At 64.2% G+C, this 96,373-nt stretch carries 92 protein-coding genes, 1 pseudogene and 1 CRISPR repeat array; of the genes and pseudogenes, 39 read left to right on the forward strand and 54 right to left on the reverse strand.

Features of this window, described 5'->3' with window-relative positions; genetic code table 11:
- Window positions 1-86: 86 nt before the first annotated feature.
- The gene (gene hrpB / locus B3M58_RS18410; protein WP_296221310.1) at window positions 87-2,651 is read right to left on the reverse strand and encodes an ATP-dependent helicase HrpB; all 2,565 of its coding nucleotides are present in this window, start codon (window positions 2,649-2,651) and stop codon (window positions 87-89) included.
- A gap of 141 nt (window positions 2,652-2,792) precedes the next feature.
- On the opposite strand from hrpB, the gene B3M58_RS18415 reads away from it, so the two are divergent.
- Complete coding sequence (locus B3M58_RS18415) at window positions 2,793-3,212, forward strand: polyribonucleotide nucleotidyltransferase (RefSeq protein ID WP_296221311.1); 420 nt, start codon at window positions 2,793-2,795, stop codon at window positions 3,210-3,212.
- A gap of 6 nt (window positions 3,213-3,218) precedes the next feature.
- Window positions 3,219-4,103: a cation diffusion facilitator family transporter gene (locus B3M58_RS18420; protein ID WP_296221312.1), complete on the forward strand. Its 885-nt coding sequence runs from the start codon at window positions 3,219-3,221 to the stop codon at window positions 4,101-4,103.
- On the opposite strand, the gene B3M58_RS18425 is transcribed toward B3M58_RS18420, so the two are convergent.
- Window positions 4,100-4,252, reverse strand: a complete 153-nt coding sequence (locus B3M58_RS18425; RefSeq protein WP_296221313.1) for a hypothetical protein — start codon at window positions 4,250-4,252, stop codon at window positions 4,100-4,102. The two genes, B3M58_RS18420 and B3M58_RS18425, sit on opposite strands and share 4 nt — an antisense overlap.
- A 557-nt stretch (window positions 4,253-4,809) precedes the next feature.
- On the opposite strand from B3M58_RS18425, the gene B3M58_RS18430 reads away from it, so the two are divergent.
- The gene (locus B3M58_RS18430) at window positions 4,810-5,289 is read left to right on the forward strand and encodes an Lrp/AsnC family transcriptional regulator (protein WP_296221314.1); all 480 of its coding nucleotides are present in this window, start codon (window positions 4,810-4,812) and stop codon (window positions 5,287-5,289) included.
- 181 nt (window positions 5,290-5,470) lie between these two features.
- Window positions 5,471-5,674 carry a DUF2788 domain-containing protein gene (locus tag B3M58_RS18435; RefSeq protein ID WP_296221315.1) on the forward strand — a complete coding sequence of 68 codons (204 nt, stop codon included), beginning with the start codon at window positions 5,471-5,473 and terminating at the stop codon, window positions 5,672-5,674.
- Window positions 5,675-5,855: 181 nt separating this feature from the next.
- On the opposite strand, the gene B3M58_RS18445 is transcribed toward B3M58_RS18435, so the two are convergent.
- Window positions 5,856-6,422, reverse strand: coding sequence for a pseudouridine synthase (locus B3M58_RS18445; RefSeq protein ID WP_296221693.1), 567 nt, complete (start codon window positions 6,420-6,422; stop codon window positions 5,856-5,858).
- 205 nt (window positions 6,423-6,627) lie between these two features.
- Between B3M58_RS18445 and ahr the strand changes: the two genes are divergently transcribed.
- Complete coding sequence (ahr, locus tag B3M58_RS18450; protein WP_296221316.1) at window positions 6,628-7,662, forward strand: NADPH-dependent aldehyde reductase Ahr; 1,035 nt, start codon at window positions 6,628-6,630, stop codon at window positions 7,660-7,662.
- 39 nt (window positions 7,663-7,701) lie between these two features.
- Here ahr and B3M58_RS18455 read toward each other — a convergent pair whose 3' ends face one another.
- The 4 genes from B3M58_RS18455 to B3M58_RS18470 all read right to left on the reverse strand — a co-directional run bounded on the left by B3M58_RS18455 (window position 7,702) and on the right by B3M58_RS18470 (window position 12,181).
- Window positions 7,702-8,826 (reverse strand): agmatine deiminase family protein, encoded by a 1,125-nt coding sequence (locus B3M58_RS18455; RefSeq protein ID WP_296221318.1) that lies wholly within the window; start codon window positions 8,824-8,826, stop codon window positions 7,702-7,704.
- Window positions 8,827-9,115: 289 nt separating this feature from the next.
- On the reverse strand, window positions 9,116-10,213 hold the full coding sequence (locus B3M58_RS18460) for an extracellular solute-binding protein (protein WP_296221319.1): 1,098 nt from the start codon (window positions 10,211-10,213) through the stop codon (window positions 9,116-9,118).
- Between the two features lie 2 nt (window positions 10,214-10,215).
- Window positions 10,216-11,124 carry an N-carbamoylputrescine amidase gene (gene aguB / locus B3M58_RS18465; RefSeq protein WP_296221321.1) on the reverse strand — a complete coding sequence of 303 codons (909 nt, stop codon included), beginning with the start codon at window positions 11,122-11,124 and terminating at the stop codon, window positions 10,216-10,218.
- 4 nt (window positions 11,125-11,128) lie between these two features.
- Window positions 11,129-12,181 carry an agmatine deiminase family protein gene (locus tag B3M58_RS18470; RefSeq protein ID WP_296221324.1) on the reverse strand — a complete coding sequence of 351 codons (1,053 nt, stop codon included), beginning with the start codon at window positions 12,179-12,181 and terminating at the stop codon, window positions 11,129-11,131.
- Window positions 12,182-12,314: 133 nt separating this feature from the next.
- Here B3M58_RS18470 and B3M58_RS18475 point away from each other — a divergent pair, with 133 nt between their 5' ends.
- Window positions 12,315-13,190, forward strand: coding sequence for a LysR substrate-binding domain-containing protein (locus tag B3M58_RS18475; protein WP_296221326.1), 876 nt, complete (start codon window positions 12,315-12,317; stop codon window positions 13,188-13,190).
- 162 nt (window positions 13,191-13,352) lie between these two features.
- Here B3M58_RS18475 and amn read toward each other — a convergent pair whose 3' ends face one another.
- The 4 genes from amn to B3M58_RS18495 all read right to left on the reverse strand — a co-directional run bounded on the left by amn (window position 13,353) and on the right by B3M58_RS18495 (window position 20,723).
- Window positions 13,353-14,828 carry an AMP nucleosidase gene (amn, locus tag B3M58_RS18480; RefSeq protein ID WP_414704108.1) on the reverse strand — a complete coding sequence of 492 codons (1,476 nt, stop codon included), beginning with the start codon at window positions 14,826-14,828 and terminating at the stop codon, window positions 13,353-13,355.
- 192 nt (window positions 14,829-15,020) lie between these two features.
- Window positions 15,021-15,721: a CRISPR direct-repeat array (repeat unit 29 nt; unit sequence CGGTTCATCCCCGCTGGCGCGGGGAACAC).
- A gap of 86 nt (window positions 15,722-15,807) precedes the next feature.
- Window positions 15,808-17,457, reverse strand: a complete 1,650-nt coding sequence (locus B3M58_RS18485) for an acyl-CoA dehydrogenase family protein (RefSeq protein ID WP_296221330.1) — start codon at window positions 17,455-17,457, stop codon at window positions 15,808-15,810.
- The gene (locus B3M58_RS18490) at window positions 17,454-18,095 is read right to left on the reverse strand and encodes a TetR/AcrR family transcriptional regulator (protein ID WP_296221332.1); all 642 of its coding nucleotides are present in this window, start codon (window positions 18,093-18,095) and stop codon (window positions 17,454-17,456) included. The genes B3M58_RS18485 and B3M58_RS18490 overlap by 4 nt, the downstream gene beginning before the upstream one ends.
- 240 nt (window positions 18,096-18,335) lie before the next feature.
- Window positions 18,336-20,723, reverse strand: a complete 2,388-nt coding sequence (locus B3M58_RS18495) for a hybrid sensor histidine kinase/response regulator (protein ID WP_296221334.1) — start codon at window positions 20,721-20,723, stop codon at window positions 18,336-18,338.
- Window positions 20,724-21,041: 318 nt separating this feature from the next.
- Here B3M58_RS18495 and B3M58_RS18500 point away from each other — a divergent pair, with 318 nt between their 5' ends.
- From B3M58_RS18500 to B3M58_RS18520, 5 genes are all read left to right on the forward strand, one after another.
- Window positions 21,042-21,836 (forward strand): hydroxymethylpyrimidine/phosphomethylpyrimidine kinase, encoded by a 795-nt coding sequence (locus tag B3M58_RS18500; RefSeq protein WP_296221335.1) that lies wholly within the window; start codon window positions 21,042-21,044, stop codon window positions 21,834-21,836.
- 36 nt (window positions 21,837-21,872) lie between these two features.
- Complete coding sequence (thiE, locus tag B3M58_RS18505; RefSeq protein WP_296221336.1) at window positions 21,873-22,499, forward strand: thiamine phosphate synthase; 627 nt, start codon at window positions 21,873-21,875, stop codon at window positions 22,497-22,499.
- Between the two features lie 53 nt (window positions 22,500-22,552).
- Window positions 22,553-23,842: a glutamate-1-semialdehyde 2,1-aminomutase gene (gene hemL, locus B3M58_RS18510; protein ID WP_296221337.1), complete on the forward strand. Its 1,290-nt coding sequence runs from the start codon at window positions 22,553-22,555 to the stop codon at window positions 23,840-23,842.
- Window positions 23,843-23,967: 125 nt separating this feature from the next.
- Window positions 23,968-24,615, forward strand: coding sequence for a DUF6962 family protein (locus tag B3M58_RS18515; protein ID WP_296221694.1), 648 nt, complete (start codon window positions 23,968-23,970; stop codon window positions 24,613-24,615).
- A 90-nt stretch (window positions 24,616-24,705) separates the two neighbouring features.
- Complete coding sequence (locus tag B3M58_RS18520) at window positions 24,706-25,257, forward strand: tetratricopeptide repeat protein (protein ID WP_296221339.1); 552 nt, start codon at window positions 24,706-24,708, stop codon at window positions 25,255-25,257.
- Between the two features lie 80 nt (window positions 25,258-25,337).
- On the opposite strand, the gene B3M58_RS18525 is transcribed toward B3M58_RS18520, so the two are convergent.
- Window positions 25,338-25,661: a DUF1820 family protein gene (locus tag B3M58_RS18525; protein ID WP_296221340.1), complete on the reverse strand. Its 324-nt coding sequence runs from the start codon at window positions 25,659-25,661 to the stop codon at window positions 25,338-25,340.
- 132 nt (window positions 25,662-25,793) lie between these two features.
- Between B3M58_RS18525 and miaB the strand changes: the two genes are divergently transcribed.
- The 5 genes from miaB (at window position 25,794) to lnt (ending at window position 31,411) form a co-directional block, all read left to right on the forward strand.
- The gene (gene miaB, locus B3M58_RS18530) at window positions 25,794-27,137 is read left to right on the forward strand and encodes a tRNA (N6-isopentenyl adenosine(37)-C2)-methylthiotransferase MiaB (protein ID WP_296221341.1); all 1,344 of its coding nucleotides are present in this window, start codon (window positions 25,794-25,796) and stop codon (window positions 27,135-27,137) included.
- Between the two features lie 88 nt (window positions 27,138-27,225).
- Window positions 27,226-28,230, forward strand: a complete 1,005-nt coding sequence (locus B3M58_RS18535; protein WP_296221343.1) for a PhoH family protein — start codon at window positions 27,226-27,228, stop codon at window positions 28,228-28,230.
- Window positions 28,223-28,696: an rRNA maturation RNase YbeY gene (ybeY, locus tag B3M58_RS18540; protein ID WP_296221345.1), complete on the forward strand. Its 474-nt coding sequence runs from the start codon at window positions 28,223-28,225 to the stop codon at window positions 28,694-28,696. The genes B3M58_RS18535 and ybeY overlap by 8 nt, the downstream gene beginning before the upstream one ends.
- Before the next feature lie 193 nt (window positions 28,697-28,889).
- Window positions 28,890-29,729, forward strand: a complete 840-nt coding sequence (locus tag B3M58_RS18545; protein ID WP_296221347.1) for an HlyC/CorC family transporter — start codon at window positions 28,890-28,892, stop codon at window positions 29,727-29,729.
- A gap of 161 nt (window positions 29,730-29,890) precedes the next feature.
- On the forward strand, window positions 29,891-31,411 hold the full coding sequence (gene lnt, locus B3M58_RS18550) for an apolipoprotein N-acyltransferase (protein ID WP_296221348.1): 1,521 nt from the start codon (window positions 29,891-29,893) through the stop codon (window positions 31,409-31,411).
- 91 nt (window positions 31,412-31,502) lie between these two features.
- On the opposite strand, the gene B3M58_RS18555 is transcribed toward lnt, so the two are convergent.
- Both B3M58_RS18555 and B3M58_RS18560 read right to left on the reverse strand, forming a co-directional pair.
- Window positions 31,503-32,282, reverse strand: coding sequence for a YdcF family protein (locus B3M58_RS18555; RefSeq protein ID WP_296221350.1), 780 nt, complete (start codon window positions 32,280-32,282; stop codon window positions 31,503-31,505).
- 26 nt (window positions 32,283-32,308) lie between these two features.
- Entirely contained in the window at window positions 32,309-32,755 is a 447-nt protein-coding gene (locus B3M58_RS18560) for a hypothetical protein (RefSeq protein WP_296221352.1), read from the reverse strand.
- Window positions 32,756-33,152: 397 nt separating this feature from the next.
- On the opposite strand from B3M58_RS18560, the gene leuS reads away from it, so the two are divergent.
- The 6 genes from leuS (at window position 33,153) to lipA (ending at window position 40,375) form a co-directional block, all read left to right on the forward strand.
- Window positions 33,153-35,759 carry a leucine--tRNA ligase gene (gene leuS, locus B3M58_RS18565; RefSeq protein ID WP_296221354.1) on the forward strand — a complete coding sequence of 869 codons (2,607 nt, stop codon included), beginning with the start codon at window positions 33,153-33,155 and terminating at the stop codon, window positions 35,757-35,759.
- A gap of 59 nt (window positions 35,760-35,818) precedes the next feature.
- Entirely contained in the window at window positions 35,819-36,430 is a 612-nt protein-coding gene (gene lptE / locus B3M58_RS18570) for an LPS assembly lipoprotein LptE (RefSeq protein WP_296221356.1), read from the forward strand.
- 42 nt (window positions 36,431-36,472) lie between these two features.
- Window positions 36,473-37,507, forward strand: coding sequence for a DNA polymerase III subunit delta (gene holA / locus B3M58_RS18575; protein WP_296221358.1), 1,035 nt, complete (start codon window positions 36,473-36,475; stop codon window positions 37,505-37,507).
- 140 nt (window positions 37,508-37,647) lie between these two features.
- The gene (gene arfA, locus B3M58_RS18580; RefSeq protein WP_090255580.1) at window positions 37,648-37,806 is read left to right on the forward strand and encodes an alternative ribosome rescue factor ArfA; all 159 of its coding nucleotides are present in this window, start codon (window positions 37,648-37,650) and stop codon (window positions 37,804-37,806) included.
- A gap of 72 nt (window positions 37,807-37,878) precedes the next feature.
- Window positions 37,879-39,162: a lytic murein transglycosylase gene (locus B3M58_RS18585; RefSeq protein WP_296221361.1), complete on the forward strand. Its 1,284-nt coding sequence runs from the start codon at window positions 37,879-37,881 to the stop codon at window positions 39,160-39,162.
- 160 nt (window positions 39,163-39,322) lie between these two features.
- Window positions 39,323-40,375 carry a lipoyl synthase gene (gene lipA, locus B3M58_RS18590; protein WP_296221363.1) on the forward strand — a complete coding sequence of 351 codons (1,053 nt, stop codon included), beginning with the start codon at window positions 39,323-39,325 and terminating at the stop codon, window positions 40,373-40,375.
- A 228-nt stretch (window positions 40,376-40,603) separates the two neighbouring features.
- On the opposite strand, the gene lipB is transcribed toward lipA, so the two are convergent.
- The 11 genes from lipB to B3M58_RS18645 all read right to left on the reverse strand — a co-directional run bounded on the left by lipB (window position 40,604) and on the right by B3M58_RS18645 (window position 50,772).
- Window positions 40,604-41,257, reverse strand: a complete 654-nt coding sequence (gene lipB / locus B3M58_RS18595; RefSeq protein WP_296221365.1) for a lipoyl(octanoyl) transferase LipB — start codon at window positions 41,255-41,257, stop codon at window positions 40,604-40,606.
- On the reverse strand, window positions 41,257-41,535 hold the full coding sequence (locus B3M58_RS18600) for a DUF493 domain-containing protein (protein ID WP_296221366.1): 279 nt from the start codon (window positions 41,533-41,535) through the stop codon (window positions 41,257-41,259). The genes lipB and B3M58_RS18600 overlap by 1 nt, the downstream gene beginning before the upstream one ends.
- A gap of 66 nt (window positions 41,536-41,601) precedes the next feature.
- On the reverse strand, window positions 41,602-42,762 hold the full coding sequence (locus B3M58_RS18605) for a D-alanyl-D-alanine carboxypeptidase family protein (protein WP_296221368.1): 1,161 nt from the start codon (window positions 42,760-42,762) through the stop codon (window positions 41,602-41,604).
- A 124-nt stretch (window positions 42,763-42,886) separates the two neighbouring features.
- A complete protein-coding gene (locus tag B3M58_RS18610) occupies window positions 42,887-43,891 on the reverse strand; it encodes a septal ring lytic transglycosylase RlpA family protein (RefSeq protein WP_296221370.1) in 1,005 nt (334 codons plus the stop codon).
- On the reverse strand, window positions 43,891-44,901 hold the full coding sequence (gene mltB / locus B3M58_RS18615) for a lytic murein transglycosylase B (protein ID WP_296221371.1): 1,011 nt from the start codon (window positions 44,899-44,901) through the stop codon (window positions 43,891-43,893). The genes B3M58_RS18610 and mltB overlap by 1 nt, the downstream gene beginning before the upstream one ends.
- A 17-nt stretch (window positions 44,902-44,918) precedes the next feature.
- Complete coding sequence (rodA, locus tag B3M58_RS18620) at window positions 44,919-46,022, reverse strand: rod shape-determining protein RodA (protein WP_296221695.1); 1,104 nt, start codon at window positions 46,020-46,022, stop codon at window positions 44,919-44,921.
- Window positions 46,023-46,060: 38 nt separating this feature from the next.
- Complete coding sequence (gene mrdA, locus B3M58_RS18625) at window positions 46,061-47,950, reverse strand: penicillin-binding protein 2 (RefSeq protein ID WP_296221372.1); 1,890 nt, start codon at window positions 47,948-47,950, stop codon at window positions 46,061-46,063.
- Between the two features lie 13 nt (window positions 47,951-47,963).
- Window positions 47,964-48,431, reverse strand: coding sequence for a 23S rRNA (pseudouridine(1915)-N(3))-methyltransferase RlmH (gene rlmH / locus B3M58_RS18630; RefSeq protein ID WP_296221374.1), 468 nt, complete (start codon window positions 48,429-48,431; stop codon window positions 47,964-47,966).
- 11 nt (window positions 48,432-48,442) lie between these two features.
- On the reverse strand, window positions 48,443-48,814 hold the full coding sequence (rsfS, locus tag B3M58_RS18635) for a ribosome silencing factor (protein ID WP_296221697.1): 372 nt from the start codon (window positions 48,812-48,814) through the stop codon (window positions 48,443-48,445).
- A 37-nt stretch (window positions 48,815-48,851) separates the two neighbouring features.
- Window positions 48,852-49,511, reverse strand: coding sequence for a nicotinate-nucleotide adenylyltransferase (gene nadD, locus B3M58_RS18640; RefSeq protein WP_296221376.1), 660 nt, complete (start codon window positions 49,509-49,511; stop codon window positions 48,852-48,854).
- Window positions 49,504-50,772, reverse strand: coding sequence for a glutamate-5-semialdehyde dehydrogenase (locus B3M58_RS18645; RefSeq protein ID WP_296221377.1), 1,269 nt, complete (start codon window positions 50,770-50,772; stop codon window positions 49,504-49,506). The genes nadD and B3M58_RS18645 overlap by 8 nt, the downstream gene beginning before the upstream one ends.
- Before the next feature lie 308 nt (window positions 50,773-51,080).
- On the opposite strand from B3M58_RS18645, the gene B3M58_RS18650 reads away from it, so the two are divergent.
- Window positions 51,081-52,310 carry an alpha/beta fold hydrolase gene (locus tag B3M58_RS18650; protein WP_296221379.1) on the forward strand — a complete coding sequence of 410 codons (1,230 nt, stop codon included), beginning with the start codon at window positions 51,081-51,083 and terminating at the stop codon, window positions 52,308-52,310.
- A 107-nt stretch (window positions 52,311-52,417) separates the two neighbouring features.
- Here the strand turns inward: B3M58_RS18650 and B3M58_RS18655 are convergent, their stop codons facing one another.
- Window positions 52,418-53,272 (reverse strand): class I SAM-dependent methyltransferase, encoded by an 855-nt coding sequence (locus tag B3M58_RS18655; protein WP_296221380.1) that lies wholly within the window; start codon window positions 53,270-53,272, stop codon window positions 52,418-52,420.
- A 64-nt stretch (window positions 53,273-53,336) separates the two neighbouring features.
- Here B3M58_RS18655 and B3M58_RS18660 point away from each other — a divergent pair, with 64 nt between their 5' ends.
- Window positions 53,337-54,053, forward strand: a complete 717-nt coding sequence (locus B3M58_RS18660; protein ID WP_296221381.1) for a DNA-3-methyladenine glycosylase — start codon at window positions 53,337-53,339, stop codon at window positions 54,051-54,053.
- On the forward strand, window positions 54,050-55,366 hold the full coding sequence (locus B3M58_RS18665) for a bifunctional DedA family/phosphatase PAP2 family protein (RefSeq protein ID WP_296221382.1): 1,317 nt from the start codon (window positions 54,050-54,052) through the stop codon (window positions 55,364-55,366). Before B3M58_RS18660 ends, B3M58_RS18665 begins: the two co-directional genes overlap by 4 nt.
- 75 nt (window positions 55,367-55,441) lie before the next feature.
- Here B3M58_RS18665 and B3M58_RS18670 read toward each other — a convergent pair whose 3' ends face one another.
- From B3M58_RS18670 to B3M58_RS18680, 3 genes are read right to left on the reverse strand one after another with little or no spacing between them, the layout of a single operon-like run.
- Complete coding sequence (locus B3M58_RS18670) at window positions 55,442-56,026, reverse strand: LON peptidase substrate-binding domain-containing protein (RefSeq protein WP_296221383.1); 585 nt, start codon at window positions 56,024-56,026, stop codon at window positions 55,442-55,444.
- A 10-nt stretch (window positions 56,027-56,036) separates the two neighbouring features.
- Complete coding sequence (locus B3M58_RS18675; RefSeq protein WP_296221385.1) at window positions 56,037-56,753, reverse strand: LrgB family protein; 717 nt, start codon at window positions 56,751-56,753, stop codon at window positions 56,037-56,039.
- Window positions 56,750-57,112, reverse strand: coding sequence for a CidA/LrgA family protein (locus tag B3M58_RS18680; RefSeq protein ID WP_296221386.1), 363 nt, complete (start codon window positions 57,110-57,112; stop codon window positions 56,750-56,752). Before B3M58_RS18680 ends, B3M58_RS18675 begins: the two co-directional genes overlap by 4 nt.
- A 248-nt stretch (window positions 57,113-57,360) precedes the next feature.
- On the opposite strand from B3M58_RS18680, the gene B3M58_RS18685 reads away from it, so the two are divergent.
- The 7 genes from B3M58_RS18685 (at window position 57,361) to B3M58_RS18715 (ending at window position 64,417) form a co-directional block, all read left to right on the forward strand.
- Complete coding sequence (locus B3M58_RS18685) at window positions 57,361-57,816, forward strand: MaoC family dehydratase (protein WP_296221387.1); 456 nt, start codon at window positions 57,361-57,363, stop codon at window positions 57,814-57,816.
- Window positions 57,817-57,940: 124 nt separating this feature from the next.
- Window positions 57,941-59,677 carry a C13 family peptidase gene (locus B3M58_RS18690; RefSeq protein WP_414704109.1) on the forward strand — a complete coding sequence of 579 codons (1,737 nt, stop codon included), beginning with the start codon at window positions 57,941-57,943 and terminating at the stop codon, window positions 59,675-59,677.
- Between the two features lie 30 nt (window positions 59,678-59,707).
- Window positions 59,708-60,349, forward strand: a complete 642-nt coding sequence (locus B3M58_RS18695; RefSeq protein WP_296221389.1) for an oxidoreductase — start codon at window positions 59,708-59,710, stop codon at window positions 60,347-60,349.
- Window positions 60,350-60,369: 20 nt separating this feature from the next.
- A complete protein-coding gene (locus B3M58_RS18700) occupies window positions 60,370-60,717 on the forward strand; it encodes a DUF5629 family protein (RefSeq protein WP_296221390.1) in 348 nt (115 codons plus the stop codon).
- A gap of 17 nt (window positions 60,718-60,734) precedes the next feature.
- On the forward strand, window positions 60,735-61,346 hold the full coding sequence (locus B3M58_RS18705; protein WP_296221391.1) for a class I SAM-dependent methyltransferase: 612 nt from the start codon (window positions 60,735-60,737) through the stop codon (window positions 61,344-61,346).
- Window positions 61,347-61,447: 101 nt separating this feature from the next.
- Entirely contained in the window at window positions 61,448-64,036 is a 2,589-nt protein-coding gene (locus B3M58_RS18710; RefSeq protein WP_296221392.1) for an EAL domain-containing protein, read from the forward strand.
- A gap of 9 nt (window positions 64,037-64,045) precedes the next feature.
- The gene (locus B3M58_RS18715) at window positions 64,046-64,417 is read left to right on the forward strand and encodes a thiol-disulfide oxidoreductase DCC family protein (protein WP_296221393.1); all 372 of its coding nucleotides are present in this window, start codon (window positions 64,046-64,048) and stop codon (window positions 64,415-64,417) included.
- A 9-nt stretch (window positions 64,418-64,426) separates the two neighbouring features.
- Here the strand turns inward: B3M58_RS18715 and B3M58_RS18720 are convergent, their stop codons facing one another.
- From B3M58_RS18720 to mpl, 3 genes are all read right to left on the reverse strand, one after another.
- Window positions 64,427-64,723: a YceK/YidQ family lipoprotein gene (locus B3M58_RS18720; RefSeq protein WP_296221394.1), complete on the reverse strand. Its 297-nt coding sequence runs from the start codon at window positions 64,721-64,723 to the stop codon at window positions 64,427-64,429.
- A gap of 37 nt (window positions 64,724-64,760) precedes the next feature.
- A complete protein-coding gene (ubiX, locus tag B3M58_RS18725) occupies window positions 64,761-65,393 on the reverse strand; it encodes a flavin prenyltransferase UbiX (protein WP_296221395.1) in 633 nt (210 codons plus the stop codon).
- A 107-nt stretch (window positions 65,394-65,500) separates the two neighbouring features.
- Entirely contained in the window at window positions 65,501-66,853 is a 1,353-nt protein-coding gene (gene mpl, locus B3M58_RS18730; protein WP_296221396.1) for a UDP-N-acetylmuramate:L-alanyl-gamma-D-glutamyl-meso-diaminopimelate ligase, read from the reverse strand.
- Window positions 66,854-67,232: 379 nt separating this feature from the next.
- Between mpl and B3M58_RS18735 the strand changes: the two genes are divergently transcribed.
- Together B3M58_RS18735 and B3M58_RS18740 are read left to right on the forward strand one after the other, a co-directional pair.
- Window positions 67,233-67,688, forward strand: coding sequence for a GNAT family N-acetyltransferase (locus B3M58_RS18735; protein WP_296221398.1), 456 nt, complete (start codon window positions 67,233-67,235; stop codon window positions 67,686-67,688).
- Between the two features lie 53 nt (window positions 67,689-67,741).
- Window positions 67,742-68,536 (forward strand): substrate-binding periplasmic protein, encoded by a 795-nt coding sequence (locus B3M58_RS18740; protein ID WP_296221399.1) that lies wholly within the window; start codon window positions 67,742-67,744, stop codon window positions 68,534-68,536.
- A 13-nt stretch (window positions 68,537-68,549) separates the two neighbouring features.
- Here B3M58_RS18740 and B3M58_RS18745 read toward each other — a convergent pair whose 3' ends face one another.
- Complete coding sequence (locus tag B3M58_RS18745) at window positions 68,550-70,154, reverse strand: protein kinase (protein WP_296221400.1); 1,605 nt, start codon at window positions 70,152-70,154, stop codon at window positions 68,550-68,552.
- A gap of 122 nt (window positions 70,155-70,276) precedes the next feature.
- Here B3M58_RS18745 and B3M58_RS18750 point away from each other — a divergent pair, with 122 nt between their 5' ends.
- Together B3M58_RS18750 and ppa are read left to right on the forward strand one after the other, a co-directional pair.
- Window positions 70,277-71,116 carry a zinc-dependent peptidase gene (locus tag B3M58_RS18750; protein WP_296221402.1) on the forward strand — a complete coding sequence of 280 codons (840 nt, stop codon included), beginning with the start codon at window positions 70,277-70,279 and terminating at the stop codon, window positions 71,114-71,116.
- A 78-nt stretch (window positions 71,117-71,194) separates the two neighbouring features.
- The gene (ppa, locus tag B3M58_RS18755) at window positions 71,195-71,722 is read left to right on the forward strand and encodes an inorganic diphosphatase (RefSeq protein ID WP_296221403.1); all 528 of its coding nucleotides are present in this window, start codon (window positions 71,195-71,197) and stop codon (window positions 71,720-71,722) included.
- 570 nt (window positions 71,723-72,292) lie between these two features.
- Here ppa and B3M58_RS18765 read toward each other — a convergent pair.
- From B3M58_RS18765 to B3M58_RS18785, 5 genes are read right to left on the reverse strand one after another with little or no spacing between them, the layout of a single operon-like run.
- Window positions 72,293-73,507: an MFS transporter gene (locus B3M58_RS18765; protein WP_126152498.1), complete on the reverse strand. Its 1,215-nt coding sequence runs from the start codon at window positions 73,505-73,507 to the stop codon at window positions 72,293-72,295.
- Entirely contained in the window at window positions 73,507-73,971 is a 465-nt protein-coding gene (locus tag B3M58_RS18770) for a chromate resistance protein ChrB domain-containing protein (RefSeq protein ID WP_003155013.1), read from the reverse strand. The genes B3M58_RS18765 and B3M58_RS18770 overlap by 1 nt, the downstream gene beginning before the upstream one ends.
- A 2-nt stretch (window positions 73,972-73,973) precedes the next feature.
- Window positions 73,974-74,567: a superoxide dismutase gene (locus tag B3M58_RS18775; protein WP_023443146.1), complete on the reverse strand. Its 594-nt coding sequence runs from the start codon at window positions 74,565-74,567 to the stop codon at window positions 73,974-73,976.
- A gap of 59 nt (window positions 74,568-74,626) precedes the next feature.
- On the reverse strand, window positions 74,627-75,802 hold the full coding sequence (gene chrA, locus B3M58_RS18780) for a chromate resistance efflux protein ChrA (protein ID WP_126152497.1): 1,176 nt from the start codon (window positions 75,800-75,802) through the stop codon (window positions 74,627-74,629).
- Window positions 75,803-75,855: 53 nt separating this feature from the next.
- Window positions 75,856-76,800, reverse strand: coding sequence for a chromate resistance protein ChrB domain-containing protein (locus B3M58_RS18785; RefSeq protein ID WP_126152496.1), 945 nt, complete (start codon window positions 76,798-76,800; stop codon window positions 75,856-75,858).
- Window positions 76,801-77,077: 277 nt separating this feature from the next.
- Here B3M58_RS18785 and B3M58_RS18790 point away from each other — a divergent pair, with 277 nt between their 5' ends.
- The 3 genes from B3M58_RS18790 (at window position 77,078) to B3M58_RS18800 (ending at window position 81,660) form a co-directional block, all read left to right on the forward strand.
- Window positions 77,078-77,638 carry a recombinase family protein gene (locus B3M58_RS18790; RefSeq protein WP_015648284.1) on the forward strand — a complete coding sequence of 187 codons (561 nt, stop codon included), beginning with the start codon at window positions 77,078-77,080 and terminating at the stop codon, window positions 77,636-77,638.
- Window positions 77,639-77,641: 3 nt separating this feature from the next.
- A complete protein-coding gene (locus B3M58_RS18795; RefSeq protein ID WP_027590725.1) occupies window positions 77,642-80,608 on the forward strand; it encodes a Tn3-like element TnAs1 family transposase in 2,967 nt (988 codons plus the stop codon).
- A gap of 290 nt (window positions 80,609-80,898) precedes the next feature.
- The gene (locus B3M58_RS18800; RefSeq protein WP_280075991.1) at window positions 80,899-81,660 is read left to right on the forward strand and encodes an IclR family transcriptional regulator; all 762 of its coding nucleotides are present in this window, start codon (window positions 80,899-80,901) and stop codon (window positions 81,658-81,660) included.
- Between the two features lie 22 nt (window positions 81,661-81,682).
- Here B3M58_RS18800 and B3M58_RS18805 read toward each other — a convergent pair whose 3' ends face one another.
- From B3M58_RS18805 to B3M58_RS18880, 16 genes and pseudogenes are all read right to left on the reverse strand, one after another.
- Window positions 81,683-82,261, reverse strand: coding sequence for an NUDIX hydrolase (locus B3M58_RS18805; RefSeq protein WP_296221416.1), 579 nt, complete (start codon window positions 82,259-82,261; stop codon window positions 81,683-81,685).
- Between the two features lie 41 nt (window positions 82,262-82,302).
- Entirely contained in the window at window positions 82,303-83,319 is a 1,017-nt protein-coding gene (locus B3M58_RS18810; protein WP_296221418.1) for a 2Fe-2S iron-sulfur cluster-binding protein, read from the reverse strand.
- 36 nt (window positions 83,320-83,355) lie between these two features.
- Window positions 83,356-84,339, reverse strand: a complete 984-nt coding sequence (locus B3M58_RS18815) for an amidohydrolase family protein (protein WP_266207176.1) — start codon at window positions 84,337-84,339, stop codon at window positions 83,356-83,358.
- Window positions 84,340-84,356: 17 nt separating this feature from the next.
- Complete coding sequence (locus B3M58_RS18820; protein ID WP_120248768.1) at window positions 84,357-84,707, reverse strand: non-heme iron oxygenase ferredoxin subunit; 351 nt, start codon at window positions 84,705-84,707, stop codon at window positions 84,357-84,359.
- A gap of 20 nt (window positions 84,708-84,727) precedes the next feature.
- Window positions 84,728-85,630 carry a DMT family transporter gene (locus B3M58_RS18825; RefSeq protein WP_266207177.1) on the reverse strand — a complete coding sequence of 301 codons (903 nt, stop codon included), beginning with the start codon at window positions 85,628-85,630 and terminating at the stop codon, window positions 84,728-84,730.
- A gap of 183 nt (window positions 85,631-85,813) precedes the next feature.
- A complete protein-coding gene (locus B3M58_RS18830; RefSeq protein WP_003463094.1) occupies window positions 85,814-86,623 on the reverse strand; it encodes a 1,6-dihydroxycyclohexa-2,4-diene-1-carboxylate dehydrogenase in 810 nt (269 codons plus the stop codon).
- A 54-nt stretch (window positions 86,624-86,677) separates the two neighbouring features.
- Window positions 86,678-87,535, reverse strand: a complete 858-nt coding sequence (locus tag B3M58_RS18835; protein WP_296221425.1) for a VOC family protein — start codon at window positions 87,533-87,535, stop codon at window positions 86,678-86,680.
- 4 nt (window positions 87,536-87,539) lie between these two features.
- Window positions 87,540-89,510: a TRAP transporter permease gene (locus tag B3M58_RS18840; protein WP_296221427.1), complete on the reverse strand. Its 1,971-nt coding sequence runs from the start codon at window positions 89,508-89,510 to the stop codon at window positions 87,540-87,542.
- A gap of 125 nt (window positions 89,511-89,635) precedes the next feature.
- Entirely contained in the window at window positions 89,636-90,994 is a 1,359-nt protein-coding gene (locus B3M58_RS18845) for an OprO/OprP family phosphate-selective porin (RefSeq protein ID WP_296221428.1), read from the reverse strand.
- Between the two features lie 187 nt (window positions 90,995-91,181).
- Complete coding sequence (locus B3M58_RS18850; RefSeq protein ID WP_296221430.1) at window positions 91,182-92,231, reverse strand: TAXI family TRAP transporter solute-binding subunit; 1,050 nt, start codon at window positions 92,229-92,231, stop codon at window positions 91,182-91,184.
- A 249-nt stretch (window positions 92,232-92,480) separates the two neighbouring features.
- Complete coding sequence (locus B3M58_RS18855) at window positions 92,481-93,011, reverse strand: aromatic-ring-hydroxylating dioxygenase subunit beta (RefSeq protein WP_003463149.1); 531 nt, start codon at window positions 93,009-93,011, stop codon at window positions 92,481-92,483.
- A 34-nt stretch (window positions 93,012-93,045) separates the two neighbouring features.
- Entirely contained in the window at window positions 93,046-94,347 is a 1,302-nt protein-coding gene (locus B3M58_RS18860; RefSeq protein WP_266207182.1) for an aromatic ring-hydroxylating oxygenase subunit alpha, read from the reverse strand.
- Between the two features lie 74 nt (window positions 94,348-94,421).
- On the reverse strand, window positions 94,422-95,252 hold the full coding sequence (locus B3M58_RS18865) for an alpha/beta fold hydrolase (RefSeq protein ID WP_296221433.1): 831 nt from the start codon (window positions 95,250-95,252) through the stop codon (window positions 94,422-94,424).
- Window positions 95,249-95,497 carry a tautomerase family protein gene (locus tag B3M58_RS18870; RefSeq protein ID WP_268939194.1) on the reverse strand — a complete coding sequence of 83 codons (249 nt, stop codon included), beginning with the start codon at window positions 95,495-95,497 and terminating at the stop codon, window positions 95,249-95,251. Before B3M58_RS18870 ends, B3M58_RS18865 begins: the two co-directional genes overlap by 4 nt.
- On the reverse strand, window positions 95,469-96,263 hold the full coding sequence (gene dmpH / locus B3M58_RS18875) for a 2-oxo-3-hexenedioate decarboxylase (protein WP_296221436.1): 795 nt from the start codon (window positions 96,261-96,263) through the stop codon (window positions 95,469-95,471). The genes B3M58_RS18870 and dmpH overlap by 29 nt, the downstream gene beginning before the upstream one ends.
- Window positions 96,263-96,373, reverse strand: a pseudogene (locus tag B3M58_RS18880) (4-hydroxy-2-oxovalerate aldolase); the annotation flags it as partial. The pseudogene B3M58_RS18880 and the gene dmpH, both read right to left, overlap by 1 nt.

Raw genomic sequence — 96,373 nt, forward strand, 5'->3', positions numbered from 1 at the left:
CGCCTACATTTTTCAACGGCCTGTTAACCCACGCGCGGCAGCGCCTGGGCCGCGCCACCCGTTTGCCGCAGACCGACGCACCGGGTTTATTGGCGCGGTTTGGCCCGCGCGGTGGGCTCGGCGATCAGCGGGTCGTCCGGCCAATAATGCTTGGGGTAGCGCCCCTTGAGGTCCTTCTTCACCTCGGCGTAGGTGTTGGCCCAGAAGCTGGCCAGATCCTGGGTCACCTGCACCGGTCGCCGCGCCGGCGACAGCAGGTGCAACTTGACCACCTGCCGGCCGCCGGCGATACGGGGCGTCTCGGCCAAGCCGAACAACTCTTGCAGGCGCACCGCCAATACCGGTGGCTGCTCGCTGTAATCCAGGCCGATGCGTGAGCCCGAGGGTACGCCGAGCGCCTTCGGCGCCCACTCATCCAGGCGCTGCGGCAAAGGCCAGGGCAACAAGCCGTGAAGAATCCCCGGCAACTGCAGATTGGCGAAGTGACTGAGGCGGTTGACCTTGTCCAGATACGGCGTCAACCAGTCTTCCAGGCTGTCGCGCAACGCCTGATCGGACACATCCGGCCACTCGCTGCTGCCCGTCTGGGCCAGATCGAGGCCGCGCAACAAGGCCACCCGCGCCTGCCACTGGCGCAGCTCCGGCGTCCAGGGCAGCAGCTCCAGGCCTTTGCGCCGCACCAGAGCGACCAAGGCCTGCGCCCGCGCATCCGCATCCAGGCCCGGCAAGGCTTCGCGGGCCAGCACCAGCTCGCCGACCTTGCGCTGACGCTCGGCGCGCAGCACGCCTTCGCGCTCGTCCCAGTCGAGTATCTGCTGAGCGCTGACCTGCTCGGCCAGGACACCATCGAACAACGCCGGCTCCAACTCCGCCGCCAGGTAAATGCGCTCCTCGCGCTGCCCCTGACGACTGCCGAGGTCGGCGACCACCAACCAGGGGTATTTCATCAACCCATCGGCCTCGCCGAACTGTGCCGCGCGGCCATTGGCCAGGCGGTATTCGGCGCCGCCGGCACGGCGTTGTTGGGCGACGCGATCCGGGTAGGCGAAGGCCAGCAGGGCGCCGAGCCAGCGCGAATGCTCGGGATCGGCGACTGGCGAGGCAACCGGTAGCCGCTTGAGGTAGCCGTGAAACTGCCGAGCCAACTGCCGCACGCGCTGCACAGCGCTTTGGTCGGCATTCCGATGGCCGGCATTCCGGTGCTCGCCACGTGCGACCTTGTTCTCCCCCGAGAGCAGAGCCAGGCGGCTGTGCAGGTCCGCCCCCGCGCCGCGCCGGATGTCGCGCTCGCCGAGCAGCGCCGCCAGGTCGCAGGCCAGCGCGGCCAAGCCCAGCGCCTGCCCGCGCAGCAGCAGGTGGGCGATGCGCGGGTGTGCCGGCAACTCGGCCATCGCCTGGCCATGGCGCGTCAGCGTGCCGTGCCCGTCGAGCGCGCCGAGACGCGTCAGCAAATCCTGGGCCTGGGCGTAGGCCGCAGCCGGCGGCGAATCGAGCCAAACCAGTTCGCCAGGCTGCACACCCCAGCGCGCCAGCTGCAAGGCCAGGCCGGCAAGGTCGGCCTGAAGGATTTCCGCCGCCGAGTAGGCCGCCAATTGTTCATGCTGCGCCTGCGACCACAGGCGGTAGCAGGCGCCTGGCTGCAAGCGCCCGGCACGGCCGGCGCGCTGGGTCGCCGCAGCACGGGAAATACGCTGGGTATCCAGACGGGTCATGCCGCTGCCGGGGTCGAAACGCGGCACGCGCGCCAGGCCGGCATCCACCACCACACGTACCCCGTCGATGGTCAGGCTGGTCTCGGCGATATTGGTCGCCAACACCACTTTGCGCAGGCCCGCCGGGGCCGGCTCGATGGCGGCACGCTGGGCACTGAGGTCCAGTTCGCCATGCAGCGGGCAGAGCAGGATATCGCGGCGCCCGCTCAGGGCTTCACTCAGCTGTTCATTGACCCGACGAATCTCCGCCTGCCCCGGTAGAAACACCAGCACGCTGCCCGGCTCGTCGGCCAGCGCCTGCAAGACCGTTTGCAGCACCCTGGGCTCGAGCCATTCGCCGACCTGGAACGGCGCGCCCCAACGCACCTCCACCGCAAGCATGCGCCCCTCGCTGCGCAACACAGGCGCATCGCCGAGCAAACCGGCCAGGCGCTCGCCTTCCAGGGTCGCCGACATCAACAGGACTTTCAGCGCCGGCTCGTCGCTATCAGGCGCGCGGAACATGGCGCGGCCGTTAAGGGTCAGCGCCAGGGCTAGATCGGCATCCAGACTGCGCTCGTGAAATTCGTCGAAAATCACCAGGCCGACGCCTTCCAGCGCCGGGTCCTCCTGCAAGCGGCGGGCGAGAATGCCTTCGGTGACCACCTCGATGCGCGTGCGCGGGCCGACCTTGCTGTCCAGGCGGATGCGGTAGCCGACGGTTTCCCCCACCGCCTCGCCCAGTTCGCTGGCCAAACGCTCGGCGGCGGCACGGGCGGCCAGGCGCCGCGGTTCGAGCATGATGATGCGCTGCCCGGCCAGCCACGGCTCGTCGAGCAATGCCAGGGGCACGCGGGTGGTCTTGCCGGCCCCGGGCGGCGCCTCCAACACGGCCTCATGGCGACTGGCCAGGGCCTCGCGCAACGCAGGCAACAGGGCATCGATAGGCAACGAATTCATGAACCCTCCCAATCAGGCCGGCGATTATAGCGGCGAACTGCCAACCCGCTTTGCTGGTCTTACTGCCGTCGCAACCGGGCATAGCAGTTTTGCCATCCTCGGCTTGCTATAGTTGCGCCACTTATTACCTGGAGGTGCTTGATGCGCACGAAATCCCGCGTTATCGGCGGCGTTCTCGCCGTGACCCTGTTCACCCAACTGGCCGCCTGCGGCACCCTGTTCTACCCGGATCGTCGCGGCCAGATCGAAGGCAAGATCGACCCGGTGGTCGCCGCCCTGAACGCCATCGGCATCCTGTTCTTCGTGATTCCCGGCCTGATCGCCTTCGGTATCGATTTCGCCACCGGCGCCATCTACCTGCCCGGCGGCCAGACCGCCCAGGTCGACCCACAGGAACTGCAGCAGTTGGTGGATGCCGACGGCAACGTCGACCCGGCCAAACTGAAAGCCCTGATCGATGCACAGACCGGCCACAGCCTGCCGCTCGACGACCCGCGCCTGATCCAGCACAGCGGCAGCGCCGAACAACTGGCCGCCTACGGCCTGCGTCCGGCGGCGTAACCGATCATGGGCGTTCTGCCCCAGCACGCGCGGCTGATGCGCCTGGCCACGGTCGCCGCACTCGCGGTGGCCTTGGGCCTGGTGCTGGCCAAAGCCGTGGCCTGGTGGCTGAGCGGCTCGATCAGCCTGCTGGCCGGCTTGACCGACTCGTTGCTCGACAGTGCCGCCTCGCTGCTCAACCTGATCGCCGTGCATGTCGCCCTGCGCCCGGCGGACGAGGATCACCGCTATGGCCACGGCAAGGCCGAAGCCCTGGCGGGCCTCGGCCAGTCATTGTTCATTGCGGCCAGCGCCATGCTGGTGGGTGTGCAAGGCGTCAAACGGCTGCTCGAACCGCAGCCCTTGAGCAGTGAAATGCTCGGCATCGCGGTGATGCTGCTGTCGCTGGCACTGACCGTCGCCCTGCTGCTGTTCCAACGCCATGTGGTACGCCTGACCGGCTCCACCGCGATCCATGCCGACTCGCTGCATTACCGCTCGGACCTGCTGCTCAACAGCAGCATCCTCTTGGCCTTGTTGCTGGCGAGCATCGGCTGGCAGCAGATGGATGCCCTGTTCGCCATCGGCATCGCCTTCTACATCCTCTGGAGCGCCATCAGCATCGCCCGCGAGGCGGTCGCCGTGCTGATGGATCAGGAGCTCTCGCCGGCAATCAGCGCGCAAATGCACGCCTTGGCCTGTGGCGTACCCGGCGTGCTCGGTGCCCACGACCTGCGCACGCGGATTTCCGGCACCCGTTGGTTCGTCCAACTGCACCTGGAGTTGCCCGGCGAACTCAGCCTGTCCCAGGCCCATGCGCTGTGCGTGGCCGTGGAAGAGGCGATCTGCCGTGAGTTCCCACGGGCCGAGGTGCTGGTGCATGCCGACCCGCCGGAAGTGCTGAAGCCCTAGCCAGCGCGCTGGCAGAGGGTCGCGGCGGCATCCAGCGGCGTATGCAACGCCGACTCAGGCCCCGAACTCGGTGGCATGGCTTGAATCAACGGCGACAGACCGAGCAGCAGCAACACGCCAATCTCCGCCCAGACAAAACGCTTTTTCATCGACTCGCTCTCCTACCGATTAACCAGATTCCTAGCCTGGCCCAAGGCCAGTAAACCCGGGGTCAAGCCTGGGTAAAGCCTGAGTAAAGTGGGCAATGCCCTTCACTTGCGCCGCTGCAGCAGCATGGGTTGCGTACTCGGCACATGCCGATGCCGGCCGCCGGAGAGGCCCAGGCGATGACTAGAGCAGTTGCTGATCCTCGCCTGGTGGCTGCTGCGCCTGGCCGGCCTGGGATAGCGCGCAAGAAAAAAGGGAGACCTGGCGGCCTCCCCTCGGGAAAATGTCCTGTGCTGGCGATGCTGTCGCCGCTTTCCTCGCCCGCCTGGTTGGGCAGTGCGGACCCGGGTGCCGTGACGGTCCGGTGGGACCGGCGGCGCCGGCGCACCTGATTGGGCGAGCCGGGTGGACGTGTCGTCCGGGCCGTGAAACTGAGGTAAAGCTTACGCCCGGCACTCCGGCAGAAGATTGCGAAAATTGCTAACAAACCGACCACTTGCGCAATTTTTTACTTATGCAGCACTATTAGGCGCAAGCCAAATAGAAAAGCAGCGTAGATATGAACAAACTTGATCGCTACGACCTGAATATCCTCGCCGAATTGCAGCGTGATGCCACCCTGTCCAATCAGGACCTCGCCGAACGCATCGGCCTGTCGCCGTCGCCTTGCTCGCGGCGGGTCAAACAGCTGCAAGACGACGGTTATATCCTCGGCCAGGTGGCCCTGCTCGATCGCAAAAAGCTCGGCCTGAGCCTCACCGCCTACGTGCTGATCGGCATGGATCGACACACCCCGGAGCGCTTCGAGCACTTTCAGGAGGTGATTCGTAAATGCCCGGAAGTGTTGGAATGCAGCCTGGTCACCGGTATGGATGCGGACTACCAGTTGAAGGTGGTGGTGCCGGACATGGACCATTACCAGAAGCTGCTGCTCGGCACCCTGACGCGCATCGACGGCGTCTCCAGCGTGCGCTCCAGCTTCGTTCTGCAACAGGTACTGTCCAGCACCCAGCTGCCGTTGCAGCACCTGCGCAGTTAAGCGTGCTTACCGACGGTCGCTGACAACGCCAGGCGCTGGCGTATAATCCGCGGCGTTTCGCTGTGCCCCCGCGTGGCCCGTCATAAGCGCTTGTTCGCGCACACAACAACAATCGCCTCGCCTGCCACCCGCCAGGGTTCCCCCTGACGGCACAGCCTGCTGTCAGCCAATTGAGGTCGCGATGGATCCGAAAGTATTCGAAGAGTTGATGATGACCGCGCTGGTCGGCGGTCTGGTGCTGTTCATGGCCTTTATCGTTTGGGACTTGGCGAAGAAGTCCAAGGCCGGGCGCTTCGGCAGCATGATCCTGTTCCTCGCGCTGGGCCTGGGCGTGCTCGGGTTTATCATCAAAACCCTGGTCATCGCCGGGCTGGAAGGCGTGTAACCACTCCTCTACAAGACGCGCTTCGAGCTCTTTCCACTCGCCCGGCTGCAAACCGTCCAGGCTCCAGGGGCCGATGCGCACGCGCACCAGGCGCAGGGTCGGCAGCTTCGTAGGATGGGTTGAGCTGGCGATCCCCATCACGCTTCACGCCCCGCATGGGTATCGCTACGCTCAACCCATCCTACAAACGCGCCTCGAGCTCTTTCCATTCGCCAGGCTGCAAACCGTCCAGGCTCCAAGGGCCGATGCGCACGCGCACCAGACGCAGGGTCGGCAGGCCCACGGCGGCAGTCATCCGGCGCACCTGACGGTTGCGCCCCTCACGAATCACCAGTTCCAGCCAGGCCGTCGGGATGCTTTTGCGAAAGCGCACCGGCGGGTTGCGCGTCCATAGCTGCGGTTCATCCAGTAACCGTGCTTCGGCCGGCAGGGTTGCGCCGTCATTCAATTGCACGCCGTCACGCAGCTGCTGCAACTGCGCCTCGCTCGGTTCGCCTTCCACCTGCACCCAATAGGTTTTCGCCAGCTTGTGCTTGGGGTCGGCGATACGCGCCTGCAAGCCGCCGTCGTTGGTCAGCAGCAACAGGCCTTCGCTGTCACGGTCCAAGCGCCCGGCCGGATAGACGCCAGGGACACTGACAAAATCCTTAAGAGTGGCGCGACCTTGCTCATCATTGAACTGAGTCAGCACATCGAACGGCTTGTTCAGCACCAGCAAACGCGGCTCGGCGGGTGGTGCCTTGGCCACGCGACGCACGGCAGGTTTGCCGCTGTGCGGACGAGAGGACGCAGGGCGAGGTGGGCGCGACATAGGTGATCCAGAAACAGATTGCGAGGCGGCCAGTGTAACCGAGGCCACCGTGCAACCATCAGCCGGGCTTATGCAGGCGCATTACGCCGGCAGACCCGGCTATGCTGGCTGAGTCCTGTTCTCCGCACCGAGGCTTATTGTTATGAGTTCGTCCGAATCCATCGTCGACACCTTTACCGGCTGGGCCGCCAAAGCCCCCGGCGCGCCCCTCGAACCGCACAGTTATGATCCCGGCCCGCTGGGTGCCGAGGAAGTGGAAGTGGCCGTGGAATACTGCGGCATCTGCCATTCCGACCAGTCGATGATCGACAACGAATGGGGCAATGCGCGCTATCCCTTTATCCCCGGCCATGAAGTGGTCGGCACCGTGGTGCGCCTCGGCGCGCAGGCGCGCGGCCTCAAGCTTGGTCAACGGGTCGGCATCGGCTGGTACAAGGGCAGCTGCATGCATTGCAGCTCGTGCATGGAAGGTTCGCACCAACTCTGCGGCACGGTAAAACCGACCATTGTCGGCAGCAACGGCGGTTTCGCCGACCGCCTGCGCAGCCACTGGGCCTGGGCCGTGCCGCTGCCGGATGGCCTCGACCCGGCTCTGGTCGGCCCATTGTTCTGCGCCGGCTCCACGGTGTTCAGCCCGCTGCTGGATTTTGATGTAAAACCCACCGACAAGGTCGGCGTGGTCGGCATCGGCGGCCTCGGTCACTTGGCGCTGGGCTTTCTCAATGCCTGGGGCTGCGAAGTCACTGCCTTCACCTCGTCCTTGAGCAAACAGGAAGAAGCCAAGCGTTTGGGCGCGCACAAGGTGGTGGCCTCCACCGACAGCGCGGCGCTGAAAGCCATAGCCGGCAGCCTGGATTTCCTGCTGGTCACCGCCAGCGCCGACCTCGACTGGAACGCCATGATCGGCACCCTGCGCGGCAAGGGCCGGCTGCACTTTGTCGGCATCGTACCCAGCGCGATCCCGGTGCATGTATTCAACCTGATTCCGAAGCAGAAGAGCCTATCTGGCTCGCCTGTCGGCTCACCGGCGAATATGGCGACCATGCTGGAATTCTGCGCCCGCCATCAGATTCTGCCGCAGGTCGAGCACTTCCCCATGAGCAAGGTCAACGAGGCCATCGACCACCTGCGCGCCGGCAAGGCGCGTTACCGAGTGGTGCTGGACGCCAAGGCCTAACCCGAAGGCGGGCAAGGATGCCCGCCCCATCCTCAGGCATCAAAGCAGCGGCATGTTCTTGGTCACGCAGTGGATACCGCCACCGCCAGCGGCGATCGGGTCGATATTCACCTGCACCACCGCACGCCCCGGATACAGCTTGGTCAGCAGATCCTTGGCGAACTTGTCGGCGGTGGTGTCGCCAAACTGCGGCACGATCACCGCGCCATTGATCGGCAGGTAGTTGATATAGCCGGGGGCGAAATCCGGGTTGTTCTGGGTGTAGACGTTGCTGCGCTTCTTTAGGGGAGGCGGCAGGGTGTGCACCACCAGCTTGCTGCCATCGGCATCGGTGGCGTTCTTGAGGATCTCGAGGTGGGTGCGGGTCACCGCGTAGTCGTAGGACTTGGGGTCGTTGTCGAGGTTGGCGATCACCACGCCCTTGGAGGCGAAGCGCGCGTAGAAGTCGACGTGGGCATCGGTGATGTCCTTGCCCTTGATCCCTGGCAGCCAGATGATCTTGCGCAGGCCGAGGTTGGCCTTCAGCTCGGCCTCGATCTGCGCCTTGCTCATACCCGGGTTGCGGTTGCTGTTGACCCAGCAGCTCTCGGTCATGATCGCCGTGCCGTGGCCATCCACCTCGATGCCACCACCCTCGCCGGTGAGCATGCTGGCGATATAGGTGGCATAGGTTTCGTAGCTCAGGCTATCGGCCACCTGGGTGTCGTTGCTCGCCGTCTGCTTGTTGCCCCAACCGTTGAAGTTGAAGTCGACCAGGCCACGACCGCCCTGGCCGTCGACCACGAAGCAACCGCCGTAATCGCGTACCCAGATGTCATCCAGCGGCATAGTCAGAAACTTGATATTGGTGGTGCCGCACTTGCTCTTGGCCAGCGCCAGCTGGTTGGCACGGCACAGCACGGTCACCGGCTGGTACTTGGCGATGGTCTTGGCCAACAGCGCGATGCAGTTGTTCACCGGCGTCGCCCAGTCCTCCCAGACCGTCGTCGAAGCGGCGAACGCCAGGAAGATCCGTTCCTGCAGCTCGTTCTCGTCCGGCATATACCAGCTGTTGGCCAGGGCGGCACGCACCCGCGGTGCATTCAACCCCAGCCCGGTACTGGCCAGCGCCCCCAGCCCGGCTAACAATGAAAACTGCTTGATAAAGTCACGACGAGTCGACATGCGCTATTCCTCTTTTTATGGCTTATCCCGGAGCACGCCCGCTGGCGCCCCCATTGTTTATGGCTATGTCCCAATTACGTGTTGCACGCAGCTTTTGTAGGGTGGGTTAGTGGCGCAGAGGCGGGCTGGCAAAGACACTGCGCAATGGGTGCGCCACGTAACCCACCAAGCGGTGATCGGCCTGCCTCATCTGGTGGGTTACGGCGCAACTGACTACGTATCAGCCGATAGCCCGTGGTCATGCGCCTAACCCACCCTACGAACTGCTGGAGGCAGGCAGGCGAGAGGCCTAGAGATCGGTCTTGAAGGTGCTCCAGGTACGCATGCGCGCACGCATGTCGCGCTGCGGAATGTCCTTGCCGGGAATCAGCCGTGCGTAGGTGGCTTCATCGGCATAGATATCCGGGTTGTTGCGCATGTCGTCCGCGACCATTGGCCGGGCCTTGGCGCTGGAGGTGGGATAACCGGTGGCGTTGCTGATGGCCGCCATGTTCTCCGGACGCATGATGAAATTGATCAGCGCGTAGGCATATTCAGGATGCTGGGCATCGGCCGGAATGGCCATGGTGTCCATCCAGATGGTGCTGCCCTGCACCGGGATGCGGTAACCGAAGGTCCGCCCCGCTTTCGCCTCATCCGCCGTGCGCTGGGCCTGGGTCATGTCGCCGCTGTAACCGAGCGACAGGCAGATCTCGCCATTGACCAGCTGCGTGACCGGTTGCGACTGGAACTTGCGCACGTAAGGCTTGATGCTTTTCAGCAGCGCCAACGCCTCGGCCAGGTCTTCCGCCTTGCCGCTGCGCGGCTCACGCCCCAGGTAGTTGAGCACCACGGCCAGCACTTCGTCCGGCGAGTCGATCATCGAGATGCCGCAGTCGGCAAACTTGGCGGCCAGCTCCGGCTTGAACAGCAGGTCCAGGCTATTGACCGGTGCCTGCAGCATGCGCTGCTCGATCATCTGCGTGTTGTAGGTCAGGCCGATCGAACCCCAGGTGTAGGGCACGGTGGCATGCCGCGAGTAGGGGTACTTGGTCTGCAGGTTGCGCAGGCCCGGCTCGATGTCATCCAGGTGCTCGAGCTTGCTGGTGTCCAGCTTCTGCAGCGCGCCGGCACGCATCAGCCGTTCGGCCACGGTGTCGCCGGGGAAGATCAGGTCATAGCCGCTGCGCCCGGCCATCATCTTGGCCTCCAGCGTTTCGCTGCCTTCCATGACGTCGTAGATCACCCGAATGCCGGTTTCCTTGGTGAAGTTGCTCAGGGTATCCGGGGCGAAATAGTCGGCCCAATTGTACAGGCGCAGGGTCTTTTCCTCGGCCTGGCCCCAGGCCTGGGCACAGCTCAGGGCGAGGCTCAGCGAGCCGATCAGTAAGGCTTTACCAGGTTTCATGGTCAGACTCCTTGGTGATTCCAGCGCACGTGGGTTTGCCGTCCGTCCAGCCCCAGCAACGGGCCGTACATTTCCGGGCGACGATCACGGTAGATGCCCCACGTCTGGCGCTCTTCGCCCATGGCGGCCAGATCCAGTTCGCGCACCAGCACACCGCTGCTGTCGCGATCGGCCTCGGCGAGCAACTTGCCCTTGTGGTCGGTGATAAAGGACGAACCGTAGAAGCTCATCGCCAGCGCTGGATCGCCGGTTGCCACTTCATGACCGACGCGGTTGGCGGCGATCACCGGCATGATGTTGGCGGCGGCATGGCCACGCTGGGTCAGTTGCCAATGGTCACGGGAATCCAGCACCGCAGCGCCCGGTTCGGAGCCGATGGCGGTCGGGAACAGCAGCACCTCGGCACCTTGCAGGGCCAGGCAGCGCGCCGTTTCGGGGAACCACTGGTCCCAGCAGATGCCGACGCCGATACGCCCGAAGGCGGTGTCCCAGATGCGGAAACCGGTGTCGCCGGGGCTGAAGTATTCCTTCTCCTGATAGCCGATGGCGTTGGGAATGTGGGTCTTGCGGTACACCCCAAGCAAGCTGCCATCGGCATCGGCCACGCTCAGCGAGTTGAAGTAGGCGTTGCCAGCCTTCTCGAACCAGGAGAGCGGCAGCACCACGCCCAGCTCCTTGGCCAGCGCAGCGAAGCGCTTGAGCACGCGACTCTGGCCGTACTCCTCAGCCAGCGCCAGGTGCTTGTGGTCCTGTTCGATGCAGAAGTACGGGGTGGCGAACAGCTCCTGCAGGAGGATCAGTTGGGCACCCTTGGCGGCAGCCTCGCGCACCAGGCGCTCGGCCTGGTCGAGGTTCTGTTCAAGGTCCCAGCTGCAGGCGAACTGGGTGGTGGCGACGATCAGCTTGCTCATAACCTCACCCCTTCAACGGCCAGGCCGGCTGTTGCTGGGTGATGCAGTGCACCCCGCCGCCGCCATGGGCCAGCTGATTGATCTGCACCGGTACCACTTCACGGCCCGGGAAGGCCATGCGCAGGGTCGCCGCCGCTTCCTCATCGGCGGCAATGCCGTAGGCCGGCATGATGATCGCGCCGTTGCAGATGTAGAAGTTGGTGTAGGAGGCGCAGAACACCTCGGCTTCAGTATCCACCGCATCGGTGGCCTCGAACAGTTCGAGCAGCTCGAACTTGCGCCCGCGGGCGTCGGTGGCCAACTCGATGGCGCGGCGGTTCTCGCGTACCACCTCGGCATACACCGAACCCTGATCGCGGGTGGCGTCCACCAGCAGCGCGCCGGGCTTGGCAAAGGCACACACGCCATCGATATGGCCGTCGGTCATATCGCCGGTGACGTACTTGGGGTCGCCCGGCAGCCAGATGGTCTTCTTCACGCCGAGCAGGCGGGCGAAGATTTCCTCCATCTCGGCCTTGTTCATGCCGGGGTTGCGGTTGGGGTTGAGCAGCACCGACTCGGTGGTGATCAGCGTGCCGTCGCCATCCACATGGATTGCCCCGCCTTCGTTGCTCAGCGGCGTGCCGAAGCAATCCATGCCCAGGCCATTGAGAATGCGCCGCGCCAGGCTCTCGTCGAGATCATGCTCGGACTTGCCGCCCCAGGCGTTGAAGCGCCAGCTGACCCCGGCCAGACCATGCTGCGGATGGCAGACGAAGCTCGGCCCCGAGTCACGGCACCAGCTGTCGTTGACAGCCAGCTCGATCAGCTCGATGTTGGCCCCGCACAGCGTACGAGCGCGCAGCGCCGCAGACGGATCGACCACCATCTTCACCGGCTCGAAACGGGCAATGGCGTTGGCCACCCGGGCAAAGTCGACCTGTACCTCGGCCAGGGTCACGCCCCAACCGGACTCCCACAGCCCTTGGTTGTGCGGCCAGACCATCCAGGTAGCGGCGTGCGGGACCCATTCGGCGGGCATGAACCAGGTGTTTTCTGCGACTGCGTTATGCTGCATACAAGTGCCTTCAGTTAAGTCTTTGTTATCACTGAAAACCGCGAATGCGGTGATGACTTGCATGCTAGGCCTGTAAAAATGCCGTAACAAACGATAGATTTTGCGCAATTCTGATTAGCAGGACTTATCAATAATGTTGAAACACTGGCCCCCACTAAACGCCCTGCGCGGCTTCGAAGCCGCCGCCCGCCTCGGCAGCTTCCACAGGGCGGCCGAAGAGCTGCACCTCACCCAGTCGGCGATCAGCCAGCAGATCCGCAGCCTGGAAGGTTTCCTCGAACAACCGCTGTTCTTCCGCAACGGCCGTAGCGTCAGCCTGACCGATGCCGGGCATGACCTGCTCAGCACCACCCAGTCGCTGCTGCAGCAACTGGCGGTCGGCATCCGTCGCCTGGAGCAGTACCGCAAGCCCAACCAACTGGTGGTCAACACCACCCCGGCCTTCGCCCGTCACTGGCTGGTGCCGCGCCTGGGCGAGTTCCATCGCCTGCACCCGGAGGTCGACCTGTGGCTGTTCACCACCGACGAAATCCCCGACATGGCCACCCAGACCGTCGACGTGGCCGTGCGTGACGACCTTACCGCGCAGGCCGAATGCAGCTTTCGCGTGTTGCTGGAAGACCGCCTCTATCCGGCCGCCCATCCCAACCTGCTGACGCAACAGCCAGCCGAACGCAGCACCCTGCACGGTGAACGGGAGATGGACTGGAGCCACTGGGCGGTACAGGGCGGACAGGACGTGGGCCAGCAAAGCCGCGGCTTGAATTTTTCCGACCCCGGCCAGCTGCTGGATGCCGCCAGCCAGGGCCTGGGGATTGCCCTGGTCAGCCAGTTGCTGGCTGACCAGGCGCGGCGCAATAGCCTGTTGCAGCCCCTGGTGGAGCAGAGCGTGCGCGGCCCCAACTGGGCCTGGCTGGTGCACCGCGACAGCGAAAGCGACCCGCTGACCCGCAGCTTCTGCAATTGGCTGGAAAGCGCGCTGGGCTGTGGCGCGGTAACCAAATCGTAGACTGAGCTAGCCGCGCAGCGGCGCAACCCAGCGATGAGGGGTCACCTAGACGATGGGTATCGCCAAGCTCAACCCATCCTACGGAGTGACTGGAAACCCACCGGCGTTGTAACGCAACACCCAAACCGCAGGCTGGGCTAGCCGCGCAGCGGCGTAACCCAGCTAGCGGAACGGCGGCTCGTCGAAACTGCGCAGCTTGCGTGAGTGCAGCGAATCGAGCTGGTTGCGCAGCAAGTCGAGGGCGGTGATGCCGATATGCAGGTGCTGGGTCACCGCGCGCTCGTAGAACGCCCCGGCGGCGCCCGGCAACTTGATCTCGCTGTGCAGCGGTTTGTCCGAGACGCACAGCAGCGTGCCGTAGGGCACCCGCAGGCGATAGCCTTGGGCGGCGATGGTGCCGCTTTCCATGTCCACCGCCACCGCGCGCGACAGGTTGATCAGCGGCCGCTCCTGGGCCCAGCGCAGCTCCCAGTTGCGGTCGTCGTAGGTCAGCACGGTGCCGGTGCGCAGGCGTTTCTTCAGCTCGTCGCCCTGCTCGCCGGTGACCTGCTTGGCCGCCTCCTGCAACGCCTGCTGCACTTCGGCCAGGGCCGGCAGCGGAATATTCGGCGGCAGCACCCGATCGAGGATGCCGTCGCGGCGCATATAAGCGTGGGCCAGCACGTAGTCGCCGATGGTCTGCGATTGGCGCAGGCCGCCGCAGTGGCCAATCATCAGCCAGCAATGCGGGCGCAGCACGGCCAGGTGGTCGGTGATGTTCTTCGCGTTGGACGGACCGACACCGATGTTCACCAGGGTGATGCCGTCGCCGTCGGCAGCCCCTTGCAGGTGATAGGCCGGCATCTGGTAACGGTGCCAGACCACCGTCTCGATGATCGCCTGCATCTCGCCTTCGGCCATGCCGCGCTCGATCACCACGTTGCCCGGTAGCACCATGCGCACAAAACGCGAATCGCCGACCAGCATGTCCAGGCCGTGGCGGATAAATTGGTCGACGTAGCGGTGGTAGTTGGTCAGCAGAATCCACGGCTGCACATGCCGCCAGTCGCTGCCGGTGTAATGCACCAGGCGGCGCAGGGAGAAATCCACTCTTGCTGCGTCGAACAGCGCCAGCGGCAGCGGGTCGGTGTTTTCCCAGTCATACAGGCCATCGGCGGTGCCATCGGTGGCGGCGGACAGGTCGGTACTGGGGAACACCCGCGCCAGTTCGGCGGCGGTCACCCCGGAGCCGGCCAGCTCATCGCCCTGCTCGACCACATAGGGATAGGGAATGTTCTGCTGGCTGATACCCACTTCCACATGCACGGTGAAGTCATGCATCAGCGGCTGCAACTGCTCCAGCAAGTACTTACGGAAGGCCGCGGGATGGGTCACGGTAACGCTATAGGTCCCCGGCACCTGCACCTTGGCATAAGCGCGCACGGTGGTCGGCGCTTCGCCCTGGCACAGGTAGGTCAGGCGCAACTCGGGGTAGCGGAACTGGCACTGCTCGGCGGCATCCGGCTTGATGCGCTCCTTGAGATAGCGCTTGAGCGCCTGGCTGAGGGCGCTGGTGGCTTGCTGGTGCAGAGCGGCCAGACGATCCACCGCCTCCTCTGCACTGTGGGCGACGACGAAGTCTTCGGAACAAGGGCTCACGGCGGGCATTCCTGGCTGAACAGACAGGCTCTATCTTGCCTGTATCAGCGCGGCTTGGCATAGCGCTTCGCGACAAGCCAACGCAACTCCCTCGCCCACTCGGGCCCCCATGCCGACATTTATTATTAGTCACTTCATCCGCCGCTGGCGCGGGGAAGACAGCTCGGCCTTACCCTGACTGGACTGCACCTGCGGTTCATCCCCGCTGGCGCGGGGAACACCGCCGGAGATCCCGGCTGAACTGCGCGATGAGCGGTTCATCCCCGCTGGCGCGGGGAACACATATGGTTGGCCTCCTCCCAACCATTGATGAACGGTTCATCCCCGCTGGCGCGGGGAACACCGGCAGCGCCACTGTTTGGTAAACCGTGTTGTCGGTTCATCCCCGCTGGCGCGGGGAACACGAGATCTAGCAAAACCTTCAGGGCGGCCTGCGCGGTTCATCCCCGCTGGCGCGGGGAACACGCCGGCATAAGGGTGTTCGGGCGCTATAGGAGACGGTTCATCCCCGCTGGCGCGGGGAACACAACACCAAGATCGGCAGATATGTCCTGCACCGCGGTTCATCCCCGCTGGCGCGGGGAACACGCGATGAGCACCATCCACAGCCAGGCATAGCTCGGTTCATCCCCGCTGGCGCGGGGAACACCACGACAAGCTGCGCGATCAAGTCGCACGCGACGGTTCATCCCCGCTGGCGCGGGGAACACCCAGTTCTCGCCGCATTGACTCCAGCCAAGGTCGGTTCATCCCCGCTGGCGCGGGGAACACTTCACTACATCGGTCGGTTTGAGGTAGGCCGGCGGTTCATCCCCGCTGGCGCGGGGAACACACCACTTAGCTTGAGGCGTTCGGCCAGCAGGTCGGTTCATCCCCGCTGGCGCGGGGAACACTCTTAGCGTAACCAACTGTTCCTCTGAGAAAAAATCGGCCGCTAACAATCCACCGATTTTTTCACGAATGATCGGACAGGCACGGATCAGATCAGATGCGGCGTGCTGCGCGCCACCAGCGCTTCGGCAGCCACGCCGCGCGGCAGGGTGCCGTAGACGCGGCCGCCGTCGCCCAGGCGGCTGGCGATGAAGGCGTCGGACACCGTGGCGTTGCCGGCCTCCAGCAGCAGTTTGGCTTGCAGCGCCAGGGCTACGTCTTCGGTGAGCTGGCGGGCGCGGTACTGGATGTCGGCGGTGTCGCGGAAGTTCGCCTGCAACTGCTGGATATGCGCGGCCAACCGCGCATCGCCATGGCCGTCGCCCAGTTCATTGAACAGTGCGTCGAGCACGCCCGGTTCCTTCGACAGGGCGCGCAGCACGTCCAGGCACTGCACGTTGCCGGAGCCTTCCCAGGTCGAGTTGACCGGCGCTTCGCGGTACAGCCGCGGCAGGATGCTGTCTTCGACGTAGCCGGCGCCGCCCATGCATTCGGCGGCTTCGTTGATCATCGCCGGCGCGCGTTTGCAAATCCAATATTTGCCCACGGCGGTGACCAAGCGGGCGAATTTGTCTTCCTGCTCGTCGTGCGGATTGTCCAGCGCCTTGCCCATGCGCAGGGTCAGTGCCAGGGCGGCTTCGCTTTCCAGGGCCAGGTCGGCCAGCACGTTCTGCATCAGTGGCTGCTCGCTGAGCACGCGGCCACCGACCTGGCGGTGCGCACAGTGGTGCGCGGCCTGGGTCAGGGCCTGGCGCATCAGGGCGCTGGAGCCGACCATGCAATCGAAGCGGGTCAGCGCGACCATCTCGATGATGGTCGGTACGCCACGGCCTTCCTCGCCGATCATCCAAGCCAGCGCGCCGCGGAACTCGACCTCGCTGGAGGCGTTGGATTGGTTGCCCAGCTTGTTCTTCAGGCGTTGGATATAGAACTCGTTGCGCGTACCGTCCGGGCGGTGGCGCGGCAGCAGAAAGCAGGTCAGGCCCTGGTCGGTATAGGCCAGGGTGAGGAAGGCATCGCACATCGGCGCCGAGCAGAACCACTTGTGACCGACCAGCTCGTAGGCCTGGCCGGGGCCACCGATGCCCACCGGGTAGGCGCGCGTGGTGTTGGCGCGCACATCGGTGCCGCCCTGCTTCTCGGTCATGGCCATACCGATGGTCGCGCCGGTCTTCTGTGCGATTGGCAGGTTACGCGGGTCGTACTGGGTCGAGAGGATCTTCGGCAGCCACTGCGCGGCGATATCGGCTTGCAGCTTGAGCGCCGGCACGCTGGCATAGGTCATGGTCAGCGGGCAGCCGCTGCCGGCCTCGGCCTGGCTGTGCAGGTAGCTCATCGCCGCGCGGGCGACTTGCGCGCCGGCGCGTGGGTCGGTCCAGGGCATGGACGGCAGGCCATGCTCGATGGCCGCGCGCATCAACTGGTGATAGGCCGGGTGGAACTCCACCAGGTCGATGCGCTGGCCATAGCGGTCGTGGCTTTTGAACACCGGCTTGTTCTCGTTGGCGAGAAAGCCGGCGGCCATCAATTCACCGCCGGCCAGGGCACCATAGGCGTCGATCCGCGCCTCGGCCCAACCGCCGCCGAAGCGCCGCGTCCACTCCTGCAACGGCAGGTCGACGCGGTACAGGTTGGCGCCGTCCAGCGGCGGCACCTGGTTGAACACTTCATGGGTTTCGGCATTCAGGGCGGGGATCATGGCGTGGGTTCCTCGGCGCCAACGGCGCGCAGGCAGAAGGTCACCAGACTCTGGCTGACTTGCTCCAGGTCCAGGGAAAGCCGCCCGGCTTCGCGGGCGGCACGGGCGGGCGGAGACAACGGGCCGACCAGGGATTCGGCAATCGCGCCGACCAGGCAGGCGGCGATCAGGCTGACATGCTGGATGCGGAAAACGCCCTGAGCGACGCCCTCCTCCAGCAGTTCGATAAACAATTCGGCATAGGCCTCGCGGTACAGCAGGCGCTGTTCGTCGACCTCCGGGTCGACCGGCTCGGCGATCAGCGCGAAGGCCAGGCGGCGGCTGTGCCAGGCGCGCGCGGCGAATTGCTGCAAGCCGGCGGCCAGGCGCTCGACGGGGCTGCCGGGGCCACGTAACGCCGCGGCCAAAGCGTCCACTTCGCGCTGGCTGGCGTTGGCGAATACTTCGGCGGCCAATTCGCCCTTGCTGCGAAAGTGTCGGTACAAACTGCCGGTGGCGATGCCGACAGCCTCGCCCAATCCCTGCATGGTCAGCGCGGCGAAACCACCCTCGGCGACGCGCGCCAAGGCGCAGGCCAGGATGCGCTCGCGCAGAAGTTGGTCGCGGTCGATACGCAGCGCACTGGTACGGTAAGCCATGGTCTGAATCCTGATTCACATTTCAGTCAGTGAATCAGGATTCAGACCATGCAAAAAGGGGGATTCAGGACAAAAGTGCGGCTGAAGTGCCACGCAGGCGCGCAGGGGAAATCGAGAGGACGATGCTGCACGCGGCCGCCCAAGAGTCGACGCGCGCGGGCCGGGCCGAAACCCAGCCGACGGCTACAGGCTTGCGTGCGCGCTGTTCGGCACGCTCGAACACGCCGTAGCGCGCATTGCTCAGGCCGTAGCTGGGCGGCACAGCACCCAATCGTGCAACAGGCTGCGCAACTCTTCGAATTTCACCGGTTTGGCCAGGTAGTCGCTCATGCCGGCCGCCAGGCAACGCTCGCGGTCGCCGCTGTGGCTGTGCGCGGTAATGGCCAATACCGGCAGCTCGACACACCCCGGCAAGGCGCGCAACGCACGGCAGGTGGCGAAACCGTCCATCACCGGCATCTGGCAATCCAGCAAGATCGCGTCGACCGCCTCACCGCGCAACACCTCCAGCGCCTCGGCGCCGTGGTCGGCGGTGCGCACGCGGTAGCCGAGTTTGAGCAGCATGCCGCGAGTCACCAGCTGGTTGATGGCGTTGTCCTCGACGATCAGCACCGTGCACTGCTCAGGGCGGCGCACGGCCTGCGTAGAGGCGCGCCGCACCGGCACGGGCTGGGGCGCCGCCTGGGCCGGCAGAGCCAGCGGCACATTCAGTTGAAAGCAACTGCCTTGTCCCGGCTGCGACTCGTGACTCAGGCTGCCGCCAAGCAGGTCGACCAGCTGTCGGCAGATAGCCAAGCCGATGCCCAGGCCGCCGTACTCGCGGGTCATGGAACCGTCCAACTGGCGGAACTGCTGATACAACGAGGCATCCTGCGGCACGCTGAAACCGACGCCGCTGTCGAGCACCTGGATGCTCAACGGCAGGCTCTCGGACATGGCCCCGACCCGGCCGATGCGCAGCGTGACCGAACCCTGTGCGGTGAACTTGATGGCGTTATCCAGCAGGTAGCCCAGGCTCTGCGCCAGCTTGCCAGCGTCGCCTTCGAGGGTGTCCGGCAGGCTTTCGTCCAGCTCCAGAACAAACCGCAAGCCTTTCTCCTCGGCACGCGGCGCGTACTGCACGCGCAGGCCGTCGAACAACCCGCGCAGGCTGAACGGCTCGCGCCGCGGGTAAAGCTTGCCGGCCTGCAACTCGGTGAGCGCGAGGATGTCATTGACCATGCGCATCATGTCGCGCGCCGAACTGGCGGCGGTCTTCTGATACTGCGCCAGTTCGGCGTCGAGGCTGACGGTCTGCATCAGCTCCAGCGAACCGATCACCCCGTTCATCGGCGTGCGCAGTTCATGGGTGACGGTGGCGAGGAATTCGTCCTTCAGGCGGTTGCTGTTGGCCAGTTCCTGGTTCAGCGACTCCAGCTTGCGCCCGGCCTCCTGGAGGATGCGCGTACGTTCCTCCTTCATCGCGTTGATACGGTCGGCCAGCGCCAGGGACAACAGACCAACCTCCAGCGCCGAGCCGATCTGGCTGGCGTACATGGTCAGGAATACATTGGGCAGGTAGCCCAGCACCATCAGGGTGTTGATCGCCCCGCCGAGCAAAAAAGCGCTCCAGGCGATGATGAAATAACGCGCCACACGCATGCCGCGCAGCCAGGCGAGAATCCCCGCGGCGAAAATCACCACGGTGAACAGCAGCGCCAGGTAGGTGGCCAGGCGCAAGGCGACGGCATAGCTGACCGTCAGGGCCAGGACCATCACCAGGGCGCCACAGGCCATCATCACCAGCAGCGTGCGGTCGACCCATGGGCTGTGTTCGGCGGTGTGCAAAAAACTGCGGGCGAACTGGCAGCCGAACAGTGCCGCCGAGCCGATCAAAAACGGCGTGGCGGCATTTGCCCACCAGGGGCTGTTGGGCCAGAAATACTCGATGCCGGCGCCATTCACCGAGATCTGATAGAGGCCGAACGAGGCGATGTAGAAGATGTAATAAAGGTAGCTGGTGTCGCGCACGCTCAAGAAGATGAACAGGTTGTAGATCAGCATCACCAGCAATACGCCGTAGATGATGCCGAGCACATAGATACGCCCCGGCTGCTCCTCAAGGTAGGCATTCGGCGCCCACAGGGTCAGCGGCGCCTGGATCGAGCCCTGGCTTTCCAGGCGCAGATACGCGCGCTGCGGCTGATTGGGCTGCAACTTGAGTTCGAACAGGTAGTTGTGTTGTTTGATCTGCCGACTGGCGAACGGCAGCGCATCGCCGGTGCGCTGCGCCAACTGGAAACGGCCCTGACCGTCGTCCAGGTAGAGCGCCAGATGGTCCAGGGGCGGGTAGGCCAGTTCCAGCAACCAGGGCTGTTGGCCGCCCAGGCTGTGCGGGCGGTACTCCAGATCCAGGCGCAGCCAGAATACCGAGCGCGAATAGCCGGCGTTCAGCACCGCCTTGTCGTGCCGTCGAAAACTGCCTTGCAACGCTGGCGAGGTGACCTCGTCGATGGTCGCATCGCCACGCACGTCTTCGAACACATACATCGCCTGGCCAAGCGACAGCGCACGGGTGTGCTCGTCGAACACCACGGCACCGGCAAATACCGGCCAGACAGCCAACAGGAAAATCAGGACGTAGCGCATGCGCCCCCACAAAGGCCATGTCGGACGGCGCCGGGGAGCCCCACCTCCCCTGAATGACGCCGCCTCGCATGGCCTGGTTATTCGAATGCCGCTCACTCTAGCACAGCCCATAGATGGAAAAAGCCGCCCAGCGCAAACATCGAAAAAGCGGCAAAAGGCTCTGGAATGATACTTAGGCGTGGGCTATGCAGACCCATCGGGGCGCATCGTAAAGCTGCCTACAGCGTCAGGAAACAATCTGGCAGGCGGCCCCGAAAAACCGCGCGCAACATGCTCGACCCGGCGCAAAACCATGGATTAATGGTAAGCTCGCGCACCATGAAAACGCCTACTTCCCGCCCCGTAGTGCTGTGCCTGTCCGGTCATGACCCCAGTGGTGGTGCCGGCCTGCAAGCCGATATCGAAGCCCTGCTCGCCCAGGGCTGTCACGCCGCTCCCACCGTCACCGCGCTGACCGTGCAGGACACGGTGAATGTCTCCGACTTCCGCGTGCTCGACCGCGAGTGGGTGCTGGCCCAGGCCAATGCGGTGATCAACGACCTGCCGGTCGAAGCGGTCAAGCTGGGCATGCTCGGCTCGGTCGAGATGGTCGAAACCGTGCTGCAGATCATGCAGCGCCTGCCGGGCATCCCACTGGTCTGCGACCCGGTGCTGCGCGCTGGCGGCGGCGGCGCACTGGGCAAGGACGAGGTCGGTTACGCCATGCGCGAGCGCCTGTTCGCCGTCTCGACCATCGCCACGCCGAACCTACCGGAGGCACGCATCCTCGCCGAACTGCCCGACGGCAGCGCCGATGAGTGCGCCGCGAAGCTGCTGCCGTATATCCAGCACCTGCTGATCACCGGCGGCCATGGCGACGAGCACGAAGTGCACAACCGCCTGTACTCACGCGACGGCAGCCGCCACACCTTTACCTGCCAGCGCCTGCCCGGCGGCTACCACGGTTCCGGCTGCACCCTGGCCAGCACCCTGGCCGGTCGCCTGGCCCTGGGCCAGGAGCTGGTCAGCGCCGTGCAATTCGCCCTCGACTACACCTGGCGCACCCTGCGTGACGCCGAGCAACCCGGCCACGGCCAGTACATTCCGCGCCGCCTGCCGCTGGATGCCTTTTGATAGAGAGCAGTTGATGAGCACCTGCTGGAGTACCCCATGAAACTGCGTGGCCTGTATGCCATCACCGACAGCGAATTGCTCAAAGGCAGACTGCTGCCCTACGTCGAGGCCGCACTGAAGGGCGGCGCGACGTTGCTGCAATACCGCGACAAGTCCAGCGATAACGCGCGCCGCCTGCGCGAGGCCGAAGCCCTGCGCGAGCTGTGCAATCGCTACGGCGCGGCCCTGATCATCAATGACGACGCCGAACTGGCCGCGCGCCTCGGCGTGGGCCTGCACCTGGGCCAGACCGACGGCTCGCTGTCCGCCGCCCGCGCCCTGCTCGGGCGCCAGGCGATCATCGGCGGCACCTGCCACGCCCAGCTGGAACTGGCCGATGCCGCGGCCAAGGAAGGCGCCAGCTACGTCGCCTTCGGCCGCTTCTTCAACTCCAACACCAAACCCGGCGCACCCGCCGCCACGGTCGAGCTGCTGGATCAGGCGAAAGCCCGGATCAACCTGCCGATCGTCGCCATCGGTGGCGTGACCCTGGATAACGCGCCCGCGCTGATCGAACGCGGCGCGAGCATGGTCGCGGTGGTTCACGCCCTGTTCGCCGCCGACTCCGCCGCCGAAGTCGAGCGCCGCGCCCGCGCCTTTAGCGACCTGTTTATCCCTGATTAAATCTTTAGCGGGCGACCCGGCTCGCCCCGACTCCCAGTTTGAGAGGCCCTGCCATGTCCCGTTCTGAAATCCTCTTCGCCAACGCGCAGAAACACATCCCAGGCGGCGTCAACTCGCCGGTACGCGCGTTCAAAAGCGTCGGCGGCACGCCGCTGTTTTTCAAGCACGCCGAAGGTGCCTACGTCACCGATGAAGACGACAAGCGCTATGTGGATTACGTCGGCTCCTGGGGCCCGATGATCCTCGGCCACGGCCACCCGGACGTGCTCGACGCGGTGCGCAATCAGCTGCAGCACGGCCTGTCCTACGGCGCGCCGACCGCCATGGAAACCGAGATGGCTGACCTCGTGTGCAGCATCGTGCCGTCCATGGAAATGGTGCGAATGGTCAGCTCCGGCACCGAGGCGACCATGAGCGCCATCCGCCTGGCCCGTGGCTACACCGGCCGCGACGCGATCATCAAGTTCGAAGGCTGCTACCACGGCCACTCCGACAGCCTGCTGGTGAAAGCCGGCTCCGGCCTGCTGACCCAGGGCGTGCCAAGCTCGGCCGGCGTGCCGGCGGACTTTGCCAAGCACACCCTGACCCTGCCGTTCAACGACCTCAAAGCGGTCGAGCAGATGCTCGCCGAAGTTGGCCAGACCGTGGCCTGCATCATCGTCGAACCGGTCGCCGGCAATATGAACTGCGTACCGCCAGCGCCAGGCTTCCTCGAAGGCCTGCGCGCGCAGTGCGACAAGCACGGCGTGGTGCTGATCTTCGACGAAGTGATGACCGGTTTCCGCGTCGCCCTCGGCGGCGCCCAGGCGCACTACGGCGTGACCCCGGACCTGTCGACCTTCGGCAAGATCGTCGGCGGCGGCATGCCGGTCGGCTGCTTCGGCGGCAAGCGCGCGATCATGGGCTGCATCGCCCCGCTGGGCCCGGTCTACCAGGCCGGCACCCTGTCCGGTAACCCGCTAGCCATGGCCGCCGGTCTGACCACCCTCAAGCTGATCAGCCGTCCGGGCTTCCACGCCGAGCTGACCGACTACACCAGCCGCCTGCTCGCTGGCCTACAGCAGCGCGCCGATGCTGCCGGCATCCCGTTCGTCACCACCCAGGCCGGCGGCATGTTCGGCCTGTACTTCAGCGGTGCCGACGACATCGTCACCTTCGACGACGTGATGGCCAGCGATGCCGAGCGTTTCAAGAAGTTCTTCCACCTGATGCTCGACGGCGGCGTGTACCTGGCACCGAGCGCCTTCGAGGCCGGCTTCACCTCCATCGCCCACGGCGAGACCGAGCTGCAGCTGACCCTGGACGCCGCCGAACGCGCCTTCGCGGCCCTGAAAAAAGCTTAATCCAGCTCTATATGCGCAAATAGACCGCGAAGGCCAGCACGCCGCGACGAGACAGTACAAGCAGTACGGCGAGGAGCGGCGTAGCGCAGCCGGCAAAGCTCTATGAACGAAAGAGAGTTGGAATGATGCAGTACAGCACCGCACTATCCGATGGCGTACTGGCACTGGCCTGCCTGGCCTGCACGATCGCCATTGGCAGAGCGCGCAAGCACTATGGCGAAGCCGATCAACCGGCATTGTTCTGCGCCTTACTCGGCTTCCTGATGCCCGCCGCGGCAGCTACGGTCGGCGCCATACGCTACGGCCTCGACCCGAGCTGGCAAGCCGCGCATCTGTGGCTGAGCCAGGCCAGCACCTTCCTCGCCCTGCCGCTGCTCGGCGTGGCGGCACTCACCCTGGGCCGTGGCTGGGCCTGGAGTCGACCGAACTGGGGCCGGGTGGTGCTCGGGCTCTGCGCCTTCTTCGAGCTGTTCCGCCAGATGAACCTGCTCGACGACTACCGCCTGCTGCTCAACCTGGCGACCCTGCTGCTGATCCTCTATGCCGGCGCCTTGCAATGGCCGCGCCGCGCACCGGCACTGGCCGCCGTCGGCGTGGCGGGCCTGTTTCTGTTGGCCGGAGTGGCAGTGGGCAGCACGGGTTTTATTGGCTCGCTGCGCCGGGTCGATCTGTTCCACGCACTGCTGACACCGGCATATCCACTGCTGGCCTGGCTCCTGCTGGCACTGCCCGGGAATAACGCTGCGACAGAAAAGCCGGTAAAGACTTTGTAAGAACGCCTCTGCTTATTTCATAATGTGACGACCGCCGCGTTTCGGCGGCCGGAATGCCACCCGCACAGCACCTGAGGTACACGGATTTTCATGAACTGCACCGGCCGCACCCTCTCTCTGGGCTGCCTGTTGCTTCTTCTTCCGCTGCTCGCATTCGCGGGCGGTAACTCGTTGCTGATCCCTGCGACCGGCAGTTGCTCGCTGAACACCGCCCCTGAAGACTTGTCCGCGGCACTCACTGCCTGCCAACAGGCCGCGCAGAATGGTGACCAGCAGGCCGAATACGAATTGGGCGAGTTCTATTACGACGGCAAGCGCACCCCGCGTGACCTGCCACAAGCGCTGAACTGGTTCGAGCGCGCCTCGCTGCAAGGCCACGCGCAGGCGCAATACCGTCTGGGCATGATGTTCTATCGTGGCGAAGGCGTTCAGGCGAACAACGTGCAGGCCTACATCGTGCTGAAAATGGCAGCGGTGAATGGTTCGGACGAGGCAATGGACAGCGCCGACCAGGTCTCCGCACAAATGCCGCGCGACGAACTGGAAATCGCCAGCCAAGTGCTTGGGCAGATTTTCCGCAACTACCTGCTGGAACTGCAAAGCGCCGACACCCTCACCTCGCCTTTCGCGCCGCTGCCGTAAGGTGGGTTGAGCAAAGCGATACCCATGCGGCCTGATGATGGGTATCGCAAGCTCAACCCACCCGACATCCTAAGACCGCTTTATTTATCCGGCATCGGCATGGGGAACGGCATGATATTGCCGCTACCCTTGGCCTCGCTGATCTTCGGCGTACCGAGACGCTCCACTTCGTCGATACGAATGATTGCGTGCATCGGCACGAAACTGCGTACCACGCCGTCGAACTGGGCTTTGAGCTTTTCTTCGCTGGGGTCGACCACCACCTGGGTACGCTCGCCGAAGACGAATTCCTCCACCTCCAGAAACCCCCACAGATCGCTTTGATAGATCTGCTTGGCGTACATCTCGTACACCTGGCCCTGGTTGAGGAAAATCACCTTATAGATAGGCTCGCGCTTGCTCATGGATGGCAGTTTAGACTGATCGGGAAATGGAGAGGGCGCGAATCATAGCACAGCCACCAGACAGGCAACGCTAGGAAGCCAGCCACCAGGCCACTATAATGCGCGGTTCTTCGAATCACCCGACGAATGCGCATGACCAAGAAGCTTTATATCGAAACCCATGGCTGCCAGATGAACGAGTACGACAGCTCGCGCATGGTCGACCTGCTGGGCGAACATCAAGCACTGGAAGTCACCGAACGCCCGGAAGACGCCGACGTCATCCTCCTTAATACCTGCTCGATCCGCGAGCGCGCCCAGGACAAGGTGTTTTCCCAGCTGGGCCGCTGGCGTGAGCTGAAACTCAGCAACCCGGACCTGGTGATCGGCGTCGGCGGCTGCGTGGCCAGCCAGGAAGGTGCGGCCATCCGCGACCGCGCGCCCTACGTCGACGTGGTCTTCGGCCCGCAGACCTTGCACCGTCTGCCGGAAATGATCGAGGCCGCGCGCAGCACCAAGATCGCCCAGGTGGATATAAGTTTCCCGGAAATCGAGAAATTCGACCGCCTGCCCGAACCGCGCGTCGACGGCCCCAGCGCCTATGTCTCGGTGATGGAAGGTTGCAGCAAGTACTGCACCTTCTGCGTGGTGCCCTACACCCGTGGCGAGGAAGTCAGCCGACCGCTCGACGATGTACTCGCCGAGGTGCTGCACCTGGCCGAGAACGGCGTACGCGAAGTCACCCTGCTCGGCCAGAACGTCAACGGTTACCGCGGCGCAACCCGTGACGGGCAGATCGCCGATTTCGCCGAACTGCTCTACGCCGTGGCCGCCCTCGACGGCATCGACCGCATTCGCTACACCACCAGCCACCCGCTGGAGTTCTCCGATGCGCTGATCCAGGCCCACGCCGAGATCCCCGAACTGGTGAAATACCTGCACCTGCCGGTGCAATCGGGCTCCGACCGCATCCTCGCGGCGATGAAACGCAACCACACCGCGCTGGAATACAAGTCGCGCATTCGCAAGCTGCGCGCCGCGGTGCCGGACATCCTGATCAGTTCGGACTTTATCGTCGGCTTCCCCGGCGAGACCGAGAAGGACTTCGAGCAGACCATGAAGCTGGTCGAAGATGTCGGTTTCGACTTCTGCTACTCCTTCGTCTACAGCGCACGCCCCGGCACGCCGGCGGCCGACCTGCCCGACGACACCCCGCTGGAGCTGAAAAAGCAACGCCTGGCGCTGCTGCAACACCGCATCACCCAGCAGGGCTTCGAAAACAGCCGACGCATGGCGGGCACCGTACAGCGCATCCTGGTCAACGATTACTCGAAGAAGGACCCCGGCATGCTCCAGGGCCGTACCGAGAGCAACCGGGTGGTCAACTTCCGCAGCGACAACCCGCGCCTGATCGGCCAGTTTGTCGACGTGCATATCGACCAGGCCATGCCCAACTCACTGCGCGGCACGCTGCTGAGCGAAACCACCTGCAACTAAAGCCGCAGCGGCCCGAGCTTCCCCCTCGCGGCCGCTAGCGCTATTCTTCGTTTCACTACCCCAGCCGACTGGCGGCCATCACACGACCTTGAACGCACCCATAGAACCGCTTCGTTTTATCCTTGAGCCCTTTGAGGCTCGCCGCTTCGCTAACCTGTGCGGACAATTCGACGAGCATCTGCGCCTGATCGAACAGCGCCTGGCCATCGAAATCCGCAACCGCGGCAACCAGTTCGAGCTGGTCGGCACCGCCGGCCAGACCAACGCCGCCGAGCAGTTGCTGCGCCGCCTCTACCGTGAAACCCAAAGCACTGAACTGTCACCCGACCTGGTGCACCTGTTCCTGCAGGAATCCGGTATCGAAGAGCTGAGCAACCCGACCGTCGAGGCCAGCGTTGCCCTGCGCACCCGCAAGGGCATGATTCGCCCGCGCGGGGCCAATCAGCAGCGCTACGTCAAAGCCATTCTCGATCACGACATCAACTTCGGCGTCGGCCCGGCCGGCACCGGCAAGACCTACCTGGCCGTGGCCTGCGCCGTGGACGCCCTGGAGCGCGAGCAAATCCGCCGCATCCTGCTGGTGCGCCCGGCGGTCGAAGCCGGCGAGAAGCTCGGCTTCCTGCCCGGCGACCTGTCGCAGAAGATCGACCCCTACCTGCGCCCGCTGTACGACGCGCTGTACGAGATGCTCGGTTTCGAGCAGGTGGCCAAGCTGATCGAGAAACAGGTGATCGAGGTCGCGCCGCTGGCCTATATGCGCGGCCGCACGCTGAACAACAGCTTCATCATCCTCGACGAGGCCCAGAACACCACCCTGGAACAGATGAAGATGTTCCTCACCCGTATCGGCTTCGGCTCCACCGCGGTGATCACTGGCGACATTACCCAGGTCGACCTGCCACGCGGCACCAAGAGCGGCCTGACCCACGTGATCGACGTACTGCGCGATGTGCCGGGCATCAGCTTTACCCACTTCAAGCCCAAGGACGTGGTGCGCCATCCGCTGGTGCAGCGCATCGTCGAAGCCTACGAGCGCTACGACAACCGCATGCACGGCAAACTGGATGACCAGCAGGACGACCACAATGCTTGAGTTGGACCTGCAAATCGCCACTGACGCGACCACCCTGCCGAGCGAGGTGCAGTTGCGTGCCTGGTGCGCGCTGGCCCTGCGCCAGCGCACGGCCGATTCCGAGCTGACCATCCGCCTGGTCGATGAGGCCGAAGGCCGCGAGCTGAATCACACCTGGCGTCATAAGGATTACGCCACCAACGTACTATCCTTCCCTGCCGATGTGCCGGACGAGCTGGGCGGTATTCCGCTGCTGGATATCCCACTGCTCGGCGATCTGGTGATCTGCGTGCCGGTGGTTGAGCGCGAAGCGCTGGAACAAGCTAAAACCAGCGAAGCGCATTGGGCGCACCTGGTGATCCACGGCTGCCTGCACCTACTCGGCTACGACCACATCGAGGATGAGGAAGCCGAAGAGATGGAAGCGCTGGAACGAGAATTGCTGGCTGAGCTGGGTCACTCCGACCCTTACGCCGACCACGAATAAGAGGGCACCTACAAACTACTGCGCTCGACCATGCTGCGCTGCACCCAGTCCGGGACTCGGCGTCTCAAATGCTCATGTACAACTCGTACACTGCGCTTTTCGACCGAGTGCGCCTTGCCTGACCATCGCTCGCTACGTTTGTAAGCACCTTCTACAACCCACAGAAAATACAAAAGGTTCCTGAGTAACCACCATGAGCGAAGACCGATCGAGCAACGAGCAGAAGTCCTGGTTTAACAGACTGACCCAGGCTTTTGCTCATGAGCCGAAAAACCGCAAGGAATTGCTGGAAGTGCTGCGCGAAGCGCATCAGAACAAGCTGCTCGACACTGAAGCACTGGCCATCGTCGAAGGCGCCATTCAGGTCGCCGACCTGCAGGTTCGCGACATTATGGTGCCGCGCTCGCAGATGATGAGTATCAAGGCCAACCAGACGCCCAAGGAGTTTCTGCCCTCGATCATCGAAGCCGCGCACTCGCGCTATCCCGTGGTTGGCGAAAGCCTCGACGATGTGGTTGGTATCCTCCTGGCCAAGGACCTGCTGCCGCTGATCCTCTCGGGCGAACAACCCAACTTCAATATCAAGGACCTGCTGCGCCCAGCGACTTTCGTACCCGAATCCAAGCGCCTCAACGTGCTGCTGCGCGAATTCCGCGCCAACCACAACCATATGGCCGTGGTGATCGACGAATACGGCGGCGTGGCGGGCCTGGTGACCATCGAGGATGTGCTCGAACAGATCGTTGGCGACATCGAGGACGAACACGACGTCGAGGAAGACAGCTACGTCAAACCGCTGCCCAGCGGCGACTTCCTGGTCAAGGCGCTGACGCCGATCGACAGCTTCAACGAAGCCTTCGACACCGAATTTTCCGATGACGAGTTCGACACCGTCGGCGGCCTGGTGATGAGCGCCTTCGGCCATCTGCCCAAGCGCAACGAAGTGACCGAGATCGGCGAGTTTCGCTTCCGCGTGTTGAATGCCGACAGCCGGCGCATCCACCTGTTGCGCCTGACACCGCTGACGCGCTGACGGATGGGTTAGTCGTAGGGGGGGGTTAAAGCGCAGCGGATCATGGTCTGAATCGACAGACGCAGCCCGGCGCCTAACCCACCCTACGCATCGGACAAGCCTTCACCCCACCCGTGCTTCGCTCTACTCTTGCGCCACTCCAATCCAAGGACCTGCACGCGATGCACTGGATAACTCGCCCCGGCTGGCCGGGCAACTTACTCGCCCTGGCAGCCGGCGCCGTCACCACACTGGCGCTTGCCCCCTTCGACCTGTGGCCGCTGGCCATTCTCTCCATCGCCCTGTTTTACCTTGGTCTGCGCGATCTCAGCCCACACCAGGCGGCTGGGCGCGGCTGGAGCTATGGCTTCGGCTTGTTCGCCGCCGGCACCAGTTGGGTGTACGTCAGCATCCACGACTATGGCGCCGCCTCGCCACCGCTGGCGGCCTTCCTGACCCTGGCGTTCGTTGCCGGTCTGGGGCTGCTGTTCGCTCTCGCCGCGTGGGTATGGGTACGCTGGATCAGGCGCAGCGAAGCGCCATTGGCCGATGCACTGGCGTTCGCCGCCCTGTGGCTGGCCCAGGAAGCCTTTCGCAGCTGGTTTCTCACCGGCTTTCCCTGGCTCTATGCAGGCTACAGCCAGCTCGACGGCCCGCTGGCCGGGCTCGCGCCGGTTGGCGGCGTCTGGCTGTTGTCTTTTGTGCTGGCACTGAGCGCCGCACTGCTGGTCAACCTGGCGCAATTGCGCGCACGCAAGGCCTTCCTCGCCGCCGGCCTGGTCTTGCTGATCGCACCTTGGATCGCCGGCATCGTCCTTAGCGGCCATGCCTGGACCACCCCGGCCGGGCAACCGCTGAAGGTCGCGGCCATGCAAGGCAATGTGCCACAAAACCTCAAATGGGACCCGGCGCAGCTCAATGCGCAACTGGCGCTGTACCGCGACATGAGTTTCAGCGCCACACCGACCGATCTGATCGTCTGGCCGGAAACCGCGGTTCCTGTGCTGAAAGAGCAGGCCATCGGCTACCTCAACGTGATGGACCGCTTCGCCAGCGAACGCCAGGCCGCGCTGATCACCGGGGTGCCGATCCGCCAGGCCAATGAGCGCGGCGAGCCGCGTTACTACAACGCGGTGAGCGTGGTCGGCCAGGGCAGCGGCGATTACCTGAAACAGAAACTGGTGCCTTTCGGCGAGTACGTGCCGTTGCAGGAGGTACTGCGCGGACTGATCGCCTTCTTCAACTTGCCGATGTCGGATTTTGCCCGCGGCGCGGCCGAACAACCGCTGCTGGAAGCCAAGGGCTACAGGATCGCCACGTTCATCTGCTACGAAGTGGTCTACCCGGAGTTCGCCGCCCAACTGGCCGCGCAAAGCGACCTGCTGCTGACGGTGAGCAACGATGCCTGGTTCGGCAGCTCGATCGGCCCCCTGCAACACTTGCAGATGGCACAGATGCGCGCCCTCGAAGCCGGCCGCTGGATGATCCGCGCGACCAACAACGGCATGACTGTGCTGATCGATCCGTTCGGGCGGATCACCGCGCAACTGCCCCAGTTCGAGCGCGGCGTGCTGTATGGCGAAGTCCAGCCGATGCAGCAACTGACGCCTTACCTGCAATGGCGCGCCTGGCCGCTGATCATCCTCTGCGCCCTGTTGTTCGGCTGGGCGCTGCTCGCCAGCCGCATGGCCAAGACGCTCTAACCCTCTCGCTTACGCGGAGGGGCTTTGGCCGCGAACCGCTTTCGCGGCCAAACGCCCTCCCACAGAGGTATCGCGCATACCGCTCAGCGGCTTAGTCGCGGTTTGCCGTACGCCCATAAAACAGCGGATAGGCGAGCAAACCGAGCGCCTCATGCAACAGCTGACCGCTCTGCCAGAGCGCCTTGCCTTCCGGCAGCCAGCCGCCGGCGGGGCGAGCGTTGGCCACGCCGAGAAAACCCAGCGGCGCAGGCAACACCTGGAAGCCAACCTGTTCAAAACACCAGCGCGCCCGTGGCATATGCCACGCCTGCGTCACCAGCAGCACGCGCGCTACCTCGTCATTACGCAGCAACGCGGCGCTGTGCGTCGCATTCTCCCAGGTGGTTCTGCTCAACCCTTCCTGCCAGCGCACCGTCACGCCGTAATCGCGCAGCAACACCTGCGCCATCAGGGCGGCCTCGCTGGGCGGTTGGCCATAATGCAGACCGCCACTGACCAGCAGGGGCAAACCGGAAGCCTTGGCCAGCCGCGCGGCATAACGCAACCGTTCCAGAGCCAGCGAGCTCGGCTGGTCGCCGCCCCAGGTCGAATCGGCCTGCTCACGGCCAGCGCCGAGCACCACGATGGCATCCACCCGCTGCGCCAGACCGGCCCATTGCGCCTCGCTCAGCGCCGGCTCGCGCTCCAGCAAGCGCGCCGACCACTGCACCGTGACCGGCAGGCTCATCAGCCATAAACCACCGAGACCGAGCACAAAACAACTGGCAGCCAACCGTGGAAAACGCTTACGCAGCCACCAGGCGACAAGCAATAACAGCAGCAACACACCAGGTGGCAGCAACAGTTGTTTGAGGATGTAGCGAATCGGCATCGGGCACCTCCACGGGTGCGCGAAGCCTAACGGGGATTATTCGCCCGGAACAGCTGCGAGCCGCAGCAGGTACACGCCTGCACGCCATGGCCGGTTTGCCACTCGGCGGCCACGCCGCACAGCGCACAGCACAACTGCATGCGCCGCTTGAGCAGCGGCTTGGTCTTGCCGAGCGCGCGGCCATCGGGCTTATGTCCTACCCGCCCAGGCTTCACCGTGCGGGCCGGCCAGTGCTCGATCACGGCCAACTCCTCGGCCGCCGCGTGCCAGCCGCGTAGCCAGTCCACATCGCGGTCCAGGTAGGCCCGAATCAATTCCAATTCAGCCGAAGTCAGGTCGCGCAACTCCAGTTCGCGCGTGGGCTCGGCGGATAAACGACTCACGCTATCGGCTTCATCCAGTGCCAGGGCAAGGCGTTGCAACAGCCGTTCGTACAAACCGCCGCTCGCCTCCGCTCGTCGCACTTGGACCATCCACCCACCTCGCGCCGGGCTCGTTCGTGCAGCCCATACAGCAAGCTTAGCGGCAGCCCCCCAACCAGCAGGCCGCCGCGACAAACGGCGACTTCACCCGGCGCGGCGTATGGCCGCCGCTGTAATCAGGGTTTCCCTCAGTCAAGGGGGGTCATGTATGCTACGGCGTTTCCCGAACAGGCCGCATGAAGGCATAACGAGCGAAGGCTGAACAAGGCGCAACGTCGCACAGCGGAGTAACAGCCGACGGCTAGCCCACAGGGCGAGCGTCGCGAACCCACAGTGCAGTTTACCTGCGGCAAATGGCTCGCCTTCGAGCCTGCTGCCAACGCCGTGTAGCCGAGCCCAGTAGTTTTCACGCCGCCTGTGTAAGCCCCTTTCCCTAGCGCCAGTAGCCATGCACGAACAGTATCAGCCACGCGAAATCGAAGCCGCCGCGCAGTCCCATTGGGACGTGCAGAAATCCTTTGTAGTGAGTGAGCAACCAGGCAAAGACACGTTCTATTGCCTGTCGATGTTCCCCTACCCGAGCGGCAAGTTGCACATGGGCCATGTGCGTAACTACACCATTGGTGACGTGATCGCCCGCTACCAACGCATGCAGGGCAAAAACGTGCTGCAGCCGATGGGCTGGGACGCGTTCGGCATGCCGGCGGAAAACGCCGCGATGAAGAACAAGGTCGCGCCGGCCAAGTGGACCTACGAAAACATCGACTACATGAAGACCCAGCTGCGCAGCCTGGGCCTGGCGGTTGACTGGACCCGCGAAGTCACCACCTGCAAACCGGATTACTACCGCTGGGAACAGTGGCTGTTCACCCGCCTGTTCGAGAAAGGCGTGATCTACCGCAAGAACGGTACGGTCAACTGGGACCCGGTCGACCAGACCGTGCTGGCCAACGAGCAGGTCATCGATGGCCGCGGCTGGCGCTCCGGCGCACTGATCGAAAAGCGCGAAATTCCCATGTATTACTTCAAGATCACCGCCTACGCGGAAGAGCTCTTGAGCAGCCTCGACGACCTGGATGGCTGGCCAGAACAGGTCAAGACCATGCAGCGCAACTGGATCGGCAAGTCGCGCGGCATGGAAGTCAGCTTCCCCTACGACGTCGCCTCGATCGGCAGCGCCGGCAAGTTGAACGTGTTCACCACCCGCCCCGACACCCTGCTGGGCGCGACCTACGTGGCCGTAGCCGCCGAGCACCCGCTGGCAACCTTGGCCGCACAGAACAATCCGCAGCTGCAAGCCTTTATCGCTGAATGCAAGGGCGGCAGCGTGGCGGAAGCCGACGTCGCCACTCAAGAGAAAAAAGGCCTGCCCACCGCACTGTTCGTCGAGCACCCGCTGACCGGCGAGAAGCTGCCGGTATGGGTCGCCAACTACGTACTGATGCACTACGGCGACGGTGCGGTAATGGCCGTGCCGGCGCACGACGAGCGCGACTTCGAGTTCGCCCACAAATACCACCTGCCGATCAAACCGGTGGTGCGTACCAGCGCCGGCGACACGACACCAGCGCCCTGGCAGGATGCCTACGGCGAACACGGCCAGTTGATCAACTCCGGCCTATTCGATGGCCTGGATTTCGCCGGAGCCTTCGACGCCATTGAAGTGGCCCTGCTGAAAAAAGACCTGGGCAAATCGCGCACCCAGTTCCGCCTGCGCGACTGGGGCATCAGCCGTCAGCGCTATTGGGGCTGTCCGATCCCGATCATCCACTGCGACGCTTGTGGTGACGTACCGGTGCCGGAAGACCAACTGCCGGTGGTATTGCCCGAAGACGTGGTGCCGGACGGCGCCGGCTCGCCGCTGGCGCGCATGGCGGATTTCTACCAGTGTCAGTGCCCGAAATGCGGTGGCGCCGCCAAGCGCGAAACCGACACCATGGACACCTTCGTCGAATCGTCCTGGTACTTCGCCCGCTACGCCTCGCCCAACTACGCCAAGGGCATGGTTGATCCGGCCGCAGCCAACCACTGGCTGCCGGTGGACCAGTACATCGGCGGTATCGAACACGCCATCCTGCACCTGCTCTACGCACGCTTCTTCCACAAACTGATGCGCGACGAAGGCCTGCTCAACTCCGACGAGCCATTCAAGAACCTGCTGACCCAGGGCATGGTGGTGGCCGACACTTACTACCGCGTGCTGGAGAACGGCGGCAAGGACTGGTTCAACCCAGCCGACGTCGAGATCGAGCGAGACGCCAAAGGCAAGGTCATCGCCGCCACGCTGAAGGCTGACGGCTTGGCCGTGGAAATCGGCGGCACCGAGAAGATGTCCAAGTCGAAGAACAACGGCGTCGACCCGCAGGCGATGATCGATGCCTACGGCGCCGACACCTGCCGCTTGTTCATGATGTTCGCCTCGCCGCCGGACATGAGCCTGGAATGGTCCGATTCCGGCGTTGAGGGCGGCAGTCGCTTCCTGCGCCGCGTCTGGCGCCTGGCCCATGCGCATGTCAGCCAAGGCCTGCCCGCCGCGCTGGATACACTCAGCCTGAGCGACGCACAGAAAGAGGTGCGCCGCGCCATTCACCTGGCCATCAAGCAGGCCAGCGTCGATATCGGCCAGCACCACAAATTCAACACCGCCATCGCCGCCGTGATGACCCTGATGAACGTGCTGGAAAAAGCCCCGCACGACCACACTCAGGACCGCGCCCTGCTGCAAGAAGGCCTGGAAACCGTGGCCCTGCTGCTGGCACCGATCACCCCGCACATTAGCCACGAACTGTGGCTGGAGCTCGGCCACGACGGCGCGATCATCGATGCCAGCTGGCCGCAACTTGACGAGTCGGCCTTGGTTCAGGACAGCCTGCAACTGGTGATCCAGGTCAACGGTAAGCTGCGCGGACAGATCGAGATGCCGGCCAGCGCCAGCCGCGAAGAAGTCGAAGCGGCGGCGCGGGTCAACGAAAACGTGCTGCGCTTTACCGAAGGTCTGAGCATCCGCAAAGTGATTGTGGTGCCAGGCAAACTGGTCAATATCGTCGCCAACTGATTACGCCTGGCACGACCGCATTGCGGCGTGCCGGGAGGCTCGACAAGGGGATAACCAAGATGATGAAACGGAATCTGTTGATAATTGGTCTGGCAACATTGCTCAGCGCCTGTGGCTTCCAGTTGCGCGGCACCGGCGACGTGCAGTTTGCCCTCAAGGAACTCGACGTCAGTGCGCGCAATGCCTATGGCGAAACAGTCAAACTGGTCACCCAGGTGCTAGAAAACAACGACGTGCGGGTATTCCCTGGCGCGCCCTACAGCCTGGTGCTGAGCAACGAACAGGAAACCCAGCGCACCGCCAGCTACACCAGCTCGGCACGCAGCGCCGAATATGAGCTGACCACTACCCTCGATTACGAGATCCGCGGCGCGAAGAACCTGCTGCTGACGAGCAATCAGCTGGAAGTGCAGAACTTCTATGTGCAGGACGGCAACAACCTGATCGGCTCCGACCAGGAAGCCGTTCAACTGCGTAACGAAATGCGCCGCGACCTGGTGCAGCAACTGGTGCAACGCCTGCAGCTGGTGACACCGCAACAGCTCGACGAGCTGCAACAGGTTGCCGAAGCCAAGGCCAAAGCCGAAGCGGATGCCCTGGAAGCAGCGCGCCAGCGCGAAGCCGCGCAACCGCAGCAGTCGCCGGTGCAACTGCCGACGCCCAGCCCGTAAGTTCGCCGGGGCCGCTTGCGTGGCCCCGCGCTCCAACACCCGATGAAACTCAATCCGGCACAACTCGGCAAACACCTCCAGGGCAACCTGGCGTCGGTGTATGTGGTCAGTGGCGACGAGCCGCTGCTCTGCCAGGAAGCTTGCGACGCTATTCGCGCCGCCACTCGCCAGCAGGGTTTCAGCGAACGCCAGGTGTTCAACGCCGAAGCCAATTTCGACTGGGGCAATCTGCTGCAAGCCGGCGCCAGCCTCTCGCTGTTCGCCGATAAACGCTTGCTGGAATTGCGCCTGCCGTCCGGCAAGCCGGGCGATAAAGGCGCCGCCGCGCTGCTCGAATACCTGGGCCGCCCACCGGAAGACACCGTGCTGCTGGTCAGCCTGCCCAAACTCGATGGCAGCGCGCAAAAAACCAAGTGGGGCAAGGCGCTGATCGAAGGCGCGCAGACGCAGTTCGTACAGATCTGGCCGGTCGACGCCCATCAGCTACCGCAATGGATTCGCCAACGCCTGGCCCAGGCCGGCCTGAGCGCCAGCCAGGAAGCGGTGGAGATGATCGCCGTGCGCGTGGAAGGCAACCTGCTCGCTGCCGCCCAGGAAATCGAAAAACTCAAGCTGCTCGCCGACGATGGTCAGATCGATGCCAGCACGGTGCATGCGGCGGTCGCCGACAGCGCCCGCTTCGACGTCTTCGGCCTGATCGATGCGGCCCTCAACGGCGAAGCCGCGCACGCCTTGCGCATGCTCGAAGGATTGCGTGGCGAAGGGGTCGAGCCGCCGGTGATCCTCTGGGCATTGGCCCGGGAAGTCCGCCTACTGGCGAGCATTGCCCAGCAATACGGCCAAGGCATACCGCTGGAAAAAGCCTTCAGCTCGGCACGCCCACCGGTGTGGGACAAACGCCGCCCACTGGTCAGCAAAGCCCTGCAACGTCTGTCCGCCGCACGCTGGGCCGCGCTGTTGCAGGATGCGCAGCAGATCGACGCACAGATCAAAGGCCAGGCGGCCGGCGATCCCTGGAGCGGCCTGAGCCTGCTGACCCTGAGCATCTGCGGCCAACGCCTGGGCCTGCCCCGCTAGCAGGCTGTTGAAAAGCTACCAGCGCTGCCATCGCCAACGCTCTCAACGGCCTGCCAACATCCAGAACCTGGACTTTTTGCCGGGTGCGGATCATGCTTTGCCCGCCTGCGAACATGCAGGTCATTTCCCGAGGAAACGCCATGGCGAAGAAAGCCAAACGCGGCCCGAACAAGGCCAAATCCCTGATTGCCCAGCCGCTGTTTCGCTCACGCCAGGAAACGCCCAGCAAAGGCAAAGGCAGCTACCGCCGCGAAGCCTCCCAGCAAAACTGGGAGGCTTCATACGTTCTGGCGGCTTGAAAAGCCCGCCACAGCCCGCATCTCGCCTCAATCATGCTAAGGTTACCGCCTGCAAAATGTGCCGAGACCGCCATGCCTTACCTGCTTCTTCGGGGCCTGTCCCATAGCGTCACCGCCTGCATCCTGCTGTTTCTGACTGCCTGCGCCGAAGCGCCTGCCCAGCCGCTTGTTGCCGCGCCAGTCACACCCAGCGCAGCATCCACCAGCTCCGCCGCCAGTGTGGCCAGCAGCCCAACTCCGCTGCTCAGCTTCGATGAATGGCGCATTCTGCTGCGCAGCGATGCCATCGCCGCGGGTATCGATGCCGAGCTGTTCGATCGCACCTTCGCCGGCATCACCCTGGACCCGAATGTGATCAAGGCTGACAGCAGCCAGCCCGAGTTCACCCGCCCGGTATGGGACTACATCGACGGCGCCGTTTCCGTCTCGCGCATAGCCCAGGGCCGCCTGCTCAAGGCGCAGCATCGGTCAACCCTGAAAGCCATTCGCAGCGCCTACGCCGTGGACCATGAAGTGCTGATCGCGATCTGGGGCCTGGAAAGCAATTACGGCAGCAATATCGGCAGCAATAACGTGATCCGCGCCCTCGCCACCCTGGCCTACGACGGTCGCCGCCAGGTGTTCTGGCGCAGCCAGCTGCTGGCTGCGCTACAGATCCTGCAAGCCGGCGACGGCCCTGTCCAGGGGCTGATCGGTTCATGGGCGGGCGCCATGGGGCAAACCCAATTTATGCCAACCACGTTCAATCAGCATGCCGTGGATTTTGATGGCGACGGTCGCCGCGACCTGTGGGCATCCACGCCCGACGCCCTCGCCTCTGCCGCCCATTACCTGCAAGCCTCGGGCTGGGAAAACGGCCAGCCCTGGGGCTTTGAAGTCAACCTGCCGCAGGGCTTCGATTACGCCCTGGCCGATCCAGAAGTGCGCCGCAGCCTGGCACAGTGGCGCGCCCTCGGGATCAACCCGGTCAGAGCCATCGATGCCAATGAGCAAAGCCTGGCAACGCTGTTTCTGCCCGCCGGTCATCGCGGCCCAGCCTTCCTGCTGCTGAACAACTTCCGCAGCATCCTCAAGTACAACAACTCCACCGCTTACGCTCTGGCTATCGGCCTGCTCAGCGATGCGCTGGATGGCAACCCGGGCGTGCAGGCCGCCTGGCCGCGCAACGACCGCCAACTAGGGCGCAGCGAGCGCATCGAACTGCAGGAACTGCTGACCAGCAAAGGCTACGAGCCAGGCCCGGCAGACGGCATCATCGGTGCCAACACGCGCAAAGCCGTACGCGCGTTCCAGCAGAGCCTGGGGCAACCCGCCGATGGCTACCCCAGCCATGAGCTGTTGCAGCAACTCAGATAACCGACCGCGCAGCGCCCAAACGCTGCGCGCCGGCCCTGCCTCAGCGAGCAACCTGGACCGCACGGCGCCAGCCGGACTGAACGGTCAGCGTCTGTGATAAACTGCGCGGCGGCCACAAGCCGCCTCGTCCACGGAGCCTCTAGCGGAGCCCAGATTGCCGATGTCCGATACCTCCCCGCCTAAAACCGTCGCCAGCGGCGAAAAATTCCGCACCACTCAGGGCATCACCGCGATCAAGGACGGGCAAAAGCGCCGTGCCTCGAGCGAACCCCAGGTGTTCGAACCCAAACCCAAGTGGCTGCGGGTCAAGGCGCCCGGCGGCAGCCGCTTCGAGGCGGTCAAGCGTAATGTCGGCGAGCACCGCCTGAGCACCGTGTGCCAGGAATCCCACTGCCCGAACATGGGCGAATGCTGGTCCAACGGTACCGCCACCATCATGCTGATGGGCTCGGTGTGCACCCGCGCCTGCCGCTTCTGTGCGGTGGACACCGGCAACCCCAATGGCTGGCTGGACCTGGAAGAGCCGCAGAACACCGCCAAGTCGGTGGAGCTGATGGCACTGCGCTATATCGTGCTGACCTCGGTGGACCGCGACGACCTCGACGACGGTGGCGCCGCGCATTACGCGGCCTGCGTACGGGCAATCAAGGCGCGCACCCCGCAGGTGGTAGTAGAGGCCCTGACCCCAGACTTTGACGGCGATCTGCAAGCCATCGAACGCGTAGTGGATTCCGGCCTTGAGGTCTTTGCGCAGAACGTCGAGACGGTCAAACGCCTGACCCATGAAGTGCGCGACCCCCGCGCCGGCTACGAGAAAACCCTGCGCGCGCTGGAACACGCCAAGCGCCATCGCCCGCAGATGCTGACCAAGACCAGCTTGATGCTGGGCCTGGGCGAGACCGACGAGGAGGTCATAGAAACCATGGATGACCTGCGCGCCATCGGCGTGGACATCCTCACCCTCGGCCAGTACCTGCAGCCCACGCGCAATCACCTGACGGTCAAGCGCTGGGTCAGCCCGGAAGAGTTCAATAGGTTCCGCGATATCGGCCTGGCAAAGGGCTTTATGGAAGTCGCCGCCGGCCCACTGGTACGCTCCAGCTACCGCGCCGACAAGGTATTCGAGAAGAACAACCTGGGCCTGGCCGCCCCGGTGCCCGTACCGGGCCAACACGTCGACAACAACCTGATTCCGACCCTCAATCTGAACTGATCGGGCCGCACTACGCCTGCCCCTGAGCTTTGCCTGGGGGCAGGCGTTTGTTTATCCGCCCAAGCCATTACCAGCAGGCCGTTGAAACATGTAGGCGAGGCCGCCGAGACAAGGCGCAACGTTAGTAACAGCCTACGGCTGGTCAAAACGGCGAGGAAGCGGACTGGGCTCGCATCCGAGCCTGTTTTTAACGCCGTATGGCAACGCAGGTAGTTTTTCGACGGCCTGCTAGCAGTCTATTACGCCCGCCAGGGTCTGCTGCTGCGCGTAGTCGAGGTGTTTGACCAGTTGCTCACGCAGCCGGGCACTGACCTCGGAAAACTCCAGCGGACCGTCGAGCAAATCGGCCAACTGGGTGACCGGCATGCCGGCATAGCCGCAGGGGTTGATGCGCTGGAACGGTTGCAGATCCATGTCGACGTTCAACGCCAGGCCATGGAAAGAGCGCCCATTGCGGATACGCAGGCCAAGCGAGGCGATCTTCGCCTCGCCCACATAGACCCCAGGCGCATCGGGCTTGGCATTGGCCGTCACGCCGTAACTGGCCAGGGTCGCAATCAGGCTTTGCTCGATGCGCGTCACCAGCTCACGCACGCCGAGGGAAGAACGGCGCAGGTCGAGCAACAGGTAGGCCACCAACTGACCGGGACCGTGGTAGGTCACCTGGCCGCCACGGTCGACTTGCACCACCGGGATATCGCCGGCAAACAACACATGCTCGGCCTTGCCGGCCTGGCCCTGAGTGAACACCGGCGGGTGCTGCAACAACCAAATTTCGTCCGCCGTTTGCGCGTCGCGCTCGTTGGTGAAACGCTGCATGGCGTGCCAGGTCGACTCGTAAGCCACCTCACCCAATTCGCGAAAGCCGAGCGGCAGGCTCATCACAACACCATGTGTACGCGACCGGTGGCACGCAGGTCGACATGAATAGCCTGCAATTGCTCCACCCCGGTGGCGGTGATCAATACCTGCACCGAGAGGTAACGGCCATTGCGGCTATCGCGGATCACCAAGGTGGTCGCATCGAGATCGGGCGCATGGCGCTGGATCACTTCGACTATCAGGTCGGCAAAACCTTCGCCAGCATCGCCGATCACCTTGATCGGGTAACGCTCGCAGGGGAATTCGATTTTTGGGGCTTGAACGTCAGTATCGGTCATGGGTATCAGCAGGCTTGTGGCCTGTCCAGAGCAAAACGCCCCGGATAGGGGCGTCCATGGGCGGAATCAGTTGAACAAACCGTAGAAGAACAGGCGGATGCTATCCCACACGCGGCGGAAGAAGCCACCCTCCTCGACGGTCTCCAGCGCCACCAGGTCGGCGCTGTGCACCACTTCGTCGCCCAGTTTGACTTCGACCTTGCCGATGACATCGCCTTGCGCGATCGGCGCGATCAGTTGCGGATTGAGGGTCATGCCGGCTTGCAGCTTGTCCAGCTGGCCTTTCGGCAGGGTCAAGGTCAGGTCGTTGGCCAGACCGGCCTTGAGCTGACGAGCGGCACCTTTCCAGACCTGCGCTTGCGCCAGTTCGGCGCCTTTCTGATAGAAGGTACGGGTCTCGAAGAAGCGGAAGCCGTAGGTCAGCAACTTCTGGGTTTCCGCCGCACGGGCCTGCTCGCTGACGGTGCCGAACACCGAGGTGATCATCCGCGCGCCATCGCGTACCGCCGAAGACACCAGGCAGAAACCAGCCTCTTCGGTGTGCCCGGTTTTCAGGCCGTCGACAGTCTTGTCGCGCCACAGCAACAGATTACGGTTGGGTTGTTTGATGTTGTTCCAGAAGAACTCCTTCTGCGAGTAGATCGCATAGTGCTCAGGGTCTTCGTTGATGATCGCGCGGGCCAGGATAGCCATGTCGTGGGCACTGGAGTAGTGCTCCGGGTCCGGCAGGCCGGTGGCATTCATGAAGTGGCTGTTGCTCATGCCCAGACGCTCGGCGGCGGCATTCATCATGTCGGCGAAAGCCTCTTCGCTGCCGGCGATGTGCTCGGCCAGCGCCACGCTGGCGTCGTTGCCCGACTGGATGATGATGCCGTGCAACAGGTCGCTGACGCTAACCTGGGTGCCAACCTGGATGAACATGCGCGAACCACCGGTACGCCAAGCCTTCTCGCTGACCGTGACCAGGTCCTGCTCGCCGATCTGGCCCTTACGGATTTCCAGGGTGGCGATGTAAGCAGTCATCAGCTTGGTCAGACTGGCCGGCGGCAGACGCTGGTCACCATTGTTCTCCACCAGCACCTTGCCGCTGGCGGCATCCATCAGCACATAGGATTTGGCGGCTAACTGCGGCGGCGACGGAATCATCACCTGGTTGGCCCAGGCGACCGGTGCAGTAAGCAGCAGAAGTGACAAGAACAGGCGTTGCGCAAAGCTGGTGATATTCATCCGTCTCTCGAAGTTGCTAATGGTCAGACAGGCCCCAAAGGGCAAATTATGGCCTGCCGCAGTGGCAGGAACCGCACACGGGCGGCGTGCTGCTTAGGCAGATGAGCGGCCAATAAGTGCCGCGTCAATCTGCCTTCACCAGTGTTGGCTGGCCGAGATTGGCCAACCGCACACTGTCTTGCAGTTGCTCAGCCTCGCCCTGGCTGTTGATCGGTCCCAGGCGCACGCGGTGCAGGATCTGCTGGTTGCGCACCACTGAGCTGATGAACACGGGGGCAGCTACCGTCTCGCTCAACTTGGCCTTGAGCAGCTCCGCAGCGTCCGGATTGGCGAAGGCTGCCACTTGGAGATACAGGCCAGAGACTGCGACTGAAGCGTTTTTTTTTGCGTCGATCTGCACCGGCAGCACGGCGGCTGCGTGTTGCTGCGGTGGCGGCGAATACTGTTCGAGCGGCTGCGCCAGCGGTTGCGCGACGGTTTTTATCTGGGCGCTCTGTTGCGGTGCCGCGAGCACCATCGGCACCGGCTGCCCCTGCTGCGCCCACCACTCGTGCGGGTCGATACCCTCGACCTTGACCCGCGCCGTACCGCTTTCGGCATAGCCGAGTTTCTTCGCAGCGGCGAAGGACAGGTCGATGATCCGGTCGGAATAGAACGGCCCACGGTCATTGACGCGCAGTACGGCACTCTTGCCGTTTTCCAGGTTGGTCACCTTGACGTAGCTGGGTAACGGTAAGGTCTTGTGCGCGGCAGTCATGCCGTACAGGTCGTAGGTTTCGCCGTTGGCCGTGGCCTGGCCGTGGAACTTGGTGCCGTACCAGGACGCCGGGCCAACCGCCTGATAGCGGCGGGCATCGGGGATCGGGTAGTACTGCTTGCCGAACACGGTGTAGGGGCTGGCCTTGACCGGGCCGTAATGCGGCATCGGCACGGCATCCGGAATCCGCGAGACGTCCACATCCCACCAGGGCGCGCCATCCTTATGCGGCCGATTGAAATCGGCGGGGCCGGAAATGCCTGCGCCGGCCTGCACCGGCGCGCTCGGTGGCGGCGTACGCTTGGACGAACAGCTGGCCAGTGCCAGGGCGAGAACCGCATAAGTCGCGAGTGTGAACGGCAAGCCGCGCATCAATGCTGCCCTCGCGCATCGACCAGCAACTCGGCCAGCTGATTGACTGCCATGGCGTACATCACGCTGCGGTTATAGCGGGTAATCACGAAAAAGTTCGGCAGGCCCAGCCAGTACTCGGCCCCTTCGGCACCCTCCAGGCGGAACGCGGTGACCGGCATCTCGGCGTCCAGTGAGTCCTTGCTCGACCAGCCTAGAGCGCGCAGCTCGGCGACATTCTTCACCGGGTCGAGGCCCTGGGTCAGGCCCTGCTCGACCTGCTCGCCCGATACGCTGGCGGCGCTGACCACCGGCTCGCCAGGCAACCAGCCATGACGTTTGAAGTAGCTGGCAACGCTGCCGATGGCATCCACCGGGTTGGTCCAGATATTGATGTGGCCGTCGCCGTCGAAGTCCACGGCATAGGCGCGGAAACTGCTCGGCATAAACTGCGGCAAGCCCATGGCGCCGGCATAAGAGCCTTTCAGATTGAGCGGGTCGACCTGCTCCTCACGCGAGAGCATGAGAAATTCGCGCAGTTCCTTGCGAAAGAATGGTGCCCGTGGCGGGTAATCGAAGGCCAGGGTCGACAGCGCATCGACCACCCGGTAACTACCGGTATTGCCGCCGTAGAAGGTTTCCACCCCGATGATCGCGACGATCACCTCGGCCGGCACGCCGTATTCCTGCTCGGCCCGCGCCAGGGTCTGTTCATGTTCGCGCCAGAAATCCACGCCACGGGCGATACGTGAGTCGGTGATGAAGATCGGCCGGTAATCTTTCCAGGGTTTGACCTTCTCCGCCGGGCGCGAGATGGCATCGAGGATCGCCTGCTTACGCTCCACTTCAGCGAACAGACTGACCAGTTGCTCACTGGCAAAGCCGTAGTCGCGGGTCATCTCGGCGACGAACTCGGCCACTTGCGGCGAGTTCGTGTAATCAGCGGCAACAGCCTGCTGAGCCAATCCGAACACGCTGGCCAAACCTAGCCAATGTGCATGCCGTACAGCCCAGCCACGCAGTATGTGCATTGAATTCATAACCCCAATTAAACCTGTGTGATCCATTTACGGTGCGTGTGGATCGACATCAAAATTCCAAATCCTGCAAGCAGGGTGATCAGCGAGGTTCCACCATAGCTAATGAACGGCAGCGGCACCCCGACCACCGGCAACAGCCCGCTGACCATCCCGATATTGACGAATACGTAAACGAAGAACGTCATGGTCAAGGCCCCCGCCAGGAGCTTACCGAACAGCGTCTGTGCTTGCACGGTAATCACCAGGCCACGGGCGATCAGCAGCAGGTACATCAACAGCAGCAAACAGACGCCGACCAGGCCGAACTCCTCGGCGAGCACGGCAATGATAAAGTCCGTATGGCTTTCCGGCAAAAAATCCAGGTGCGACTGGGTGCCGAGCAACCAGCCCTTACCCAATACGCCGCCCGATCCGATTGCCGCTTTCGACTGGATGATATTCCAGCCGCTGCCCAGCGGGTCGCTCTCCGGGTTGAGGAAGGTCAGCACCCGCTGCTTCTGGTACTGGTGCATGACAAAGAACCACATGGCCACGGCAATCGGCACCACCGCTGCCACTGCCCCGAAAATCCAGCGCCATTGCAGCCCGGCAATGAACAACACGAAGGTCCCCGAGGCGATTATCAACAGCGAGGTGCCGAGGTCCGGCTGCACCAGGATCAAGCCAAATGGCACGACAATCAGCGCCAGACTGATCGCGATGTGCTTAAAGCGTGGCGGCAGGCTGCGCTTGGACAGGTACCAGGCGATGGTCGCCGGCATGATGATTTTCATGAATTCCGAGGGCTGGAAGCGAATCACCCCGGGGATATTGATCCAGCGGGTAGCACCCATGGCGTTGTGGCCCATCACATCCACCGCCACCAGCAGGCCGACGCCGGCCACGTAGGCCAACGGCACCCAGCGCGCCATGAAGCGCGGCTCGAACTGGGCGATGATGAACATGCCGACCAGACCGATACCGAACGAACTGGCTTGCTTCATCAGCAAGTCGACGTTCTTGCCGCTGGCCGAGTAGAGAATAAACAGGCTGCCGGCCGCCAGCATCAGCAATAACAGCAACAGAATGCCGTCGATGTGCAGGCGCTGCAGCAGGCTGGCGCGGCGGCGCAGTACGTCTTCGTTGGACAGGGTACGGTCGAAGCTACTGTTCATGGGCGAACCACCTCTGCGCTCAAGGGCGGCGCGTACTCGGCTTTCAATTGGCCGTTTTCGTCGAGCAACCAGGCGTCCATCACCAGCTTGACTACCGGCGCGGCCACGCCCGAGCCGGACTCGCCGTTCTCCACCATTACCGCCACGGCAATCTGCGGGTTGTCGGCCGGAGCGAAGGCGACGAACAGGGCGTGGTCGCGGTGGCGCTCCTGCACCTTGTCGCGGTCGTATTTTTCACCCTGCTTGATCGCCACCACCTGCGCCGTACCACTTTTGCCGGCGATGCGGTAAACCGAGGCGTCGCCGACCTTGCGCGCGGTGCCGCGCGGCCCGTGCATCACTTGCTCCATGCCGAAACGCGCATGATCCCAGGCCTTGGGGTCGCGCAATTCGATGTCCGGCAACGGGGCACTGTCGACCGGCGGCAAGCCTTCGATGCTCTTGGCCAGGCGCGGGCGAATCCACTTGCCGCGATTGGCCATCAAGGCAGTGGCCTGCGCCAGTTGCAGCGGAGTGGTTTGCATATAGCCCTGGCCGATGCCGAGGATCAGGGTTTCCCCCGGATACCACGGCTGGCGGTAACGCGCGCGCTTCCAATCGCGCGACGGCATCAACCCGGCGGTTTCCTCGAACATGTCCAGGGACACGCGCTGGCCAAGACCGAAGCGCGTCATGTAATCGTGCATCCGATCGATGCCCATCTTGTGCGCCAGGTCGTAGAAGTAGGTGTCGTTGGAGCGCGAGATGGCCAGCTCCAGGCTCACCCAGCCGTCGCCGCTGCGGTTCCAGTTGCGGTATTTGTGGCTGTGATTGGGCAATTGGTAGAACCCCGGATCGAACACCCGCGAAGTGGGGGTGATCACGCCGGCATCCAGGGCGGCCACCGCCATCATCGGTTTGATCGTCGAACCCGGCGGATACAGGCCGCGCAACACGCGGTTGTACAACGGCCGATCAATCGAATCGCGCAGCTCGGCATAGGCCTTGAAACTGATGCCGGTGACGAACGGATTGGGGTCGAAACTCGGCTGGCTGACCATCGCCAGCACTTCGCCGGTAGCCGGTTGGATCGCCACGATGGCGCCACGCCGCCCGGCCAAAGCGGCCTCGGCGGCCTCCTGCAAGCGCACGTCGAGGGTCAGCACCAGGTCCTTGCCCGGCAGCGGATCGGTGCGTTTGAGCACCCGCAAGACCCGCCCGCGCGCGTTGGTTTCGACCTCTTCGTAACCCACCTCGCCGTGCAACTGCTCTTCGTAGAAACGCTCGATACCGGTCTTGCCGATATGGTGGGTGCCGCTGTACTCCACCGGATCGAGTGCTTTCAGTTCCTTTTCGTTGATCCGCCCGACATAGCCCACCGAATGCGCGAAGTGCTCGCCCTGCGGATAGTGGCGCACCAGTTGCGCGACCACCTCGACCCCTGGCAAGCGGAACTGATTGATGGCGATGCGGGCGATCTGCTCTTCGGACAACTCGAACAGCACCGGCACCGGTTCAAATGGGCGCCGCCCCTGACGCACGCGCTTCTCGAACAGCGTGCGTTCGTCTTCGCTGAGTTGCAGCACCTCGACGATCACATCCAGCACCTGCTGCCAGTCGCCGGCCCGCTCGCGGGTCAGGGTCAGGCTGAAGCTCGGCCGGTTGTCGGCGATGATCACCCCGTTGCGGTCGAAGATCAGCCCGCGGTTCGGCGGAATCGGCTGGACATGAACGCGGTTGTTCTCCGAGAGGGTCGAGTGGTACTCGAACTGCACCACCTGCAAGTAATACAGGCGCGCAACCAGTACCGCCGTAAGCAACAGGATCGCCACGGCACCGACCAGCGCACGCGTACGGATTACCCGAGCGTCTTTTTCGTGGTCTTTGATACGGATCGGCTGCGGCATCGGCTACTGCTGATTATTTGTGATAAGGATGGCCGGACAACACGGTCCAGGCACGGTAGATCTGTTCGCCGATCAGTATCCGCACCAACGGGTGCGGCAAGGTCAGCGGCGACAACGACCAGCGCTGCTCGCTACGCGCCTGCACCTCCGGCGCCAGCCCTTCCGGGCCACCGACCATGAGGTTGACGGTGCGCGCATCCAGGCGCCACTTATCCAGCTCGGCGGCCAATTGATCGGTGCTCCACGGTCGCCCTTCGACTTCCAGGGTGACGATGCGTTCCCCCGGCCCGACCTTGGCCAACATGGCGTCGCCTTCCTGACGCATCATCCGCGCCACGTCGGCATTCTTGCCGCGCGTGGTCAGCGGAATTTCCACCAATTCCAGGGCCAGCTCGGTCGGCATACGCTTGGCATATTCCTGCCAACCGTCTTCCACCCAACGCGGCATCCGCGAGCCCACGGCAATCAATTTGATGCGCACCGCCGTCGCCCTTATTCGTGATCCGGGCCTTGTCCAGGCGCGTGCAGGGCACGGCTTTGTTCGGCGCCCTGCCACAGACGCTCGAGGTCGTAGAACTGACGAGCGGTCGGCAGCATGACGTGAACGACGATATCGCCCAAGTCGAGCAAGGCCCACTCGCCGCTGTCCAGGCCTTCGCTGCCCAGCGGACGCACGCCCTGTTCCTTGACCTTTTCCAGCACGTTGTCGACCAGCGACTTGACGTGGCGGCTGGAGGTGCCGCTGGCGATCACCATGAAATCGGTGATGCTGGTCTTCTCGCGCACATCGATGGTGGTGATGTCTTGCGCCTTGACGTCTTCCAGAGCAGCGATGGCCAGTTTGACCAGGTCTTCGCTGAGCATTTTTGGGTTCTTCATAAGTAACTCGTTTGCCTCGTGTTCAGTTCGACGCACGGTACAGCCCGTGCGCATGGATATAGGCCAGTACCGCGTCAGGCACCAGAAAACGTACCGACTTTCCGCTCGCCAGCAGCGCGCGGATCTGGGTGGCAGACACCGCTAACGGTGTCTGCCAGATAAAAGAAATCTGCCCACTCGGCCCATTCAGGGCCAGCGGGTCACTCACGCTACGTGCCGCCAACAGGTTGCGCAGGGTGTCCGAGGCTTCGCTATCGGCATCCGGACGCTGCAACACCAGGATATGACAGTGTTCCAACAACGCGTCCCAGCGATGCCAGCTCGGCAACCCGCAAAAGGCATCCCAGCCCAACAGCAGAAACAACTGATCGTCGGCCGCCAACTCGGCGCGCAACGATTCCAGGGTATCGATGCTGTACGACGGCTTGGCGCGCTTGAGCTCGCGATCATCCACGCTCAGCGGCGGCAAACCGGCCACCGCCTGCTCGACCATGGCCAAGCGATCACTCGCCGCGACCTGCGGCGTGTCACGGTGCGGCGGCCATGCGCTGGGAATCAGACGCAACTCGTCGAGCGCCATGAACTCCGCCACTTCCAAGGCGCCGCGCAGGTGACCAATGTGCACCGGATCGAACGTGCCGCCGAAGATGCCGATGCGTCGGGCGCCGCTGCGTTTAGCCATTCTGCCCGCGCAGTTGACCGTCGCCGATCACCACATATTTTTCGCAGGTCAGGCCCTCCAGGCCGACCGGGCCACGGGCGTGCAGCTTGTCCGTGGAAATGCCGATCTCCGCGCCGAGGCCGTACTCGAAGCCATCGGCGAAACAGGTCGGGGTGTTGAGCATCACCGAACTGGAGTCGACCTCGGCGAGAAAACGCCGGGCTTGCCCCTGGTGTTCGGTGACGATCGCATCGGTGTGGTGCGAACCGTAGTGATTGATGTGCTCGATGGCCTGCTCCAAACCGTCGACCACGCGGATCGAGAGGATCGCCGCCAGATACTCGGTGTGCCAATCCTCTTCGCTGGCCGGCGTGGCCTCGATCAGCGCACAGCTGCGTGCACAACCGCGCAACTCGACACCCTTGGCGCGGAGGCGCTCGGCCATGCCCGGCAGGAAGTCGGCGGCCACGGCCTGATCGACCAGCAAGGTCTCCATGGCGCCACAGATGCCGTAGCGGTAGGTCTTGGCGTTGAACGCGATGTCCTGCGCCTTGGCCAGGTCGGCATGCGCGTCGACGTAGACGTGGCAGATGCCGTCGAGGTGCTTGATCACCGGCACCCGTGCCTCGCGACTGATGCGCTCGATCAGGCCCTTGCCGCCGCGCGGCACGATCACGTCGACGAACTCCGGCATGCTGATCAGCGCACCCACGGCGGCGCGGTCGGTGGTGTCCACCACCTGCACGGCGGCAGCCGGCAGACCCGCCTCGGCCAGGCCGCGCTGGATGCAGGCGGCGATGGCGCGGTTGGAATGAATGGCTTCCGAACCGCCGCGCAGGATGGTGGCGTTGCCGGACTTCAGGCACAGGCTGGCGGCGTCGATGGTCACATTGGGCCGCGACTCGTAAATGATACCGATCACCCCGAGCGGCACGCGCATCTTGCCGACCTGAATCCCGGACGGGCGGTAGCTCATGTCGCGGATCGCGCCGACCGGGTCGGGCAGGCTGGCGACCTGGCGTAGGCCTTCAATCATGCCGTCGATGCGTGCCGGGGTCAGCGCCAGGCGATCGAGCAGCGCCGGCTCCAGACCATTGGCACGGCCAGCGGCGAGGTCCTGCTCGTTGGCCGCGCCCAGCTCGGCGCGCGCAGCGTCCAACGCGGCGGCGGCGGCTTGCAGGGCACGGTTCTTCTGCGCGGTACTGGCGCGGGCGACCACGCGCGAAGCTTGGCGGGCGGCCTGTCCCAGGCGGGTCATATAGTCGAGCACGGACTCAGTCATGGGCTGCGGAGGTCTGGCTGGTGGAAAAAGTTGCTGATTATAGCCGGCACGCCGCCCCACGCCCAGCAGTGCCGGGCGGATGGTAAACAGTCCGTGCAATCGGGCCCGCCGGTAACGCCACCAGGCAACGGTCTGCGGCCACCTGGCACGAGACGGTGACACCCGCCCACACAGCCCGCCCGAAGGTTGGGTAAACAAAACCAGCGCAGATGTTTACCTTCAATTCGGGTGCGGGAAAAACCGCGCCCAATGCCGGCGCCGTTAGCCGCAGCCCCATAAAAAGGCGGTTCACCGCCGGAGTGTTCGCCATGCGTTACCGCACCGACTACAGCGCCGCGCGACTCAGCGCCGCCCCGCAAGTGCTCGAACTCGGCTCCTGGCGCCTGCATTACCAGGCGTACGCCACGCACAGCCACGACCGGCGCGCCCCGGTATTGCTGCTCGGCGGAGCATTCCAAAGCTTTCGCTCGTTCGCCAATGAAGTCAGCGAATTACTCACCGAACACCCGGTGATCCTGCTCGACCTGCCCAGCCAGGGCGGCAACCCGCAACTGGCAGCGGAATTGGGCCTGGAGCAGTTGGCCGACTTGATCGCCGCCTTCGCCGCCGAATTACAGCTGCCGCCGCTGATGCCCATCGGCCTGTCCTACGGCTCGGCCCTGGCCGCCCTGTTCGCCGCGCGCCACCCCAGGCATTGCGCCCGCCTGCTACTCGCCGGCATCAGCGCCTTTGGCCGCCCCGGTGCCCGCCTGCTGCTGGAAGAGAGCCTGGCACTGCTCGCCGAAGGCCGCAGCGACGCCTTCGCCCAAGGCGCCTTGACCGGCCTGCTCAACCCGCTGCGCCTGCACGAGACCGGGGTTGCCCCGGTATTTCGCAAAGCCTTGCTGCGGCAGATGCAGCGCCTGACGCCGAGCGAAGTCGAGCGTTACCGGCAAAACAGCCAGCGCCTCCTGGATTTTCCGGGGTTTGCCGGCCACCCGGCGTGTCCGACCCTGGTGCTGGCCGGCGAATACGACCACTTCACCCAACCGTGGGAACATGCGCACTTTGCCGCCGCCTGCGCCGACGCCACCTGTGCAGTGATCCACAACGCCGACCACCTGGCCCAGTTCGAGCGCCGCACAGCCTGCGCGGCGCTGTACCACCCGTTCCTGCGCGGCGAAACGCTGCCGCCACGCAGCGCCGGCGCCACACGCCTGGCGCGCCACCAGTTACTGAACCTGGAGAAACGCCACGAGGCGCGCCTGACACCCAGCAACCGACGCGCCCGACTGCGCCACAGCGACGCCGGCGAATGGTCGGTGGAGATCGCCGAACTGGGCTTTTTCGGCGGATTGCTGCACGGCGCACTGCCCTCTCAACTGCCGGTTCGCGGCTGGCACCTGCTCAACGGCGAGCTGCCCGCACAGCCCATCTTGCCGTTACGCCACAGCGGCAGTGGCCTGGCCTTCGTCTTCCCACACAGCGACGCCCAAGCCAGCAGCGCTTTAGCCGCCCAATTCAGCGCCCAGTCCTTGCCCGCCGTCGCCTGCGCGTAAGCGCGCCGCGCGCCGAAGCAAACATCGCCAGCGGCGCGGACACCGCGGCGAATTCAGGGGACGCGTCTAGCAGGCCGTTTTTAGCCCAGTATCGGCAACGTAGCCTGCTAGAGACTGGCCTGGATAACCCGCACCAGCCCCGGCGTACGCGCCGGCTGCAAGCCCAGGGCGGCAGCCTGGGCGCTCGGGTCGAACACCTCGACCTGGCGAAAACCGCAGCGTTTGAAGCCGGCGACAATCTCTTCACCATTGCGGTAATGCAGGGGATAGCTACCGCGAGTCAGCCGGCCCACCAAATCCACGCCCCAGCGCAGCTGCCGATAACGCGGATGCTCGCGCAGGTCCGGGTACAGTTCGGTCAGATAGGTCGCCTGCGGAAATGCCGCGAGCTGCTCGGCCAAACGCGTCCAGAACGCCTCGATCAGCGGCAACTCGAAGTAGTTCACCAGGCCCTCGGTAATCACCAGAATCGGCTCGCGATGGTCGAGGCCGGCGAACAAGGCCGCCAGGCTCTTGCCACCGCGCTCGGCGAGAATGTCCACCGCCTTGACCTGGTGGCGCCCATCCAGCCAGCCCTCGCCGTGCAGCAGCAGACGCTTACGCGCGGCCATCGCCGGCAGGTCAGCCTCGAGGTACTGCAACTGAGGATAACGCGCGCTGAAACGCCGCCCCCGCGGCGACAAGCCACAGGCGATTTCAACCACCTGGCGCACGCCGCCCTGCTCGATAGCCGCCGTCAGCTGCGCATCGATCTGTAAATGCCGTTGCAGCAGAATATGCTCGATGTCCAGGCCGAAACCGACCCGCGCGCCCCAGGCGATCGGCGCCAACAAGCCGTGCACAAGGCGCCCGAACGCGGTGACGAAAGCCGGTTCGGCCAACTGATGGCGGTACCAGACATAACCGGTGTAATGCGCACTGGGGCTGATATGCGCACTGCTGACGCGGGCACGTTCAGACATGCTTAAGGCTCTTATTGTTATGATCGCGCCCAGCCTATGCCCTGCCGCCGAGCGGTGACACCACATGCCACACGAACCCATCCTTAGTTTGCCCTGGCCAACGGCCCAGCCTCTGGCGGCGAGCTTTTTCGACCGCGACGCGCGGCTGCTCGCCCGCGAACTGCTCGGCAAGGTGATTCGCCACCGCGTCGGCGAGCACTGGCTGGCCGCGCGGATCATCGAGACCGAGGCCTACTACTGCGCAGAGAAGGGCAGCCACGCCTCGCTGGGCTACACCGAGAAACGCCGCGCGCTGTTTCTCGATGGCGGGCACATCTATATGTATTACGCACGCGGTGGCGACTCGCTGAATTTCAGCGCGCAGGGGCCAGGCAATGCCGTGCTGATCAAATCCGCGGCGCCCTGGCTCGACCGTCATTCGGACGCCGCCAGCCTGGCGCAGATGCACGCCAACAACCCGGACGCCCACGGCTTGCCGCGCCCGCTGGAGCGGCTGTGCGCCGGGCAGACCTTGCTGTGCAGGGCCCTCGGCCTGAAAGTCACGGACTGGGATGCGCAACGTTTCGATACGCAGCGCCTGTTCGTCGACGACGTTGGCGAGCATCCCACTCCCGTTGTGCAGACCACTCGCCTGGGCATTCCCGCCGGGCGCGACGAACACCTGCCCTACCGTTTCGTCGACGCCGCCTTTGCCCGCCAGTGCACGCGCAACCCGCTGCGCCGTGGCCAGGTCGAAGGCCGCGACTACCACCTACTCCATCCCGAGGATGCGCACCAATGAGCCAGTGGCTCGACACGCTGACCACCTGGCTGGCCGCCAACCCACAGTGGCTGGGCCTGGCAATTTTCCTGATCGCTTGTATCGAATGCCTGGCAATTGCCGGGATCGTCGTGCCAGGCACCATTTTGCTGTTCGCCGTCGCCGTGCTGGCCGGCAACGGCGCGCTGACACTCTGGCAAACCCTGGCCCTGGCCTACTGCGGCGGCCTGCTCGGCGACGCCCTGTCGTACGCGGCCGGGCGTTACTTCCACCAGGACATCCGGCGCCTGCCGGGGCTGCGCCAGCACCCGCAATGGCTGGCCGGGGCCGAAAACTACTTCCAGCGCTATGGCGTCGCCAGCCTGCTGGTCGGCCGCTATATCGGCCCGCTGCGCCCGATGCTGCCGATGGTCGCCGGCATGCTCAACATGCCGCTCGGACGTTTTATCGCGGTCAGCATGCTCGCCGCCGCCGGCTGGGCGGTGGCCTATATGCTGCCGGGCTGGGCCACTGGCGCGGCGCTGCGCCTGCCCCTACCGGAAGGCTTCTGGTCGCAAGCCGCGCTGCTCGCCGGCGGCCTGGCTCTGCTGCTGGTGATCAGCGTGCAGAGCAGCCTGCGCGAACAACGCCACGCCAGCCTGATCGCCGCCGGCCTGAGCCTGCTGCTGTTGCTCGGTCTGTTCATCGGCTGGCCACACCTCAGCCAGCTCGACCAGGGCCTGCTCGCCCTGGTTCAGGAACAACGCAGCGCCAGCCTCGATAGCCTGATGGTGCTGATCACCCGCCTCGGCGATTTCTCCACGCAACTGGCCGCGGGCGTGTTGCTCTGTCTGTTGCTGCTGGTGGCCCGGCAATGGCGCGCGGCGATGTTCGCGGGCAGCGCCCTACTGGGCACGGCTCTGGCCAACGGTGCCCTCAAAGCCCTGTTCGCGCGCCACCGGCCGGAGGTTTTGCTGGAACCGCTGAGCAGTTTCAGCTTTCCCAGCGGTCACAGCTCGGCGGCGTTCGCCTTCTTTCTGGTGCTCGGCGTACTGGCCGGCCGTGGCCAACCGGCACGCCTGCGCCTGACCTGGTTACTCTTGGCAGCACTACCGGCGCTGGCGATTGCCTTGTCCAGGGTGTACCTGGGTGTGCATTGGCCCAGCGACATCATCGCGGGCGCTTTGTTGGCCGGCGGTCTGTGCGCCCTCAGCCTGGGCCTGACGCAATGGCAAACCGCGCTGAGCGCGCTGCCGGCAAAAGCCTGGTGGCTGATCCTGCCGGCGTGCATCGGGCTGCTCGGCGCCATCGCCACCTGGCAACTGTCGGAAGGGATACTGCTGTACCGCTATTGAAACAACCGCACAGGCCAGGCGTGTGCCGTCTCAAATAACGCCGCACCGGCAACGCAGGTCGTTTTCAACGGCCTGCTAGCCCTCACCCTGCAACTGATCGAGCAAGGCTTGCAGCAGGACCAAACGCTCCTGCGGCGCGTCGAGGGCCAGCAGTTGGAGTTTCTGCTCGGGCGCCAGAGGCAGCAGGTAGGCCAGTTGGTTAGCCAATGCCGACTGGTCGTTGACCGCCTCGCTCATGCCCAGCGCGGCCACCAGCGGGTGCTCGGCCAGGGCGCTGAGCAGCGCGAGCAAATCGGCATGTTCGGCACGCAACGGCGACGGCGACGCCTCGTCCAACCAGTCGACCTCGGCCATGGTCAGTTGGTCGGGCAATACCTGGGCGCGCTGCACCTTGAACCGCCGCCCACCCTCGACCCGAATCCCCAGCAAGCCGTTGGGTCGCTGCTGAAAATCACTGATGCGCGCCTCGCAGCCCACCGCGGCAAAACGCTCGGCGGCTTCGCCGACCTCCGCGCCCTCGACGATGCAGACCACGCCAAAGCCTTCGCCCTGCTTCATGCAGCGGCTGATCATGTCCAGATAGCGCGCCTCGAAAATCTGCAGGTCGAGCATGCAGCCGGGGAACAGCACGGTATTCAGCGGAAACAATGGCAGGTTCATCGCGTCGTCCTCATGCCAGTAAGACAATCGCCAACGGCAACAACACCGCCGTGACCATGCCCATCAAACTCATCGCCAACGCGGCGAAGGCGCCGCACTCCTCGCTCTCCTGCATCGCCCGGGCGGTACCGACCGCGTGCGCGGTCATGCCCAGCGCCATGCCCAGCGCGGCGTGGTGACGTACACCGCAGACCCGCAGCAAGGACGGCCCGAGGATCGCCCCAACCACCCCGGTGATCATCACGAACACCGCGGCCAGCGCGGCGATACCGCCAATCTGGTTGGCCACCAACATGGCGATCGGCGACGTCACCGACTTGGGCGCCATGCTCATCAGCATGATGTGCTCGGCACCGAACCACCAGGCGCAGGCCACACCGAGCAGCGTCGCCACGCTACCGCCAATGAACAGGGTCAGGATGGTCGGCCAGAACAACTGGCGAATCCGCCGCAGGTTGAGAAACAGCGGCACCGCCAAGGCCACAGTGGTCGGCCCGAGGAACAGGGTCAGGGCTTCGGCGCTGACTTTGTATTCGGCAAAGCTCAGGCCGCACAGCAGCAACACGCCGATGACGATCAACATCGACACCAGCACCGGCTGCAAAAGCACCCAGCGGGTCTTTTCATAGGCGGCAATCGCCAGCTGGTAGGCGCCCAAGGTCACTCCGGCACCAAACAACGGGTGATGCGTGACCGCCTGCCAGGCGCCATACCAGTCGAGCGTCATACGTCCTCCCGCTGGCGCTGTTGGCGCTCGATCAACTTTTGCATCATCCAGCCGGCAAAGACCACCGAGAGCACCAGCGACACCACCAGCGCGCCGACCACCGGCCAGAAGTCCGCGACGATAGCCTCGGCGTACGCCATCACCCCCACGGCCGGCGGCACCAGCAGCAACGGCAGGTATTTGAGCAGGCTGCCGGCGGCCATCTGCAAGGGCTCGCCGACGTCGCCCCGGACCAGCAAAAAGACGAACAGCAACAACATGCCGATGATTGGCCCCGGCAACATTGGCAGCAGCAAAACGTTGAGCGCAGTACCGAGCAACTGGCACAACACCAGCCAGGACAGGCCGCGTAACAGCATGGAAACTCTCCAATTCAGGTGATGGCCGGCATCGCGACGAGGCCACCAGCGAGCGCATCGAACACCAGCCTAGGCACTCTCGGTGCCTGGGCGAACGGCGACCATTATAGGCTGGCAAATCGCTCGCCTATAACCCGCTATTCAGCAGGGCGCTGCGCGCTTGACCCAGCGCGCGACCCGTGATGATCTTAGGCAAGAGCGGTTTGCCACGAAAAACAATAAACACCCCGTCTCCTCAAGGAGGAACTATGCCGTTAGTACCCGTCGCACAACTGCAAGACTATGTAGGCAAGGAACTTGGACGTTCCGACTGGCTGACCATCGACCAGGAGCGCATCAACCAGTTCGCCGAATGCACCGGTGACCACCAGTTCATCCACGTCGATCCGGAAAAAGCCAAGCTGACGCCGTTCGGCAGCACCATCGCCCATGGCTTCCTCTCACTGTCGCTGATCCCGCTGCTGATGGAAAACATCATGATCATGCCCCAGGGCCTGAAAATGGCGGTCAACTATGGCCTCGACAGCGTGCGCTTCATCCAGCCGGTCAAGGTCAACTCCAAGGTTCGCCTGGTGGTCACCCTGACCGACGCCAACGAGAAAAACCCCGGTCAATGGCTGCTCAAGGCGCGCGCCGTGCTGGAGATCGAAGGCCAGGAAAAACCCGCCTATATCGCCGAACCCTTGACCCTCTGCTTCGTCTGACCCCAGCACCGGCAACGGGGCATGCAATCACCCGATTGCATGCCCCGTTGTGCATTGCGCGTGCACACCCGCGCACCGCTCATCGCCTGCTTTACGGCATACTCCCAGCAACCATTCTATCTGGATGCTCGTCATGCGCCGCCTCGTCACCCTGGCTCCGCTGAGCCTTGCCCTGCTACTTGCCGCCTGCGGCGACGGCGAACCCCTGTTGCCGCCCGATGCCATCCTGCCCGACGGCGGACGCTATCGCGGCGCGGTGGTCGACGGCCTGCTGCAAGGTCCCGGACGCCTGGACTACCGCAACGGTAGCTGGTTCGCCGGCAGCTTCAAAGACGGCCAACTGCACGGTGCCGGCGAATGGCACGGCGCACATGGCGAACACTACGTCGGTGAATTTCAGCAAGGCGCGCGGCATGGCCAAGGCACCCTGCGGCAAAGCGATGGCAGCACCTACAGCGGCGGCTTCGTCGACGGCCGCTTTGCCGGCGAAGGCAGCCTCGAACAGCAGGGCCAGGTTTATCGCGGCCAATTCAAAAACCATGCGTTCGACGGCCTGGGCACCCTGACGAACGCCGACGGCAGCAGCTTCCAGGGGCAGTTCCGCAACGGCCAACCCGACGGCCAGGGCGTGCGCCGCGACGAATACGGCAACCAGCTCAGCGGCGAATTCAACAACGGCCAGCTGCATGGCATGGGCAGCTACCAAGGCGCTGACGGCGAGCTGTACAGCGGCACATTCCACAACAGCCTGTTCCACGGCAAGGGCCGCTATCAGAGCGCCGCCGGCGACGTCTGGAGCGGCCAGTTCGTCGACGGCGCACTGAGCGGCGCGGGCCAGTTCCAGGGCGCCGACGGCAGCCATTACCGCGGCCAGTTCCGCGACTGGAACTACCACGGCGCAGGTCACTTGAGCCTGGCCGACGGCAGTGTCTACGAGGGCCACTTCGCCCAGGGCGAATACGCCGGCAGCGGCAGCCTGACGCGCGCCGACGGCAGCGTGCACAGCGGCACCTGGCTGCGCGGCCAACGTCTGCGTGACGAACACCAGCGTTTACTGCCCGACCCGCTGGAGCTCGGCCTGCTGGAGCAAGGCCGGCTGCTCGATGCGGCCATCGCTGGCCTGCCTGCCTCAACCCCGCAGATTGAGCTGTACAGCCTGACCCTGGCCGGCGACGGCAAGCAAAGCGTGTTCCTGCGCGAGGCCGATTACGTCGCGCAACTGCTCGACACCCGCTTTGCCGCCCACGGCAACATCACCCTGGCCAACCACCGCGACCACCTCGCCGATCGCCCGCTGGCGACCCGTGAAAGCCTGACCCGCGCGGTGCAGGCGCTGGCCGAGCGCAGCGGCGCGGAAGACCTGATTTTCATCTACCTGACCAGCCACGGCTCGCGCCAGCACGAGCTGAACCTCGACCAGCCGCGCCTGCAACTGGCCGATCTGCCAGCCAGCGAACTGGCCGCCCTGCTGACACCGCTGCGCGAGCGACACAAAGTGCTGGTGATCTCGGCCTGTTACTCCGGCGGCTTCATTCCGCTGCTGAAGGACGACAAGACCCTGGTGATGACCGCCGCGCGCGCCGACCGGGTGTCGTTCGGCTGTTCGGAAGAAAACGACTTCACCTATTTCGGCCGCGCCCTGTTTGCCGAAGCCCTGCACGAGACCGACGATCTACAACGCGCCTTCACCCTGGCCACGGAGAAAGTCGCCGAGCGCGAGCAGGCCGACGGCTTCGAAGCCTCTGAGCCGCAAATCTGGGCGCCCCAGGCCGTATTGACGCACTGGCGCGAACTGCGCGAGCAACAAGCCAAGCGCGCCCTGAGTGCCACGCCCACCGACAAACCAACGGCCAGCCACTAAGCTGATGGATATCAGCGGAGACTCGAAATTATGTACTTGACGCCCCAGCACATCCTTCTCGCAGGTGCCAGTGGTTTGACTGGCGAACACCTGCTGGATCGCCTGCTCAACGAACCCACGGTGGCGCGCGTGCTGGCGCCAAGCCGCCGGCCGTTGGCCGAACACCCGCACCTGGAAAATCCGGTGGGCGAGTTGCTGGCGCTGTTGCCGCAGCTCAGCGGGCGGGTCGACAGCGCATTCTGCTGCCTCGGCAGCACGATCAAACAGGCCGGCTCGCAAGAGGCCTTCCGCGCCGTCGACCACGACCTGGTACTGGCCTTCGCCGAACGCGCGCGCGCGCTTGGCGCGCGGCATCTGCTGGTGATCAGCGCATTGGGCGCCGATGCGCAGTCCGCGGTGTTTTACAACCGCGTCAAAGGTGAAACGGAGCTGGCCCTGCAAGCCCAGGGCTGGCCGCAGCTGACCCTGGTGCGGCCATCGCTGCTGCTCGGCCCGCGCAGCGAATTCCGCCTGGGCGAGCGCCTGGCCGCACCGCTGATGCGCTGGCTGCCGGGCAAGTACCGCGGCATTGAGGCCACCGTGCTGGCGCGCGCACTCTGGCGCCTGGCCCTGGAAGAAGAAGACGGCGTGCGCGTGGTAGAGTCCGACCAGTTGCGCCGCCTCGGCCGCTAACCCCCTCATCGAGCCCACCCATGAGCACATCCCATAACAGCTTGGTCGAAGCCCTTGAGGCTGCCGACATGCTGGAAATCGACGACCTCTACGCCTGGCAGTTCAACCTGGATAAAGAACTGCTGGCCCAGGTCAGCGCCGGCTCGGCCAGCGCTGGCAGCCAGGAACACGTACTGCTGAGCATCGAATGCATCGACGGTCGCGATCGGCGTCACTGGCAGTTTTCCCTGGCCCAGGTGATGGCAGCGACCTTCGATGCGGCGAGCGACAGCTGGTGCCTGACCAACGGCGAGGAACAGCACCGGATCAAGTGCTTTGCCGCCATCAGTGGCGACAATAGCGACGCTGACAGCGGCGACGACGCCTGACCCGCCGGGAGCCCGTCATGCCCCTGTATGAGCGCTATATCCTGCCGCACCTGATCGACTTCGCCTGCGGCATGGGGGCGGTGATGAAGGCGCGCGCGAAAATCGTCCCGCAGGCCCAGGGCCGGGTGCTGGAAATCGGCATCGGCAGCGGGCTGAACTTGGCGTTTTACGACGCGCAACGCGTCAGCGCGATTGTCGGTGTCGACCCGTCCGCCGAGATGCAGAAACTGGCCCACGCACGCGCCGCCCGTATCGGTATCCCGGTCGAGATGATCGCCCTGGAGCTGGGCGAGATTCAGGCCGCCGAGGCCAGCTTCGACAGCATCGTCTGCACCTTTACCCTGTGCACCATCCCCGATGCCGTAGCCGCACTGAAAGACATGCGCCGGGTACTCAAGCCCGGCGGACGCCTGTTGTTCTGCGAACACGGTCTGGCGCCCGATGCGCCGGTGGTGCGCTGGCAGCACCGCCTGACGCCCTACTGGAAACCCCTGGCCGGCGGCTGCCACCTCAACCGCGATATCCCGGCGCTGATCGCCGCCGGCGGTTTCCACATCGGCGCCCTCGACACCCGCTACCTGAAAGGGCCGAAGCCGATGACCCACGTATTTTCCGGCTGGGCAGACTGAAATCGGCGACGCGCCATAACGCCCCACGCCGGCGCAGGTGCGCGGGGCATATTCTGTCTATCGTTGTTGGATATATTCATCGGATTGAAGCCGGTTCGCGCATGAAGCCACCCTCGCGGTTGCCACTGATCACTCCTTATGCAGGCCCGCTCGGCGCCCTGAGCCTCTGCCTGTGCCTCGCGCTGCCGGCCTGGGCAGAGCCGCGCGATGTACGCGTGGGGGTGTACGCCAACGAGCCGAAGATTCTGCTGGACGAGGACGGGCAGATCTCCGGCATTCTCGGCGAGTTGCTTGGCGAAATCGCCCGCCAGGAAGACTGGAGCCTGCAACCGGTGCCCTGCGAATGGCAGCACTGCCTCGAACTCGCACAACGCGGCGAGATCGATCTGCTGCCGGATGTCGCCTACCACGAAACCCGCGCGCTGCAACTGGACTTCCACCGGGTGCCGTCGCTGTTCAGTTGGTCGCAACTCTACAGCCGCGACGACGCCCGCCTCAAATCGATACTGGACTTGCAGGGCCAACGCATTGCCGTGCTGGATGGTTCCATCCAGCAGACCTACCTCAGGGCCCTGCTCGACAGCTTTGGCCTGGAGGCCGAGTTGATTGCGCTGGAGAGCCTGGAGCAAGGCTTCGAGCTGGTCGCCAATCGACAGGCCGAGGCCGTGGTGGCCAACCACCGCTTTGGCGACTTCCATGCCCCGCACTTCCAGATGCGCAGCGCGCCCATCATGTTTCAGCCGACCCAGCTGTTCTACGCCACGCGCAAAGGGCACAACGCCGATCTGCTGAGCGCCATCGACCGTCACCTCCTCAGCTGGCAAAGCAACTCATCCTCGCTCTACTACCAGACACTGCAGCGCTGGGGCGGCGAGCGCCCCAAACTGCTGATCCCCAGCAGCCTGTGGTGGGGCCTGGCGACGCTCGCCGCCCTGCTGTTGACGACCAGCGGCGGCGCCTTGCTGCTGCGCCGCCAGGTGGCGGAAAAGACCCGTCACCTCAAGGCCAGCGAACAGCGCCTGAACACCATTCTCGACAGCGTCGAGGCGTACATCTACATCAAGGACCCACAGCTGCGGTACCAGTACGCCAACCGCAAGGTCTGCGAGCTGTTCGGGCAGCCGCTGGAACGCGTCGTCGGGCAGACCGACGACGCGTTCTTCGATGCCCTCACCGCCGCCAACCTGCAACACAACGACAGCCGCGTATTACGCCTCGGCGAACGGGTGGAGAAAGAGGAAACCAACCGCAGCCTGGACGGCAGCAGCGAGCGCACGTTCCTCTCGGTCAAACTGCCGTTGCTCCACCCCGACCAACGCATCTATATGCTCTGCGGCATCTCCACCGACATCACCGAACACAAGAAGAACCTCGAACAGATCAATCGCCTGGCCTTCTACGACCCGCTCACCGGCCTGCCCAACCGCCGCCGGCTGCTCGACCGCTTGCAGCACGCCCTGGCCCAGCACGCGCGCAGCCAACTCGAAGGCGCGTTGCTGTTCATCGACCTGGATAACTTCAAGGACCTCAACGACACCCTCGGCCACGACATGGGCGACCAGTTGCTGACCCAGGTGGCCCAACGGTTGAGCAGCCATGTGCGTGAGGAGGACACCCTGGCGCGCCTCGGCGGCGACGAATTCGTGCTGATGCTGGAAGGCTTGAGCACGCACCCCGGCACCGCCATGCAGCAAATCGAAACCGTTGCCGGCAAGATCCTGCAGACCCTGGCGCTGCCCTACACGCTGCAACAACGTAGCCATACCAGCACCGCCAGCATCGGCGTGGCGCTGTTTTCCGAGGGCCACAGCACGGTCGACGAGGTGCTCAAGCGCGCCGACCTGGCGATGTACGAAGCCAAGTCCGCCGGACGCAACAGCCTGCGCTTCTTCAACCCCGAGATGCAGGCCGAAGTCAGCTCGCGCGCCAGCATGGAAAGCGATTTGCGGCAAAGCATGAGCGACCGCCACTTCATCCTGCATTACCAGCCACAGGTCGACCGGCATGGCCGGCTGCTTGGCGCCGAGGCCCTGATCCGCTGGCAACACCCCAGCCGTGGGTTGGTGGCGCCGGCCGATTTTATTCCGCTGGCGGAAAGCACCGGGCTGATCCTGCCGCTGGGCCGCTGGGTTCTGCACAGCGCCTGCCACCAACTAGTGGCCTGGTCCACACACCCCGAACTGGCGCAGCTGACCCTGGCGATCAATGTCAGCGCCCGGCAATTCCACCACCGCGACTTCATCGACGACGTCCTGGCGGCCCTGGAAGAAAGCGGCGCCAACCCCGCGCGCCTGGAGCTGGAGCTGACCGAGAGCCATCTGGTGGAAGATGTGGAGGCCATGATCGTCAAGATGGGCCACCTCAGAAGCCGAGGCGTGCGTCTTTCGCTGGATGACTTCGGCACCGGCTACTCGTCGCTCAGCTACCTCAAGCGCCTGCCCCTGGATCACCTGAAGATCGACCGTTCGTTCGTCCAGGACCTGCTCAGCGAACCCAACGATGCCGCCATCGTGCGCACCATCGTGGCCCTCGGCGACAACCTCAACCTGGCGGTAACCGCCGAGGGCGTGGAAACCATGGCGCAGCGCGATGCCTTGCTGCAACTGGGCTGTCACAAATTCCAGGGCTACCTGTTCGGCAAGCCGGGGCCGGCGTACCTTCTGGAGAAATGGCCGGCGGCGACGGCCTGAGGAACACCCATGCGCCCACTCAAGGTCTTCTACAACAGCGCCTGCCCGGTGTGCAAAGCCGGTATCGACGGTCAGCGCCAGCGCATGCAGGCCGGCGGCAGCTGCCCCATCGAGTGGATCGACGTGCACCACAACCCGCAGGCGGCCGCAGCGCTCGGCAGTGACCTGGAACAGGTACGCGAGCGCCTGCACGTGCAGGACAGTGCCGGTCAGATCACGGTTGGCGTCGACGCCTTCGCCGCGCTGTTCCAGCAGTCGCCGCGCCAGCGCTGGCTGGCGCGCCTGCTGCGGCTACCGGGCATTCACCTGCTGGCGCGCGGGGCGTACAACCTGTTCGCCCGCGTGCTGTATCGCTGGAACCGCTGGTGCAAGCACTGGTAACGGGCGGTTTTACAGCCCGCCACTGACGCCCAGGCCCACGCCCAACTCGACGGCCACGGCGAACGGCAGCAACAAGGTATCGAGCAACGCGCTGGCCGGCAGATCGAGTGCCGCGTATGTCGGCGCCTCGGCGCCAAAGCGCTCCAGTGGGCAACAGCCACCGTTCAGCGCATACCAATCCAGGCGGGTGCCGGCGTAGATCACCGGCGCCCCCGGCTTGGCCGCATCCAGGGTGCGCACGCTGGCGCAACCGCTGCACAACAACACAAGCGCCAGGCAAGCCAGTCGGTAGGATGGCTTAGCCAAAGGCGTCACCCATCGCGTGCTCGCCTGCACCGCCCGCTCACTCATCGCCGCTGACCTGATGGTGTTCGCCCCAGCGCGGCAGCATGTCCTGGGGAATGTTCAGGCAATTGAGGATGCGCGCCACGACGAAGTCGATCAGGTCATCGATGGTCTGCGGCTGATGGTAGAAGCCCGGTGCAGCCGGCAGAATGATTGCCCCCATATTCGACAGCTTGAGCATGTTCTCCAGGTGGATGCTGGAGAACGGCGCCTCGCGCGGCACCAGAATCAGCTGCCGGCGCTCTTTCAGCGCCACATCGGCGGCGCGTTCGATCAGGTTGTTGCAGGCGCCGGTGGCGATGGCCGACAACGTACCGGTGGAACACGGCACCACCACCATGGCCGTCGGCGCACCGGAACCGGAGGCCGCCGGGGCCATCCAGTCTTCCTTACCGTACACGCGAATCTGCCCCGGCGCGGCGCCGGTGTACTCGCTCAAGAACGCCTGCATGGCCTGCGGTTTGCTCGGCAGGCTGACGTCGGTCTCGGTGGCCATGACCAACTGCGCCGCCTTGGAGATCAGGAAATGCACCTCGCGCTCTTCCTGCACCAGGCAATCGAGCAGGCGCAGGCCGTACTGCGCGCCGGAGGCGCCGGTCATGGCCAAGGTAATGCGTTCAGGACCGCTCATAAATTCACTCTCAAAGCTGCTGCGCTTGCTTATGCTGCGTTGAACGATACCCATCGAGCCGATGGCTGATGGGTATCGCTGCGCTCAACCCATCCTAGAATTGGCGATTAGCCGGCCAGGGCCACAGCCAGCTTGCCATGCAAGCCGCCAAAGCCGCCATTGCTCATCACCACCACCTGGGTGCCCGGCGCGGCTTCGGCCTTGACCCCGGCAATGATCGCCTCCAGGGAGTCGCAAACCTGGGTCGGCACTGTGGAGCTGGCCACCGTGGCCGCCAGGTCCCAACCGAGATTAGCGGGGGCGTACCAGTACACCGAATCGGCCTGCACCACGGACTCGGGCAAGCCATCGCGGTGGGCGCCGAGCTTCATCGAGTTGGAGCGCGGCTCAACGATGGCGATCAGTTTGGCGTCGCCGATGCGCTTGCGCAGGCCATCGAGGGTGGTGGCAATCGCCGTAGGGTGGTGGGCGAAGTCATCGAAGATGGTCACGCCCTTCACTTCGGCAACCTTCTCCATGCGTCGCTTGGCGTTGATAAAGCCGCACAGCGCGGCGATGCCCAGCTCCGGCACCACGCCGACATGCCGCGCCGCCGCCAGCACCGCCAGGGCGTTGGCCACGTTGTGCTGGCCGGTCAGCTGCCAATCCACGGTGCCGGCAAGCTTGCCCGCGAAGCTCACCTCGAAGCGCGAACCGTCGGCGCTAAGCAAACGCGCCTGCCACTGACCGCCTTCGCCGGTGGTTGCTACCTCCGTCCAGCAGCCCATCTCGATCACCCGCTTGAGCGCAGGCTCGGTGGTCGGATGAATGATCAGGCCGTCGCCCGGAATGGTGCGCACCAGATGGTGGAATTGCCGCTCGATGGCCGCCAGATCGGGAAAGATGTCCGCGTGATCGAACTCCAGGTTATTCAGGATCGCGGTGCGCGGGCGGTAGTGAACGAACTTGCTGCGCTTGTCGAAGAAGGCGCTGTCGTATTCGTCGGCCTCGACCACGAAGAACGGCGTGCCACCCAGGCGCGCGGAAATCCCGAAGTTCTGCGGCACGCCGCCAATCAGAAAGCCCGGGCTCATGCCGGCATGCTCCAGCACCCAGGCCAGCATGCTCGAACTGCTGGTTTTGCCATGGGTGCCGGCCACCGCCAGCACCCAACGGCCCTGCAGCACATGGTCGGCCAGCCATTGCGGGCCGCTGACATAGGGCAAGCCCTGGTTCAGCACATATTCCACCGCCGGGTTGCCGCGCGACAGGGCGTTGCCGACCACCACCAGATCCGGTGCGGGGTCGAGTTGCGCGGCGTCGTAACCCTGAGTCAATTCGATGCCCTGGGCTTGCAGCTGGGTGCTCATGGGCGGGTAGACATTGGCGTCGGAGCCGGTCACGCGGTGGCCCAGCTCCTTGGCCAGCACGGCCAGCGAGCCCATAAAGGTGCCGCAGATACCGAGAATATGGATGTGCATAAGGTCCTCGAAGCGGGCAAATCGCGCCCGATAAAAACTGGCCGCAGGTTAGCACAGCGGCCCCTGGCGCGGCCTATGCCTCAGCCGCCGCGGTTCGACCGCACCGCTACGAGAAAGGTCGCAATCATCCGCCCAGAACAGCGCCTCGCGGCGCAGTTCATCCTCGGTTATCTGTCGGGTCACGGCCATGATTCGCGCCTACAACAGCCGCGGGCTCAACGCCTCAGGCGCGGCCTTAGCCTTACGTCTAGGCCAGCAACGGGCAAATCAAACGCTTGCTTGGATTGCGCTTTCCAAAAGCTTTAGGCAGCATCGGTGCGTCGCTGGCATAGCACCTGCATTGCCGAAGCAGCCCATCCCATTGAAGTCGAGGCCCGCCATGCGCATCGTCCAAGCCACCCTGGAGCACCTGGACCTGCTGACCCCGCTGTTCGTCAAATACCGTGAGTTCTATGGCGAACTGTCTTTCCCCGATTCGTCGCGCAAGTTTCTGGAAACCCGTCTGCGCCGCAAGGAATCGGTGATCTACCTGGCCCTGGCCGATGACGACGACAAGCTGATGGGCTTCTGCCAGCTCTACCCCAGCTATTCCTCGCTGTCGCTCAAACGCGTGTGGATTCTCAACGACATCTACGTGGCCGAAGACGCCCGCCGCCAGTTGGTCGCCGACCGCCTGCTGCAAACCGCGAAGAAAATGGCTAAGGAAACCAACGCCGTGCGCATGCGCGTCGCCACCAGCCGCGATAACGAGGTGGCGCAGAAGGTCTACGAGTCCATCGGTTTCGTCGAAGACGAGCAGTTCAAGAACTACGTGCTGCCCATCAACGGCGACTGACCGCCGTCCGCGCGGCTTTACACAGCTGTATCGCCAGTGATACAGCTGTGTGCATGTCACTACATCGCCTGTATCGCCTGATCGGCGGCCTTTGCCTGAATGTTTGCGCCAGCCTGGTGCAGGCCGAGACATTGCGTATCGCCACCCTCGAATGGTCCCCCTACGTCGGCGCCGACTTGCCCGGCCAAGGTTTAGCCGCGCGCATTCTGCATGAAGCCCTGGCGCTCGAAGGCATGCAGGCCGAACTGGTGTTTCTGCCCTGGCAACGCGCGCTCAACGATGCCAGCGCCGGACGCTATGACGCGTTGATGCCGGCCTATCTGTCGACGGAGCGCGCCGCGCTGTTCCACACCTCGATGCCGTTGCTCGATTCGCAACTCGGGTTTTTCCGCCGCCGCGACCAGGCCATCGCGTTTACCGACCTCGACAGCCTGCGCCCCTATCGCATCGGCGTGGTGCGCGGCTACGTCAACCGCGAAGATTTCGACCACGCCGATTACCTGCACAAGGAAGTGGTCACCCACGACTGGCAGAATCTGGAAAAACTCCTGCGCGGACGCCTCGACCTGGCGGTGGTCGACCGCTACACCGGCTATCACCTGCTGGCGCGCCATGCACCGGCACTGCGCGAACGCCTGGAGTTCATCGAACAGCCGCTGGCAGTCAAACCGCTGTATGTCCTGGTGCCGCGCAGCAGGCTCGATGGCCAGCAACTCAACGCCCGCATCGATCGCAGCCTGCGCACCTTGCACCGTAGCGGACGGATCGAACAAATGGTCGCGCAAGCCCGCCTGGAACAGGCCAGCGCCATCCGCGCATTCGCCGGCCAGCATTTTGGCGCGCGCTGATCGGCGCCCGCCGTCATCCCGCCAGGCCACTCACACTCAGCCACAAGCCCAGCGTCAACTGCACCAGCAGCACGCCCACCACGGCCAGGCGCCAAGCGTGTGTTTGGGGGCGCCGCGGCGCCACTGACAACGCCGCCTGCAAGGGCCGCTGCAAGGCCTGCTGAAACGCCGACAGAGCCTCGAAACGCGCAGCCGGCTGCGACGCCAGGGCGCGCGCCAAGACGCCATCCCACCCCGCCGGCAAGCGCGCGGTGAAGTTCGCCAACGGCACATAGCGGCTCAACGGCCCACCTTCCTCCCGAGCCACTTCCGGCCACTGGCCACTGAGCAGCCAATAGGCCAGGGCCGCCAAGGCGAACTGATCGGCGTGGCCATCCACCGGCTGGGTGCCACGCAATTCCGGCGCCAACGGGATCGCCTCGGCCGGCAGGCGCTGCCGCGGCACGCCCGGCAGCAGCGCGGCGTATTCCGGCAACAGCAACAAGCGACCGCCCTCGCCGATCAACATATGCCGTGGGTTCAGCCACAGTCCCTGCATGCCGCGGCGCTGCAACGCACGCACGGCCGCAATCGCCTGCTCGAGCAGGGCCAGCACGCATGCTCCATCCAGCGGGCCATGGGCCGCCGCCCAATCCGCCAGGCTGCGCATGCCTGGTGGCGGCAGCTCGAACAATAAAAAGGCGTGATGCCGTGGCCGGTGGGAAGACAATACCTGCGGCAAACTGGCCAGCGGGCTGCGCCGCAACGCCCACTCGCGCTGCCAGAAGGCATCGTCGGCCGCCTGCTCGGCCAGCCACAGCAAGGCCTCGCGACCACTCTCGTCACACGCGCGAAACAAGCGCCTGGGCGGGCCGAACGGACACTCGCCCAGCAGCGTCCAACCGTCCAGCTGCATGCCCACAACGGCCTCGCGCAGCGCCGGCCACTGTTCGCGCGGCGCCGCTGGCGGCAGGCTCTCGGGCGCCCCAGGCAACAGCAGCACGGCCGCGCCAGGAGCCTGCAGCAATGGCCTCAGCAGCGCCGGCAGACGTTCGCGACTGAGTGCCTGGCAAGCGCTGCGAAAACCCTGCAAATCGGCCACGCCAAGCAACGGCTGCGGCGCCAACAGCAGCGCTTCGCCCACAGTCAGCGGCAAGCTGTGCTGCACCAGCGCCAATTCGGCCTGCATGCCCAACTGCATCCCGTCGCGACCCACCAGGCTCTGCAAGCTGCCGCCGTGGTAACGCAACAGGCCAATCGCACCGGCCTGCAGGAACTGCGCCTCGCCGTCCTGCAGCAGCAACACGCCGGCATCCAACTGCGGGATGCTGCGGCCGCTTTGCTGACGGCGAAACAGCTGCTGGTTGAGCGCCGCCAGCACCTGACGCGCCGCCTGCGTCTCGCTCCAGCCTTCCGGCGTGCAGCGATAGTCGGCAAACAGCGCATCCAGATAATGCTCCAGGGCTTGCACCACATCAGGGCACTCGCGTGCCCAGAGCAATGCCACCAACAGCACCGGCGAGCGCCCCTGACGCCCCGCCAACCACATCGCCCGCGCCCGCGCCGCCTGGGCCGGCAGGTCGATACCGTGGCCCTGCACCAGGCTGACGGCACGATGATCCATGCGCTCTATCGACATTGGCAGTCCCTCCTCAACGCGACTGCCTTGTCCTTTGCAGCCTTTATGCCGAGTCGGCGCGGCTTGTCGCCTGTGCGGTCCGCGCTTAAGGTGGTCTGCCTGATTCCCGGAGTCGCCTCAGCATGTGGTCGTTCCGCGCCTGGCGCCGCCAGCGCATCCTTGCCCGCCACCCGATCGAGCCCACCACCTGGGCCACGGTGCGCCGACGCCTGCCGATTCTCGACGGCCTGACGGAGGCCGAAGAACAACGCCTGCGCGAGCGCGCGGTGCTGTTTCTACACCGCAAACACCTGACGGCCCTGCCCGGGGTCGAACTCGACGAGGTCGATCGGCTGGCCCTGGCGGCGCAAGCCGAGCTGCCGTTGCTGCACCTGGCCGAGCTGAACTGGTACCAGGGCTTTCATGAGATCGTTCTGTACCCGGACGACTTCGTCAGCCCGCAACGCCACCGCGACGCCAGCGGCGTGGTGCATGAGTGGGATGGCGAACACAGCGGCGAAGCCTGGCAGCAGGGCCCGGTGATTCTCGCCTGGCCGGGCGTGCAGGCCAGCGGCGGCTGGGAAGGCTACAACCTGGTGATCCACGAACTGGCGCACAAGCTCGACATGCTCAATGGCGATGCCAACGGCCTGCCGCCACTGCACCGTGACATGCGCGTCGGCGAGTGGGCCAGTGCCATGCAGGGCGCCTTTGATCAGCTGAATGCCGAGCTGGATGCCAACCCTGACGGCGAAACCGCGATAGACCCCTACGCGGCGGAAAACCCGGCGGAGTTTTTCGCCGTGACCAGCGAATACTTCTTCAGCGCCCCGGATCTGCTCGCCGAGGCCCTCCCGGCGGTGTACGCGCAACTCGCACTGTTCTACCGACAACAACCGCTGGCGCGCCTGCACGACCTGCAAGCGGCTCACCCGGACTACCGCATTACGCCCGAAGTAGGTCACTGCGCGACCAATGGCTAAGTACGCCGGCGTAGCAACCGCTGGGGAATGTGCCTATAATCCGGCCACTTTTTTTGGCCCATCCCAGGGAGTCGCCCCATGAGCTACAGCAAGATTCCGGCCGGTAAAGACCTGCCGAACGACATCTACGTCGCCATCGAAATCCCGGCCAACCACGCGCCGATCAAATACGAAATCGATCACGACAGCGACTGCCTGATGGTCGACCGTTTTATGGCCACGCCGATGTTCTACCCGGCCAACTACGGGTTCATCCCGCACACCCTGGCCGACGACGGCGACCCCCTCGACGTGCTGGTCGTGACCCCGTATCCGGTTGCTCCAGGCTCGGTAATCCGCGCCCGCCCGGTCGGCGTGCTGCACATGACCGACGAAGCCGGTGGCGACGCCAAACTGATCGCCGTACCGCACGACAAGCTGAGCCAGCTGTACGTGGACATCAAGGAATACACCGACCTGCCGGCCCTGCTCCTGGAGCAGATCAAGCACTTCTTCGAGAACTACAAAGATCTCGAAAAAGGCAAGTGGGTCAAGGTTGAAGGTTGGGGCAACGCCGACGCGGCCCGCGCCGAAATCATCAAGGCGGCCGCGGCTTACCAAAAATAAGCCCTGACCACCCCCTAAAAACCGGCCACAAGCCGGCTTTTTTATGCTCCAAAAAAACACTATAAAGTCCTAACCACAAGCTTATAGCCTAGATAAGTCAATGGCTTAAGCCATCTCTAAATCCGATCCAATCCGATGAGATTCGACCCCATCCGAGCGTGAAGTGGGGGGACAAGTGGGGGGACAGAGGCGAACCGATGTGGCGGTGACCTAATGGGAAAGCTGAATCCAAAGCAGGTCGAGAACCTCGCAGAACCTGGCACCTACGAAGAGGGAGACGGACTTCGACTAGTGGTAAAAGCGGCTAGTCGAAAATCGTGAGTACTGCGTTTTCAACTGCCAGGCAAACGCAGAGAGATGGGCCTAGGCTCCTACCCGGAAGTGAGCCTGCATTACGTGTCCTGGAAGCGTCGCGTAAAGGTGGCGGCTGACCTGAGGAGGATTTACCAGTCTGCCACGGCAGACGAGGCCGAACGGCGCCGCGGAGAGTTCGAGGCCAAGCAGGGCAGCCCGCAGAATTCGGAAAAAATCGTACGCTAAGGCGCCCCATCTGCTTGCGCGCGAGCGCTCTCAAGAGGAGGGTTTCTCGTGCTTCCGAAACGCGCGCCAAAGTGCAACGTCATAGGCGATCTTGAGCAGGCCGCAGGCAACCAGCGGCGCCGCCAGCCAGCCAGCGGCGAACAGGGCGCCGCCAATGGCGGGGCTCGCTGCGGCGGCAAGGCTCCTGGGAGCGGCGGTGAAGCTCGCCGCCGCGGCGCGCTCTGCCGGCGTTACCACCGCCATGACGAAGGCCGAGCGCGTCGGCACGTCCATCTGCGACAGGGCGCTGCGCAGGAACAGCAGCGCGAGCGCCGCCGGCAGGCTATCGGCGAAGGCGGCGAGGATCAGACAGACGCTGGACGGGATGTGCGTGAACACCATCGTATTGATCAGACCAATATGGCGTGCCACCCAGGGGGCGGCGAGCTGGGAGCCGGCCGACAGCAGTCCGGCCCAGAAGAAGAACTGGCCGGCAGCGGCGAGTGAGAGGTCGAAACGCTCGAACAGCCAGAGCGCGAGTAAGGTATTGACGATCAACCCGCCGGCGAAGGCATCGACCGAGAACAGCGCCGCCAGTTTGATCACGATGCCGCGCGAAGGCCCCAGTGCTGCGGACGGCGCCGCCTGCTCGTGCACGCGGTGGTCCGGCAAGGCGCGATACAGGACGAAGATCGCGACACCGATCAGCCCGTAGGCGACGAACATCAGGCGCAACGCGTCGAGTTGGGCCAGGCCGGCATCAGTCAGCACTTGCGGGATCACGGTCGCCAGCGAACCGGTCGCGGCACACAAGGCGCCGACGAAGGTGTAGCGCGCGAACAGGAAGGTGCGCGCCTCGCCTTGTGCCGATTCGGCCAGCCGCGCATGCTCCAGCGGCAGAAAGACGCTGACGTCGCCGGAGCTGGGGTTCATCGTGCCGACGAAGGCGACGATCAGCAGCGGCCAGAAGGCGCCGATGCCGCCCAGGCCGGCCAGCAGCAGACCGGTGGCGGCCATCAGCCAGGCGGCGGCGAGGAGCAGCCGGCGCTGCGGAAAGCGATGGCCCCATTGCCCGACCGCCAGGGTCGCCAGCGCCGATCCGAGCAGGGTGGCGGAGCTGATCAGCCCGACTTCCCACTTGCCGAGCCCGAGCGTGAGCAGATAGACCGGCAGCAGAATGGCCACAAAGCCGTCGGTGAAGGCCCGCAGGGCCCGGCCGATCAGCAGCAGGCGTGCCTCGGGCGCGACGCCGGCGGGCAGCAGCATCACTTCAGGCCGGGCAGGCGGGCGACCGTCTTCAGCGGCCCCGTGGTTGAGTGGGCGCACCAGGCGTAGAGCGCGTCGTACATCACCATGCCTGCCTTCAGCATCTCGTGGTCGTCGGCGAAGTTGAGCGACAGCCCTTGCGAGATGGCGAGCAGGCCGGCCGCTTCGGTCGCCAGTTGCGGCTGGGCACAGTCGGCGGCCCGCACGATGAGCGCCAGCTTGTTCAAGGCCGGATCGTCGAGTTTGTACTTCTCGATGAAGGCATCGAAGCTGCAGCGGTCGCTGTGGTGGCCGAGCTCTACATTCGGCACGTCATAGGGGATCGCGCCGGTGTCGGCCGCGACTCTCATGACGTCACTTGCCGGCACGTACAGGAACTCGGGGGCCTCGTCGACGAAGCGCGCTACCAGCCAGGGGCAGGCGATGCGGTCGATCTTGGGCCGTTCGCGGGTGATCCATTTCATGCTCAGCCCTCCACCTTGGCAAATGCAGCGTCGGCAGCCGTCCAGGACAGGTTCTGCATGAAGGCGTCCACATAGGCCCCGGCCTTGGCGCCGAAGTCCATGTGGTAGCTGTGCTCGTACATGTCCAGGGCGATGAGCGGCGTGGCGCCGGCGAGGTTGTGGGCGTGGTCGGCGGCCCAGGCGTTCACGAGGCGCCCGCGGCGCGGGCTCCATACCAGCAGGGTCCAGCCGGAGCCGCCGCCCTGGGCCTTGCCCATGGCCGTGAATTCGGCGCGCCACGCGTCCACGGAGCCGAAGTCCCGCTTGATGGCCTGCTTCAACGCTCCGCCAGGGTCGCCGCCGGTACCGCCGAGGGAATCGAAGTACACCTCATGCAGGATCATGGAACCGCTGGCGATCATCTCCTCGCGCTTGAGGCCGTTGATCTCGAACACCGGGGCGCTGGCCCAGGTCAATTCGGCCAGGCGCTGCTCGATGGCATTGAGGCGCTTGACCGCCCCGCCGTAGTTGTTTTCCCAGTGGCTGACGATGAGCTTCTCGGACAGGCCGGTGAGTTTGGCCGGATCGCACGAAAGGGGCTTCAGTTCGTAAGGCATCTTGGCTTCCTCAGTAGGGTGGATCGGAAACGGCGCGGCGAAGGCTGACTCGATCAGATTCAGCCTTGGTTCGGAAACACCAGCCAGCCCGCCAATCCCGCCGCGAGGATCACGACGACGACGTTGAGCTTGTTCTTCCAGGCATAAAGGAATGCCAAGCCTGCGGCGAAGATTGACATGCCCATCGTCAGCGATGGCACACGTTCAGCCGTGACCTGCGCCAGGTCGAGGGTGGTTGCGCCGATCAGGCCGACTACGCCGGCCGCGACGCCGTCCAGGAACGCGTGCAGCCGTTTGTTCTCCACGACCGCCTCCAGCCGGTCGTAGAAAATCAGCGAGAACGCAAAGGCCGGAAGAAAGACACCCACCGTCATGGCCACCGCCCCGATCGGCCCCCCTGCCACATAGCCGACGAACGTGGCGAAGATGATGAGGGGTGCCGGCAGCACACCGGACAGTGCCAGGCCGTCCAGGAACTGCCCATCCGTCATCCACCCGCGCCCGACGGCGTCGTTGCGAACGAACGGGATCGCCGTGTAGGCGCCGCCGAAGGTGAGCAAGCCGGCCTTCAGGCCCGAGGCGAAGATGAGCAGCACCGATGCCTGGCCTTGAACGACCGTTTCCACCAGCTTCGCCGCCGGCGCAGCCCACAAAGCCACGGCCGCGGCCAGCGCCACCGCCCCCAGTGTCACCAGCAGCGCCAAGACTCGATGCTTCAGCACGAGCAGGGCGTACACCAGGCCGCTCGCCGGCAGGGTGATCCAGAAGTCGACACGAGCCATGGCGGCCAGCGCGCAAACGATGGCAATGGCCCACAACCAGCGATCGAGCAGGATGTGCTCGCCGATGCGGTGCACGGCGCGCACGATCAGGGCGATCACGGCCGCCTGCACGCCAAGGAACGCCGCGCCCAGCGAGGTGCCCACGAATTCGATCTGGAAGTACAGCCAGGACAGCGCGAACATCAGCAAGAATCCGGGAAGCATGAACCCGAGTCCCGCCAGTACGCCCCCAAGCCGCCCCTTCGCTCGGATGCCCAAATGAACGCATATTTCGTGCGCTTCGGGTCCGGGCAGCACCTGCATCACCGCAAGCAGCTTGTTGAAGCGTCTGCTGGAGATCCAGCGTTCCTCGTCCACGAGCTCGCGGCGCAACATGCCGATCTGAGCCACAGGCCCGCCCCATGCGAGCAAGCCGAACTTGAGGAAGCGCGCGAAGAGCTGCAGGTAGCTCATCGCTGGAGGGACGGCTTCAGTCGTGGCAGCGGTCTGAGGTCTGGTCGGGGCGTTCACGTTGCTTTGTCCTCGTAACTCTTGAGTAGCCAGTCAAAGACTTCACACGCGCGGGTAAGCAGCGCGTCGTCGTCGGGTTCGGATGCGCGCAGGCCGGCGAGCAGCGCTTCGATGCCCAGCGCTTCCGCGACCGGGAGTCCCCCCACGTCCAGGCAATGCACGAGCTCGCCCAGACGTACCAGTGCAGGGGCGGAATCAAGTCCGAAACTCGCCAGCAGCGTCTCGAAGGTGACCTTGGTGCCGACGTGGCTGAACGCCGCTCCGTCGAAATCGAAGCCGAGCCAATCAGCTTTGCAGTCGGAGGGGCTCGCCAGCCAGACGATGCGAGCGCTCGGGTCGATGAACCGGCGGATCAGCCAGGCACTGGCCAGCCGATCCACCCACGGGCGCGCCCGCGTGGCCCAGGTGCGGCCCTGATAGTCGGAGCGGCCCAGCCGCGGAACATCCGCCTCCCGGGCGGTCGGCTCGTCGGGAGACAGGCGGCGGGTGATCGCGTCGCGCAGGTCGTCGAGCAGCTTCAAGGTCTGGCGCTGCGCCTCGCCAGGGAAGAAGTCGATGCGCGCCACCTGCTCGAAGCGGCGCACGAGCGCCTGGAGCTTGCGTGCGGCGGCTGCGCCATCCAGGGATGTCAGGCTCCGTCCGAGCTCCTTGATCTCCTCGGCGATGCCGGCGTACTCCTCGCCACGGTCGAACAGGGCGCGCAGTGCAGCCTCCTGGGCTTCGTCACACCCCGACAGACGATAGACCTCGCCGCTGCCTCCGGCCTCCGCCGCCTGCGCCGCCACTTCGTCCAGCGCTGCGGCGTTGTCGGCCGTGTCGGGCAGCAGATAGACCCCATCACGCAGCGTTGCGCAGCCCAGCGCCTTGACGGAGCGCCAGGCGCGCATGCGGCCGGTCGATGCCTTGGTGGGCAGGCTGATGAATAGGGCAAGAAAGCTCAAGCACGGGCTCCTTCGTCAACAAGGAATAGCGAATGTAATAGACTCTACATCACGTTATAGTTAAAACTCAATTTGTGCTGAAGCGTCAATTTAAGGCATACCCTAACTGGATGTCAGGAAAGGCCGCGCCGCACCGTCAGAATAGAGTCTACTTTCATATTCTTTGACACCTGCTTGCCAAGGTCACAGATTTCAGCCTGACAAATTCAAGGCTTAGGGCGCAATGGAACCAAAAACCAACGTAAGCCCTGCCGCCCATCCAGCCCATGGAGGCATCTTGCAGGGACAACGCATCGGTTACGTCCGGGTCAGCAGTTACGACCAGAACCCGGAACGCCAACTTGAGCAGGTCGAGATCGGCAAGCTGTTCACCGACAAAGCCTCGGGCAAGGACACCCAGCGTCCACAGCTGGAGGCCATGCTCGGTTTCGTCCGCGAAGGCGATACCGTGGTGGTGCACAGCATGGATCGCCTGGCACGAAACCTCGATGATTTGCGCCGCCTGGTGCAGAAGCTGACCAAGCGCGGTGTGCGCATCGAGTTCTTGAAGGAAGGCCTGGTGTTCACCGGCGAGGACTCGCCGATGGCCAACCTCATGTTGTCGGTCATGGGGGCCTTCGCCGAGTTCGAGCGCGCCCTGATCCGTGAGCGGCAGCGCGAAGGCATCGCCCTGGCCAAGCAGCGCGGCGCGTACCGGGGCCGCAAGAAGGCCCTGTCCGACGAGCAGGCTGCTACCCTGCGGCAGCGGGCGGCTGCCGGCGAGCCCAAGGCGCAGCTTGCCCGCGAGTTCAACATCAGCCGGGAAACCCTCTACCAGTACCTCCGCACGGACGACTGATACATGCCGCGTCGCTTGATCCTCTCGGCCACGGAGCGGGACACCCTGCTTGCGTTGCCGGAAAGCCAGGATGACCTGATCCGCTACTACACCTTCAACGATTCCGACCTGTCGCTGATCCGTCAGCGGCGCGGCGACGCCAACCGCCTGGGCTTCGCGGTGCAGCTCTGCCTGCTGCGCTACCCCGGCTATGCGCTGGGCACCGACAGCGAGCTGCCCGAGCCGGTCATCCTGTGGGTGGCCAAGCAGGTTCAGGCCGAGCCGGCGAGCTGGGCGAAGTACGGCGAGCGGGACGTGACTCGCCGCGAGCACGCCCAGGAACTGCGCACCTACCTGCAACTGGCTCCATTCGGCCTGTCGGACTTCCGCGTCCTGGTGCGCGAATTGACCGAGCTGGCCCAGCAAACCGACAAGAGCTTGCTGCTGGCCGGTCAGGCGCTGGAGAGCCTGCGGCAGAAGCGGCGCATCCTGCCGGCGCTGAGCGTGATCGACCGGGCCTGCTCGGAGGCCATTGCGCGGGCCAATCGGCGGGTCTACCGCGCCCTGGTCGAACCACTCACGGACTCGCATCGGGCCAAGCTGGACGAGCTGTTGAAGCTCAAGGCCGGCAGCAGCATCACCTGGTTGACCTGGCTGCGACAGGCACCGCTGAAACCCAACTCCCGGCACATGCTTGAACACATCGAGCGGCTGAAGACATTTCAGCTGGTGGACTTGCCCGAAGGCCTGGGCCGGCACATCCACCAGAACCGCCTGCTCAAGCTGGCCCGCGAGGGTGGGCAGATGACGCCCAAAGACCTCGGCAAGTTCGAGCCGCAGCGACGTTACGCGACCCTGGCCGCCGTGGTGCTGGAGAGCACCGCGACCGTGATTGATGAACTGGTCGATTTGCATGACCGTATCCTGGTCAAGCTGTTCAGCAGCGCGAAGCACAAGCATCAGCAGCAGTTCCAGAAGCAGGGCAAGGCGATCAACGACAAGGTGCGCCTGTACTCAAAAATCGGCCAGGCTCTGCTGGAAGCCAAGGAAAGCGGCAGCGATCCCTACGCGGCCATCGAGGCGGTGATTCCCTGGGATGAGTTCACCGAGAGCGTCAGCGAGGCCGAGCTGCTGGCCCGGCCGGAGGGCTTCGATCATCTGCACCTGGTCGGCGAGAACTTCGCCACCCTGCGCCGCTACACGCCGGCCCTGCTGGAGGTACTGGAACTGCGCGCCGCACCGGCCGCGCAAGGCGTGCTGGCAGCCGTGCAGACCCTGCGCGAGATGAACGCCGACAACTTGCGCAAGGTGCCGGCCGATGCGCTCACAGACTTCATCAAGCCGCGCTGGAAGCCGCTGGTGATCACCCCGGAAGGCCTCGACCGGCGCTTCTACGAAATCTGCGCCCTGTCCGAACTGAAAAATGCCCTGCGCTCCGGCGACATCTGGGTCAAAGGCTCGCGGCAGTTCCGCGACTTCGACGACTATCTGCTGCCGGCAGAGAAGTTCGCCGCGCTCAAGCACGAGCAGGCCCTGCCCCTGGCGATCAACCCGAACAGCGACCAGTACCTGGAAGAGCGTTTACAGCTGCTGGACGAGCAGTTGGCCATCGTCACCCGCCTGGCCAAGGACAACGAGTTGCCCGATGCCATCCTCACCGAGTCCGGGCTGAAGATCACCCCACTGGATTCTGCGGTGCCGGATCGGGCGCAGGCGCTGATCGACCAGACCAGCCAGTTGCTGCCGCGCATCAAGATCACCGAACTGCTGATGGACGTGGACGACTGGACGGGCTTCAGCCGCCACTTCACCCACCTGAAGGACGGTGCCGAGACCAAAGACCGGACGTTGCTGCTGTCCGCAATCCTCGGTGATGCGATCAACCTCGGGCTGACCAAGATGGCCGAGTCGAGCCCCGGCCTGACCTACGCCAAGCTGTCCTGGCTGCAAGCCTGGCACATCCGCGACGAAACCTACTCGGCGGCCCTGGCCGAGCTGGTCAACCACCAGTACCACCATGCCTTCGCCGCCCACTGGGGCGACGGCACCACCTCATCCTCCGATGGCCAGCGCTTCCGCGCAGGCGGCCGGGGCGAAAGCACCGGGCACGTCAACCCGAAGTACGGCAGCGAGCCGGGACGGCTGTTCTACACCCACATCTCCGACCAGTACGCGCCGTTCAGCACCCGCGTGGTGAATGTCGGCGTGCGCGATTCCACCTATGTGCTCGACGGCTTGCTGTACCACGAGTCCGATCTACGGATCGAGGAGCACTACACCGACACGGCCGGCTTCACCGATCACGTCTTTGCCCTGATGCACCTGCTGGGCTTCCGCTTCGCGCCACGCATCCGCGACCTCGGCGAAACCAAACTGTACGTGCCGCAGGTCGTGCAGGCCTACCCGACGCTGCGCCCGCTGATCGGCGGCACCCTGAACATCAAGCACGTCCGCGCCCATTGGGACGACATCCTGCGCCTGGCCAGCTCGATCAAGCAGGGCACGGTCACCGCCTCGCTGATGCTGCGCAAGCTCGGCAGCTATCCGCGCCAGAACGGCCTGGCCGTGGCCCTGCGCGAGCTGGGCCGGATCGAGCGCACGCTGTTCATCCTCGACTGGTTGCAGAGCGTCGAGCTGCGCCGCCGCGTGCATGCCGGATTGAACAAGGGGGAAGCGCGCAACTCCCTGGCCAGGGCGGTGTTCTTCAACCGCCTCGGTGAGATCAGGGATCGGAGCTTCGAGCAGCAGCGCTATCGGGCCAGCGGCCTCAACCTGGTGACGGCGGCCATCGTGCTGTGGAACACGGTGTACCTGGAGCGCGCCACCCAGGCGATGGGCGACACGGGCAAGCCGGTAGACGGCGAGCTGCTGCAATACCTGTCGCCGCTGGGCTGGGAGCACATCAACCTGACTGGCGATTACGTCTGGCGGCAGAGCCGCAGGCTGGAAGACGGTAAGTTCCGCCCGCTACGAATGCCCGGAAAACCTTAGCGTACGATTTTTTCCGAATTCTGCGGGCTCCCCAAGCAGGACGATGACTACTTGCCAATTGGCCAGTCTTGGCGGCGCAACTGGGCCCGGATCACGCCCTTCTGAGCGAGCCCAATCGTGACAATCACTTTGTCAACCTTAAGTCAGTGTCCACTCAACCCGGGACAGGCAAGCCAAGCAATCAGTAGGGTCTGACTCCCATCGACGCACGGCAGGTCGTTATAATTTAAGACGCCAATCCTGCCACCCAAATTGGCTAAGCAAACATCGAAACTAGCCTCAGGTAATCCATGGCCACGCCAGTTAATTTATCCGTCATAAAAGCGTTTCGAATGCTGAATGCCTTCGAGTATGCCGGGGAAAAACTAAGCCTCTCGCAACTTACCCGGCGCCTCGATATGAATGTCGCCACCGCCCATCGCTTCCTGATCACCCTGCAATCGGTGGGGGCAGTAGTGAAGACGCCGAATGGATCCTTCGAACTGGGGTTGTTGCTGGCCGATCTCGGCGGAAAGGTGTCGATCATCGATGTGATGAACAGCATCTCCATGCCCCATGTCGAAAGCCTGGCCGAGCGCTTCGGCGAGACCATCCATGCCGCTATCCTCGACAACGACATGGTTTGCTATGTGGCTAAGGGCGAGGTCTCGCGCAGCCTCACGCTGATCACGCACATCGGCAAGCGCTTGCCGGCCTATTGCACGGGACTGGGCCAGGCCCTGATGTCGACGCTTGACGAAGCCGAGTTGCAGCGCTGCATCGCCCGCCAATCCTTCCAGCCATTCACGGAAAAGACGACCACCGAGCCGGCCGCGCTGCTCGAGAAGTTGCAACTGACCCGAGAGCGAGGCTATGCGATCGACGATGAAGAAGTGGAGATAGGCTTGCGCTGCGTGGCGGTGCCGATCATCGGGCGCAGCAACCAGCTCAAAGCAGCGATTTCCCTGTCGGCGCCAACCACCCGCCTGGACCAGGCGAAGGTCGAGGAAGTTGCCCAGGCATTACGCGAACAGGCCTTGCTGATTGGCGAGAAGCTGGCCGCCCGGCCCTGAGACGGCATCGATCATGACTCCCCTAATCGTCGGGATGCAGGTGTAGCCGCAGGTTGTTCATGATGCGCGCCGTCAGCCCCCATATCTGCTCGGTGCCGCAATCCAGCACCAGACTGTGTTTTTCCTCGCCGTCGTAGATCCTGCGCTCCTGGCGATAATGGTCGGCCTGGAGAAAATGGCTCAAGGGCACTTCGATCACCTCGGCCACCTCCTTGGCCTGCAGTCGCCAGCGCAGCGGACGCGTGACGATGCCCACCACGGGATAGATCACGACGCCACGGCTGTTGCGGCAGAGCGGTAGCACCAGCGGTACCTGCACTGCCGCTGGTGGCAAGCCGACTTCCTCTTGCGCCTCACGCAACGCGGCGCGTATCACCGCCCCCTGGTCCACCGCTTCGAGAAGGCCACCCGGCAAGCTGATTTCCCCCGCATGCCGGCGCATGCCGTTGGCCCGTCGGGTGAATACCACCGGGCACTCGGGCTCGGCGGCGAGCAGCGCAATCAGCACTGCCGCCACCTTCTCCGGCCCGGCATCCAAGTGCGGCGCCTCGCCGCTCAGTTGAGCTAGACGCTGCAGCGCTTGTGCCGTTATCGCGTGCATGTCGTACCTCCTCCGCAGCCGCAAAGAAACGCCAACGCCCCCTAGAAGAAGCGGTCGAAATGCACCTGTTCGGCCGGCACGCCCTGGTCGAGCAGCAGCATTTTGGTGGTTGCCTGCACCATGGGCGGAGGCCCTGCCAGATAGCATTCGTAGTCGGCCAACGTACCTGCCAAAGCCTGCTCCAATACTTCGTGGATAAAGCCTACCGCCCCCTCCCAGCCATCGCCGGGCGTGGGCTCGGAGATGGCGGCATGGAAGCGGACCCGCTCGGTAAAGCCGGGCAGAGCTTGCAGCTCAGCCAGGCCGCAGATATCGGCGGGCGTGCGGCCACCGAAGAAGAAGTGCAGTTTGCGCCCGGCCATCGCCGGATCGCTGAGCATGCCGCGGGCGATCGACAACACAGGCGAGATACCCGAGCCGCCGGCGATGCAGAGCACATCACGCGGCACCGCGGTTTGCAGGAAAGCCAAGCCGTAAGGCCCTTGCAGCGTGACCTGGTCGCCCGGCGCGAGCATGGTGAACAGCGGCTCGGTTACCCGCCCACCGGGCTTCTTGCGGATCCAGAACTCCCATATGCCCTCGGCATTGGCGAGGTTGCTCATCGAGTAGGCCCGCGGACCGGGAGGAGCATCGCCGAGGCTGAGCATGGCGTACTGCCCCGGCAGGAAACGCGCGGGGGCGGGGCCGTGGAAGCGGAACTCGGTGATATCCGGGGTCAATTCGCGGCGGCTTTCCAGAGTGGCCTGGAAGCGCTGCGGCAGTATGCTCGGGCGGAAGCTTTCGTCGGTGCGCATGCTGATCACCAGATCACTTTTCGCGCGGCACTGGCAAGCCAGCTTGCGTCCCTTCTTCAGATCGCGGGCGGTCAGTCCCGGCGCATCCGGCCAGAGCTCCTCGACCTCGCCCTCAATCAGTTCGAATTTGCAACTGCCGCAACCACCCGAGTTGCACTCATAGGAAAGGCCGAGTCCGGCCGCGAGCCCGGCACGCAAAATAGAGTCATGCGTCTCGGTTTGTTCGAAAGACGCGTCGCTGTTGTGGATCTGTACGATAGGCATAACGGCCTCTCTTGGATTTATGGGTTGAACGCCGCGTTACAGGCCCAGAAAACGCAGACAGTTGGTCGTCTGCAAGGCTTCGCGGTCGGCCGCGCTGAGCCCCAGCCCCTCCAGCCGACGGCCGGGATGACTGTCACGAATGACGAAGGGATAGTCGGTGCCAATCATCAACTGGCTCGTGCCGTAGACCTGCATCAGGTAGGTCAGCGCCGGCTCGCTGTAGACTAGGGTGTCGTACCAGAACTGCCGCGCCACTTCCTGCGGCGAAGAGGGGATCGCCTCGCGCAGCGGCTTGCTGATTTCCCAGCCGTGCTGCAGGCGCGGCAGGATCATCGGGAAGGAGCCGCCGCCATGGCTGAAGGCAATGCGCAGGCGCGGGAAGCGGTCGAGCACGCCGTTGGCAATGAAGGCGGCGATGCCCAAGCCGTTCTCGTTGGGGAAGCCGACCAGCGCTTCGATCAACGGTGGCCCGTAGAGCCGCTCCTTGGTCGGGTGCAGGGCATGCACGAACAGGCACATGTCCTCTTCCTGCAGGGCGGCGAAGAACGGATCGAAACGGCGGTCACCCATGGCGATGCCGTTGATGTTCGAGCCCACCTCGACCCCGACCAGAGCGTATTCGTGCTTGAGGCTGCGCACTTCGCGCGCGGCCCGTTCCGGGTCCTGCAGCGGCACCATGCCCAGGCCGTAGAAACGCTGTGGAGCTGCGGCGACCATCTCGGCGATGGTGCCGTTGATATAGCGGCCGAAGGCCAGGGCATCGTCGAGGCCGAACCAGTAGGACAGCAGCTCCGGCATCGGCGACAGTACCTGGCGCTCGACGCCCTCGGCGGCCATTTCCTCCAGGCGCCGGTTGCTGTCCCAGGCGTTGGCGGATACTTCGCGGAACGGCTTGTCGCCGATCATCACCGTGCGGTGATGGCCCTCGCCGCAGTGCATGCAGGGCCAGCCATGGTTTTTTTCCCGGCCCGGGTAGGCGGGAAAATCGGCCGGGACAACATGGGTGTGCATATCGATCATGTGTTTCTCCTCGCGGCCTAGGCCTTGATTGCGCCGGCGGAGAGGTCGAGATAGACCTTGCCGCTTTCGACCGTGACCGGATACACCTTGATGGGCAGCACGCAGGGAAACGACAGCGCCTCGCCGGTGCGCACATCGAAGGTGCCGCCATGCCAGGGGCATTCCACCACGCAGTCCTCATCGACTTCGCCTTCGGAAAGCAGCGCCTGGCCGTGGGAGCAGATGTCGTCGGTGGCGTAGAACGCATCGGCGACCCGGTACACAGCCACCGGGCCGAGACCGGGCGGGGTCACCTGATGGATTTCGCTATTGCCCAACACATCCGCGTCGCAGACGTAGAAGTGGGACATATTGATTACAAGGTCCATAGCGGCTCCTTTCTCAGAACTTATGCCAGCCCATAGGTCGTCACCAGAATCACCCCCGCAACGGTGGCGACGGTTCCGGCGACGACTTGAGGCGTGAAGATTTCGTCCGCGCGGATGAACACGTACGACACCAGCAGGACGAACAGTGGCGTGGTGGCGGCCAGCGGTGCGATGACCACCAGGCCCTCGAATTGCAGCGCCGCATACAGCAGCACCGGCCCGAGACTGGAAAAGATCCCGGCGAGCACGAAGAAACCGAGCTCGCGCCGACTGCAGCGGATTTCGCCAACCGCACCGGTGAACAGCACGTACAGCGTGGAGAAGAACCAGGAAGAGGTGCAGGTGACCGCCGCCGCGGTCACCGCATCCGAACCGATGTCGATCCCGATCTTGCGAAAAACGATGGATATACCGTAGGACAACGAAGCCACCAGCGGCAGCAGCAGATAGATACGCGACACGTTCTGCAGACTGCGGGTCGGGTTCTGCCCGCCCTGCGCACCGACCACCACGCTGCCCAGCACCACCATCAAGGCGCCCAGCAAGCCCAGGTTGGTCACCTCTTCGCCGAGGAACAGAATCGCCAGCACCACGGAGATCACCGGATGGGTCAAGGTCAGCGGTGTGGTGATATTCGCTCCGAGTTTGGCCATTCCCTGGAATTGAAAGAGCCGGCCCAGCAAAGGCGCGAACACCCCGGAGAGGAAGAAGTAGCGCCACTCCCACCATTGCTCGAACTGCCAGCCGTAGACCAGCAGGCTCCAGCCCCAGAGAAAAACCACGTTGACAAATAACGTCAGCCACAACGCAGTCGTCGTCGACGCGCTCTTTACCCCGACCCGCACAAAAACGAAGGTGAGCGCAAACATCAAAGCCGAAAGCAAGGCCATGCCAATAGGCAGCGCTCCAGACACATCGGTCATACTTCATTCACTCCTGTACATGCGGCGGCACTCGGTTATCCGATAGGGTTCTGCGTTATGGCCACGGCCTTGCTCGCCAAGCCACCGACTTAACGGCACAACCCAGGCAGCCAGGCCCATGCTGAACACGATCAGGCCCGGGCACGGCGTGAAACGCCGTACCTGCAATCGCAACGATGACTGTCAGCGCGCCACGGACGAGATACGCATGCCCCGCTTGCCGGTATCCAGGATTTCGCCGGTCATATAAGAAGCATCGTCGGAGGCCAGGAAAACGATCACCGCGGCCTGCTCCTCGATGGAAGCGGGTCGATCGAACAACCCCTCCTTGGTGACGTAATCGTAGAACTGCTGGTTCCACTGCTTTTCCTGGTCGCTCAACTCGCGTTCCAGGCGCGGCGTCGGCCGTTCCTTGACCGCCGTGTTGCCCGGTGCGACGCAGTTGACGCGGATATTGAAGTCCGCCAGCTCGACCGCCAGCGCCGTGGTCAGCCCGACCACGCCGCCTTTCGACGCGGAATAGGGAATGCGGAAAATCCCCATGGTCGCGTTGGAGCCGACGTTGACTATGGCGCCGCCCCGCGCCTGCATGTACGGCACCACCGCACGGCAGCACCACAGGGGCGGCCAGAAGGAGCGCTCGACCTCGGCCTTGATCTCGTCTTCGCTGTAATGCCAGAACGGCTTCTTCCAGATGGTCCCGCCGACGTTGTTGACCAGCACGTCGATACGCCCGAAGGCCGACTCGGTTTCGGCCATCACGCTTTGCGCCCCGGCGTAGGTCGCCAGATCGGCGATCGCCACCGCCACCTCCAGGCCCTCCGCACGCATGGCCTCGGCGGCCTCATGGGTCGGCGCGGCGGACTTGTCCGCTAGCACCACCTGCGCTCCCTCGCGGGCCAGACGCCACGCCGTCGCCAGCCCGATGCCCTGCCCTGCGCCCGTCACCAGGGCAACCTTTCCTAAAAATCGTCTGCAACCTTGTTCGCTCATAATCCCATCCGTTTGCAACTCGATCGTGATCGGCCCGCTACGCGGCCAAACCGTTTATTCGCTGAATTCCTCGACGTTGGGCTTGGCGCCCCACATACAGAACGAAGACGGCTTCATCTCGAACTGGCGCGGCGTGTACGAGGCATCGTCGGTGATTCGCTTCACACCCGAGGAATATTCGTAGACGCGCCCGTCCGGGCCGAGGAAGTAGATGAACATCGCCGTCGAGGTCGGGTGCCGGCCCGGCCCGAAGGCGATGGGCACACCACGCTCCTGCAGGAAGTACCAGGAGCGCATCACGTCATCGATGCTCGCGACCTGGAAGTTCACGTGCTGCACGCCGATCTTGTCCGAGGGGAACAAAGCGATCTTGTGGTGCACCTCGTCGATGCGCAGCAGCGCACCATCGCCGATCCTGTCGCTGACCCGGGCGCTGAGCACCGAGGTCCAGAAAAGCAGGTCGCGCTCGATATTGCGGCTGTGCAGACCGAAATGACCGAACTCGGTGATCCCGGCATCGCGCGCGGGAAAGTAGCGCACGCCGGTCTGGTGTGGCCGATAGACCAGCTCGATGCGGTTGTCGTTGGGATCGGTAAAGGCAACGAAGGCCTCGACCCGGCGCTCTTCGCATTCGGCCGGAGTACCCCAGTTGACCTCGATACCTTGTGTGGCCAGCTCGCTCTCGGCCATCTTCAGCTCCGCCAGGTGGCGCAGTTCGAACGCCGAAACGTCATAAGACGCATCGCCCTGGATGTAGCAGAGGTTGAAGGCGCTGCTGTCGCCACGCAGGTAGGCGTGGGTCGCGGTTCTTTCGCGTAACTCCAGGCCAAGTATGCCGGTGGCGAAACGCACCATTTCATCGAGGTCATGGCAACCAAGGCGCAGGTAGCAGATATCGTGCAGATTGATCATGGCTTTAGTCTCCACTCGTAGTATTCATCGGTGTCTTGGCCAACCCACCACGTGTCGCACTCACGCGTTGGTGCAACTGCGGAAAGAAACGCCTGGACAACAGATAACCGCCGACGATAAGCAGCCCCGTCACACCGACCATGTCCCAGGCCGACATCGACAGCAGCCCAGCAGCGATCATGGCGACGCGGACCCAGCGATTCAGCATGCCGTGGTACCAGCCCTCAACCGCGGAGGCGATAATCAGCACGCCCACGGTTACCTTGGTAATGTCGAACAGCGCCGTCTCCCAGCCGCCGATCAGCAGCAGACCGGGGTTGTAGACGAAGGCGAAGGGCAGCAGGAACGCCACCATGCCGACCTTCACCGCGGTCATGGAAACCGCCATCGGGCGCTCGTCGGCGATGGTACTGGCGACATACGCCGACACCGCGACCGGGGGCGTGATATACGAGGCCACCGCATAGAAGATCAGGAACAGGTGAGCCTGCATCACGGTCAGGCCCGCTTCGACCAACGCCGGCGCCACCATCACCGCCACCAGCGAGTACACCGCCACGACCGGCATGCCCAGCCCACAAACGATGGTCACCACTGCCGCCAGCAACAGGGCGATGAACAGGTTGATCTGGGCGATGCCGAAGATCAGCGCGGCCAGTTTTGACGCCAGGCCAGTGATGTTCAGGCCCAACAGCAGGATACCGGCACCCGCCACCGCGGCGATCAGCGGCGCCAGGGCGGTGCAGACCTCGATGCAGGCCTCGATGAAGCGGCGCGGATTGATGCGCGTCTTGGCCGTGGTCCAGCTCGCCACGATCACCGCCAACAGGCCCGCCGTCGCCGCCAGCGCCGGGGTATGCCCGTCGAGCATGTAGTAGACAAGGATGCTCATCGGCACCACGAAGACCCAACCGGTACGGACCACTGTCCACAGCGTCGGCACCAAGCTGCTGTCGATCGTGCCGACGTCGCGGCGGCACGAGTAGCAATGCACCTGGGTGTAGATGGCTGCGTAGTAGAGCAACGCTGAGGCCAGGATGGCCGCACAGATCTCGCCGTAGGCGATTCCGGTAAATTCCACCATGAGGAACACCACCGCGCCCATCACCGGCGGCAGCAGGGCACCACCGGTCGCGGCGACCGCCTCCACCGCGGCGGCATAGCGCCCGGTGAAGCCCGAACGTTTCATCATCGGGATGGTGATCGGCCCGGTGGTCATCACATCGGCGGCCGGGCTGCCGGAGATCATGCCGAACAGGCCGCTGGAGGTGACCGCGACCTTGGCCGAACCACCAGCAGAACGCCCGGCGATCAACGCGGCCAGATTGAAGAAGAACTCGCCGCCGCCACTCTTCTCGAGAAGCTTACCGAAAGTGACGAACAGGAAAGCATAGACCGCCGCCACCTGAACCGGCGCCGAGAACAGACCACCGTCCTGTGGCGAGACCATCAGGCCCTCGAGCAGGTAATCCCACTCCAGACCACGATGGCCGAAGAACCCCGGCAGGTAATTGCCGAACAGGCAGTAGGAGATTACCAGCCAAACCACCACGGAAATGCCTGGACCGACACAGCGACGCAGCAACTCCAGAGTGAGGAACAGATACAGCCCCGCCACGGCCAGATCAAGAGGCAGGAACTCGCTCAGCCCGCTGATCCAGTCGTGATAACGGCTCATCTGCGAAATCAGATAGAGCCCCCCGATCAGGCTCAAGCCGGACAGGATGTAATCGCCAAGGGTGCTGCGATGAACGTCCGGCGCGTAGCTGATCGCCAGAAACGAGATCACATACATGGGCACAACGAAAACAATAGCCAGCTCCAGCCGGCCGAACTCGCCGGCAAGCGCATACCAGACCTCGAAAATTGTCAGGGGCACCGCCAACAAGGCAAAAAAGGCATATTTATTACGATCCAAGGGCAACTTGTTACCCATCTGGAACAGCAGCCAGAATGATCTTTTTATGTAGTGCATGAGGTACCTCTACTTACTGGTGCCAGTGCAACCAACTGACGTAGTGGCTGATTGCGGTCGCGGGAATATATCCCGGAGTGGGCCACCCATTGGCGGGCCACCCCAGCGTTAACGGTAACCAGCGATTACCACTCGACCTGCGCGCGAGCCTGCACAAAGCTGGGTTCGTCGCCATTGTTCGGTCCGCCATCGACCTTAAGTACATTTCCGTATTCCAGACTGAAGCGCAGCCGCTGCTCCGGATACCAGTTGACGCCCAGCATCAGCATGTCGATCTTGCCGCCATCGATGCTACCGTCGGTGAGATCGACGGTGCTGTAACCGCCCGCCAGTTGCCATGCACCAATGCCGCCCTGGCTCAGGCTACGTGCCGGCGTGGGCGCGGCGAAGAGCCCGCGGCCGGCATCGTAGGCACGCGACTCGCCGGTGAGGAAGTAACCGGCCTGCACGTAACCACCGGTGAACTCCGGCTTCTCGCCGTCAGCGAGGCCGCCCTGGACCTGATCGTACTTCTGCTGGAAGTACTCGGATTCCAACTCGAACGGACCGCGTTGATAGATCGCCTGCACACCCGCACCGATAAAGCCGTCGGAGGTGAAATTGCCGGTGTCCACAGGACGGAACGAGCTGATGTGGGTTTGCGGACGCGTACGCTGACGGTGGGCGTCGGAACCATTGGAGGACTGGTGGCGCAACGACGCGCCAAGGTTCAGCACGTGCCCCCTTTCCTGAATCGGGTTGAAGGTGAACTGGGTGGCCAGATCGACCGGGTCGTTGCGGTTGGCTTCCGAGGCACGGGTGCCCAACACCGCCTGGGCCGCGCCGAAGCTCCAGCGCCAGTTCGAACCGATCAGATCGCTGCGCCCGCCCAGACGCCGCTCACCCGCGCCGAGCAGCAGGCTGGAAGTGGGCTGCTCCATGAACATCGTGTATTTCGGGCTCTGCTGGCCCTGGAAACCGAACGGCTGAAACTGGTTGCCCAAGTACAGGCTGAGCTGGTTATCAGCCGGTTTGAAGCCGTGGTAGCCCAGATAGGCATCCTTGATGCCGCTCTCACCGCTGCCAGTGAAATCGTACTGAAACACATACGACCAGTCCTTGTAGAGGGTCCCGCTGGCTTCCAGGCGGGCCTGGCGGAACTTGGTGCCGCTGCCCATTGGCGACAGGTCGGTGTCGTACCAGGAGGTGTCCATCAGCAGGCGGCCACCGATACGGAAGGTGAAATTGCCGTCCTCGGTGGCGAGTTGCATGCGGCCGCCGCGCTCCTGGACCGTGACGATGTTGCCGGCGCGCTTGCTGGCCTGAGCGGCTTGCGCCTCGGCTTTGACGGCGGCCAGCGCTTCCTCTAGGGCCCGCACACGTTCAGCCAGGTCCTCTTCGGCCGCGTGTGCCGCCTGGATATTGGCGGTCAGCAGCAGGCCACCCAGGGCGAATGCCGTCAGCTTAGCAACGCCGGAGCATTCGTTGATTTCATAGTTTTTCATGACCACTCACCTTTTTTTATCTTTATTATTAAGAAAGCTTCTTAACATTCAGCGCATGCGCTGCCCGTCCCGTGGTTCGCCAGCGCCCAGGGTCGTTACTTCACGGCTTCAGGGTGGCGCTGGCGGTACGGGATCTACTGGGCACCGTGGAACGTGCGACGGTGGCGGACGCTCCGCAGTGCAGCGGTTACTCGATCAAACCGACTTCGCGGTAGAACGCCTCCGCGCCGGGATGCAGCTTCAGGCTGCCGACATCTGGCAGACGCTCGCGACTGGCCAGTGACAGCGCCGGGTGCAGGGAGCGGTAGCGCTCCATTTGTTCGTACATGGACTTGGTCAGCTTGTAAGCGTCGTCGAAGGTCGCCTCTGGACCGGCGACGATGATGAAGCTGGTGAAGGGCACGTACAGGTCTTCCTTCTGGAAGGTGTAGGCACCGCCGGGAATGACGCCGACCTTCACACCCAGCTCCTTGGCCACGTACTCGGCGAGTTCCTTGGAAAGTGGAATGAAGGCGATGTCCTGCACACTGCCCAGTTCGACGATGGCCCCCGCCGGCGTGGCGCCGCCGGTTATGATCACGTCGAGGCGGCTGTCGCGCATCAGGTCGTTGGACGCGCCGGTGGGTTGCGGCACCAGGGTGCCGCCCCAGCTTTCGATGTCCTTCATGGTCTTGCCGTAATAGGACAGCAGCGTCCGGACATGCTCGCGGGCCCAGAGGTTGCCTGGCTGGTTCACCGACAAGCGCATGGGGATTTCTTTCTTGATCAGGTCATCGAAGCTGGTGATGCCGTGCTGATCGAGAAACTGCTTGCGCGCATAGACCTTGAGCGCGAACACGTCCGGCGCGCCATTCAGCACACCGGTGATGCTGCCCTCGGGATAAGCCTCGCGGAACGGCGCGCGACCTTCATAGGCCATGCGCGGTTCGACGATGCTCTCGAGGGCGAACGGGCGACGCCCGGTACGCAGGTATTCGAGGCCGCCGGCCGGATTGCCCGGCTCATAGATGATGCTGGAGTTGGGATAGTTGCGACGTACCGCGTCGATTACCCCTTCGCCAAAGACCGACACCTGACCACCCGAGGAATAACCTGCGATGGTGACGTTGACCGGCCCTTCCTTGACCTGGGGCGTGGCCGCGACGGCCATGGTGGCGTTGGCCGCAATGGCCAGCAGCGCAGTTCCCAGTATTCTGCGATTGAATGTGCAGCCGAGCTGCACCAAGGCATTCAACATGACTAAATCTCCAATTGTTCTTGTACTTATGGTTAAAAATCGTCGTGTTTCTTGCAGCTAAAGCCCTGGATAAGGTGTCCTGCCTTATTCAGTAGTGCCGAGTCCGGTGATCCCGAACTCAGCGCCAGCAACTCCATCTGCCGCGGAGCTTTGAGTGCTCCAGAACTTCCATGCTGCTTGCACTCTGCCTCCTCAGGGGTCGCTGACAAGCTCGCCGACACGTCGATGCCGGCGCTGCCCAACCGCCGATCAGACCAGGAAGGTCAGGTTCGGCATTGCCTCGTCGTTGTTCAGCAACATCACTTTCTTGCTGCGGATGCGGAACCCCTCGGGGGTGCTCTGCAGCCGATACACACACTTGCCGAACCAGATGTTCTGCACGCCGACGCGAATCTCGCCGAGCACGAAACTGGAGGCGACCTCCAACTCGTCGCCCTCGCTCCTGAGCGGCACCACGCCGGAGATGGTGCGGACCAGCTTGGCCTGCGGCCGATAGGCGTGGGCGGTCTTGTCCTTCAAGCGCATCATGCGTTCGCTCAAGTTCGCGCGATTGTCGTAGATGATCGCGATGCCGGTGCTCGGGTCCTGATCGTCGTCGTTGCACGGCACCCAATAGAGGATGTCGTCACCGGACCACAGGGCCATCCAGCGGTCGTACTCGTGTTCGTCCATCAAGGCTGCTTCATAGGCCAGAAAGCGTTCGAGGCGCAGTTGCGTCTCGATGTCCAGGATGCCGCCGACCAAGGCCGCCGGGGCCGCGTTTACAATTTGCTTCGCCATCGATTTCTCTCCGCTTCGGATGTAACCGGCCGCCTCAGCGAGCGGTCATCAGGCGCTTCCATTCCTGCATTTGCGCCCGTTGGGTGGTCTCGTCGCTGATACAGGCCGTTACGCTGCCGTCCTCGTCGACTTGCTCGCGGTTCAGGCCGCGGGCCAGCAGCACCCAGGGCTCGGAATCGGCCAGCAAGCCGCGCTGGGTACGTTCGAAAATCTCGGCATCGTCCGGCGAACCGGCGGCGGCCGGGCCATAGAAGGCCTCGTGGGCGCGCAGGCGCTTCTCGTTGATGCTCGGCCCCACGCCCTTGAGAAACACCGGATACATCAACACTTCGGTTTCGCCCGGGCTGATCGGAATCACAACGCGCACATGGTCATGAATCAGTTGCAGGTTGGGGAACAACCCCAGATGCGGGTCGCCGTGCCAGGCCAGCAATTCCTCGGCGTGCTCCTGGCCGTAATTGGCCACCATGTCCGCCACGTACTGACGGCCATCTTCGCTGCGCTGCAGATCGTCGATCGCCATCGCCGCATGGGAACGGCGCTGCTCGCGAAAATCCAGGCAGGCGTGGCCATTGGCGAAGCCGCGGGTACGGCTCTGCGAGACGTCGGCAAAGGGGTCTTCCAGGTGCAACGCGCCCACGGCGGAGCCAATGGTGCTTTCGCGCTTGCTGAAGATCTTGAACACCGACATGTGCACGTAGTGCGGGTGGTAGCCGTCCATGCCGATCTGTTTCCAGTTGCCGCGGTACATGGTCTTGTTGACCACACCCGGCTTTATCTCGATTTCGCCGACCGGCGAAGAGTCGATCATGATGTCGAAGAACTGCTTGGTCGAGCCCAGGTAGTCGTCGAAGCTCATGCCTTCCTCGGCCAGGCTGGCGAAGACGAAGCCGCGGTAGCTGCCGACACGCGGCACCTTGGGCAAGGCATGCTGTTCGCTGGAGAAATTCTTGTCGTAGGCTTCTGGCCCGGTGACCCCGACCAGGTTGCCCTTGGTGTCGTAGGTCCAGCCGTGGTACCAGCATTGGAAGCGTTTGGCGTTGCCGCGTGGTGCTTCGCAGACCTGGGCGCCACGGTGGCGGCAGCGGTTGATCAGCAGTTGCACCTCGCCGTTTTCGTCACGCGTGGCGATGACCGGAAAACGGCCCAACTGGATGCGCTTGAAATCGCCGAATTTGGGAATCTCGCTCTCATGCAGGGCGAACAGCCAGGTGCGATGGAAGATACGTTCCATCTCGTCCTGGAAAATCTGCTCATCGGTAAAGATGGAGCTATGCACGCGGTCTTCTTTGACCAACGCGCCATAGTCACGACTGGATGCAATCAACGTTGTCATTGTTATGGCCTCATCACTACAGGTCTTAGCCGCCGTCGCTGCGGCGTGGGTTCCAGCGGCGGTGCCGCGTGGCGCTATTCGTTGAGGAAATCCGTCACCAGCTTGTTGAAGCGCGCAGCGTGCTCGATCTGCGTCCAGTGCCCGCAGCGGCCGAACATGTGCAATTGCGCATGCTCAATCAGCTCGAACAGCGTCTTCGAGGTCACCGGCGGCACGATGCGGTCTTCGCGGCCATGGATGATCAGGGTCTCCTTGTCCAGCGCGCGGATGTCGGCCTCCGCGCTCGCCAGGGCATCGACCCAGCGCTGGCGCGGGGCCGGGAACATCTGCGCGAACGCCTCCTGGTAGCCGGGGCGGATGCTGGCGCGATAACGCAGCTCAGCCAGTTCGTCGCTGATCAGCGCCTTGTTGTAGGCGAAGCTGTCCATCAGGTGGCGCATGCCTTCGACCGACGGCGCGTAGCCCCAGACATCGTCCAGGCCCTGGGTCAGCTCGAAGTCGACACCGGCGGCGCCCATCAGCACCAGGCGCCGCACGCGCTGCGGATGACGAATCGCCATGGCCAGCGCCAGGGCGCCGCCGTAGGAATTGCCGACCACATCGGCCTGCTCGATGCCGAGAGCGTCGAGGAAGTCGATGGCGTGCTTGACCCAAGTGTCCAGGTTGTAGCGGATGCCCTCGGGGCGCTCGGTGTAGCCGAAGCCGACCATGTCCGGCGCGACCACGCGGCGGCCCTCGGCCAGCAGCGGGATATTCAGCCGCCAGTTGGCCCAGGCGGTAACGCCGGGCCCGGAGCCGTGCAGCAGCAGCAACGGCGTAGCGCTGCCCTGGCCGGCATCGTGGTAGTTGGTGTCGATGCCGCCCGCGTCGATACGCAGGCCGATTTCCGGATTCTCCACGCTCATTTCTTATCCTTATCGCGTTGTGCCATTGATTGTCCTGCCGTGCCCCAATGGGTCTTGGGCAGTTCCTGGAGCAGCACCCGAACGGCTTCGGGCTTCACCACCAACGTCTCGACGACAGTCGCCGTGAGATCGTGGATCAGGCGTTCTTTCAGTTCGGCCGAGCGGCCTTCGACAATCGTTACCTGCAACAGCGGCATGGTCGGCCCTCTCTTCGAATCAGATGAAACGCGCGCTGACCGAGCCAAGGCCCTGGTAACGCACGGTAATGTTGTCGCCCGGCGCCACCGGCACCGCCGCGGTGATGCCGCCGGTCATGATGAAACTGCCCGCCGGGATATGCTCGCCGCGTTCGGCCAGCAGGTTGGCCAGCATCGCCACGCTGGAAGCAGGATGGCCAAGCACTGCGGCACCGGCACCGAGCTCCACCACTTCGCCGTTCTTCTCCATCACCACGCCGAGGGTGCGCAGGTCCACGTCGGCGACATTGGCCATTTGCCCGCCGGTAATGAAACGGGTCGAGGAGGCGTTGTCGGCGACCACGCTGATCAGGTCAAACTTGAAGTTCTCGTAGCGCGAGTCGATCACTTCCACCGTCGGCACGACGAAGTCGGTGGCCGCCAGCACCTGGCCGATATGGCAGCCCGGGCCGTGCAGCGGCGCCTTGGTGACGAAGCTGATCTCCGCCTCGATCTTCGGGTGGATCAGTTTGGCGCAATCCACCACGCCGCCGTCGGCGACGCTGAAGTAGTCGGCGAGGAAGCCGTAGATCGGCGTTTCCACGCCCATCTGCGCCATCTTCGCCCAGGAGGTCAGGCCCATCTTCAGGCCGACGATCTTGTTGCCGCGGGCCTCCTTGCGCCGGCGGATTTCCCACTGCACGTCGTAGGCGTCGGCGAAGGTCATGTCCGGGTAATCGTTGGTCACCTTGCTGATGTCATGCACATGCAGCTCGGCGTTTTCGATGTGCTCGGCCAGGGCCAGCACCTGTTCGCGGGTCAGGGTACGGTTCATCAGTTGCGCTCCTTACGGGCGGCCAATAGGTCGAGGGCGACGTCGACGATCATGTCTTCCTGGCCACCGACCATGCGCCGTTTGCCCAGTTCGACGAGGATGTCCACGGC

The organism is Pseudomonas sp. UBA2684 (genome assembly GCA_002354655.1).
In the GTDB taxonomy this organism is placed as follows: Bacteria; Pseudomonadota; Gammaproteobacteria; order Pseudomonadales; family Pseudomonadaceae; genus Aquipseudomonas.

Bases quoted from the DNA above. Each gene is read 5' to 3' on its own strand.
- hrpB (WP_296221310.1), bottom strand. From the start codon at position 2,651: ATGAATTCGTTGCCTATCGATGCCCTGTTGCCTGCGTTGCGCGAGGCC.
- B3M58_RS18415 (WP_296221311.1), top strand. From the start codon at position 2,793: ATGCGCACGAAATCCCGCGTTATCGGCGGCGTTCTCGCCGTGACCCTG.
- B3M58_RS18420 (WP_296221312.1), top strand. From the start codon at position 3,219: ATGGGCGTTCTGCCCCAGCACGCGCGGCTGATGCGCCTGGCCACGGTC.
- B3M58_RS18425 (WP_296221313.1), bottom strand. From the start codon at position 4,252: ATGAAAAAGCGTTTTGTCTGGGCGGAGATTGGCGTGTTGCTGCTGCTC.
- B3M58_RS18430 (WP_296221314.1), top strand. From the start codon at position 4,810: ATGAACAAACTTGATCGCTACGACCTGAATATCCTCGCCGAATTGCAG.
- B3M58_RS18435 (WP_296221315.1), top strand. From the start codon at position 5,471: ATGGATCCGAAAGTATTCGAAGAGTTGATGATGACCGCGCTGGTCGGC.
- ahr (WP_296221316.1), top strand. From the start codon at position 6,628: ATGAGTTCGTCCGAATCCATCGTCGACACCTTTACCGGCTGGGCCGCC.
- B3M58_RS18455 (WP_296221318.1), bottom strand. From the start codon at position 8,826: ATGTCGACTCGTCGTGACTTTATCAAGCAGTTTTCATTGTTAGCCGGG.
- B3M58_RS18460 (WP_296221319.1), bottom strand. From the start codon at position 10,213: ATGAAACCTGGTAAAGCCTTACTGATCGGCTCGCTGAGCCTCGCCCTG.
- aguB (WP_296221321.1), bottom strand. From the start codon at position 11,124: ATGAGCAAGCTGATCGTCGCCACCACCCAGTTCGCCTGCAGCTGGGAC.
- B3M58_RS18470 (WP_296221324.1), bottom strand. From the start codon at position 12,181: ATGCAGCATAACGCAGTCGCAGAAAACACCTGGTTCATGCCCGCCGAA.
- B3M58_RS18475 (WP_296221326.1), top strand. From the start codon at position 12,315: ATGTTGAAACACTGGCCCCCACTAAACGCCCTGCGCGGCTTCGAAGCC.
- B3M58_RS18485 (WP_296221330.1), bottom strand. From the start codon at position 17,457: ATGATCCCCGCCCTGAATGCCGAAACCCATGAAGTGTTCAACCAGGTG.
- B3M58_RS18490 (WP_296221332.1), bottom strand. From the start codon at position 18,095: ATGGCTTACCGTACCAGTGCGCTGCGTATCGACCGCGACCAACTTCTG.
- B3M58_RS18495 (WP_296221334.1), bottom strand. From the start codon at position 20,723: ATGCGCTACGTCCTGATTTTCCTGTTGGCTGTCTGGCCGGTATTTGCC.
- B3M58_RS18500 (WP_296221335.1), top strand. From the start codon at position 21,042: ATGAAAACGCCTACTTCCCGCCCCGTAGTGCTGTGCCTGTCCGGTCAT.
- thiE (WP_296221336.1), top strand. From the start codon at position 21,873: ATGAAACTGCGTGGCCTGTATGCCATCACCGACAGCGAATTGCTCAAA.
- hemL (WP_296221337.1), top strand. From the start codon at position 22,553: ATGTCCCGTTCTGAAATCCTCTTCGCCAACGCGCAGAAACACATCCCA.
- B3M58_RS18515 (WP_296221694.1), top strand. From the start codon at position 23,968: ATGCAGTACAGCACCGCACTATCCGATGGCGTACTGGCACTGGCCTGC.
- B3M58_RS18520 (WP_296221339.1), top strand. From the start codon at position 24,706: ATGAACTGCACCGGCCGCACCCTCTCTCTGGGCTGCCTGTTGCTTCTT.
- B3M58_RS18525 (WP_296221340.1), bottom strand. From the start codon at position 25,661: ATGAGCAAGCGCGAGCCTATCTATAAGGTGATTTTCCTCAACCAGGGC.
- miaB (WP_296221341.1), top strand. From the start codon at position 25,794: ATGACCAAGAAGCTTTATATCGAAACCCATGGCTGCCAGATGAACGAG.
- ybeY (WP_296221345.1), top strand. From the start codon at position 28,223: ATGCTTGAGTTGGACCTGCAAATCGCCACTGACGCGACCACCCTGCCG.
- B3M58_RS18545 (WP_296221347.1), top strand. From the start codon at position 28,890: ATGAGCGAAGACCGATCGAGCAACGAGCAGAAGTCCTGGTTTAACAGA.
- lnt (WP_296221348.1), top strand. From the start codon at position 29,891: ATGCACTGGATAACTCGCCCCGGCTGGCCGGGCAACTTACTCGCCCTG.
- B3M58_RS18555 (WP_296221350.1), bottom strand. From the start codon at position 32,282: ATGCCGATTCGCTACATCCTCAAACAACTGTTGCTGCCACCTGGTGTG.
- B3M58_RS18560 (WP_296221352.1), bottom strand. From the start codon at position 32,755: ATGGTCCAAGTGCGACGAGCGGAGGCGAGCGGCGGTTTGTACGAACGG.
- leuS (WP_296221354.1), top strand. From the start codon at position 33,153: ATGCACGAACAGTATCAGCCACGCGAAATCGAAGCCGCCGCGCAGTCC.
- lptE (WP_296221356.1), top strand. From the start codon at position 35,819: ATGATGAAACGGAATCTGTTGATAATTGGTCTGGCAACATTGCTCAGC.
- holA (WP_296221358.1), top strand. From the start codon at position 36,473: ATGAAACTCAATCCGGCACAACTCGGCAAACACCTCCAGGGCAACCTG.
- arfA (WP_090255580.1), top strand. From the start codon at position 37,648: ATGGCGAAGAAAGCCAAACGCGGCCCGAACAAGGCCAAATCCCTGATT.
- B3M58_RS18585 (WP_296221361.1), top strand. From the start codon at position 37,879: ATGCCTTACCTGCTTCTTCGGGGCCTGTCCCATAGCGTCACCGCCTGC.
- lipA (WP_296221363.1), top strand. From the start codon at position 39,323: ATGTCCGATACCTCCCCGCCTAAAACCGTCGCCAGCGGCGAAAAATTC.
- lipB (WP_296221365.1), bottom strand. From the start codon at position 41,257: ATGAGCCTGCCGCTCGGCTTTCGCGAATTGGGTGAGGTGGCTTACGAG.
- B3M58_RS18600 (WP_296221366.1), bottom strand. From the start codon at position 41,535: ATGACCGATACTGACGTTCAAGCCCCAAAAATCGAATTCCCCTGCGAG.
- B3M58_RS18605 (WP_296221368.1), bottom strand. From the start codon at position 42,762: ATGAATATCACCAGCTTTGCGCAACGCCTGTTCTTGTCACTTCTGCTG.
- B3M58_RS18610 (WP_296221370.1), bottom strand. From the start codon at position 43,891: ATGCGCGGCTTGCCGTTCACACTCGCGACTTATGCGGTTCTCGCCCTG.
- mltB (WP_296221371.1), bottom strand. From the start codon at position 44,901: ATGCACATACTGCGTGGCTGGGCTGTACGGCATGCACATTGGCTAGGT.
- mrdA (WP_296221372.1), bottom strand. From the start codon at position 47,950: ATGCCGCAGCCGATCCGTATCAAAGACCACGAAAAAGACGCTCGGGTA.
- rsfS (WP_296221697.1), bottom strand. From the start codon at position 48,814: ATGCTCAGCGAAGACCTGGTCAAACTGGCCATCGCTGCTCTGGAAGAC.
- nadD (WP_296221376.1), bottom strand. From the start codon at position 49,511: ATGGCTAAACGCAGCGGCGCCCGACGCATCGGCATCTTCGGCGGCACG.
- B3M58_RS18645 (WP_296221377.1), bottom strand. From the start codon at position 50,772: ATGACTGAGTCCGTGCTCGACTATATGACCCGCCTGGGACAGGCCGCC.
- B3M58_RS18650 (WP_296221379.1), top strand. From the start codon at position 51,081: ATGCGTTACCGCACCGACTACAGCGCCGCGCGACTCAGCGCCGCCCCG.
- B3M58_RS18655 (WP_296221380.1), bottom strand. From the start codon at position 53,272: ATGTCTGAACGTGCCCGCGTCAGCAGTGCGCATATCAGCCCCAGTGCG.
- B3M58_RS18660 (WP_296221381.1), top strand. From the start codon at position 53,337: ATGCCACACGAACCCATCCTTAGTTTGCCCTGGCCAACGGCCCAGCCT.
- B3M58_RS18665 (WP_296221382.1), top strand. From the start codon at position 54,050: ATGAGCCAGTGGCTCGACACGCTGACCACCTGGCTGGCCGCCAACCCA.
- B3M58_RS18670 (WP_296221383.1), bottom strand. From the start codon at position 56,026: ATGAACCTGCCATTGTTTCCGCTGAATACCGTGCTGTTCCCCGGCTGC.
- B3M58_RS18675 (WP_296221385.1), bottom strand. From the start codon at position 56,753: ATGACGCTCGACTGGTATGGCGCCTGGCAGGCGGTCACGCATCACCCG.
- B3M58_RS18680 (WP_296221386.1), bottom strand. From the start codon at position 57,112: ATGCTGTTACGCGGCCTGTCCTGGCTGGTGTTGTGCCAGTTGCTCGGT.
- B3M58_RS18685 (WP_296221387.1), top strand. From the start codon at position 57,361: ATGCCGTTAGTACCCGTCGCACAACTGCAAGACTATGTAGGCAAGGAA.
- B3M58_RS18690 (WP_414704109.1), top strand. From the start codon at position 57,941: ATGCTCGTCATGCGCCGCCTCGTCACCCTGGCTCCGCTGAGCCTTGCC.
- B3M58_RS18695 (WP_296221389.1), top strand. From the start codon at position 59,708: ATGTACTTGACGCCCCAGCACATCCTTCTCGCAGGTGCCAGTGGTTTG.
- B3M58_RS18700 (WP_296221390.1), top strand. From the start codon at position 60,370: ATGAGCACATCCCATAACAGCTTGGTCGAAGCCCTTGAGGCTGCCGAC.
- B3M58_RS18705 (WP_296221391.1), top strand. From the start codon at position 60,735: ATGCCCCTGTATGAGCGCTATATCCTGCCGCACCTGATCGACTTCGCC.
- B3M58_RS18710 (WP_296221392.1), top strand. From the start codon at position 61,448: ATGAAGCCACCCTCGCGGTTGCCACTGATCACTCCTTATGCAGGCCCG.
- B3M58_RS18715 (WP_296221393.1), top strand. From the start codon at position 64,046: ATGCGCCCACTCAAGGTCTTCTACAACAGCGCCTGCCCGGTGTGCAAA.
- ubiX (WP_296221395.1), bottom strand. From the start codon at position 65,393: ATGAGCGGTCCTGAACGCATTACCTTGGCCATGACCGGCGCCTCCGGC.
- mpl (WP_296221396.1), bottom strand. From the start codon at position 66,853: ATGCACATCCATATTCTCGGTATCTGCGGCACCTTTATGGGCTCGCTG.
- B3M58_RS18735 (WP_296221398.1), top strand. From the start codon at position 67,233: ATGCGCATCGTCCAAGCCACCCTGGAGCACCTGGACCTGCTGACCCCG.
- B3M58_RS18740 (WP_296221399.1), top strand. From the start codon at position 67,742: ATGTCACTACATCGCCTGTATCGCCTGATCGGCGGCCTTTGCCTGAAT.
- B3M58_RS18745 (WP_296221400.1), bottom strand. From the start codon at position 70,154: ATGTCGATAGAGCGCATGGATCATCGTGCCGTCAGCCTGGTGCAGGGC.
- B3M58_RS18750 (WP_296221402.1), top strand. From the start codon at position 70,277: ATGTGGTCGTTCCGCGCCTGGCGCCGCCAGCGCATCCTTGCCCGCCAC.
- ppa (WP_296221403.1), top strand. From the start codon at position 71,195: ATGAGCTACAGCAAGATTCCGGCCGGTAAAGACCTGCCGAACGACATC.
- B3M58_RS18765 (WP_126152498.1), bottom strand. From the start codon at position 73,507: ATGCTGCTGCCCGCCGGCGTCGCGCCCGAGGCACGCCTGCTGCTGATC.
- B3M58_RS18770 (WP_003155013.1), bottom strand. From the start codon at position 73,971: ATGAAATGGATCACCCGCGAACGGCCCAAGATCGACCGCATCGCCTGC.
- B3M58_RS18775 (WP_023443146.1), bottom strand. From the start codon at position 74,567: ATGCCTTACGAACTGAAGCCCCTTTCGTGCGATCCGGCCAAACTCACC.
- chrA (WP_126152497.1), bottom strand. From the start codon at position 75,802: ATGAGCTACCTGCAGCTCTTCGCGCGCTTCCTCAAGTTCGGCTTGCTC.
- B3M58_RS18795 (WP_027590725.1), top strand. From the start codon at position 77,642: ATGCCGCGTCGCTTGATCCTCTCGGCCACGGAGCGGGACACCCTGCTT.
- B3M58_RS18800 (WP_280075991.1), top strand. From the start codon at position 80,899: ATGGCCACGCCAGTTAATTTATCCGTCATAAAAGCGTTTCGAATGCTG.
- B3M58_RS18805 (WP_296221416.1), bottom strand. From the start codon at position 82,261: ATGCACGCGATAACGGCACAAGCGCTGCAGCGTCTAGCTCAACTGAGC.
- B3M58_RS18810 (WP_296221418.1), bottom strand. From the start codon at position 83,319: ATGCCTATCGTACAGATCCACAACAGCGACGCGTCTTTCGAACAAACC.
- B3M58_RS18815 (WP_266207176.1), bottom strand. From the start codon at position 84,339: ATGATCGATATGCACACCCATGTTGTCCCGGCCGATTTTCCCGCCTAC.
- B3M58_RS18820 (WP_120248768.1), bottom strand. From the start codon at position 84,707: ATGGACCTTGTAATCAATATGTCCCACTTCTACGTCTGCGACGCGGAT.
- B3M58_RS18825 (WP_266207177.1), bottom strand. From the start codon at position 85,630: ATGACCGATGTGTCTGGAGCGCTGCCTATTGGCATGGCCTTGCTTTCG.
- B3M58_RS18830 (WP_003463094.1), bottom strand. From the start codon at position 86,623: ATGAGCGAACAAGGTTGCAGACGATTTTTAGGAAAGGTTGCCCTGGTG.
- B3M58_RS18835 (WP_296221425.1), bottom strand. From the start codon at position 87,535: ATGATCAATCTGCACGATATCTGCTACCTGCGCCTTGGTTGCCATGAC.
- B3M58_RS18840 (WP_296221427.1), bottom strand. From the start codon at position 89,510: ATGCACTACATAAAAAGATCATTCTGGCTGCTGTTCCAGATGGGTAAC.
- B3M58_RS18845 (WP_296221428.1), bottom strand. From the start codon at position 90,994: ATGAAAAACTATGAAATCAACGAATGCTCCGGCGTTGCTAAGCTGACG.
- B3M58_RS18850 (WP_296221430.1), bottom strand. From the start codon at position 92,231: ATGTTGAATGCCTTGGTGCAGCTCGGCTGCACATTCAATCGCAGAATA.
- B3M58_RS18855 (WP_003463149.1), bottom strand. From the start codon at position 93,011: ATGGCGAAGCAAATTGTAAACGCGGCCCCGGCGGCCTTGGTCGGCGGC.
- B3M58_RS18860 (WP_266207182.1), bottom strand. From the start codon at position 94,347: ATGACAACGTTGATTGCATCCAGTCGTGACTATGGCGCGTTGGTCAAA.
- B3M58_RS18865 (WP_296221433.1), bottom strand. From the start codon at position 95,252: ATGAGCGTGGAGAATCCGGAAATCGGCCTGCGTATCGACGCGGGCGGC.
- dmpH (WP_296221436.1), bottom strand. From the start codon at position 96,263: ATGAACCGTACCCTGACCCGCGAACAGGTGCTGGCCCTGGCCGAGCAC.